This is a genomic window from Ruegeria sp. CDSA021 (assembly GCF_059612325.1).
On the sequence record NZ_JBXWQJ010000002.1, the window covers coordinates 229018 to 340355 of the forward strand.

Here is a 111338-nt window from a genome sequence, read left to right on the forward strand (position 1 = left end):
TGCGGCATCCGGCACGCTGGAAAAGATTTTGAATAAAGGATCACAGATGCGCATTCTCTTCGCTGTTATTCTCTTGGGCCTCGCCTATCTTTTGTTCTGGCCCGTCCCGGTTACGCCCGTCGCTGTTGAAATGCCGGAAGATGCTGGGTTTACAGGGGATTTCTCGGAAAACACGGCACTGGATGCCGCACAGCTTATCCGCCTTCCAGGGGAAGAGATTGGCCCCGAAGATATCGCCGTGATGCCCGATGGAACGGTGTACACAACCAGCCTGACAGGTGTCCTCTATCGCATCGACGGAGAAGAACCCGTTGAGGTCGACCGTTTGGGCAGACGTCCTCTGGGTCTTAAGGCCGGGCCTGACGGCGCGCTTTACATCGCTGACAGCTTTCGCGGCGTGATGCGCTGGACAGGGCCAGGCACGTTGGAAACAGTGGTAGCTGACATCAACGGAGTGCCGGTGATCTATGCCAACCAATTGGATGTGGCACAGGATGGCACGATCTATTTCTCGAACTCCTCTGACCGTTTTGATCCCGAAACAATGGGTGGAACCAAGCCAACCTCGGTCTTGACCATTTGGGAGCAGTCCGACACCGGCTATGTCGCGCACCACACACCCGACGGCACCACCCAGAAGATCGCCGAAGGGTTTGTGTACACCAATGGCGTTGCCCTTTCCCCGGATGAAGACTTTTTGCTGATCGCAGAAACGGGTCGCGCACGGGTGCACAAGTTGTGGCTGAGCGGTCCCAGGGCCGGGCAGCAAGACGTTCTGATGGATAACCTGCCAGGGTATCCCGATAACATCGAGGCGCAGGGCGATGGCACCTATTGGATGGCGTTTGCCAGCCCACGCGTACCGTCAGAGGCGCTGATGCCATACCCGCTTTTGCGCAAGGTGATCTGGCGGCTCGGTCCGGCCGTCCGCCCTGCACCTATCCATCGTGGCATGATGGTGCAGTTCGACGGTGAAGGTCGCATCTTGCGCACGCTGCAAGACCCGCAGGGCCGTTTAGGTATCACAACCGGGGGCAAGGTCGTAGGCGATCAGTTCTATGTCATGACCCTCGATTCCCCGTGGTTCGGGCGGATGCCCGTCAGCGATTTGCCCTGACGTCGCAGTGGTATTCGGCCGCCGGGCCGGGCATTGTTGGGGCAATTGAATTTCGGGAGGTCCCCCATGTCACGCGTATCTGTCACCTACAAAGACCATGTTGCCCATGTCACCCTGACCCGTGGCGACAAGATGAACGCACTGGATGACGCAATGATCAAGGCGCTGCTGTCCGCGGGGCAAGAGGTCGCGGCCTCGGATGCCCGCGCTGTGGTTCTTTCCGGTGAGGGCAAAAGCTTTTGCGCCGGCCTCGACATGGCAAGCTTTGCCAAGATGGCTCATATGGACCCCACGGAATGGCTGATGACCCGCAGTCATGAGGACGCCAATGAGATGCAGGAACTGGCCCTGATTTGGCGCCGCGTCCCGGTTCCGGTGATCTGCGCCATTCAGGGCATGGCCTATGGTGGTGGCCTGCAAATCGCGCTGGGCGCGGATATTCGCGTTGCTCATCCCGAAGCGAAACTGGCCGTGATGGAAATGAAATGGGGCATCATCCCAGATATGGGCGGTATGGTTCTGCTGCCCCGGCTGGTCCGTTCGGACGTGCTGCGCCTTCTGACCTATACGGCACGCCCTATCGGTGCGCTTCAGGCAGCTGACTGGGGTCTTGTTACGCAGCTTTCTGATGACCCTTTGACCGAAGCTTTGGCTATTGCTGAAAACATCACCGGTCAAAGCCCTTCGGCCATTCGTGCCGCCAAACGTCTGATCGAAATAGCCGAATCTCAGGGCCGCGCCGACGTACTGATGGCGGAATCGGCTGAGCAGGTGGAACTGATCGGCAAGCCCGACCAGATGGAAGTGGTGATGGCGCGGATGCAGGGCCGCAAGCCCGAGTTCAAATGATCAGCGCATAAAGGCCCGCCTCGCATCGCGGGCCATGTTGTAACGCATTTCCAGATCGGCGATATGGGCCATTGCGGCTTTTCGCTCGGCAGGGTCCGTCAAGGTCGCATAGTTTTGTCGCGCTGCATCGAGCTGTTTCTTGATGTCGAACTCTTCCGGCAATACTCCAGCCTGCGCCATGATCCGATGACCGGCGGCGATGGCCGGGTCACTCATGGCTTCTGATGACCGGTCGGGCAGCTGTTGGCCTTCGCCGTCCAAACCCTGCAATTGACCTTCGGCCTGAGCCTTCTTGATCTGGCGTTCGACCAGTTTCCCCAGTTTCCCAAGCATGGGCGTATTCTAAGCGATCTGCGGCACCAACAAAACTGCCTATCTGACCCGTTGCGACACCAGATAGGCAATCCCGCCCGCCAGCAGACCCCAGACCGCCGCGCCCAGACCAAACGCTGTGATGCCCGAGGCTGTGATGGCAAAGGTCAGGATGGCCGCTTCACGTTCAGCAGGAACCTCCAGCGCGGCTGAGGTGGCATTGGCCATTACGCCGATCAAGGCAATACCGGTCAGCGTGCCCATCAGCATAGGGTCAGCATGAATGGCGAACCCGGTGATGGCCACGGCGAACACCCCGAACAGGCAATAGAACACGCCCCCCATCACGGCAGACCAATAGCGCAGTGCGGGGTCTGGATGGCTGTCTTCATTCGAACACATCGCTGCGGTGATCGCGGCAAGGCAGGTGGCGGGCGCCCCAAACGGTGAGGACAGGATGCTGGAAATGCCGACCGCCGAGAACAGCTTGCCTGTCTGCGGCGCATAGCCAAAGCTGCGGATCACCGCGATGCCGGGGATGTTCTGCGTGGCCATTGTGACAATGAACAGCGGAACGGCGATTCCGATGACTGAAGCCACTGAGAATTTGGGTGTGGTCCAGACCGGGGCCGCGATCCACTGCGTCGGCGTCAGCGACGCATCCCCCGCGTTCAATACCACGACGACAGCCGCAGCAATTACCGCTGCTGGTACGGCGAACAGACGATTGATCCGGCCTGCGAGGAACCATGTTAGAATCACAGGCAAGGATTGCCACGGCAGTTCAACCGCAGCCTGAAAGGGCAAGATGCAGAGCGGCAGCAACACGCCGCCCAGCATCGCCTGCGCCAGCGTTGTGGGTATCGCCGCAGCCAACCGTCCCAAGGGCCGCCAGAGCCCCGCCAATACGGTCAACGCCCCTGCACAAAGGAATGCACCCGTTGCCTCGGCGAACCCGAGGGCCGGCGTGGCAGACACCGCCAGCAGCGCCGCACCCGGTGTAGACCAGGCCACGCTGATCGGCTGACGATACCATAGGCTAAGCGCGATGGCGGTCAGGCCCATGGCAATGGCGGCCATCATCAAACCAGACGCCGCCTGCGCTGGGGATGCGCCCATTGCGGCCACGCCCTGCAGCACGATGGGAAAGGAACTGAAGAACCCGACAATGGCAACAACCAGCCCGGTGGAGATTGTCTGGAACGGTGGGGCTGTGTGTGTCATGCCGACCTCGGACGGTTGCGATTGCCGATTGCTAACAAGCGGGGGCAGGGACGGGCAAGCGCTTTGCGGATAAAAGAAAACCCCGCCGGATCAGCGGCGGGGTTCGGAAATTGAGTATTTGGAAAAAGATGAAGATCAGGCGATTTCGGCAAGACGGGCGAGCGCCTCGTTCAGTTTGGCCTCTTCTTCTTCGCGGGCGGCGAGGTTGGCCTTGGCTTCGGCGACAACCTCTTCCGGGGCCGAGGCCACGAATTTGGGGTTGTTCAGACGGCCACGCAGACCGCCGAGCTCTTTGGCAAGCTTGCCTTTGGCTTTTTCAAGCCGTTCCTTTTCGGCACCGATATCGATGATATCGGCTAGCGGCAGGCCGAAAGAGGCGCCGGGGGCGGCGATTGAGATGGTACCTTTGGGCAGTTCGTCCGCCTTGGTCAGGCTGTCGATCCGCGCCAGACGTTTGATCAGCGCTTCGTTGCGATCCCAGGCCGCTTGACCGTTTGTATCGATTTCGGTCACCAGCATCGGTACGTAAAGACCGGCCGGAACGCGCATCTGGGCGCGGGCCGAGCGTGTGTTTTCGATTACTGAGATCACCCAGTTCATCTCACGATCCGCATCCGCGTCGATCAGTTCAGCGGCGGCGTAGGTCGGCCAGTCGGCGTGGACGACCATCTTTGCACGATTGCCGGTCAGGCCCCACAGCTCTTCGGTGACAAAGGGCATGATCGGGTGCAACAGGACCATGCACTGATCCAGAACCCAGCGCATGGTGGCGCGGGTCTCAGCCTGTGCTTCGGCGTCATCGCCCTGCAGCAGGGGTTTCGACAGTTCCACGTACCAGTCGCAGACCTTGCCCCAGACAAAGGCATACAGCCCGTTGGCCGCGTCGTTGAAGCGATAGCTTTCCAGCGCCGCGTCGACTTCTTCCCGCACGCGGGCGGTTTCGCCGATGATCCAGCGGTTCACGGCGGCCTTGGGTGTCAGGTCGGCCACGTCCAATTGCGGAACGGCATCGGTGAAGACCTCGTTCATCTCGGCAAAACGGACGGCATTCCACAGCTTGGTGCCGAAGTTGCGATAGCCGGTGATGCGTTCGCGGGACAGTTTCAGCACACCACCAATCGCCGCCATCGAAGCATTGGTGAACCGCAGCGCGTCGGCGCCGAATTCGTCGACAATTTCAAGCGGGTCGATGACGTTGCCGGTGGTCTTGGACATCTTCTTGCCCTTCTCGTCCCGGACAAGCTGGTGCAGGTAGACGGTGTGAAACGGGATCTGATCGACCACAGCCAGTTGCATCATCATCATCCGGGCAACCCAGAAGAACAGGATGTCGAACCCGGTGATCAGAACGTCCGTGGGGAAGTAGCGTTCCAACTCCTCGGTTTGCTCGGGCCAGCCCAGCGTACCGATGGGCCAGAGACCGGAGGAGAACCAGGTGTCGAGGACATCGGGGTCGCGCCAAACCGGGTAGACCAGCTTGGTCGGGTCTTGTTCAACTGCGTACTGAGCAAGGCTTTCAGCGAATTGATGAATCGCTTCCTGCTTGTCGGCGACTTCGATGACCGTCGCGTGGCTCAGTGGGCTGGGAATGTTGGCATTATCGTCGAGAAATTTTTCGGTAACGGCCTCAAGGCTCGCTGCACATTCCATGACATTGCCACGGTGCAGCATGCCGCCTTCATTCAGCAAACGGCCCATCTCGACCAGATCAAGGTCGCCGTCACTCTCGTCGTCGATGAAGTCATCGGCAGACAGGTCTAGCCCATACCAAACCGGAATCTGATGCCCCCACCACAGCTGGCGCGAGATGCACCAGGGCTCGATGTTTTCCAGCCAGTGGTAATAGGTCTTCTCACCCGACTCGGGGATGATCTTGACCGTGCCGTCTTTGACCGCATCCAGCGCGGGGCCGACGACTTTTTCGGCATCCACGAACCATTGGTCGGTGAACATAGGCTCGATCACAACTTTCGAGCGGTCGCCAAAAGGCTGCATGATCGGTTTGCTCTCGACCAGCGGTACCAGCGCTGTGGGATCATCATCCTCGCCCAGCTTGGTGCCCAGAACTGGATCGTCGGCGCGGGTCATCACGGCCAAACCATCGGCGGTGATCTCTTCCACCACCTTCGCCCGGGCCTCGAACCGGTCGAGCCCGCGCAAGTGATCGGGGACAAGGTTGATCGCGTCGATCTCGTTCTCAGTGAATTCACGCCCACGGGCGTATTCCTGTGCCTTGCCCGCCTCTTGGGCATAAGGCGCACCATCAGCCCGCATGGCACCCTTGGTGTCCATCAGGCGGTACATCGGAATGCCGCCGCGTTTAGCCACCATGTTGTCGTTGAAATCATGCGCCCCGGTGATCTTCACTGCGCCCGAGCCGAAATCGGGATCGGGATAGTCATCGGTGATAATCGGGATCTGACGGCGATGCTCTTTCGGCCCAACCGGGATTTCGCAGAGTTTACCGACGATTGGCGCGTAACGCTCATCCGACGGATGAACCGCAACCGCACCATCACCCAGCATGGTTTCCGGGCGGGTCGTGGCGATTGAGATGTAATCGCGCTCTTCCTCCAGCACGATATTCCCGTCCTCGTCCTTCTCGACATAGGTATAGGTTTCACCACCTGCCAGCGGGTATTTGAAGTGCCACATGTGACCCGCGACTTCGATGTTCTCGACCTCAAGATCCGAGATCGCGGTCTCAAATTGCGGGTCCCAGTTGACCAGACGCTTGCCGCGATAGATCAGGCCTTTTTCGTACATATCGACGAAGACTTTGATCACCGCATCGTGGAAATTGGCCGAGTTCTCATGCCCCGTACGCGGATCACCCGTCGCACCGGCCATGGTGAAGGCGTTGCGCGACCAGTCGCAGGATGAGCCCAGACGTTTCAGCTGTTCGATGATCGTGCCGCCGTATTCGCCCTTCCATTCCCAGACTTTCTCAAGGAACTTCTCACGGCCCAGTTCGCGCCGACCGGGTTGCTGGGTGGCAGCCAGCAACTTTTCCACCTGCATCTGCGTCGCGATACCGGCGTGGTCCTGACCGGGCTGCCACAGCGTGTCAAAGCCGCGCATCCGGTGCCAGCGGATCAGAATATCCTGAAGTGTGTTGTTGAAGGCATGGCCAACGTGCAAAGCCCCCGTTACGTTGGGCGGCGGGATCATGATGGTAAAGCTTTCGTCGCGCGAGCGGTTCGCGCCTGCCTTGAAGGCTCCGGCCTGTTCCCAGGCCTCATAAATGCGGGCCTCGGCCTCGGCCGCGTTGAATGTCTTTTCCATCGCCATTGGATGCGTCCTGCGTCAACAAATTCGGGTCAGCGATTGCAATAGCGAAAGGATGGCAAAAGGGGAAGGGTCTGCGCGGTGACTCTTACCGGATTCACGGCGTGCCGGACGCCTCGGCTTTGTACAGGCGTGTGGTTTGCGCTGCGCCCTGCGCCATCGCCTTGGTCTGATCCTCTTGGATACGGGCGTGAAGCTCCAGCGCTGGCGTCGAAAACAACTCTGTTGGCGTATCGAAATGGATGAAATTCCCCACCCGATCTTCGCCCCGTGCCAAAACGGCATAGTCGCGGTCAGCCACTTTTTGCTGGGCGTTTGGGTTCAGGTACCGGATCGCAAGACCGATCCGTCGGTCATCCGAGGTGTTGGGCCCCGAACCATGGATCGTCAAGCCATGGTGCAGCGACATTTGCCCCGGCTGCAATTCGATATGCGTCTTGTCCTCGTCTGCCACATCGACGGCGACCTCCTGCCCGCGCGACAGCAGGTTATTGTCCGAAAACGTGTCATTATGCGGCAGGATCGGGTTCTTGTGGCTGCCTTTGACGAAATCCACGCATCCACTGGTAACCGTTGCGGGGGATAGTGCGATCCAGGCGGTCACCTGATCAGGTGTTTCACCCATGCCCCAATAGGTCAGATCCTGATGCATGCCGACCACCTGTGTCGTGCGCGGCTCTTTGATGAACAATTCCGCAGACCACAACAGCAGGTCCGGTCCCAGAACGCCTTCGACAACGTCCAGAACCCTTGGGTCCAATGCGATGCGCGACACCAGGGGCATCACCACATGGGCGTTCAGGCGCTTGTAGATGGTCAAGGGCAAAGGCAGGTCGGTTTCGCGCCATGTGTCTTCGATCTCTTCCAGTTCGGCACGGAACTGTTCTGTTTCCTCCGGTGAAAAGACAGTGATGGGAAAGGCGAACCCGTCCTGCCAGTAGGCTTCCACCGTTTGGGCGTCCAGACGGCCCTGTGTCAGTGTGACAGGCTTGGGCGTAAATAATCTCCCACAGGCTTTGTTATGGGCCAGCTTACGAATCCCGTTCCGGGTCCCGCAATTCCGTTTGCGACACAGTTGTCGCACACGCCATTGTTTACGGCGCTGGACATAATTGGGCGTAGGGCTAGTGTCGCCTTCGAGGCAACGACAGGAGCATCCCATGGAAAAGTTCGGTAAAAGCCAGCCGGTCAAACGGACCGAAGATCAACGGTTTTTGACCGGGCAGGGGCGTTACATGGATGATGTGGTGCCCTCGAACGCTCTGTTTGCTGCCTTCTTCCGCAGCCCGGTGGCCCATGGGGACCTCACAGCGTTGGATCTTGAGGCCGCACGGGCGGCTGACGGTGTGCGACTGGTCATGACACTGGATGATCTGGCGGCAACGGGGATCGATACCGTGCTGAGTGCCGCCGTTCTGCAGAACCGCGATGGATCCAAGGCGGCGGCCCCGGATCGGCACATGCTGGCCAAGGACCGTGTGCGGTTTGTGGGTGAACCGGTGGCGGTGGTCATCGCGGACACACCTGTACAGGCGCTGGACGCGGTTGAGTTGATCTGGATGGACACGGAAGAGCGCCCTGCAAAGCTGGACGTGGAGGCGGGTGGTGAGACATTGCACGCGGAAGCGCCCGATAACCGTGCTTTTGACTGGGGGTTGGGCGACGAAACCGGCACCGAAGCTGCCTTTCAGTCTGCCGCCCATACGGTGTCGCTAAACGTGCAGGACAACCGGGTCATCATCAGCTCGCTGGAACCACGCGGCTGTCAGGCAAACTGGGCCGAGGGGCGTCTGCATTTCTCGTATGGCGGGCAAGGCGTCTGGGCGATGAAGGCGCAATTGGCGCAGAAGCTGAAACTCGAGGCAGAAGACATCCGTGTCACCACCCCGGATGTGGGTGGCGGGTTTGGCATGAAAGTGATGCCCTATCCAGAATACTACTGCGTCGCCGTCGCCGCGATGAAGCTGGGCCAACCGGTTCACTGGATGTCAGACCGGTCCGAGGCGATGCTGTCCGATCACCATGGCCGCGATCTGACTTCGCTGGCCGAACTGGCCTTTGACGCCGATTACAGGATCACCGCCTACCGGGTCCACAGCAAGGTGAACCTTGGCGCCCATAACAGCCATTTTGGGCAAGCGATTCAGACAAGCCTGTTCAGCAAAGTGCTGATGGGTGTGTATGACGTGCAAACCACCTATCTGCGGGCCGAGGGTTTCTATACCAACACAACGCAGGTCGATGCCTATCGTGGGGCTGGGCGGCCCGAGGCGATCTATGTTCTGGAACGCGTGATGGACCGTGCAGCGCGCGAACTGGGTGTTGACCCGTGGGAGCTTCGGCGCAAGAATTTTATCCGCCCCGGCGATTTCCCTTACACCTCTTCCACGGGTGAAACCTATGATGTTGGTGACTTCGACATGGTCCTCAACCGCGCGGCTGACCAGACCATCGGGTTTGAAACCCGCAAGGCTGCGGATGCCGAACGGGGGCTGATACGCGGGCAGGGCCTCTGTTACTATATCGAAAGCATTTTAGGGGACCCTTCCGAAAACTCGAAGGTCGAGTTTTGCGAGGATGGCACCGTGAACCTGTACGTCGGAACACAATCGAACGGGCAGGGGCATGAGACGGTTTATGCCCAATTCCTGTCCGACCAGACCGGAATTCCCATGAATCAGATCACTGTCATTCAGGGCGATACTGACCGGCTCGGCCATGGTGGCGGCACCGGTGGGTCGCGTTCGGTTACGGTGCAAAGCACCGCCACGCTCGCCACCGTTGACAAGATAATCGCCGCATTCACGCCTTATCTTGCCGATAAGATAGGGGTCGAGGAAAGTGATGTAAGTTTTGACCACGAGACATTCCGCGTGCCGGGGTCCAACCTGACGCCGACGCTGACCGAAGCCGCCGAAATGGCCCGCGCCGACGGGCGTTTGGATCTGCTGCAACATGAGGCCCGCGCCAACCTGGATGCGCGCAGCTATCCGAACGGCGCGCATGTTGCCGAAGTCGTGATCGATTCTTACACCGGCGAGACATGGGTTGACCGTTATACGGTCGTTGACGATTTTGGTAACCTTATCAATCCAATGCTTGCCGAAGGGCAAGTGCATGGCGGGGTGGTTCAAGGAATCGGACAGGCCCTGAGCGAACATGTTGTGCACGATGCACATGGGCAACTGCTCACGGCTTCGTTTATGGATTACGCCTTGCCCCGTGCAGCGGACATACCCATGATTGAGTTTACCTCGGCGCCGGTTCCGTCAACCTCAAACCCGATGGGGATGAAAGGGTGCGGCGAAGCCGGCACAGTGGGCGCGCTGGCTGCAGTGGCAAACGCGGTTCAGGATGCGCTCTGGGATCATGGGGTGCGACAGGCGGATATGCCTTTCACACCTCAAAGAGTATGGGAATTGCTGACACATGAAACTGTCGCAGCTGAGTAGAAAGGTTCTGGGATGGCTTGGACGGCCCTTGCGGTCCGAACATTCTGCCGAGGTGCTCCACCGCGAACCGCTCAGCCATGTCATCATCCTGGACGGCACAATGTCGACGCTCGAACCGGGGTTCGAGACACATGCCGGGCAAACCTTGCGCCTGTGTTGCGAGATGGGCAGCAAAGTTTCGGTGTTTTATGAGGCGGGCGTGCAGTGGGAAAACTGGAAATCCTCGCTGGATGTGATGATGGGCCGGGGTATCAACCGCCAAATTCGTCGTGCCTATGGCTATCTGGCCTCACGCTACAAGCCTGGGGACCGGATCTATTTCATCGGCTACTCACGCGGGGCTTACGGCGTACGCAGTCTGGCAGGGGTGATCGATATGATCGGTCTGCTCAAGGCCGAGCACGCGACCGAGCGCAACATTCAGCAAGCCTATCGCCACTATGAATGCAATCCCAGCGGCACCGCCGCGCGCGATTTCCGACGGAAGTTCTGTCATGAAGGGGTTGAGATCGAAATGATCGGCGTCTGGGACACTGTCAAGGCGTTGGGCCTGCGGCTGCCGCTGCTCTGGCGCTGGGCCGAGGAACGCCACGCCTTTCACAGCCATCAACTGGGCCCTTCGACCCGCCACGGCTATCACGCCATGGCATTGGACGAGACGCGTGAGGTTTTCGACCCGGTGCTGTGGAAATGCACGCCCGAGTTCAAAGGTCATGTGGAACAGGTCTGGTTTCGAGGCACCCACGGTGACATCGGCGGGCAGTTGAACGGCTTTGAAGAGGCGCGACCGCTCAGCAACATTTCCCTGATCTGGATGTTGGACAAGGCGGAGATGCACGGATTGCCGTTGCCCGAAGGCTGGCGCGACCGCTTTCCCATAGATACACATGCCCGGTCGGTTGGCACATGGCGCGGCTGGGGCAAGATTTTCCTGCTGCGCAAACACCGCAAGGTCGGACGGGATCAGTCAGAGCGCCTACATGTCTCGGTATCACCAGAGGAACTGCCCGGTTGGGTCGCGATGCCGAACTTGCCGTCGCATCCGGCGCAGTAGATCTTAGTCGAAGGAAGTTACACTGGGATCGGCGGAAAACGCTTCAAACGCTTCTACCACGTCTCGCTTGAGATTTCGTACGAGCGACAATTCTGGCAGCGCGTGTATTTGGAAGAAGCCAACCTCGCTGGTCTCGGTACCGGCCTGTGGATCGCTTCCGCCAATTTCATCGCACAAAAAGAACAGCTTATAGAAATCCCGCGCATCCGCTGGATAGGGGTGCCGCGCCTTGTGGCGCAAGGCATACAAGCGTCGCGCCCGAACCCGAAGACCGGCCTCTTCCCAGACCTCACGTTCGATGTTTTCCGCCGGAGAGCTACCGATATCCGCGAACCCGCCGGGCATCGACCAGCGCCCGTCACTGCGCTCTCGCACCAAAAGGATGCGACCGTTCCGGATCACTGCGGCGCGAATATCGATACTGGGCGTGGCATAGCCGCCCGCATGTTCCGAAACCAGTCCTTCGATCCGCGAAATTGGAACCTGACCCAGATCTGCCAGAATGGCACGAGCCATGGTTGCGATCTCGTCATAGCGTTCGCGGTCAAACGGATCCTTGGTGAAATGCTGGCCGGTTTCGGCCAGCGCCAGCAGGCGTTTTGCCCGGGCTAGCCAGGTATCCTCTATCGCTGTCGGATCCTGGCGCATGAGCTTTACCGACGTCGGTCGCGGCGCGAGCTCATCGGCTGGAAGGCCACGCCCACATGCGCCTCGCAATAGGGTTTGCCCGCTTCAACCGGCAGGCCACAGAACCAGAAATCTTCTGTCGCGGGGTCGCCCACGGGCCATTTGCAGGTTTTCTCGGTCAGCTCCATCAGGGTCAGCTTCTTGGCCTTCTTCTCGATCTCATTGACCTTGGCCAGCGCTTCGGGGCTGATTTCATTGGCCGAAGGCTGCGGCGGCAGCGGTTGACCGGCGGGGATGATCTGGCGGCGGGCCGGAACGGCGGGTTTTGCCTCGGCGGTCGGGGCAGGGGCCGGGCGCGCCGGTTCGGTCTTGGGCGTGGGTTTGGGCTTGGCCTCAGCCTTGGGGGCGGGTACCGGTTTTTCTTTCGGTTCCGCCTTGGCCGGGGATGCGCCTGTTGCCCGGTTGGACAGGCCCAGGCGATGCACCTTGCCGATCACCGCATTGCGGGTCACGCCACCCAGTTCCTTGGCAATCTGGCTGGCCGACTGGCCTTCGCCCCACATCTTCTTCAGCAGTTCTACACGCTCGTCTGTCCAGGACATCGTTAGCCTTTCAAAAGCGGAAAGCGGCCCCGGATTCGGGCCGCCTTGGAAATTCGTCTCAGCCCCTATTCTAAACACTGCAGCCCGAGTTACAAGCTGTCTTCGAATCAGGTTGAGGGCAAAACATGCAGAATCCCGCAGATCAGACCGCGCGCCGCTTCGGAGCAGTCAACTGGATGGGACTATACACGCTGGCACAGCGCGAGACCCTGCGCTTTCTGGCGGTCTGGACCCAGACCGTACTGGCGCCGCTGGTGACGGCAGGGTTGTTCCTGCTGATCTTTACCATCGCCATCGGACCCAGTCGACCTGATGTCATGGGCGTCCCATTTGAGATGTTTCTGGCCCCGGGGATCATGATGATGACGGTGATCCAGAACGCCTTTGCCAATACCTCATCTTCAATGGTGATCGCCAAAGTACAAGGCAATATCGTTGATACTTTGATGCCGCCACTATCACCGCTTGAGATTCTTTTGGGCTATCTCGCGGGGGGCATCGCCCGTGGTGTGATGATTGCACTGGTGACCTCAATCGCGTTGTTGGTTCTGCTTTCTATCGCCCCTCAGCATCCGTTGGTCGCGCTTATCTTTGTGGTACTTGGAGGCGCATTCATGGGTGCGCTGGGATTGTTTGCCGGTATCTTTGCAAACAAGTTCGACCAAATGGCGGCGATCACCAACTTCGTTGTGACGCCGTTGGCCTTCCTGTCGGGCACATTCTACTCGGTCGACGCGCTGCCCCCGGTCCTGAACCGTCTGACCCATCTGAATCCGGTCTTCTATCTGATCGACGGTTTGCGTTACGGAATGATCGGGGTGTCGGATAGTTCTCCGTGGCTGGGCATGGCGGTCTGCGCGTTTGCGACATTGGTGGTCGGGCTCATCACCTGGCAGATGTTGCGCACCGGGTACAGGTTGAAAGCTTGAAGCAAGCCAAACCATCTTTGCTGACGGTTTGTCGGCTCTGTGTTTTGCCTGTTACCCTTGCCGCTGTACTGCTTCTCGCCAAACCAAAATCAGCCCGCCGGCCAGAATGGTGATCGACCCGATCAGGCTGATCCAGTCGGGGATCACATCGAACACCGCAAAGTCATAAAGGGCGGCAAAGATCAGTGTCGCATAGCTGATCGGGGCCACAAAAGACGCGTCCGCCCGCGCCATGCCGTTGACGAAACACGCCTGCGCACAGGCCATCAGGACGCCGATCCCCACCAATGCAACCCATTGCTGCAGGGTTGGCATCTGAAAGACAAAACTGACCGCAATGGTGGCGATCACCAACCCCATCGAGTTGTTGATCAACAGAATCTGGATCGGCGGCTCGCGGCCCGATAGCTTCTTGATAAAGATCAGCTCCATCCCGATCAGCGCAGCGGCTGACAGCGCCAAAAGGGCAGCAGGCTGAAAGCTGGCAGGCGTTGGGCGCAGCAAGATCAGCGCACCGATCAGGGCAACGGCTGCGGCCAGCCAGCGCCACGGGCCTACCCGCTCCCCCAACAGCGGAATTGCAAGAACCATGCCAAAGACGGGATTCAGAAAGGAAATAGCTGTCGCATCCGCCATCGGAATGAAGGCCACCGAGGCAAACATCAAAGTCACCCCGGCCCAGCCAAAGCTGGTTCGCCCGATATGAAGCCCCCAATGGGGCTTCACCAGCCGGGGCCGCAGGATCGCAACCACGGACAGGATGGCCAGCAGGGCAAACAGAAACCGCCCATGACTGATTTGCATCGCGTGCAAAGGTGGCCCAAGTGCATCCGTCCCCAGCGCCTTGGCCAGCAGCGTTGTCGCCGCGATGAAAGCAGTGGCGACAAAGATCAGCGCAGCGGCCAGCGGTGGATTATGGCGTTTGGGTTCAAACATGGCCAACCGGTGCGTGGTTGCATGTGCTTTGGCAAGCGCAAAATGCGACCCGTGCAAAATAGCGGCTTCCCAACCTGCACAACCATCGCTATACGGGCGGCCATGATCAAACGCGTGCATATCCAACTGCTCCGACGCCGACGCATCTCTGCGTAACCGGCCTGTTTGATCTTATGTGCCTTCCAATTCGGCACAAACCTCACCAAATCTGTTGACGAACAGGGCCTTCGTGTATCACTCACGAGGCTCATACTATCTGAAAAGGATGATCCCATGATCCCGTCCGTTCTGCCGACCTATAACCGTGCGCCCCTGACTTTCGTGAAGGGTGAGGGCGCCTGGCTGACCGAGGCGGATGGCCGACGTTTTCTGGATCTCGGTGCCGGGATCGCGGTGAACGCGCTGGGTCATGCGCACCCCGCGCTTGTGGCCGCGCTGACCGAGCAGGCCCACGCACTGTGGCATGTTTCGAACCTGTACAACATCCCGCAGCAACAGGCGCTGGCCGACAAGCTGGTCGAGCACACCTTTGCGGACACGGTGTTCTTCACGAACTCCGGCACGGAATCCTGCGAACTGGCCGTGAAAATGGCCCGCAAGTATTTCTATGACAAAGGTCAGCCTGAGCGCGTTGAAATCATCACCTTCGACGGGTCATTCCATGGACGCTCCTCTGCAGGCATTGCTGCCGCCGGGTCGGAAAAGATGACCAAGGGCTTTGGTCCTTTGTTGCCCGGCTTTGTGCACCTGACCTTTGGTGACCTGGACGGCGTCACCAATGCGATTGACGACAAAACCGCGGCCATCCTGATCGAGCCGGTGCAGGGCGAAGGTGGCATCCGCCCGGTGCCTGATGCCGAACTCAAAGCGCTGCGTCAGATCTGTGATGAAAACGGTCTGCTGCTGATCCTGGACGAAGTGCAATGCGGCGTTGGCCGGACCGGCAAGCTGTTCGCGCATGAGTGGGCAGGGATCACCCCTGACATCATGATGGTCGCCAAAGGTATCGGTGGCGGCTTCCCTCTCGGCGCTGTTCTGGCAACCGAAGACGCGGCATCCGGCATGACAGCGGGCACCCATGGCTCGACTTATGGCGGCAACCCGCTGGGTTGCGCCGTAGGCTGCGCCGTGATCGAGCAGGTGGCAACCCCGGCCTTCCTCGAAGGTGTCAACCGAAAGGCCGGGCTTCTGCGCCAGAAACTCGAAGGTCTGGTTGCTGATCATTCCGAAGTCTTTGAAGAGGTCCGCGGCTGTGGACTGATGCTCGGTCTCAAATGCAGACCTGCCAATGTCGATGTGGTCAGTGCAGGCTATGACAACGAGGTTATCACCGTCCCCGCCGCCGACAACGTGATCCGCTTGTTGCCGCCGCTGACACTGACCGAGGATGACATCGCTCAAGCCATGATCCGCCTCGACAAAGCTGCCAAACAGATCGAAACCCAGCTCGCAACTGCCTGAGCTTCATCTTTTTCCAAATACTCCGGGGGTGTGGGGGCTGACCCGCACCCGCCATCAGCCAAAAGCGAAGCAAAATGAACCATTTCCTCGACATCCATAAAACCGATGCCTCCGACCTGCGGGCCATGATCGATCAGGCGGGCGCGATGAAACAGGCGCGCCTGGGCCGTCCCAAGGCAGCGCTAGACAGCGATCAGCCGCTGGCCGGTCGCATGGTCGCGCTGATCTTTGAAAAACCCTCGACCCGGACCCGTGTTTCTTTTGACGTGGGCGTCCGTCAGATGGGTGGTCAGACCATGGTACTGTCCGGCAAGGACATGCAACTGGGCCATGGCGAGACGATTGCCGACACCGCCCGCGTCCTGTCGCGCTATGTCGACATGATCATGATCCGGACCTTTGACGAGACCATCCTGACCGAAATGGCCGAATATTCAGACGTGCCGGTTATCAACGGCCTGACCGACCGCACCCATCCCTGTCAGATTATGGCCGACGTGCTCACGTTCGAGGAACATCGTGGCCCCATCGCGGGTAAAAAGGTGGTCTGGACTGGCGATGGCAACAATGTCTGCGCCTCTTTCCTTCACGCCGCAGGCCAGTTCGGGTTCGACCTGACATTCACCGGCCCCGCGCAATTCGACCCCGAAGAAGAGTTCATGGGGTTCGCGCGGCAGAAAGGGTCTCAAATCGTAGTCGAGCGGGATCCATTCAAGGCCGTTGAAGGGGCTGATTTGGTGGTCGCGGACACTTGGGTCTCGATGCACGATTCCCAGTCTGCCAAGGAACGCCGCCACAATCTGCTGCGCCCCTATCAGGTCAACACGGAACTTATGTCCCACGCCAAGCCGGATGCGTTGTTCATGCACTGCCTGCCTGCCCACCGCGAGGAGGAGGCAACCTCTGAGGTGATGGACGGTCCGAACTCGGTCATTTTTGACGAGGCTGAAAACCGCCTGCATGCGCAAAAAGCGGTTATGCGCTGGTGCCTTGGCGTTTAACGCCGTCGTACCTCCCAAACCCGCAATCTGGCGAGCGTTCCGACGCTCGCCAAAATCACAAGAACGCACAGGGCGATCTTGGTGATGATTTCCATCGTACCCTCGATGAGTAATGCATGGACAACACTGCCCAGAATGGTCGCGATGGCCAAAGTGACGTGACCCAGACGCCAAACTCGAAACCGCAGGCGCAAGCGTTGACGTAAAACCCCCATCAGTGCAGCGGCAAAGCCGGTCCACATGGCGATTACGCCCCAGGCCGAAAAAGGGGTGGCTGAAACAAATAGCAAGGCATCCACCACGTCCGGAGGGCTTGTGATCCACAACCCGGCGACGTGGATTACGATGGCTGCGATCAGTGCCAGACCGCACCATCTGTGCCAGTATCGGCTTGTCACCGGTGAAAGCCCGGGCAGCCAGCGTCCGGCTAGCAAAGGTTGCATCAGCAGAAGGCACATCCCGATGATGCCCGCAAATCCGGCTAGAATGTAGATCGGGTCACGCCACGCCAGGTAAGGGCTAAAGGCCGATGCGATGATCGGCACGGTAAGAGCGGTACCCAGCACCGCCCAGATAACAATACTCCTCACCACGTTTCAGAGCGGCTGCAATACAAAATGCGCGGCTAACGTCTTGTCTTTTGCGCTCGACATCACGGGGCGCAGGAAAACGGTCTCGAACTCCTCACTGTCATAAGCCAGATGCCCGTGCGGTTGACCAAAGGCGGGCACGATTTGCGGCATCTCCAGCCGGAACTCACCCTTCGCATCCGTCAATGTGGCGCCGTGGCTGTGCGGATCGCGCTCGTGCCCCTCGGTAGTATGTGCCCAGATTTGAATGCGCTGGCCGGGCAGGGGGGCTCCGTCCCCTGCGCGCCGCACCGTGCCGGTCATCCAGAACCCACCGCCACCGATCTGGTCCACGATTGGTGCACCGGGGCGATAATTGTTCGATCCGCCCCGCATCGAAGGCGTTGGCACTAGCCCGCTTGCGCGTGCTGGCAACAAAAGCCCCGAGGTCCCGGTTGCCACAACGGCGGCACCTTGGGTGATCAGTGAACGACGGGAGAGCAACGCGCCAGTCATCGAGAAACCTCCAATCCGCGACTACTTTTGGTCCGATAACGAGAAGTAAGATAGCATGTTTCCGGCAGATTCCGAGACAACTAGATTCAGAAAGGCCTACTCTCACGCTTCTGTGAGGCGGACAGAGGCCACAGGACCGAAACTCTTTGACGTTTCGTTTTGTAAGGTGCGAAGCTTGCGCTCATGGTGTCTGAATCGAAAGGTCATGCCATGACGCAAACTGATCAGGTCTCAGTCGAAGATATTGCGGCGTTCCAGCGCGACGGGGCCGTTGTTCTTCGGTCAAAATTCTCGTCCGACTGGCTGTCGTTGCTACGCGCAGGCATCGACGCCGACCTTGATAGTCCAACCGATAATTTCACCCGCCATACCAAAGATCCGAACGCCCGCGGCTATTTCGAGGATTACTGGGCCTGGAACAAAGTCCCACAATTCACCGAGTTCGTTCACAACTCACCCTGTGCGCCGCTTGCCGCCGGGTTGTTGGGGGCACCGTCCATCAACCTAGTTATGGACAACTGGTTTCTTCGTGAAGCTGGATCAACTTCGCGTCCACCTTTCCACCAGGATTTGTCTTATTTCGATTTCGAAGGCACCATGTGTGTTCTTTGGTTGCCGTTGGAGCCGGTAACAAAGGAAAACGGTATCGCCTTCGTCAAGGGATCACACCTGTGGAACAAGCTTTTCATGCGGGTGCGCTTTGCTGATGGGCACCCAAGTTATGAACCGACTGAGGTTGCCGGGCAAACTTATCACCCGCCGCCTGATGTCAACGCGGACCCGGACGCCTATGATTTGTTACAATGGGATCTGGAGCTTGGAGATTGTATCTTTTTCGATATGCGGACGTTGCATGGTGGGCTGTCCTCGATCACCCCGTCGGAAACGGTGCGCCGTTTCACGCTGCGCATGACTGCACCAGATGGCGTCATTCGATACCGTGGCGACTGGACCAAAGATGAGCGCGCGCAGTTCGAGGCCGCGGGTTATGGCGAGGGGGATAGGATCAATGGCTCGTTTTTTCCCCGACTCTGGCCCCGCTAATTAGACCGGCAATGCACCCAGTCTGTGCGTTTGTGCACTTTATTGACCGAAAAATGCGGCTATCTCTTGCATGAGCGAACGATGTTCAGCTTTGCCATGTGCAGCGTAGGGAGTGATGCAATGAGTTGGAATCCGACCCACAATCCAGAGTGTCTCTCGGAAAACCCGGCGTTGGACACTTTGATTATTCCACGCGCCCGTGATCTGGGCGGGTTCGAGGTGCGCCGGGCCTTGCCTTCGGTCAAACGGCAACTGGTGGGTCCGTTCATCTTTTTCGATCAGATGGGCCCCGCCGAATTCATCACCGAAGGCGGTATCGACGTGCGCCCCCACCCTCATATCGGACTGGGCACCGTTACCTATCTCTATCAGGGCGAGTTCGAGCATCGCGACAGCCTCGGCACCCACCAGATGATCTATCCGGGTGAGGTCAATTGGATGGTCGCAGGACGGGGTGTCACCCATTCCGAACGCACCAGCGACGAGACGCGCGGCAAGAAACACAGCTTGTTTGGCATCCAGACCTGGATCGCCTTGCCTGAAGCGCACGAGGATATGGCCCCTGATTTCGAGCATCACAAACAGGCCGCGCTGCCGCATCTTCAAGACGCGGGCGTCAGTGCCCGATTGATCCTGGGTTCGGCCTATGGCCAAACCAGTCCGGTCACCATGCTGTCCGAGACCTTCTATCTGGACGTGCAGCTTGAACCCGGTGCCTCCTTTCCGCTGCCCGATGATCACGAGGATCGCGGCGTCTATGTCACTCAGGGTTCGGTCGAGGTCGCAGGCGACACGTTTGATGAAGGCCGCATGATGGTGTTCCGCCCCGGTGACAAACTGTCGGTTAAGGCAGGTTCCTTGGGTGCGCGACTGATGCTGCTGGGCGGCGCGACCCTGAACGAGGGCCGCTATATCTGGTGGAACTTCGTGTCCTCTTCGAAAGAAAAGATCGAAACCGCAACGCGTGAGTGGAAAAGCGCCGATTGGGCCAATGGCGCGTTCCACTTACCGCCGGGTGACGATCAGGAATTTATCCCTATTTCTGAAGAGCTTGAACGTACCAAGCCACGGTTGGCGCGTTGACAATCGACCTCGGTAGCCGCGGGGTTGTGTAACGGGCCATTTGCGGTGATCCTTTCAGGTGTTTCTGAGAGGGTTTTATGAAACTCGTTATTGCAGGTGCGGGCAGCATTGGGTGTTATTGCGGCGCATTGCTGGCCCGGGTGGGCCATTCCGTCACCTTGCTGGGCCGCGCCCGTGTGCTGGACCCGATCCGTCAACACGGGCTGACGGTCACCGACTTTGACGGGCTCGATTACACCGCGCCGACCAGTTCCTTAACCCTCAGCCACGATCCCGCATGTTTGGGAGATGCCGAACTGGTGATCGTCACCGTCAAATCGGGGGCCACGGCGGATATGGCCGACCTGATCGCCGCCGAGGCACCGCAGAGCGCTCCTGTCCTGTCCTGGCAGAACGGGATCGCAAATGCTGCGACTTTGCGTGTCGCCTTGCCTGGGCGAGATGTGCGTGCCGGGATGGTGCCCTTTAACGTGGTGCCCAACGGCCCCGCGTCCTATCACCGGGCAACATCGGGCGAGATTGTCATCGAAAACGGCCCCGGCGATTTGGCCGCCCGTCTTGACAGCCCTGACCTGCCGGTCTTGGCGAGTGACCAGATCGAGGCGGTGCAATGGGGCAAGTTGCTGATCAATCTGAACAATGCGCTGAATGCCCTTTCCGGCCTTACGATTGTGGATCAACTGACAAGCCGCGATTGGCGCAACCTTATGGCTGATCAGATGGCCGAGGCACTTTCCGTTCTCAAGGCATCAGGGCATCCAGCGGCCTCAACCACGCCGCTGCCAGTTTGGATGACCCCGCATATACTGCGGCTCCCGACACCGCTGTTTACCCGCGTTGCGGCCCGGATGCTGACCATTGATCCCAACGCCCGAACCTCGATGGCTTATGATCTGATGGCCGAACGGCAGACGGAAATCGACAGTCTGCAAGGCCATATCATAAGGTTGGGCCGGGAAACCGGGGTGCCGACGCCGATCTGCATTCAAGTGTCCGACCTGATCAAACACGCGCCCGATCATAAGCTGACCCCGGATCAGATCCGGATGTGACCGCACCCGTCAGGCGAAGGCGGTGAGCATCCAATAGATCAAGGCTGACATCGTTGCGGCAGCAGGCACGGTCACAACCCATGCTGCCACGATGGTCATGAAATGTGACCGTCGCACCAGTTTGCGGCGGCGGTATTCTTCCGGGGCCAGTTGCTGGGTAGCAATGCGCTGAAGGTTCGTCTGCTTGCGCCGACGCTCGGAATGCCATTCGCGATAGAAGCCGACGCCAAAGACCGCACCAACGGCAATATGGGTCGAGCTGACCGGCAGGCCCAGCCAACTGGCCACAATCACGGTGATCGCCGCCGACAGGGCAACGCAGAAGGCGCGCATCGGGTTCAGCTTGGTGATCTGGCTGCCCACCATCCGGATCAGCTTGGGACCGAACAGGAACAGACCGAATGAGATTCCGAACGCGCCGATGATCATCACCCAAAGCGGGATTGAAACCTTCGAGGCGAAATCACCAAACTCTGCCGCGTGAACAATCGCCGCCAGCGGACCAACTGCATTGGCGACGTCATTCGCGCCATGGGCAAAGCTCAGGAACGTGGCCGAGATCACAAGTGGAAGTCCAAACAGTGTCTTCAGCGACCGGGTTCGGTTCTCCAGTCCTTCGGATTTGCGTTTAACCCAGGGAATGGTCACAGACCAGGCCAGAAGCCCTGTGCCTAAACCAATCAGCAGAGCCATCTCCAGATCGATTTTCACGATCCGTTTCAGACCTTTTACGGACAGATAGGTGGCAAAGGCCCCCGCCATCACCGCCACAAGGATCGGCACCCACTTGCGTGCCGCAGCAATTTTGTCGTCCTGATACTGGATCTTGTTCTTGATCAGCGCCAGAAAACCGGCTGCAACCACGCCTCCTAGCACCGGAGAAATTACCCAGCTGGCTGCAATTGCACTCATCGTGCCCCAGTTCACCGCGCTCAGGCCCGCTGCTGCAATCCCGGCACCCATAACCCCACCCACGACCGAGTGCGTGGTGGACACCGGTGCGCCGACCCAGGTCGCCAGATTGACCCACATTGCCGACGAGATCAGCGCCGCCATCATGGCCCAGATGAACACATCGCTGTTCTGCACCGAGGCCGGATCGATAATCCCCTTGGAGATGGTCGAGACCACATCCCCGCCAGCCAGCAATGCGCCCGCGCTTTCGGCAATAGCGGCAATCAAAATGGCTCCGCCCATTGTCAGTGCATTCGCACCAACCGCAGGACCCATGTTGTTGGCCACGTCATTGGCGCCAATGTTGATCGCCATATAGGCCCCAAACGCAGCCGCCGCGATGATGATATGGCCGCCGTCGGCCTGACCAAACAGAACGGCCGCAGTCAACCCCGCCAGCGCCATGAACGCCAGCGCGATCCCCGGGGCCAACAAGGGGCGCGACACGTGTATATTGGCGGTCTCGACGCGGGAAATTCGGTGCAGGTCGCTGTCAAGCGCCTGCCAACGTGGTTTTGGGTTTGAGTCAGACATTGGTTTGGTCAGAAATTTGAAGATCGCCCGCAGGTAACGGTTTCCCATTGCAGGGGCAAGCTGGGTGCCATCAAATTGTTGCGAATTCGTTACATTTGCCGCAGCAGCGCCTGTAACTCGGGTTCCTGAACGCGCGTTGCTGCTTCGGTGGGGGAAAACCAGCCGCGTTCACGCTGATCGGCTTCGGGAAAATCATCGGCCAACGCTTGTACGGGAATCCGGTAGACATTGGTTAAAACCGACAGTGCCGAACCGTCTTTGAGGATCTTGTCATAAGTGAAATGGCCGACGGGATCTTTGTGAACCGTATTCGCGCGTACTCCGGCCTCTTCCCAAGCTTCCTGCAAGGCCGTTTCCGCCCCATTCAGACCATCGATAGGCCAACCCTTGGGGATGATCCAACGTTTGGTGTCACGGCTTGTGATCAGCAGAACTTCGTCCTGACCGTCATGAATGCGGGTGCACAATGCTGCAAACTGCACCCGCTGTGGGCGCAGTAACAGAGGTCGTCCAACCTCTTCCCAGAGTTTTCGCAGTGTTGAACCCATTAAGCAGCGCTTCAACCAAATTATGTCATCGGAACTGGACGGACCTAACAGTGCCAATGTTGTATTTCAATGATATCTTCAGGGTTTCTTTGATTACGAGCCGTCTCAGGCGGTGAATTGAAGAAAACCATGTGTATTGGATCCTGTTTTGACCACCTCAATCACGCCTGCGTTTGGCTTTCAGTGTGGGATCAGCCTGCGTTGGGTCTTCGGGCCAGGGGTGTTTTGGATATTGCGCCCGCATATCCTTGCGAACATCCGCGTATGAGCCAGCCCAAAATCCGGGCAGATCGCGGGTGATCTGGATCGGCCTTTGGGCTGGGGACAGCAGGGTGATCTTCAGTGCCGTGCCTCCGACGACCGGGTGGCGAGATACGCCGAACAATTCCTGTAACCGGACCGAAATCTCGGGCACCGCTGCGCTATAGTCGATCGGAACCTTGCGCCCCAGCGGGGTTTCAAACGACCCCGGAGCACGCCGGTCCAGGTCTTGCGTCTGTGCCCAATCCAATCGGGCGCGCAAGGCGGGCAACAGGTCGAAGCGCTTCCAGTCCTCGGCGCTTTTGACACCCGAGAGCATCGGCAGCAACCAATCCTCCAATTCGGCCATCAGGCCCTCGGTCGAGAAATCGGGCAGGTCGGTCCCGTCCGCGCGCACCAGTTCGACCCGGGCCGCCAATCGGCCGGCAGCCCCGTCCAGTCGCAGCCCCAGATCGCGGACCCCGTCCAGCATCGCTCGCGCGACGTTTTCGTCCGGGACATCCTTCCAAATGCGATCATCCAGCGTGATCGCTCCGAACCGCTCCTGTCGTCGGGACATAACCCGGCGTTCGCGTTTCGACCACGTGCAACTGTCAGCCCAGGCGATTTGATTGGAAAACAAATCCCGGATCTCTTGTTCCGAGATCTGCGCGGCCATGCGTACTTTTGCTTCGCGTGGGTTCCCATCCGTATCAGTCACAACCAAATAGGGCGCACCCGCCAGCGTGTCGCCATTGTCCAGAACAACGCCCTTGCCACCCGACAGCACATAGCGTGGCGCTTCCCCCTTGCGCCGTTGTCCGACACGATCGGGATAAGCGAGGGCGGCCATGGCAGCCGGGCTCAGGTGCTCGGGCCCGTCCTTGGCCCGCGCCCGCAGCCGTTTGGTCTCGGTTTTGATTCGATCCACGGCACCGATATTCACCTGCCAGACGCGATTGCGTTGGAACGCCCGCACATCCCGCAGCGCTTCTTGTCGCAGCGCGATATCGACCGGGGCGCCGCGCAAGGGGTCACGTTCGGCCATGAGGGCTGCCAATGGCGCGGCCTGTGAGCCTGCGCGCACCAGCATATGACCAAGTCGGGGATGCAGAGGTAGCGCGGCCAGGGCTCGCCCGTGTTCAGTGATCCGCCCCTTTTCGTCCAGTGCGTCCAGCATCCTTAGCAAAGCCCGTGCCTCGGCCATGGCTCCGTCGGGCGGTGGTGTCAGAAAGGTCAGATCACTGGCATCCGCGCCCCACAGCGCCAGTTCCAACGCCAGTCCAGTCAGGTCTGCCGCCTCGATCTCGGCAGGCGGGTAGGCAGCCAGCGCGCCTTCTTCACCTTTTGACCACAGCCGATAGCATACGCCTTCGGCCACCCGGCCCGCGCGGCCTGCGCGTTGCGTCGCTTCGGCCCGCGTCACGCGTTCTGTGATCAACCGCGACATGCCTGAACCCGGATCAAACCGTGCCCGCCGTGCTTGCCCCATATCAACGACCACTCGGATATCGGGGATGGTCAGAGAGGTTTCGGCAATCGACGTTGCCAGCACCACTTTTCGCCCGGTCTTGGCAGGGGCAATCGCAGCGCGCTGGGCGGCAAAGGGCATTGCCCCAAAAAGCGGATGCACGGCGCATGCCTCGGGTAGCCGGGCTTTCAATGCGGCTTCAGCCCGACGGATTTCACCTTCACCGGGTAGGAACACCAATAGGCCGCCACCCGCGGCGCGCGTTTCACGCTCGGCCTGCACCACGAGATCAACCAGTGCATCCAGACGCCGCACCTGCGGCCCCAAGGGGCGATCCAGCCAGCGCGTCTCGACCGGAAAACTACGCCCCTGTGACGTGACCAGCGGTGCCTCCATCAACCGGCCAACTGGCTCAGCGTCCAGTGTGGCAGACATGGCCAGCAGTATCAGATCATCCCGCAACGCACCTGCAACCTCAAGGCACAGCGCCAGCCCCAGATCGGCGTTCAGAGAGCGTTCGTGGAATTCGTCGAAAATCACCGAGCTGATACCGGGCAGGTCAGGGTCGGATTGCAGCATCCGGGTCAGGATGCCTTCGGTCACTACTTCAATCCGTGTGTCCTTGGACACTTTCGCATCGCCGCGCACGCGATACCCAACCGTCTGGCCTGCGCGCTCACCCAGTGTCTCTGCCATCCGCTCTGCGGCAGCCCGTGCCGCCAGCCGCCGGGGCTCCAGCATGACGATCTTTGCGTCGCACAGACCCGCCTCGAGCATCGCCAGGGGGACCCGCGTGGTCTTGCCTGCTCCGGGCGGGGCCTGCAGCACCGCGCGCCCATGCGCGCGCAGGGCGTCCAGCAGTTCGGGAATGGCGTCTTCGATGGGTAGGCGTGTCGTCATCCGGCCCTTATCCGCCATCGCGCAGGTGGCGTCCAGTTCGCGCTATTTTCTCTGAACAACTGCGGCACCCTATATGGTCTGCGCTTCAACCCTCATAGCGCGCATGACAGAGCCAAGTGGTTCGTAGATTACCAGCACTGGAGAGCTGTTACCCCGGGACAGGTCGCTCGGTGCGTATCCTGCCAACCGTGTAAACTGGCCTCGACAGAACACACGCCCATCTGCCTCGCTACGTTGGGTTAGTGTGATTTGTGTCAGCCGTTCCCCATCAAAGATTCTTTGGCGCAGTCGGCATAACTCTGCAGGGCATTGATGTCGCAAAACCATGATAATCGCGGTCAGCGGATCGACCGCCCCGCGTTGCTGCCGGTCGGTCACGGCATAAGGGCCGCGATCACCGATCTTTGGGCCACTGGCGCGCGCAACACCGCCAGAGTAAACCAGCCGAGCGCGCGAAACTCGCTGACCTGTGTCCATGTCCTCGATGTAACGCTGAGGTAAGAAACGGTTACCGTTGCGACGCCCAGAGGCCACTATCACAAAGAGGATGCGTTTTAGCGTTCCGGCCAGCCCGGTTGTGGCTAACCGAGCTGACACGGCGTACTGTGAGGCGTCGTGTTCGAGCTGAGCGACATTTCCCCGACCTTGACCCCCAGCGCACGTCGCGAGAACTGGCTTTGGCCCGTCTCTGCCCGGGCTATGCCGGGCAGGCAGATCAAGATAAAGCACTGCACGAAATGACGCAGCCATTGCATTGATCGCATTTCCTGTCTCCTCCGGTCTGGACAAACGCCCCCGGACAAAGGCAACTATTCCTGCCTTAGAGATCGGGATGAGTATGCAGATAGACAGCCTAGGTGACAGGATTTTGAAGGGCGAGCGCCGGGCGCTGGCGCGCGCGATCACTCTGGTCGAAAGCAACCGCGCCGATCATCGCGCACAGGCCGGCGAGCTATTGGCGCAGCTTGCCGGATCGGGGCGTCAGGCGCTGCGGATCGGTCTGTCGGGCACGCCTGGCGTTGGCAAGTCCACCTTTATTGAAAGCTTCGGCATGATGCTGACGGGGCAGGGGCTGCGTGTGGCCGTATTGGCGGTCGATCCCAGCTCGGCCCGTTCGGGCGGCTCGATTCTGGGCGATAAAACCCGGATGGAACGTTTGAGTCGTGAAAAAAACGCTTTCATCCGGCCATCCCCCAGCCAGAGCCATCTTGGTGGCGTTGCCCGTCGCACCCGAGAGGCCATCGCCCTGTGTGAAGCAGCGGACTATGACGTGGTGCTGATCGAAACTGTCGGTGTGGGGCAGTCCGAAACGGTTGTCTCCGAACTGTCGGACCTTTTCCTGCTGCTGTTGGCCCCAGCGGGCGGGGATGAATTGCAGGGGGTGAAACGCGGTATTATGGAGATGGCCGACATCATCCTGATCAATAAGGCCGATGGCGACCTGAAGGCCACCGCCACACGCACCTGCGCGGATTATGCGGGCGCTTTGCGACTGCTGCGCAAACGCCCACAGGACCCGGAAGGCTTCCCCAAGGCCATGACAGCATCAGCGGTTGAAGAGCACGGGCTGGAGCAGGCATGGGATGAGATGCAAACCCTGACCCAATGGCGCCGCGACCATGGTATATGGGAGGCCAACCGCGCGGCGCAGGCGCGCTATTGGTTCGACCAAGAAGTTCGCCATGCTCTTCTTGCGCGCCTCGATACACCGCAGGCCAAAGCTGAGATGGAGCGCCTGAACACCGAAGTCTCTGCTGGACATTTGAACCCGGCCAAGGCGGCGGAAGAACTGCTCAGCGCGCTGACCTGAAGGGTTGGACGCGGGCAAGGATCCTGCACGCCGCGCAAAATGAAAGATTTAGCGCAGCCCGTCTTGACCCTCCCTGTGATTCCCACTACACGCATCCAACCAGTTTTCGGGCGCGACTTCGGGTTGTGCCCCTTGTGATTTGGCCGAGGGCTTTGTGCCCGGCCTCCAGAAACAAAGGAAGAAACCATGTCGCGCCGTTGCGAACTGACCGGAAAAGGCCCGATGACTGGCAACAATGTCAGCCATGCCAAAAACAGAACTCGTCGTCGTTTTCTGCCAAACCTGAACGACGTTACCCTGCAGTCCGAGACTCTGGGACGCGGTGTTAAGCTGCGCATCTCGGCCGCTGCTCTGCGTTCGGTTGATCACCGTGGTGGTCTGGACGCGTTCTTGGCCAAAGCCAAAGACGAAGAACTGTCGGCAAACGCTCTGAAAGTGAAAAAGGAAATCGCCAAGGCACAAGCCACGGCCTAAGCCTTTTTACTTATGGATTTCAAGGCCCTGCACCTTTTGGTGCGGGGTTTTTTTATTGTGGGTGCCTAGTGGCAATCGGCATTGTTCTCAAATTCGAAATTATTTTCCCCGATTGGTGAATTGCTTCACATACAGAGATTCGAATCTGACCTAACGTCACAATCACTCATTAGGCGGGGGCCAAATTATGACGTTAAAAAGTTTCTACCTTATCCTGTTTCTGACCGCGGTTTTTCGCAAGGCAATTTCAGCTTGTTCGCGGATGCAGCGCAGGGTGAACCGGTCCCATACCAGCTTCAATACAAGCAAGGTGAAAAGACCGGGAATAGATTACTGAGATCAGCTTCAAGCGCGACCCTTTGGCGCTTGAAGCTATTCTGCTGACTGACCTATACCCGGGTCAGGATGAGACCTGCCATTGTAAGACTTTTACCTGTTGTCCTATCTCTGCTCTTGGTTCTGACGGGGCAGGGCCTTGCCATGTCGCGGGGTATGGACAAGGCCGTGGGGCAGATGGTGCTGTGCACCGGCACTGGCCCTGTTGTTGTCTATATGGACGAAAGCGGTCAACCCACCGCGCCGCCGCATTACTGCCCGGACTACGCACTATCATTGCTGGGTGCGATTGCCGTCGCCCATCCTGCTCTGCCCGCAGCTCCGGAACAGGCGCAGCCTGCACCGTTGAGGCATCTGGGTCACCAGATCACCCTGCCAGCATCGGGCGCTCCGGCGCGTGCGCCGCCTGAACTGGTTTGAGAACCAATCCTTTTCAAACCATATACACAGGAGAGGCACGATGTCCCTCAAAACTACTTTGCTTGCAACTTTGGCCACCGTGTCCATGGCTATCCCCGCTTTTGCCGAAGGCACCATCACAGTTGATGATGCCTATGCCCGGTCGTTGGGCAAGTCCGCCAAAGCCGGTGCGGCGTTCATGATGATCCAGAATCAGGGCGATACAGACGACCGTCTTGTTGGCGTGGCGTCTGAAGCCGCCGCCCGGGTCGAGCTGCACACACACAAGGTCGATGACAACGGCGTTGCCAAGATGGTGCATGTCGAAGAAGGCTTTGCCATTCCGGCGGGTGCGACCCACATGCTGAAGCGGGGTGGCGACCACGTGATGTTCATGGGGCTGACCGCTCCGTTTGAACAGGACGCCACGGTTCCGGTAACGCTGATCTTTGAAAAGGCGGGTGAGGTTGAGATCGAAATCCCCGTTGATCTGGAGCGTCAAGACAAGGGCGGCCACGGATCACATTCCAACTAGGGCAACGCCTGTCTTCGGGCCGCGCTGCGGCTGTCATCCATGCATCAGGCCGGGTATTGCCCGGCCTGATGGCGTTTATCAGGTGTAGACCTATTTGTTGATGGTCTTCATACCGACACGGTCGCCCGCCTGACGGAAACGGGATGCCAGCCAGAACATGACCGCTGAAATGGCCAGCGCTGAAAATGCGATGCCCCATCCCAAAGCCACAAGCGCGACGGCTGGCCAGATCATCAAAACAAGCCCGACGACAAGGGCAACGAACCCTGAGACACGCATGGAGCCGCGCTGCGGGTCTCTCTCGTGCATCTGCCCGGCGGCTGCCAGCGAACCGATTCCGATGATCAGCGCCCATGCGCCCAACAGGAAAAAGGCCAGTTTGACCGTACCTTCCGGCCAGATCAGCAGGATCAGGCCGATCACAAGCGCCCCGATTGCGGCGCCGCCCAATACGCCGCGTCGCCCGACACCCAAAAGCGTCAGGCCGCCGTCAAGGACCAGCAGAACGCCGACCAACCGCAGCAGCAATGCGATACTACCCGAGGGCCAGAACAGGGCCGCAATGCCGACAAGCCCCGCCAGAATTCCACGCAGCAGAAAAGTCCACCACAGGTCGGAAAGTTGCGCCCCCAACATGTCGCGCCCGGCCATACTGCTGTCTTCCATAATTTCACCGCTTTGGGAATCTTGTTCCGTCATGGCCCTTCCTCCAGTCGTTTCGGAGATAGTTTACACAGATTAAGCAAGCGTTGTCTGCATCTTAAGAGCGTCGCGCAAGTAGCTGGTCGACCCATCGTGGAACTGTCTGAGTGGCCTTGCCGACAACGCGCTCGTCGAACCCGGATGCGCCCAGCGTTGGTTCCAGATTGATCTCAACCGTTCGCGCGCCCGCCTCCCGTGCTTCGTGAACAAAAGCCGCTGCGGGATAGACCTGACCTGATGTTCCAATAGAAGCAAAGAGCGATGCACTGGCCAAGTGGTCATAAATCTCGTCCATGTAGTAAGGCATTTCGCCGAACCAGACCACATCGGGCCGGGCGGTGGGCTGCGCACAGGCAGGGCAGGGTTCCCCAACCGCCATCTCAGGCGGCGCGGTCCAGCGATGACCGCAGGCCGAGCATAAAGCACCGGCCAGTGTTCCGTGCATGTGAATGACGCCCCGCGCGCCGCCCGCTTCATGCAAGCTGTCCACGTTCTGGGTAACGATCATCACCTCACCGGGCCAGTCCTGTTGCAGCCGGGCCAGCGCCTTGTGGGCGGCATTGGGGTGTACACCAGCAGCCTGAACGCGGCGGGCATTGTAAAACCCTTGTACCAAGGCCGGGTTGCGGGCAAAGCCTTCGGGCGTGGCGACATCCTCGATCCGGTGCTGCGCCCACAATCCGCCCTCGTCGCGAAAAGTGCTCAGCCCACTCTCGGCGGAAATTCCGGCTCCGGTCAGAATGACGATCTTTTCCATTTCTCCTCCGCGCGGTACAGCTTGTTCATGTCACACCGTATCCTCTTTGTCTGCCTGGGCAATATCTGCCGTTCGCCCGCGGCCGAGGGCGCTTTTCGCGCCCGTGCACCGCACCACGCAACCGATAGTGCCGGAACCATGGGCTGGCATGCAGGCAACCAGCCTTATGGCCCCATGCAGGCCGCCGCAAAAGCCAGGGGCATCGACCTCAGCGACCTGCGCGCCCGGCAATTCACCGCTGCTGATTTCGAAATGTTCGATCTGATCCTGGGTATGGACGCCAACAATATCGCGGATATCGAGGGACTACGCCCCGCTGGCAACGACACACCTGTGCGCCTGCTGACGGACTTTGCCACTGACACCCAAGCCGATTGCGTGCCCGACCCTTACTACACGCGGGATTTCGATGGCGCGCTGGATCTGATCGAAACGGCAGTCGACGGTCTGGCCGCCCATTTGGAGCGTTAGCCGCCGATCACCTTCAATTGCCCGCTCAGCCATGGCAGTTTGGTCAGGGCTGGTTCAATGATCTGGTTCTGCATCAGCCGGCGGGTCATGCCCGCGACTTCCCGAGGCACCTGATCCGACCAGTCGGTGCGCGCCAGCAATGAAATCGTGCGCGAGAAATCCCCGAACGGGGCAGGGTATGCCTCTAGCCCGTCATGAAACCGCGTCGCACGCATGAAGCCCAGCGGCGTTGTGATCGCCCAGCCTAGGCCCCGCGCAACCATGGCCATCAATGCCAGATGCGATCCGATCTCGAACCGCTCTTCGAACTCCTGCGCCCCGCGCGCCATATGCGCCTCGATCTGTCGGCTGATCAGTTGTTCGCGTGCATAGCGCAGAAACGGCAGCCCCTCCTGCACAGCCTCAACCCCGCCCGAGCCTTTCGGGGCCACCAGAATGAACGGATCACGGACCAGCGGGTACTCGACCACACCCTCCAGCACCTCGCCACTATGGGCAGTGACAGCCATGTGCAGCCGCTGCTCGGCCAGGGCTTCGAACAGATCGAGGCTGGACAGGGTGATCAGCTTGAATTTGGACCGTGACAGGCTGTCAGTCAGCAGGGTGGCCAGACGGGGGGTCAGGTCATTGTCGAAATCGTCGATCAATCCGATGGACAGCGTGGTCAGGTGGCCCAGTTCCATGACCGACAGCTCGCTTTGCGCCATCTGCAATTCGGCCAGCACCGCCTCGGCCCGCGCCAGAAAGCTGCGCCCGGCCTGCGTCAGTCGCATCGGTCGACGCCCGTGATCGACCAGTTCGGTGCCCAGGGCCTTTTCCAGATTACGCAACTGCTGGCTGACCGACGGCTGGCTGAGCCCGGTGATCTCGGCCGCCTGCGCCACCGATCCCGTCCGCGCCAGCGCCTCGAACACCTCGAGACCTCGCAGGGTCAGCCCTTTCATCACCATGCGCTCCACCTTTCGCTGCGTCCTTACTGAGGCGCAGTGGGCATCAGGTCAAGGATTGTGAACGGGTTAGTTACAGATCGCCTGCGCCATCTGGCCGAAGTTCTGATAACGATCCCACAGCGCATCGTCACGCGCGGTCTGCGACATCTTCAACTCTTGCGCCTGATGGGGGTCGGAGAACCACTTGGCAACGGTCTTCTGATCGCTGCGGGTCAACGCCTGATCCGCCACGCGCTGGATGCAAGTACACCGATCCCGCGTCGCCGCCGACCGGTCCGACGCCAGACACGCCCGTTTGATCTGCGCCGCGTCTGCAACCGGCGCCACCGCCGTCAGAGACGTGGCGCAAAACGCGATTAGGAGAAACTGTTTCATACTCGAGCCTCGTTTTTGCCTGCCCGGACGGGTCTGATGCCCCTCTCGGTCTGTGCGGCAGTATGAATCAAACGGGAATTCGGATCAACGGACAAGATACTGTTGATCAAGAATGTTGCCTCTTTTCTTTTCAGTGTCAGCCTCGCGGTTTCAACGGCATATGAAACCTGATCGACCAGGCCGCGAAAGAACAGATCATCCGGGTTCTGGCGGCTGGTGGATGGTGCCAGCAGCAGACTCTCGGAAATTGCTCCGTTGGCGTTAATGGCGTTATGTGTCTCAAGCAGCAGATGATGGTAAGTTGCACTGTTCTCCTTGCACATTGTTGCAATGCCCGCATCAACAAGGCTGATAGCTGGAACAAACACTTCGTTCTCTGCGCAAAGGATTTCAGCCAAAGGGTGTGTGACCAGCATTCTGTGTTGCTGGGACACTTTCAAAGGTGCGAAATTCGATAGCGTTCCCTCGGGAATTTCGACCAATCTGAAACGACCGGCTGTGATGACAGCCTGTTCACCTGTCCAGATGACGGGTAGATAGCCATTGTCACGGGTCCAGATTTCATCACGCGGCTTCAACATTTCGATGGGCCGGTATCCGGACTTGGTTTCGATCAGTGTCCCGCGACAGTAACAAATGGGGCTGACATATGCGTTTGATGCGAAGCTGGGACCTTCCTGTGTGCTGACGACCGTCAGAGGTACTCCGGCCGACGGAAACTGTCCGGGTCCCCCGATGAATGCGATGCCCTCAACGGTTCCATATGCCGGTGATGAGTTGTTCACGTTGAACGCAACCGCCTGCCATGTGGTTGTTCCATCAGTCAGCGTAATACCATATTCGGCTTCAACACGCGTGCCGCTGGAGAAAAGCGTGCCATCGATTGTCTGATCGCCGTTTAACCGCTGATTACCATCATTGTCGGAAAAGTTGGTGTCCGATCCAGCATCCGTGATGAAAACTTCAGTCGCAGCGCGTGAATTAATGGTAATCGTCTCACCTATAAGATGTATCCCCGTGCCCTGATTGATCCCGTCCAGACCCTGCGCCACAGAGACGGACAATTGACCTTCACCCAACACAAAGATCGAATAATCGGCCAATTCTACCCTGCTTTCTGTTATTGAAACGGCCTGATGACGCCAACATCTTAACTATTTTCCAATTTTGGGTAAATACCGCGGAAAAGAAAGGCGCTGGCGAGACCTTTTTTGCAACGCTTCAACGCTTGACGAGGCCCCAAACTCCGGACATATCCCCATTCCATGACAGACCTCGCTCATATCCGCAATTTCTCCATCGTCGCGCATATCGACCATGGCAAATCCACCCTTGCTGACCGGCTCATCCAAGAGACCGGAACGGTCAAGGATCGCGACATGAAGGAACAGCTGCTCGACAGCATGGATATCGAGCGCGAGCGCGGCATTACCATCAAGGCCAACACGGTCCGCATCGACTATACCGCCGACAATGGCGAGAAATACGTGCTGAACCTGATCGACACCCCCGGACACGTGGATTTCGCCTATGAGGTCAGCCGCTCCATGCGCGCGGTTGAGGGCTCTCTGCTGGTCGTGGACTCGACCCAAGGGGTCGAGGCGCAAACGCTGGCCAATGTCTATCAGGCCATCGACGCCGATCATGAGATCGTGCCGGTGCTGAACAAGATCGACCTGCCTGCCTCTGACTGTGACCGCGTGGCCGAACAGATTGAGGATGTGATCGGCATCGACGCGACCGACGCCATTCAGGTCTCCGCAAAGACGGGGCAGGGCATCCACGAAACGCTGGAATCTATTGTCACCCATCTGCCCGCACCGAAGGGCAATCTGGATGCGCCGCTCAAGGCGATGTTGGTGGATTCGTGGTACGACGCCTATCTCGGTGTCATTGTTCTGGTCCGCATCATGGACGGTACGCTGAAAAAGGGCATGCGGGTCAAGTTCATGTCGAACAACACCCTGCACCATGTCGACCGCGTCGGCGTTTTCCGGCCTGAGATGGAGATGGTCGACAGCCTCGGCCCCGGTGAGATCGGCTTCCTGACAGCCTCAATCAAACAGGTCCGCGACACCCGTGTGGGCGACACGATCACCAATGACCGCAACGGGGCCGAAGTGGCGCTGGACGGTTTCAAACCCGCACAGCCGGTGGTGTTCTGTGGTCTGTTCCCCGTGGACTCCGCCGAATTCGAAGACCTGCGCGACGCGATCGACAAGCTGGCGCTGAACGACGCCAGCTTTAGCTTTGAAATGGAAACCTCTGCCGCGCTGGGCTTTGGCTTCCGCTGCGGTTTCCTTGGCCTGCTGCACCTTGAGGTCATCCGCGACCGCATCGAACGCGAATATGATATCGAGCTCATCACCACCGCGCCGTCGGTGATCTATCACGTCTACATGAAAGACGGCGAAATGATCGAGCTGCACAACCCCGCCGACATGCCCGATCCGTCCAAGGTCGACCATATCGAGGAACCGCGCATCAAGGCGACCATTCTGGTGCCCGACGAATTCCTCGGCGACGTGCTGAAACTGTGTCAGGACCGCCGCGGCATCCAGATGGACCTGACCTATGCGGGCAGCCGCGCCATGGTCGTCTATGACCTGCCGCTGAACGAGGTCGTCTTTGACTTCTACGACCGCCTTAAATCGGTGACCAAGGGCTATGCCTCGTTTGATTATCAGATGACCGGCTATACCGAGGACAACCTGGTCAAGATGTCGGTGCTGGTGAATGACGAGCCCGTCGATGCGCTGTCGACCATGGTTCACCGCGACCGGGCCGAGATGCGGGGCCGGGCGATGTGCGAAAAGCTCAAGGACCTGATCCCGCGCCACATGTTCAAAATCCCGATCCAGGCCGCCATCGGAGGCAAGGTCATCGCGCGCGAGACCCTCTCGGCGCTGCGCAAGGACGTAACCGCCAAATGCTACGGCGGCGACGCCACGCGGAAACGCAAACTGCTGGACAAGCAGAAGGCGGGTAAAAAGAAGATGCGCCAGTTCGGGAAGGTCGATATTCCTCAAGAAGCATTCATCTCTGCGTTGAAAATGGATAGTTGATGCTGTACGTCTTCCGCATAGTCATCGAAGTGATTTATGCGGAAGAATAATGGAATAGACGGTTCGTACGGAATTCTTAACACTGTACTTCACCCACACCCTCCGGGGGCGTATCAGAAGTTGTTTGCAATAGCTGGGAACGACACTCGAGGCGTCAGATTTCATGGTGATCGGTTTGCCACATTGTCCCCGATTTCAGAGGTGCGCAATGGAGTGTTCACCGGGAAATTAGCAACGTGGACGGAAATTGATCCCACTTCAAATTTGATCGAGAAAAAATCTTTAAAAGAAAGCCTGCTTTCAGAATCTGATGTCTCTTTACCAGAAGGGGTAGGGTTCAATTCGCGAGTGTTTTCATTCGCTTTTCGAGAAAAAGACCATCGGCTTTTTGTTGAGTTAAAGAACGATGAAAACCAAACTATTTCAGTTGGCCGTGCCCGACTGGCCTTTTTGCGGGTGCTGGAGGCGTGCAAACCTAGCGACGTTGACGAACTTGATGTTCATATCGCAACACAGGCAAATGCCGTCGATCATGTTTTATCGATTTCCAAGATTCGAAAGGTGGAAATTCTTCTGGACTTGCCAAATCCGGACGTACTTAGTGACAAGAAGAAGGCTATCTTGGATGGGATCGAAGCTATCCACGCTAAAAGGTTAAAAACCGAGATTACGAAGGCTGCCGGGGAAGATTGCATCGTCTTAAATGATGATTACATGGCGATGGCTGAACTGGCTAAAGACAACGGATACGTCTATGCCAAGGGGCGAAATGATGACGGTGATCCGTTAGAAAGAAACACAAAGAAGTATCCCTTGGAAGTCGATACAGTGCTGGCACAGGATGAGTCGAGGGCGCTGGCTACCAGAAGAATCGCTGAAAGCCACGAAGCGGAATAGAGCGTTGGGTAAGGGATGAGTGCATTTCAAACGTATTGGCGCTCATACGGGGGGTGGAAAACGTTAGTTCTCTCACCCTACCTCTTGCTATCAGGAATATTTTGGGGTTTCTGCACTCCAATTTGGCGTGACAGATTTGACGACCAAAAGAATATTTTTGAATGGGTGGAATGGAGCTTTTCAATTCTCCCAAGCATGGTTTCTTTTTCGTTGGGGGGGGGCTGGCAATATTCTTAGCATTCTCCAATAAGTCTTTCCTGAAAATCATTCGCCAAGGCGGAGATGAGCAATCATATCTTATGGCTGTAACAGCAGCTTTCTTCCATTTTATCTTGATTCAGTTCGTAGCATTGGCGTTTACTTTTTTGACTGTATCTTTTCCAGTGGTATGGGTTTCGGGAATTTCGTTCTGGGTTTTTCTTTATGCAATGTCATGCGGAATAGCTGCCGCTGCTGCACTAATGGATGTTGCTGAAATTCTTAACGCAATTGGAAAGATCGATGACTGAGTTTTGTTACCCGCCCGTTCGGCCCTGAAACGGCCCACTGAACCGTTTTCAAGACGGGCCTCACCCATCTGTGACCAACCTCACAGCCCCGACCGCCCCCACCTGCTACACTTGACCAAACGGCAACCTCGGCAGGAGGCGCAGATGTCAACATCCATGATCCCCCTCATCGCCCTCGGGTCGGCGGGTCTCTATTCCGTTGCCATGATCTCGATGAAGTTCTGGTGGAAACTCCCCGGTGTTGGCCTGACCCTTCTGATCGTCGCCACATTGCTGGCCGCCGCAACACTGGAACTCGCCGCGCTGCGCAACGAACGGTTGGGCATCATCTATACCGGCATTCTGGGGGCCGAGGTGGTGCTGATCGCCATTGCCTCGTATTTCCTGTTCGGCGAGAACTTTTCGTATCGCGAGGGGATCGGCATCGCGCTGGTCATTGTTGGGACAGCTCTGGCCTGGGCCTGAGTTCCAAGTCTAAGCCTCCGCTTAATCAATCATGAAGTTTCCCTCAGGTAAGTTGCAACCCGTGTGCGCCCTCCCAATCTGTTTTGCAGACGAAAAGGAGAGAGCCCATGACCAGATACATGACTGCCGGAGCAGCCGCTTTGGCCACGACCCTCAGCCTTGGAACGGCCGCTCTGGCCGAAACTACGCCCGATCTGCGTGGCACATGGTTGGGGAGCTACACGACCGTCCAGCCCAGCCATTACTACAAGGGCGACGAACCCCGGTTCAATCAGGCCGAATGGATGCTCGACGTCCAGATGCAGGAAGACAATGTCTTCTGGGGGCCCAGCAAGTGGCGTCGTGATGGCGATACCGAATGGAATGAATACGAGGCCACCGGAACCATCAGCCTAGATGGCTCGGGGTCTATCGGCATCGTTGAAACCTCACCGCTGGTGATCGGGGCCAACGCGCTGATCGATGCCCGGTATGAAGACGGCAAGATCTATGCCGATTTCCGTAGCCTGCGGAACGGAACGACCTACAGCACCGTTCTGGAACGTCAGGTGAACTGAAGCGGTTCCGGCCCGGTCCGGGCGGTAAGAGGTATGGACCGTCGCCCGACTGCTGATGCGGCGGAATGGTAGGTTAGCCGATCGGGTCGGACCGTTTCTCAACATTGGAACCATCGTCTCCTCCAGGGAGGGAGGTGGGCCGGGTGGCACGCTTACCGCCCGCGACAGGATCCAGACCGCCTCGGGTTGGAATGCGGCGTTCCTCGGCCCGGGTCATCTGATCTCGCGGACCTTCAGCGCGGCTTCGCGTGTGGTGACGTATGTGCCATCCGGCCTCGGTTCCATCCGCACGGTTCCGCGGCGCTGGTGTGAAATAGATGCAGCAGATCGGTGAGTCGCACGGGCTTTACGATTCGAAAAATCCAGGTCTGAAGGCCGCATAAACCCAGAGATTCTCGCTCAATTGGCCGTGCGAAGGCATTTGCACGTGCAGCATTGGTTGAAAAATGAGTGGTTGCCTCGCGTTTGAACAAGCCCCCGATCAACCCTGCGCGATGCCGCGCTTTCTCGGATTATCCACAGAAGTGTCCCGGCGGATATCAACACTTTATCCCCGTCAATTTTTCATGCTGCAGTGCTATTTTCTTGTCGGACGCGGGCCGGAGTGTAACAGTTCTGTCACTGCCTAGGGTCTTCGGAACCGAAGGTGGGACGCAAAGGTCCAGAGGTTTGGAGGGATCGAGGGGGTCTTGGTATTTTCTCAGAACTTCAAAGACTTACCGTTGGGATCAGCCGAAATCGAGCGTAATGTTCGGTCAGGGTGATCGTCCTCTTAGAAAGCCGATGCGTGCTGCAATAACCTTTCGGGGTTAAAGCGGCGGCTGCAGCCCCTGAGGGGGTCGTAGCACAAGGATCGGGGTGCCCCTTGGGGTGCATCGACCCGGTAAGGCGTCAGGTGTATCCGCAAGGATACATGCAAAGACCGCGTCTGCGCACCTGACGCCTTTTCCATTGTCGGCTCACGGTTTCATACAGGCTACCACTCACCCCTGCTGAACGGGATCGGGGCTCTTTTGCGCGTGCAAAAGGGCCCCGAATTGGCGATTGACAGGGAAGCTCCGAGACCGCTTGGTCGAAGGTCGCTGAACGATTGCGCAGACGCAACCGCCAGACATTTGATTTGCTTGGATGCCTGTGGTGCACACAAAGAGCAGTGCTTACAGGTTTTCCTGCACGTCTGTTGCAGCGCCCTGAATGGCGTCTCCGGCCTTTTCAATGTCTTTGCCTGCGCCTTTTGCGGTCTCACAAGCGGAGATGGCAAACAGGCTCAGGCCAATCAAAATTACGCGGATCATGTTCGTCTCCTTGGTGCTCGATGATGTCTCGGTAACACCTTTCTGTTTGCGAAACCAGTACTTAGGAGGCGTCAGTGCAGAACAGCTCGTAGACAACTTCAAGCATCCGCTGCGGGCGGTCATCGGCCAAACGATAAAAGATGGCCTTCCCTTCACGACGTGGAACAACCAGCCCTTCTAACCTTAGGCGCGACAACTGCTGTGATACTGCGGCTTGCCGGGCGGACAACAGCTGTTCCAGTTCAGTTACAGATTTTTCACCTGACACCAGGTGACACAAGATCATAAGGCGACCTTCATGGCTGATTGCCTTGAGAAAATTGGACGCGCGCGTCGCATTCTCGACCATGCGGTCCATATCTGCTGGGGATATGTCCTGAGGCAGCTGGGGAAGTGCCATCGATAACTTTCCTTGCGAACCCGTTCAGCGGGCGTGTTTTTGTTCTGTCACGCGTGAGTGGCGCAACCCATTCCTTACATGTTTTGGTCATTTTGTTCCATATGAATAAATCAAAATACTGTGATGAGTGTAAGGGAACCCAAGTGGGCTTTTCCCCTGTTCACCAAAACGGTCGGAGCCGAATGGCCGATTGACCCTCGCTCGTAAACCCAAGGATCAGGGCAATTGTATCCGGGACTGACGCACCCCACAATCCTGCGGCGTTCTCACTTGCACCCCCTTGCAGCCCCCCCGAGCCGACACTAAGACTCGGGTAATACTTGTTGGGATAGTGTCCCGATCCGAAGCAAAGCAGGCAGGTTCCTAATGTTCGATCCAGTAGATACATATATGAATACGCTTGTCCCAATGGTCGTCGAGCAGACCAGCCGGGGCGAACGCGCTTACGATATTTTTTCGCGTCTGCTGAAAGAGCGGATCATCTTCATCAACGGCCCGATTCACGATGGCATGAGTCATCTGGTGGTCGCGCAGCTGTTGCACCTTGAGGCTGAGAACCCGAACAAGGAAATCTCAATTTACATCAACTCGCCCGGTGGTGTGGTGACGAGCGGATTGTCGATTTACGACACAATGCAGTACATCAAGCCGAAATGTTCCACATTGGTGATCGGTCAAGCGGCCTCGATGGGGTCGGTTTTGCTGGCCGGTGGCGCGAAGGGAATGCGGTTCTCGCTGCCCAACAGCCGGATCATGGTCCACCAGCCCAGCGGCGGGTATCAGGGCCAAGCCAGTGATATCATGATTCACGCAGCCGAGACGCAAAAGCTGAAGGATCGCCTGTATGACATTTACGTGCGTCATACCGGACAGACCAAAAAGGCGGTTGAAAAGGCGCTGGACCGTGACAATTTCATGAGCCCGGAAGAGGCGAAAGATTGGGGTCACATCGACGAAATCGTCGAAAACCGCGCAAAAATGGATGCGGAAGAAGCCTGAGTCCAACACTCCGCGCCACCGGCGCGGGGGTCATTTTGAGATTGTAGCCGCCAGAGCGCTGGCCTAAGCTGCACAAACAGGCGTAAGCGCATCCTTTCCGGGGTGCAGAGACGAAGCCCGAAAGGTAGATCATGGCGACGAATTCAGGCGGCGACGGGAAAAACACGCTCTACTGCAGTTTCTGCGGGAAAAGCCAGCATGAGGTGCGAAAACTGATCGCAGGCCCGACCGTGTTCATCTGTGATGAATGTGTCGAACTGTGCATGGACATCATCCGCGAAGAGACCAAAGCAAGTGGGCTGAAGTCGTCTGACGGTGTTCCGACGCCTAAGGATATTTGCGAGGTTCTGGACGATTACGTGATTGGTCAGGCCACAGCCAAGCGGGTTCTGTCGGTGGCGGTTCACAACCACTACAAACGTCTGAACCATGCTCAGAAAGCCGGCAGCGATATTGAACTGGCGAAGTCGAACATACTGCTGATCGGTCCGACCGGTTGCGGTAAGACTTTGTTGGCCCAGACTTTGGCCCGCATTTTGGACGTACCATTCACCATGGCCGACGCAACCACGCTGACCGAAGCCGGCTATGTGGGCGAAGATGTCGAGAACATCATCCTCAAGCTGCTTCAGGCCAGTGAGTATAACGTCGAACGCGCGCAGCGCGGCATCGTCTATATTGACGAAGTCGACAAGATCACCCGTAAGTCCGAGAACCCTTCGATCACGCGCGACGTGTCGGGCGAGGGCGTGCAGCAAGCCTTGCTGAAACTGATGGAAGGCACAGTGGCCAGCGTTCCGCCGCAGGGCGGGCGCAAGCATCCACAGCAGGAGTTCCTGCAGGTGGATACCACTAATATCCTGTTCATCTGCGGCGGTGCCTTTGCCGGTCTGGATAAGATCATCGCGCAGCGTGGCAAGGGCTCGGCCATGGGTTTTGGCGCCGATGTACGCGAAAATGACGATCGTGGCGTCGGCGAGATTTTTAAGGATCTGGAACCAGAAGATCTGCTGAAATTCGGCCTGATTCCAGAGTTCGTGGGACGTTTGCCGGTTCTGGCAACGCTGGAGGATTTGGACGAAGATGCTCTGGTCACCATTCTGACAAAGCCCAAGAACGCCTTGGTCAAGCAGTATCAGCGCCTGTTCGAGTTGGAAGATGTCGAACTGGACTTCACGGATGATGCGTTGAAAGCGATTTCCAAGAAGGCGATTGAGCGTAAAACCGGCGCACGGGGCCTGCGGTCGATCTTGGAAGACATTCTGCTGGATACCATGTTCGAACTGCCGGGCATGAAGAATATCAGCGAAGTTGTGGTGAACGAAGAGGCGGTAATATCCGAGTCGCAGCCTCTGTTCATCTATGCGGACGCGGCCCCGGAATCAGCATCGGCTGGATAAGAAGTCCGGCTGTGTTTGCTGCTTGAGACAAGATGGTAGGGGGCGCTGCCCCCACCGTATTTCGAGCAATTCCCCCGGTTTCTTTGAACAGATGAACGCAGGGACCTTTTTTCGGTACGGCGGTCTGCGGATTTCGAGCAACAAAGTGGAAGCAGCATGACGATTCAGCGCATCTCATCCGGTGGTGAATTCGAAGCGAAAGTGGGTTACTGCCGCGCAGTATCCGCTGGTGGTTGGGTTCATGTGGCTGGCACAGTTGGGCAGGGCGAAGATATTGTCGCGCAATGCCGTTCCGCGTTGAGCAACATTGAAGCCGCTCTGCAAAAGGCCGGAGCAGGTTTTCAAAATGTTGTGCGCGTGACGTATATGCTGCCGGATCGCACGGAATTTGAGCCTTGCTGGCCGATCCTGGCCGAGACCTTCGGCGCAAATCCTCCGGCTGCGACGATGATTGAATGTGGCCTGATCGATCCGAAATACAGGATCGAGATTGAAGTGACCGCGTTTCTGCCGGAGTGACGCAGGTATCCCCTGTGGCACTGGACCTTGGCGAGCCTTTGGTCCATACCTTTTCTCGACCGAAATGCCGGAGGCACCCGATGGGAATCCTGAACAGTCTTTTGCGAGCCGTGACCTGGTGGAACGGGTCAACTTTGAACACGCAGATCTACACGTCGCGTAAAGGCGTCAAAGTGGGCGAAGACAATGAAGGCAATGTGTTTTATCGCACGGCGGATGACAGCAGGCGCTGGGTGATCTTCAACGGCGAGGCCGAAGCCAGCCGAGTTGATCCGGAATGGCACGGCTGGTTGCACCGCACTTGGGATGAGCCTCCGACAGACAAGCCTTTGCCGCATAAATCCTGGGAAAAGCCACATCAGGAGAACCTGACCGGAACCGCACTGGCTTATTCGCCAGCAGGATCGTTGCGTCGGGCCGAACCGGTCGAGCGCAAGGATTATGAGGCCTGGAGCCCGGAATAAGCGAGGCGAAGATGTCGAGCCATAATTGGACCGAAATTGTTGTCGGTGGCGTCGTGTTGGCCGGTGCGTTGGCATTTGGCGTTTACGCCAGCCAATCGACGGGTCTGTCACAGGGGGCGGCCGGATATGAACTTGGCGCGTCCTTCAGGTCGCTGGAAGGGGTCGGTGTCGGGACGGATGTCCGGCTTGCGGGCGTCAAGATTGGAACCGTGACAGGCGTTACGTTGAACCCTGATACTTATCGTGCAGACACGACCTTCACCATTGCCGACGGCATTCTCGTGCCGGATGACAGTGCCATCGTGATCTCATCCGAGGGGTTGCTGGGGGGCAACTTTGTCGAGGTCATGCCGGGCGGGTCGCCGTTCTTTTTCGAGCCCGGAGGCGAAATCGAAGATACACAAGGTGCGGTCAGCCTGATCTCACTTTTGGTCAAGTTTGTGGCCGGAGATGGCAGCGAATGATACGTGCTGCTTTGATTGCCCTGCTGTTGGCAACGACAGGCGCTGCCGCGCAACAAAAGGTTCAATCTGGCCCGGGGGCCATGCTGCGCGGGCTGGACAAGGTCAATGGGCAGACCGTCGATGTTGAAATGCAAAACGGTCAGACCGAATCTATTTTTGGCTTGGATGTTGCGTTGGGAGATTGCCGTTTTCCGGTGGACAACCCGACGGGTGACGCATTTGCTTACCTGACCATCTGGGAAACCGGGAAGGCTGATCAACTGTTCGACGGCTGGATGATTGCGACGTCCCCGGCATTGAACGCACTGGATCATGCACGCTACGACGTTTGGGTGATCCGCTGTATTACCCCCGCAGCAGACTGACGGATCGGCGCCGTGAATTCGGCGCTGCGGTTCAGAGCCTCTTCCAGTTCCTTTTTGTAAGCATTGCGCGGGATTTCGATGGCGCCCAGAGACGCCAGATGCGCGGTCAGAAACTGCGTGTCAAACAGATGAAACCCGGTCTGTCGCAAGCGGTCCACAAGATAGGCAAGGGCGATTTTCGACGCATCGGTTTGGCGTGAAAACATGCTTTCTCCGAAAAATGCTGCCCCCAAGGTCACGCCATAGACACCGCCTACAAGTGCAGTGCCGTCCCAGACTTCAAGAGAATGGGCATACCCTGTCTGGTGCAATTGGCGATAGAGGCCGTGCAGTTCGGCGTTGATCCAGGTGTCGGACCGGTCGGCGCAGCCATCCACGACCCCAGAAAAGTCCTGATTGATCGTGATTTCCAACCCGCTATTGCGGATGCGGCGAGAAAGGCTGCGGGAAATGTGGAACCCATCCAATGGGAAAACGCCGCGCAACTTTGGATCGACCCAGAACAGCTCGGGATCATCGCGATGTTCGGCCATCGGAAAAACGCCGATGGAGTACCCGTGCAGCAGAAGTTCGGCGGATAAGCTCATTTTGGGTAAGCGGGAACCGGAAGGCGAGTGCCCTCCGGTCCTTGGCGGTTACTGTTCCATGTTCTCCGCAAGCCAGCGCTCCAGCCAATGGATGTTGTAGTTGCCGCTTTGCAGGTCGGGTTCCTGCAGCAGGGCGTGGAACAAAGGGACTGTGGTGTCGATGCCGTCTACGATCAACTCTCCCAACGCGCGCTCCAGACGCGCCAGCGCTTCGGTCCGGTCGCGGCCCTGAACGATCAGCTTGGCGATCAGCGAGTCGTAGTAAGGTGGGATGGAATAACCATCATAAAGTGCCGAATCCATCCGTACGCCCAGACCGCCCGGCGCGTGATACGCGGTGATCTTACCGGGGCAGGGTGAGAAGTTCGGCAGTTTTTCTGCGTTGATCCGAACCTCAATGGCGTGGCCGTTGATTTCCAAGTCGTCCTGCCCGAATGACATGTCCTCGCCTGCGGCGACGCGGATTTGCTCGCGCACGAGATCGACGCCAAAGATGCCTTCGGTCACAGGGTGTTCCACCTGAAGACGGGTGTTCATTTCGATGAAGTAGAAATCACCATTCTCATAGAGGAATTCGATGGTACCCGCGCCGATATAGTCGATCTTGGCCACGGCTTCGGCGCAGATCTTCCCGATTTTAGCACGTTCTTCGGGGGAGATGCTGGGGCCGGGGGCTTCCTCGAACACCTTCTGATGGCGGCGCTGCAACGAGCAGTCACGTTCGCCAAGATGCACAGCTTTGCCCTTGCCATCGCCAAAGACCTGAATCTCGATATGGCGCGGCGTGGTCAGGTATTTTTCGATATAGACTTCGTCATTGCCAAAGGCAGCTTTGCCCTCGGCCCGCGCAGTCATGAAGGCGCTTTCCATCTCATCAGCGGTCTGCGCGACTTTCATGCCGCGACCACCGCCACCGGCTGTGGCCTTGATGATCACAGGATAGCCGAACTCCTCACCGATCTTTTTGGCGGTTGCCAGATCAGGTACGCCTCCGTCGGAACCGGGAACGCAAGGCACGCCCAAGGCTTTCATCGTATCCTTGGCAGTGATCTTGTCGCCCATGACGCGGATATGCTCCGCAGTGGGACCGATAAAGGTAAGGCCGTGGTCTTCGACGATCTGCACGAATTCGGCATTCTCGGAAAGGAAGCCATAGCCGGGATGGATCGCCTGTGCGCCGGTGATTTCACAGGCCGAGATAATCGCTGGTACGGACAGATAGCTTTGCGGCGAGGGCGGGGGGCCGATGCACACCGATTCGTCCGCCATGCGCACATGCATCGCGTCGCTGTCGGCGGTGGAATGGACGGCGACCGTCTTAATCCCCATCTCGCGCGCGGCGCGGATGACGCGCAGGGCGATCTCGCCTCGGTTGGCAATCAGAATCTTGTCGAACATGGGCCCGCCTTACTCGATGATGACCAGAGGGGTGCCGAATTCCACAGCGTCGCCATCGCCAACCAGAATCCGCTTGATCGTACCCGATTTAGGCGCATGGATGTGGTTCATAGTCTTCATCGCTTCGACGATCAGCAATGTGTCGCCTTCGGATACCGTGGCACCAACGCTGATGAACGAAGGTGCGCCAGGCTCTGGCTGCATGTACACCGTGCCGACCATGGGCGATGTCACAGCGCCAGGATGGCTTGCCGGATCTTCCTGTGCAGCGGGCGCCTCGACCGCAGCAGGAGCAGCAGCCGGGGCCGGTGCCGCAACAGGCGCTGCGACCTGAACCGGAGCGGCGACGGTCTGTGTCATGCGGCTGACCCGCACATTCAGGCTGTCCTCCTCGCCGTATTCACGCTTGACCTGCAGTTCGGTCAGATCGTTTTCGCGCAGCAACTCTGCCAGAGCTTTGATGAATGCAACATCCGCTTCGTGTTTGGTATCTGTCATGAGTGTCCTCGACGGTTCCCCTTTGGCCCGTTTGTTTTTTCGCGGGCTCTGATCAAATTACGCAGGGTTATAGGCCAAGCAGCCCTGCATGAAAAGCGCCGACTCGCACCATCACAAACAGGTTTGCAGCTTAAATTATGGGGTGGGTCGGGTCACAGAGGCATTCCCGACAGCTTCGCAACCAACTCAGACAACTTCCGCGCGCCGAACTTTTCAAGCAAGCGGGCACGATAGGCTTCGATCGTGCGAAAACTCAGCCCCAGTTCAGCGCCGATTTCCTTGGCCGACAAGCCGCGACAGGACAGGATGGCGACTTCGCGTTCACGTACCGTCAACTCAACTAAAGGCCGTTCTTCCGAGATGTCGGAAAAGCTCCAGATGCCGTGCCGGAACGGATCGTCGGGGGTGAGTGAGCGGCCACGAGCACGGCACCAGAACAGATCGCCATCACGCCGCCGCATGACGCGTTCATCGGTGTAATATCCGGTGTCGCGCATCACCTGCAGGCTGCGCTCTCCGATCCGTTCCCAATCAGCTACCGAGGGATAGAGGTGCAGCAGTGGCATGTTGCGATAGTCCGCTTCTTCTCCGCCGAACGTGCGCGCGAATTGCAGATTACAGCGCCGGATAATCCGATTTTCCAGCTCTACAAGGCCGATAGGCGCATATTCAAAGGCAGGGTCGCTCATTCACGTATCGTGCCGGGAAACCGCGCAGAAGAGAAGGGGTGAAGCAATATCTTGCACGATGATGACGTACTGCGCTGTCGAAGAGTGCATTTTGATCATGTAAAGGATGTAAATTGAACCTGAAAATTTTGGACTAAGTAGAAGAAATATATAGTATGTTTCGAAAATAATGCCTGGATGATTGGCTGGACGTTGGTCAGGAGGATACAAACATGCGTGACACTTTGACTGGAAGCCGTATACGCGAGCGGCGGCAGATTGCAGGGCTCAGGCAAGCGGAATTGGCCCGTTTGGCAGGGATTTCAGCCTCTTATCTCAACCTGATCGAACACAATCGCCGTCGGATTGGGGGCAAGTTGTTGGTGGATATCGCCACAGCGCTATCGGTGGAACCTTCTGTGCTGACGCAGGGGATCGAGGCCACCTTGGTTTCAGCGCTGCGCGAAGCGGCGGAGGATGCGGTTGGCCAACAGGCCGAGTTGGATGGTCTGGAAGAATTCGCCGGACGCTTTCCCGGTTGGGCGGGGGTGCTGGCACAGATGCATCGCCGTGTCGTCTCGTTGGAGCGCAATGTCGAAATACTGTCGGACCGGCTGACCCATGACCCCCAGCTTGCGGACTCGATGCACGAGGTTCTGTCAACCGCAGCCGCGATTCGGTCTACGGCCGCGATTCTTGCTGACACCGAAGATATCGAAGCGGAATGGCGCGAACGGTTTCATAAAAACCTGCATCAGGATGCCGAACGGTTGGCAGACAGTTCCAAGGCGTTGGTGACGTTTCTGGACGAAAGCGATACCGCGGTCGACCCGCGCGGTGTGCCGTTGGAAGAGGTTGAAGCGTTCTTCCAGACCCGTGATTTCATTTTCCCAGAGTTAGAGGACGGGGGTGAGGTCGATTCAGTTGATCTGGGCAACCTCAACACTGCTGCGGCCCGGGCTGTTGCGCGTGATATGCTAGAAACACTCCGCGCTGATGCCCAAGCCATGCCACTGGATGCAGTTGCTTCATTTGTTCAAGGCGAAGGCCCGGACCCGATTGACCTGGCACGTCACTTTTCTGTCGATATGGCGACAGCCCTCCGGCGCATGGCACTCTTGCCCGAAAGTATCGTTTCTGAACCGGTTGGCATGGTGTTGTGCGATGCGTCCGGCAGCATCTTGTTCCTTAAGCCGGTTTCGGGATTTGCCATGCCAAGACATGGCGAGGCTTGCCCCCTTTGGCCAGTATTTACCGCTCTGAACCGCCCATTGGTTCCGGTGCGCAAGCACGTTGTACAAACTGGGCGGGCCTCGGCCACGTTCGAGTGTTTCGCCTATGCCTGGCCGCATACGGTAGCAGGATATGATCAGGATCCGGCCTATCGATCCGTCATGTTGGTGCGCCCCGTGCAGGAAACAACCGGCGACGCAGCAGTCACAAAGGTCGGGCCGAACTGCCGGGTCTGTCCCAGCAACACCTGCACCGCACGCCGCGAGCCGTCGATTTTGAGCGAAGGTTTTTGACACTTTCCTGACAGAACGCTTAATCTGGCTGTGACCGGCCTTGGGATGGGCGACCGGTCTTGGGAGGAATTGAAAATATGAGCCGTAAGGTTCTGCTGATCGAGGACGAGCCGAACATTGCCGAGGCAATCCGGTTCCTGTTGACCCGCGAGGGTTGGCAGGTCGAGATTCATGGCGATGGCACCGATGCGCTTCAGGTTATACAGGGGGCTCAGCCCGATCTGGTTATTCTGGACGTCATGCTGCCGGGCAAAAGCGGCATGGATATTCTGCGCGATCTCAGAGAGATGGAAGAGCTTGCAAGCCTTCCGGTCTTGATGCTGACAGCGCGCGGGCAGTCGCGCGACCGGGAAATGGCGGAAAATGCAGGCGTCAGCCGCTTTATGACCAAACCGTTTTCCAACGCCGAAGTGTTGACGGCTGTGCGTGATCTTCACGCTCAGGCGACCCAAATGTAATGTCAGACGAGAGCGAAAAAGGTCAGCCGCCGAGTGTGAGACCCTCGCTTTTTCTGGAACGTCAAAGCTATCGCCGTCGCAGGCTGACCGATGCGGCCCGGCTTTTGCCGTTTCTTGGGGCGCTCTTGTTCGCGCTGCCGCTTCTTTGGCCGGATAGGTCCAGCGGTGATGCGGCCGTGCCTTTGTCCTCAGCAATATTTTACATCTTCGTCTGCTGGGGTGCGCTGATCGTGATTGGCCTGATCTTCGGCTTTGTTGCGCGCCGCGTGCGCACGCCCGAGGACCCTGATACAGGGGCCGAGTAATGGCCACTATAAACGTTCTGATTCTGGTTTGTCTGGGCTACGTCGTCTTTCTGTTTGCCGTTGCGTTCGCTGCGGATCGCATGGCTGCGGCGGGGCGTGGGAAATGGCTGCGCTCGCCGCTGATCTACACATTGTCGTTGTCGATTTATTGCACCGCTTGGACCTTCTACGGCGCCGTGGGCAACGCTGCGCGGTCAGGGTTGGAGTTTGTCACGATCTACCTTGGCCCTACACTGGTCATGGTCAGCTGGTGGTGGGGGCTGCGCAAATTGGTGCGTGTGGGACGCAGTCAAAGAGTGACCTCTATCGCGGACCTGCTGTCGTCTCGCTATGGCAAATCAAACACGCTGGCGGTCTGCGTTACCATTCTGGCAGTGTTGGGCGGCACGCCTTACATTGCGCTACAGCTACAATCGATTACGCTGTCTTTCTCGATCTTCGCCGAAGCCGATCCATCGGGCCTGTATCGCGAAGGGTCCAGCGTGTTCTGGGTTGCGGCTGGCTTGGCCGTGTTCGCCATCCTCTTCGGAACGCGAAATCTGGACGTGAATGAACGCCACCACGGGGTGGTCACGGCCATCGCGGTAGAAGCCGTCGTCAAATTGTTTGCGTTAATCGCGGTCGGCGTTTTTGTCGTATGGGGCATCGCTGGTGGTATCGCGGCCATGATGGAGCGGATCGACGCGTCGGAGATCGGGCAGTGGCATGTTGATGCCGGGCGGTGGACGACCTTCATTTTCCTGTCGGCGGCGGCCTTTATCTGTCTGCCGCGTATGTTTCAGGTGATGGTGGTCGAGAATGATGATGAAAGCCACCTGAGAACCGCTGCCTGGGCTTTTCCTCTCTATCTGCTTTTGATGAGCTTGTTTGTCGTTCCCATCGCAGTTGTGGGGTTGGACCTTTTACCCGAAGGGGCCAATCCCGACCTTTTCGTTCTGACAGTACCCCTGTCGCAGGGCAACGACTGGCTGGCAATGCTGTCTTTCATCGGTGGATTTTCGTCTGCAACCTCAATGGTCATCGTAACAGCCATGGCATTGTCCACGATGGTATCGAACCATGTCGTCATGCCCATTTGGTTGAACACGCAAGAGGGCACGGGCTCGGTCTCGGGCGATGTGCGCAATATCGTTTTGATGGCGCGTCGCGTGTCCATCGCCGTTGTGATGGCGTTGGGCTATTTCTACTACCGCCTGTCTGGCGGAGGTGCGGCGCTGGCGTCGATCGGGTTGGTCGCTTTTGCTGGGATTTCCCAAATTCTGCCCGCTTTGGTCGGCGGTCTGTTTTGGCGCGGGGCCACGCGAACCGGGGCTCTGGTGGGGCTGACGGTTGGCTTTGTGCTGTGGATTTACACTCTCTTGTTGCCCGGCATGAGTGGTGCGTCGATGCCAGAATCCGTGCTGCAGGACGGGTTGTTCGGCTTAGGCTGGCTGCGCCCGCAGGCTCTGTTCGGGATCGAAGGAATCGATCCGATCGTCCATTCCGTGATGTGGTCGCTGTTGCTGAACACAATCGCGTTTTGCGTGGCCTCATTGTTAAGCTTTCCCAGCCCGTTGGAGCGGTTACAGGGCGCGCAGTTTGTCAATGTCTTCGATCATTCGGTCGCGCCACGTGGCTGGTCCGGCTCGGTCGCGCAAAGCGAAGATCTGATGATCATGACCCAACGTATTCTGGGCACCGGTCCCGCGCAGGAGTTCTTTCAGGCCGAGGCCGAGAAACAGGGAGGGCGTTCGCACCTGCCCGAACCGACACCGGCATTCCTTGGCCGCCTGGAGCGCGAGTTGAGCGGGTCGGTTGGAACGGCCACAGCTCATGCGATGATCGGACAGATCGTAGGCGGCTCGTCGGTATCGGTCGAAGACCTGTTGGCAGTCGCCGATGAATCGGCGCAGCTGCTGGAGTATTCCAGCCAGCTTGAAGTGAAGTCGTCAGAGCTCAGCCGGACGGCACGGCAACTGCGTGAAGCAAATGCCAAACTTACGCAGGTGTCGGCGCAAAAAGACAGTTTCCTAAGTCAGGTCAGTCACGAATTGCGCACGCCCATGACTTCGATTCGGGCGTTTTCCGAGATCATGCGCGACGCCGAGGGGTTGAGCGGGGACGAACAGACCAGATACGCCACGATCATCCATGACGAAGCGTTGCGCCTGACCCGTCTGCTGGACGATCTGTTGGACTTGAGCGTTCTGGAGAATGGTCAGGTCAACCTCAACATCAGCGATGATAGCTTGCGTTCGCTTCTGGATCGCGCAGTGTCCAGCGCACTGGCCGGGGCAGGTAGCAAGATCAGCGTGCGACGCGCACGTGCAGCAGAGCGGATTGTCTTGCACACGGACCTGGACAGGTTGGGGCAGGTATTCATCAACCTGATCTCTAACGCGCAAAAATACTGTGACGCAGAAGAGCCCGTCCTGACCATTTCTGCATATGACGTCGGCGGGCGCATTATCATTGATTTCATCGATAATGGTAGCGGCATTCCACCCGGTGCGCGCTCGATGGTGTTCGAGAAATTCGCGCGCGTTGGTGGCGACAAAGCCGGAGGGGCAGGACTGGGTCTGGCCATTTGCCGCGAGATCATGCAGCGGCTGGGGGGCGAGATCAGCTATTTGCCGGGGCAGGGCGGGGCAGCATTTCGAGTCAGTCTGCCATTGGCCCATCGACAGGCTGCGCAGTGACACAGTTATAAAGAACTTCGTAACGTCCGGCGGTGTACACCTGTTGCCAATTGCTGGAACAATTGGTGATCGGGCGACATGTCAGAAACCGTCAATGCCGCTTTGGCGCGGAAACTGTCCGTTGGGAAGAAGGATTTGGGCGACCGACCGCGCTCGGGTTTACGGGCGTTGCGTTTGGGGTTCGCGCGGGCTGCGGGGGATCGCCTGAACTTGCCGCTTGCGGTGATCGGGGCCAAACAATCCAGCCGATCTGCGGAAGATCTTGGCGAAACGATTGGTCAGGACTGGCTGTTGTTGGTTTTTGAAGCGGTTGAAGGGCGCTCGGCGGTGTGTCTGGACCCGCATGTGGTGTCCGCCATCGTCCAGACCCAAACGATTGGCGAAGTGATGCCTGTCGACCCGGCCCCACGGGTCTTTACCGATACGGATGCCGCTATGGCGGCACCCCTGATCGAAGCGGCGCTGACCCGATCTGCCGACCTGATCGATACGGCCGACGAACCGGTTTGTCTGGCCGGGCATGAATATTCGACACGCGCGGCAAACCTGCGCGAGTTGTCTCTGGCCATGACCCATGAGGTGTACCGCAGCTATGATCTGACCGTCGATCTGGCAAATGGGGTGCGGCAGGGGCACATATCGGTCTTTTTGCCCGAAACATCCGCTGCGCTGGAGGTGGCTGAGCAGGATCCGGAACATTCCGACCCACGGATTGAGCAATCCTCGGGCGTGGTGCGGGCTGACTTGAATGCAGCCTTGTGCCGGATGACCCTGCCTTTGTCCGCGCTGTCCGCGATGCGGATTGATGATGTTCTGCCTTTGCCTGGGGCGCGTCTGGATCGAACGGTGGTTCTGACAATTGACCGCACGCGGGCAGGAGTCGGTCGCCTGGGCCAATGCGGCGGTTTACGAGCCGTGCGTCTGAATGAACATGCTGCCCTACCTGCGCTCAGCGGTGCCGAGGCACAGGAATTCATTGAAAGCCGAGGAAGGCTTCGCCCGCAGGACAATGTGCAAGAGCCAATCACCAACAACGTGGACATTTTGCCACCTGCGTCGATACCAGAAGGCACAGAGATCGTGCCGGATAATCCGTTGATTGAAGATTCAGAACGGATGGTTGCCGAAATCTCTCACCTTGCCGGGCTGAACACACAAGAACCGGGAAGCGGGGAAGACTAGGGGCCTAGCCGGAGGTGCCGCGGAGTTGCTCCAGAGCCGGGCGCAGACCTTCCAACTGGTATCCGGCATCGGTCGTCGCGCTCAGGATGTCATCCGGACTCATGTGGTCGCATTGACCCAAGGCCCAGACGACCGAACACCGTGTACCCGATGCGCAATAGGCCAGCACAGGACCGCTGCAGCTTTCCGCCATATCGCGTTGCCGCTTCACATTCTCGGGCGACATGGTCTGATGGGTCAGTTCCAGCACTTCATACTCCATACCAGCAGCACGCACGGCATCTCCGACTGCGTCGGACTGCATGATGGAAGGTACTTCAACATTGGGCCGGTTGCAGATCACCTTGACGAAACCGGCAGCGGCTATCGCCGACACATCCTCAACTGTGATTTGCGGCGATACGGCATAGCGGGGGGTGATCGGTCGAATCTCCATGCCATTTCCTTAGGCTGCGTTTGCAGCTCTGTCCAGTTGCGCGCCCAGCATTGGGGCCGCGAACATGCCTGCGGTCATCGCGGCCAGAAAAACCAGACCGCCGAGCCCGCCATAACTCAGCGAGGCCATGGCCGGTCCGGGACACAGTCCGACCAGACCCCAGCCCATCCCGAACAGAACCGATCCTACAACCAACCTACGATCCACTTCGGGTTTGGCAGGGGGTGGAAAATCTCCCCCGATCAAAGCCTTACGCCCGATTGTCAATCGCCATGCGATCAGCATCGGCAAGATGGCTCCGCCCATGACAAAGGCCAGGGTCGGGTCCCATTGGCCAAACACATCCAGCCAACCTTGAACCTTTGTTGTGTCGGTCATGCCCGAGATGAGCAATCCGGCCCCGAACAGTGATCCGGCAATCAGTGCAACAAAAAGGCGCATCAGATCAGCCCCCAAATATGGCGCAGCAGAACGAGGGTCACGCCTCCGGCAAGAATATAAAAGACAGTGGCCACGATTCCGCGCAGAGAAAACCGTGAAATGCCGCACACTCCGTGACCAGATGTGCAGCCATTGGCGATACGTGTGCCGACGCCAACCAGCAAACCAGCTATGACAACAAGGCCCAAGTTGTTGGTAAGGTGCGTTTGGACCTCGGGCGCGAATAGCGGGCGCAGCAGAATTGGCATACCGATCAGGCCAGCAACAAAGGCCAACTTCTCGGCCATCGTATCTCGGGCGCTACCGTCAACAAGGCCGCCCAGAATGCCGCTGGCGCCCATGATCCGGCCATTGCCAAGCAGGTAAACCGCTCCGCCCAGCCCAATCAGTAGACCGCCGCACAGGCCCCAAACCCAATCTATATTCATAAGGTTTATCCCTTTGCTAACACGCGTCAGAGTTTGTTGACCGGCAGTTTCAGAAAGACATCACCTTCCTCATCTGCCGGGGGCATCTGTCCTGCGCGCATATTGACCTGCAAAGAGGGCAAGATCAGGCGTGGCATGGCCAAGGTCGCATCACGTGCGTCGCGCATTTCCACAAACTCTTCGATGCTGCGCCCCTGTCCGATATGGACGTTCAGCGCCTTTTGCTCGCCTACCGTCGTTTCCCAAGCGTATTCTTCGCGACCCGGGGCCTTGTAGTCGTGGCCTACATAGATGCGTGTCTCATCTGGCAGCGTCAGAATTTTCTGGATCGATTCATACAGGGTCGCCGAAGAACCACCGGGAAAGTCACACCGCGCTGTACCAAAATCGGGCATGAACAGCGTGTCGCCCACAAAGGCCGCGTCGCCAATGACATAGGTCAGGCAGGCCGGGGTGTGCCCCGGGGTGTGCAGCACGTCTCCGCGCATTTGGCCGATATGAAAGCTGTCGCCTTCCGAAAACAATGCGTCGAACTGGCTGCCATCCCTCTGGAATTCGGTTCCTTCGTTGAAAACCTTGCCAAACGTGTCCTGTACAGCGACGATCTGAGCGCCGATCCCGATTTTGCCGCCCAGTTCCTGTTGCACATAGGGGGCAGCAGACAGGTGATCGGCATGAACATGGCTTTCCAGAATCCACTCAACCTTGAGTTCGCGACTGCGCACAAAGTCGATGATCTGATCCGCTGACGTTGTCGCCGTCCGCCCTGAGGCATGATCGAAATCCAAAACACTGTCGATGATGGCGCAGGCGCGTCCTTGTGGTTCGTGAACAACGTAGGACACAGTAAAGGTCTGATCGTCGAAAAACGCTTTCACTGTGGGCGTCATGAGGTCCTCCGTTGCGGTTGCCAATATCATATATGTAAATTGGAATGTGACGCAACCGCCAATCTGAATTTGATGCGCATCAAGGCAGTTTCGATTAAAATGGATTAAACCTTAGCCCATCTGCGCCGAATTGCCGAATTTACGTATATGTCAGGCGAATTCTCGCACAAGTTTATGTTATTATCTGCGGGTCGCATTCCCGTTACCTATATCTGGAATACTGGCAACACCTGGGAGGATATTATGACAGCAAATGGTCTTTATTCCGAAGCGGAGCAGCTTGAACAAAAGCTCAGGAACGCGTGCTTGGATACGCGTTTGGCGCTTCAGCCGAGTGTGAGCAAAGTTGTTGACCGTATGCGGCGGCAGGGGATGCCTGTGCCATCTCGCCTGCGTCGACTGGACGCCGCGTTGTGCGAAGACGCGATGGAAGCGCAGTTCGACAACTTACCTATCTGAACGGGCGGTCATCCGAAGGATATCCCGAGGATGACCATCATCAGTCCAATAACCGATAAGAACAATGAGGCCAGGTTCCAGGGAAGCACGCCCTGAACAACCGCGCGCAATTCGTCATCCGACAGACCGGCTTTGCGCGCTTTCATCACACGAAGAATACACCAGACAAGACCGCAGAGCCCGGCCAGAGAAAGGGCTGCACCGCCCCAGGTGATGAATTCGAACATGATGCCCCCCCATTTCCTCGTGAACCGACCTCGCGCTTAAAGGATCAGGGCAGGTCGTACAAGTGCGCCCTGGGGATTGGGTGCTTGCGACCCGGGCGGCAGCATTGTATCCGGCATCCTGCATCAGATTTTCAGCCTTTGGGAGAGACGCATATGGAAGACATCATCGAAGATCAGGCCGCCGCCAACTATCGCGTGACTGCAGGCGAGCTGCGCCAGTTCATCGAACGGTTCGAGCGTCTGGATGCGGAAAAGAAAGACTTGGCCGAGCAGCAAAAAGAAGTCATGGCCGAGGCCAAGGCACGGGGTTACGACACCAAGATACTGCGGAAAGTGGTCGCACTGCGCAAGCGGGACAAGGACGACATCGCCGAGGAAGAGGCGGTTTTGGAGATGTACAAAGAAGCGCTGGGCATGTGAGCAGTTTCAAACCGGGGAGGGGCAGCGCCTCTCCCTTTTCGGGTTGAGGAGTGTGGTTGTCTATTGATTAGGCTTCCGGCCACAATTCGCGGCTTTTGCGTCAAAGCGCATTGTTCTCATCCAGTTGTGATTGTAAGGAAACTGGAAGGCCCGACAGGGCTGCGCCGTGCGGGCGTGATGGAATGGTAGACATATCAGACTTAAAATCTGAAGGGCGTATGCCCGTGTGGGTTCGAGTCCCACCGCCCGCACCAGACACGTCTTCTCGAAAACACCGAGTATCACAGGCACTTCAAGCGGACTCTGGGCGTCTGATTTAAACCGGATAGCCCAGATCCTGGATCAGCTTCCAAATGTCCCGGTTTGCTGCCGACAGCTTCTGGACAACACTTTCTATCTCGCGCAGTGCCTCGTCATCTACGGTATCTTCGCGGCCGAGTTTGATGTCGGTTTTGCGATCCGCGATCCGCATCAGGATGGTCTTTGGGTTTCCGCTTTCGGGGTCGAATGAATAGATACAATGGTTGTACTTGTTACGGATGCCCGAAAGCTTTGCCAGGCGCTGTGTATGTACAAGGATCGGGTCGCGGATCTGGGACGGTCGTCCGTCCATCTTGGCCAACCGTTCGACCAGATCGATTCGCGCACGGGTGGTGTTCAAGGTCAGAAAGATTATGACGGACACATCTTTGGACGCCCCTGTCAGGCCCGCAATCAGGTGGATCAACAGGCTTTCGGTGTTGGTCCACATATAGTTCAACCTGCCCACCAAAAGGATCAGGTGGTCGAACCGGGTTTCGAACGTGTCAGTCAAGAGCGGACAGCTGCGCCGCATGAGGCGCGACCTCAAAAAAGAAATGAGCCGCAGCGGTCCGGTTGCTGACACCGATCTTGCCAACGACGTTGTGCATGTGCAGCTTGACCGTATGTTCGGTGATCCCCAGCTTGGCTGCGATCAGTTTGTTGCTTTTGCCGTGCGAGACCAGTTGTAGCACCTGTTTCTCGCGGCGCGTCAGCTTGGAGTAACGCGACTGCAGCTCGCTGCCATTTGGCGCGGGCGGTGGCGACTGTATCGCATTGGGCGAGGGGGGCTGTTGTGTGACGGCCACGCAATCAGCCAGGAAGCTCGGCAAATACAACTCTTCATGCATCAACAGTCTGAGGATTGCGCGCCATGCATCTGGTGCAACGTTCATCGGCAGAAACCCGATCTCGCCCAACTGCGTGCGATCCCATCCCTGAAACAGACGCCGGGCCGGTTCCTCTTTGCGGTAGGCAATGGCCAGACAGCCCGAACCTGTACATTTGGTATAGGCTTTGGGACGCGACAGCAGATCATCGATCATCATCTGGTCGACAACGATGATCTTGCTTCCGGACGGGTCTTGGTCGCTCATTGCCTCAAGCGTTTCGAACCGCTTTGCGCGCACGCCGAACTCGGTCTGGACACTTCTGAGTGTTTGATTGGAATAGAAGAGTTCTTTCCCAATAAAGACGATCGATAACTCTTCGGAACAGATGCTCTGACTGGAAGTTTCTTTCAAACAAGACTTACTCATTATTGCCCCCTACAAAACAGGCGTAACCAGAAATTGAGTAATTCAAAGGAGATATTCGGAATAAAAAACGTTAACTAATCAATTAATTACACATGTCTAATCGTAACTTAAATCTCGAATATTTACAACCTGATGGTGCAAGATTGGCTCTGATATCCTAGAACTATTGGTTAGGTTTTTACACCTCGCTTTGTGTAACCATTGGAAACAATGGTATTATTTTTTTGAAAGTATCTTTGTCTAGAACCTGAGCGCCGATCAGGTTTCTTTTTCGGTGTTTTCTCAAAATAGTGAACAAAATCAACGCTAAGGCGGCAATAGTACTTTCAGTCAGCTAGCCGCAGGCTTTCGTCGCTGCGAACATGGTCAAGCTTCAATTTCTGAAGTGTCTGTCCCTGACGTGACCGATCCTTGCTTATTTCAGCTTTGTTTTTAGGGGGTCACGCTTTCGGTTTAACCGGGAAAGGAGGTGGCCTCGAATAAACACGCAACGTCCGCATTCAGCGCTTGTCTCGCTGCGTGTGGTTTATTTTGTTTCAACCGCGCCTGATACCGCTTTGTAGATGAATGGCGGTCTGGCGTTCCAGAAATGGGATTTTGTCATGAGACGCAATACAAATAATACCAATGTAACGACCGTCGATGAAATTAACGTCGAAAATCTGGATGCTCCGGTCAATGTTGAAATTCCTGTAGAGGAAGCCTTTGTCGAGGCCGATCTGACAGCGCAACAACAGCAGCAAGATCAGAATGTCGACAACTCGAACGATCAGGGTCAGGATCAGGACCAAGGTCAGGATCAGGGCCAGGAACAGGGTCAGGATCAGGGTCAAGACCAAGGTCAGGACCAGGGCCAGGATCAGGGTCAAGACCAGTCGCAGACGCTGGATGCTGGTGATGACAGCAACGACAACTCGAACAACAACGCCATCAATATCGATTTTGGTGGTGGTGAGTGGATTCCGCGTGACGATGACCAGGTCGATCTGGATCTTGGGGACTCGGCAACAGTTGGTGATGTGATCACCGCAGGCCGCGACCTGACCTATGATCCCGGCGATGACATGAATCTGGACATCTCGATGGATGGTGCCGGTACGGCCATGTCATCCGTCAACAACCAGGTTGCCAGCTTAAGTGATGATGACACACTGGATTCAGCGACCGTGTCGAACAATGCGGGCTTTACCCAGAACGGCAACGCCAATGGCGGTACTGCCACGGCAGCTGAAGGTATCAGAGCGAATGCGGATGGCGGAAACTCTGGCGACGGAGGCACCACGGTTGGTGGCGCGGCAGACTCGTCAACATTGGGCAGCCATGCCTGGGCCGCTGGTGGCGATACCGGCAGTGCTGACGGGGACTCGGACGGCGGAAACGGAGGCTCTTCGGGTGACGCGTCCAACTCAAGCATGGGCGTGGGGACATCCGAAGCCGGCGCGACGGGCGACAGCTCGGGCGGCAATGGCGGTGCTGCTGACAGCTCGTCTTCTTCGGACAACGATGGCAGCACGAGCGCCGATGGCGTTGGTACTGGCGGTGCCGGTGGCAGCGCGGATTCGTTTGGTCTGGGTCTGGGCCTTGGCCTGTCAGGAGCAAGCTCATCGGGCAACGCAGATGGCGGCAACAGTGATTCCGATTCAACCGGAACCGGTACCGGTACGGCGGACAATGCCACGGATGCGTCCGGATCAGACGGCGGTGACGGTAGCGCCGCGACAGAAGGTTCAGCCTCGAACACCAGCGACAGCGACACCGAAGCCAATAACGCCACTGCGGGTGATAACACTGCTGATGGCACCGCAGACAGTGGCGCGGACAGCTCGGCTGATGGCACAGGCGGTGACGGAACCGGTGGTGACGGCACAGGCGGTGATGGAACCGGTGGTGACGGAACAGGTGGTGACGGAACCGGTGGTGACGGCGAAGGTGGCTTTGCCGCGTTGCTTGAAGCCGCGATCATGGAACTGCAGGAAGAGCTTGGCATGATTGATGCCGAACCCGGCGAAGGCGGTGACGGAACCGGCGGCGACGGAACCGGAGGAGATGGTTCTGGCGGTGATGGTACGGCTGGCGATGGCTCGGGTGGCGATGGTTCCGGTGGAACAGCGGACGCAACTTCCGACGCCCAGGGCGTTGGTGATCAGTCGGCAAGCGGACCGGATATCGACCAGAGCCCCGGTGACGTGAACGGTTCAGCCAGTAATTCGCAAGCCACGGATGGCAGCGGCGGTGACGGCGGTTCGAATACAGCCGACGGCGCAGCAGATGCAATGGGTTCCGGAACATCGGCTGCTGATGGTGACGGTGGAGCAGGTGGCAGCACAACTCCGACGTCTACCTCAAGCGGCACCGGTGCGGGATCTGCTGATGCGGCCAATACCGCAGGTGATGGCGGAGCCGCTGATGTATTCGGAGATGCGGACACCAATGGTGCCGCTGACAGCTTGGCCGAAGCGATTGCCGGATATGGTGGCGCGGGTAGCTCTGACAACGATGCGACCTCGACCGGATCTGGTGACGCAACGGGTGCAGCCAACTCGGGTGCTGGTGGTGCCGGTGGCGCGTCAGCCGCAAATGGCGGAACCAGCGGAGCCTCGATGGGCAGCGCAACCTCGGGTGACACCATGGGTGGCACCATCACGGGCGGCAGCGCGGCCGGGGCCTATTCCGGCGATGGTGGAGCAGGCGGCAATGGCGGAACGTGGGGCGCGAACAATGGTGGCGATGGTATCGTGACCGGCGAGTCCTATGCCTCGGCTGCGGCAGTGGTCGATACTTCGGCTTTCAACCAGTCGATCATTATGGGTGCCAACGTGCTTGGCAACTCGGTCGATACGACCATGGTTGGCGGCTCGATGAACGTTTCGTCTGCAAGCGACGACACTGACGTTTAAGTCAAATAGCGGGGTTCGTATTTTCGGGCCCCGTTGATCTTTCAAAACTGCCGAGGCCGTAAATCGCGGCCTCGGCCCAACTGACCCAAAGCGGAAATTTTTGCCGACACGGGTGTAAAGGAAAACCGACATGGCCCTTGACAGTATTTCTGAAACGATAGCGCATTTTGTTGGAACTTTTGAGCTTACAATCGAACAGTCCCGGCTGAGGGATCAGTACGAGGAATTTACAGCGCTCAGGCGCAAAGCCGAAATTGAGGGGCTGGAAGATCCGGCCTCGATCCATATCAAGGCAGATTTGGATATTCCTGCGGGTGTGTACAAAGCGCTGCCCTACAGCTTTCAACCTTCTGACCCCGAAATGCCGCTGCCGAATGCGCCCAGTGTGCCGGTGTCGGAATCGGTGATTATTGTCGACGGCCCCGGGCAACCCGTTCGTTTTGTGCCAGAGAGCGAAGCAGGCGATACTGGCCCGTCTTCCTTTGTCGAATTGATCATTCTACCGCCAGAAACAGTACCGTTAGGATCAGCAGTAACCGTCACCGTGCAGACTGTTTTCATGCGCGACAATGACGTTGTGGGCGAGGGCGATTTTCGGGATCCCGAGACGCTTATGGCCCAGGGTAAGCAGATGCTGGACATGGCGCTGTCGCTGCACGCGGTTGCCGCGCCGTCTTTTTCACTCGCGGACTACCAATCGACGGAAATGCTCGACGCGCTGGCCGAACAGATGATGACCCCGATGACCTCAGACATAGAGGGCGTGACGGTGCACCAGTTTCACGGCAGTGAAGCGTTGGGTGTGATCGTCAATGGCAAACACGTGGCAGACGCACCGGTATGGAAAGACCTGTTACCCGAATTCCACCAGCCCGAAGATACAAGTGACTCAGCTGAACTTCCGTTTCCTGATGAATGGGATCAGTCAAAAGACCCCGAATTTGATGACGGGCATTTGGTCGTGACCGGCGGCAACGTGGCAATCAATGCAATGGCGGCGACCGTCGCCTGGGTGGATGCCCCAATCATTGCCGTAGGAGGGCAGGCGGTTAGCCTGACTGCCATTAGCCAGGTCGCAGTTGTTTCCGACTGGGATCAAGGTGCTCCGGGAACAGGCAGTGGCACCAACATCGTGCAGACGTCGCAAATCGAGGTCGAATCCAAAACAGCACCTTGGCTTGGTGCAACGTCTGGCGCTGCGGGTGCGGCACCGATTGTCATCGTCGACCATGTTCAGGGTGATCTGGTTGTCGCAAATTTCATCAAGCAAGATATCGATGCTACGGATATCGACCAAATCGAGACCGAGATTTCAGCTTCGTCGACCGTGTACGCGCTGGGCGACAACGAAATGTACAATGTCTCTGACCTGATCCAGCTGGGCAATTACTATGATGTGATCATCATCGACGGAAACATGATCTCGGTAGACGTTGTAAACCAGACGATCGTGTTGGTGGATGACGACGTCATCAGCGGCGGCATGGACCCGGCAGCGGACGGAGACGAGGCCGGGGACGACGAAAATCTGGTCATGAACGAAGCCTCTGTCAAAACGGTCGGGGACGATACCTATCAGGACATGTCCCACGAAATGTCTGACACCATGGCACTGGCTGATGACGACATAGCAGCGCTTGAGGATGCGTTGTTGAATGATCCCAATTTCGCTGGAATGGAGCAGATACGCGTTCTCAAGATCGACGGAGATCTGTTGCAGGTGAACGTCGTCGAACAGACCACCGTAATGCAGGATCAGGATGACATCGAACTGTCCGGCCCTGATGCGCCCCAGACACAGGTGGTGGCTGGCAGCAACGCCCTGTTGAATAGCGCAAGTGTAACCAAGATGGGTGTGGATTCGACAATCATGGCCGCCAACGGGGCATATTCCGATCTGATGCTGCATCAGGCCAGCCTGCTGGATATGCCGAACAATGAAGACATAACGACAATGACCAATGAAGCCATCGCCGCCATAATGAGCGATATGAGCATCGCGCAGCCTGATGCTGCGTTGGCTTTGACCTCTCCAACAACCGATCCCACGACCAACGACGATGGCCTGCAAACCTTGCTGGCCTGATTTTTCCCGTATTTTTACCGAGTGACCAAAAGGTTAATAAATGTCGATCGTATTCACGTCGCGCCGCCCGTATTTGTCCAGCCCGCTGGACAGGCAGGGCGGAGGAGGGCCGCAAATCCAAAGTCTTGGCGAAAGGGTAAGACCCGTGCCCCAAGGGCCAAGACCGGCACCACGTTTGCATCTGACACAACAGATGCGTGTGTCAGCCCCGGACCCGAACACTTCAGTTGAATCTGAGACAATGAAGCAATCCGAAGAACAACACCACTCACGCGAAGAACGGCGCGCTGATCCTCCCCATCGGCGTGCGCAGCCGCGACCCGCTCAAGACACGGACCCGGCGGGTGGCGGCCATGGGGTGGCCGACGCTGGTGGTCCCGATCAGTCAACCGCCGAGGAAACGACTGCGCGTAAGACCCCCTCTGCTCGCGCAGCCGGCGAAAATCGCATGGGCACCACGATCGAGGCCGAGGCGAACCAGCCACTGCTGCATAATCAGACCGGCGGCGGTGATGGCAAAGGGCCACCCCAAACTTTTCACAAGCGCACCCCGCCCGAGGATTTTCAACGCACCCTGCGTGTGTCGATCCGGGCGATCTGGCGCAACCTTGCCTTTGTGCTGGTTCTGACCTGCGCCACCAACATCCTGATCCTGGCGATCCCGATCTATCTGTTTCAGATCAGTGACCGCGTTCTGACCAGCCGGTCTTTGGACACTCTGATCATGCTGACCGCAATCGTCGCAGGCGCGGTGATCTTTCAGTCGGCCTTCGATGCTGTACGCCGGTTCATGCTGATGCGCACAGGGGTCGAAGTGGCGGCCCGCCTGGGCGCGCCGGTGCTAAGCGCTGCGGCCCATGCCTCGTTGCACGGCAATGGGCGCGAATATCAGACGCTTGGCGACTTGCAGCAACTGCGCGGCTTTATGGTGTCGGGTACTCTGATCTCATTCCTGGATGTACCTTTCGCGCCCTTGTTCATCCTGATGATTTTCCTGGTGCATCCGCAGCTGGGCATGATTGTTATCGTGACCGCGCTGCTCTTGATGACGATCGCTCTGATCAACCAGAAAATGACGGCCAAACCCTTTGCCGAAGCCAACAAGGCGCAATCCCTGGCGAACCTGCATCTGGATTCGATGTCACGCAACAGCCAGATCATCAACGCGCTGGCCATGATCCCCGAAGCTGTGCGGATCTGGGGTCGCGACACCGCCCAATCGCTGACATGGCAGGTGCGTGCGCAGGACCGCAACGTGATCTTTGCGGCGATCTCACGTGCTGTCAGGCTGCTGACTCAAATCGGAATTCTGGGCTGGGGTGCATATCTGGCGTTGCAAGGAGAGATCACCGGCGGGATGGTGATTGCTGCTTCGATCATTGCAGGGCGTGCTTTTGCCCCCATCGAAGGCTCGATTGAGGGCTGGAACAGCTACTTGCTGACACGCGGGGCTTATGGGCGGATCAAGGCTTTGCTGTCGACCTCGGCCCTGCAATTCGAAAAGCTGCGCCTGCCGCGTCCTGAAGGCCGTATGGATGTAGAACGCTTGTTATATGTGCCCGGTGGAACCAAACGTGTGGTTTTGAACGGGATCACATTTTCGCTGACTCCCGGTGAAACGCTGGCCATCATTGGTAATTCCGGTGCCGGTAAAACCACGCTGGGGAAAACGCTGGTCGGGTCCATTCTGCCTACATCAGGCAGTGTGCGGCTGGACTTGATGGATATTCGAAATTGGGACCCGCGCCAGTTCGGGGAAAGCATCGGCTACCTGCCACAGGATGTTCAACTGTTTCCCGGCACGATCAAGGACAACATTGGCCGGATGCGGGCAGATGCGACCGACGAACAAATCCACGACGCTGCCGTTCTGGCCGATGTTCACAACATGATCGCAACCCTGCCGCAAGGATATGAGACCGTAGTGGCCGCAGATGGCTCGCCTTTGTCGGGCGGACAGAAGCAGCGCATTGCGCTGGCGCGTGCATTCTTTGGCAACCCGAGATTGGTCGTGCTGGATGAGCCAAATTCAAACCTCGACGTCGCCGGGGACAAGGCACTGGCCTGCGCCATTGAACAGGCGCGCGAAAGCAAGATCACCGTAGTTGTCATCACGCAGAAGCCAACGCTGTTGAACGTGGTCGACAAGATCATGCTGCTGACCGATGGGCGCGTGGCCCTGTTCGGTCAGCGCGATCAGGTTCTGCAACAGCTCAACGCGCCGCGTAAACAAACCGGAATTGAAGGCCAGCAGGGGGGCTGACCATGAATGACCTCGTACCTGTGAAAAACTCTGCCGATGACCCTCAGCTCTGGTATGCCGAGGTTCCGCGCTCAATCAACCGGCTGATCGCTATCGGCCTCGTCATGCTTTTGGTGTGCTTTGGTGGTTTTGGGGTCTGGTCTTTCAGCGCCCCGCTGGCAGCCGCGGTAATCGCACAAGGTAGTTTTGTTGCCACTGGTCGCAATAAGATCGTTCAGCATCTTGAGGGTGGAATTATCGAAGATATCAAGGTGGTCGAAGGGCAGTCGGTTCAGGCCGGTCAGGTGCTGATGACGTTGGACCAAACCTCGGCGCAGGCCAATGAGCGTGAGCTGTTCATCCGCAAACTGCGCCTGCAAGCCATGACCCAAAGGCTGCTGGCCGAATACGGTGAACGCGACCGCCTTGTGTTTTCTCAGGACCTTATCGAGGCGTCTGACGATGTCGAAATCATGACTATTCTCGATGGGCAAAAGCTCAGCTTTGATGTGTCGCGCAAGACTCTTCTGAACGATGTCGCGCTACTGGAGCGGAACATGGAAGCGTTGAAAATCCGGTCCAGCGGGTTTGAGGCTCAGCTGGACAGTATGATGCGGCGTGCCGAGATCTTGCAGGAGGAGTACGAGGCCAAGAGCCAGCTGTACGAAAAGGGTTTGGTTCGCAAGGGTGACTTGAACACAATTCGTCGCGTTCAGGCCGAGGCGGAGGGACAGCAGGCGCGCTTGCAGGCTGAAGCTGCCGAAATAAACCAGATGCTGCTGAAATATGACGAACAGATCATGCGCACCCGATCTGCCTATCGTGAAGCCGCGCTGGATGAGCTGGGCGTGATCGAAGCCGATCTGGAAAGCGTGCGTGAAAAATCTCGTCAGGCCCGCAACGTTCTGGATCGGGCCGTGGTCCGGGCGCCAGTGACCGGCACGGTGGTACGGTTGCATTACCACACTCCGGGCGGCGTCATTGAGACCGGCGAACCCATTGCCGAAATCTTGCCCGCCGATGCGCCTCTGATCATCGAGGCGCAGATTCCCCGCACCGAAATCGACAGTGTGGTACAAGGGCAGATAGCCTCGGTCCGTCTGATCGCATTGAACCAGCGCACGACGCCAGTGTTGTATGGCGAGGTTTTCTATATTTCTGCTGATGCTTTGCCTGAACAGACCTCGGGCAGCCCACAGGAAGTATATCTGGCGCGCATTTCCCTGACACCGGATGAATTGCAACGGGTCAGCGGCTTTATTCCAACGCCGGGGATGCCGGCTGAAATCATGATCCAGACAGAAGAACGGACCTTTGCCGCCTATATCGCCAAGCCCGTGTCAGACAGCATGTCGCGCGCGTTTCGTGAACATTGAGGCAACTGCGTCCGTCACGACTACACCTTCCAAACTTCGCATGTTAGCCTTTGCCGGGTGAGGTGAAGGAGAACACGCATGCCGGTGACGGTCAAAGACATGATGGAGGCCGCCAATGCGGTGGTCGCGCGGATTGATACCGCGCAGGCAAAGACGATTCTGGAGCAGGGCGGGCTGTTGCTGGACATTCGCGATGCGACGGAACTGCAAGCCACGGGTCGTGCTGCGGGGGCGCATCATATCCCACGAGGAATGCTGGAATTTCGCGCAGACGACACGCTGCAGTCCCATGATCCGGAGCTGCGCAAAGATCGCCCCATCGTTCTGCATTGCGCCTCGGGTGGGCGTGCAGCGTTGGCTGGCAAGTTGCTGAAAGACATGGGGTATCAGCAGGTCTACAACCTGGGCGGCCTGGTGGATTGGGTGAACGGAGGCGGCGAGCTTATCAATTCCTGACACAGAACCGCTTCGCATCTGACCCAAATCAAAGCGAAATACATTCGAATCGTGTGACGTTTGACCGGAAGTCACCAAAAGGAAGCCCGGCCATGTTTCGCCTTGCCGCTATGCTGTATTCACTGATCGCAACTGCCCTGTCGGGTTCGGCCGTAATCGCCGTATTGTCTGCCGGGATGGTTTCCGTCAGTGCAATTGTTGGTGCCGCTGCGGCAGGGGCCGTGATCGCTGTACCGGCCTCCTGGATGGTCGCCAAGCGGCTTTGTCAGGGCGCATGATCAAGCATTCAGAAACGTTCTGACGGCAGCTTCGAACTCGCGCGGTTTCTCGGCGTGCAGCCAATGCCCAGCCCCGGGGATCTTGGCAAATCGTGCGCTGGGAAACAGCGCGCGGATTTTGTCGCGATGTTCCGGCAAGACATAATCCGACGCACCACCGGACAAAAACAGCGCGGGACCGTCCCACGATGCATCCAGATCTGGATAGCCCATGATATTGGGCATCTGGTCCGCCAAAACATCCAGGTTCAGAAGCCAGCGTTTCCCATTGATGTCCAGGGATTGGGTGAAGAAACTCTGCAGCGCTTTTTCAACGCCCAGCTCAGCCAATTGTTGCTCTGCGTCCGAACGGCGTTCGATGCGTGAAAAATCAACCGCTCGCATGGCCTCGATGAACTGGATCTGACTGTGCGTGTACTTCACCGGTGCAATGTCGGCGACAACCATTTTGTTCACCAAGGACCCATGTTGCAGCGCCAGCGTCATCGCGGCCTTGCCACCCATCGAATGACCCAGCACATCGGCCAAGCCGCCAACTTGTTCGATCACTTCGGCAATATCCTGCGCCAGATGGGGATAATCATGTTGGGGGCCCCACGCGCTGCGGGCGTGATTGCGCATATCCACGGCCACAACCTGCCGTTCGTCCGAAAGCCTTTTGGCAATCACGCCCCAGTTGCGGGCGGATCCATACAGGCCATGTGCAATGATGAGCGGGGGAAGGGCGGTTGGCGCGCCATGTAAAATCGTATTCAGCATATCCCGAGTGATACTCGCGCGCACCGCTGACGACCAGCCCCATTGTCGGTCCATGAACCAGACGCTAGATTGCGCGGCAGGAGGCGCCCTATGTCGCAAGACCCAGACATTCAAACCCGTATCGCAGAAACCGTGGCCTTGTTGCGGGCCAAGCTTGGCGTACGGGATAAAACGCTTGAGGCGTCGATCCGAAAAGCCAAACGGCGACTTCCCCGACGCGTCTATAAACAGGCCATGGTGCTGGCCCGGTCCGAGGCAATGGCTGCACATCCCAAACTGAGGCTGGTTCTGGACACACCCAAGCTGAACCACGCATCGGAGGTGGTGCAAGGTCATCTCAGCGCAATCAATCTGGCTGACCGAAGATGGGGCTGGTTTCTGGGTATGTTGGGTGGATTGGCCTTTAACCTGCTGGCACTGACGACACTGCTGCTGGCTTTTCTGTGGTGGCGCGGCTTGATCTGACCTTGGGTTCTGGACTATGCGCAGGGATCTGAACGTGGTTCAAAATTCGAGGACGCGATGTCAACCAAAGCACAAATCCGGCGAGAGCAGTTGCGCGAAAAACTGGTTGAGGTCGCCGAGATACGCATTGATCGACACGGTCTGAGCGATCTTCGTGCACGCGATCTGGCCAAGGACGCCGGATGCGCGTTGGGGGCCATATATAACGTGTTTGAGGATCTGAACGCGATTGTCATGGCTGTGAACGGGCGCACGTTCAAACGTCTGGGGCAAGCGGTCGGAACGTCTTTTGATGGCAGCGAGCCCCCAGTGCAACGGCTGATTGTCATGAGTACGGCCTATCTGCATTTCGCTGATGCAAACGCCAACTTATGGCGAGCCTTGTTTGACCTGCAGATGCCGGATGATGGCCCCGTACCGGAATGGTATCGCAATGCATTGAAAGAGCTGTTTTCTTTCATTGCCGAACCCGTCAGCGAATTGTTCCCTGAACTGGATCGGTTCGAGATGGATCTGATGACACGTGCATTGTTCTCATCGGTCCACGGAATCGTCACCCTTGGTCTGGAAAACCGTATCTCGGGCGTTCCACCGGAACAGATCGAACGCATGATTGCGCAGGTTCTTTCACGAATTGGAAACAAATAGTTTCATGAACGACGTTCAGTAAATACTTGAACGACGTTCACGGTATTGCCATCTCCACTTTATGAACGTTGTTCATGAAATTGGAGGATCACATGTTCAATACATTGAAGACCCTGATGAGTGGTGCAAATGCTCGGGCCGAAGACCGTCTGCGCGATAATTTTTCCATTGAGCTAATTGACCAGAAAATCCGTGAGGCAGACCAAAACCTGAAGGCCGCCAAGCTGACGCTTGCCAGCCTGATCCAAAAACAACGCGGCGAATCCCGCCAAATCGAAACCTTGCAAACCCGCATCGAAGATTTGATGGAACGGGCCCGTCAAGCGCTGGAGGATGATCAACAGGATCTTGTTCAAAGCGCCGCGCAGGCGGTTGCAGATTTGGAAAACGAACTGGCGCTGCGCCAGCAAACCGTTGACCGGCTTGAGGCGCGTATCCTGCAGCTGCGTCATTCGGTTCAGACCGCCAACCGCCGTATCCTGGATCTCAAGCAGGGGGCAATTTCGGCGCGTGCGGTAAAACGAGAGCAGGGGCTGCAAAAGCGGCTGAACCGTCATGTGGGTGGCACCAGCCCTGCTGAAGAAGCTGAAGAGCTGATCGCCCGTGTCATGACCCAGGATGACCCGTTCGAACAATCCGAAATCCTACGCGAGATCGACGCGGGTCTGGATCACAGTACCGTGGCCCAGCGAATGGAAGAGGCCGGTTATGGCCCCAAAACCCGCTCCAGTGCGGCGGATGTTCTGAGTCGTCTCAAGGCTCAATCCTGAAACTGACAAACCCGTATTTTAACTAAGGAGACTTCCAATGACCAATCGTGGCGAAAACAACCTGATCCTGATGCTGAACGGTGCTGGCGTGGCCGTGGCTTACCTGCTGCTGGGCATCTCTCTGTATCTGTCCACGGACGTGCCGCTGGCCACCAAAGGATACTGGGGCATGGGCATCGTTTTGCTGGCGCTCAGCCTGATCAACGTTGTGAAATATCGCTTTGACGGCCGCTCGGCCGAGGATCGCATCAACAGGATCGAAGAGGCGCGAAATGAAAAGCTGCTGGAAGACGCTTTGAAAGAGGCCGAGGGCGAGGTCTAATCCCATCCGTCCGAGCCGTTGGTTTCGGACTGAGCTTTAGCAAGAAATACGGCGCCTCGGAGGCGCCGTAATCCTTCGTTTTTTACCGATTACATATTCGGATAGATCGGGAACCGCGCGCAGAGCTCCGCGACCTCGGCCTTGACCTTTGCTTCGACCGCGCCGTTGCCGTCTTCGCCATTGGCGGCCAGGCCGTCGACCACTTCGATGATCCAGTCGGCGATCTGGCGGAATTCGGTCTCGCCGAAACCACGAGTGGTACCTGCCGGGCTGCCCAGACGGATGCCCGAAGTCACGGTCGGTTTCTCCGGATCAAACGGTACACCGTTCTTGTTGCAGGTGATATGCGCCCGGCCCAGGGCCTTTTCGGTCGCGTTGCCCTTCACGTTTTTCGGGCGCAAGTCGACCAGCACAACGTGAGTGTCGGTACCGTGGGTTACGGTGTCCAGACCGCCCTTGATCAGCTGATCCGACAGCGCCTGCGCGTTGGTGACGACCTGCTGGATATAGCCCTTGAACTCAGGCCGCAGCGCCTCGCCAAAGGCCACGGCCTTGGCCGCGATCACATGCATCAGCGGGCCGCCCTGAATGCCGGGGAAGATCGCCGAGTTCACTTTCTTGGCGATCGCCTCGTCATTGGTCAGGATCATGCCGCCGCGCGGGCCGCGCAGGGTCTTGTGCGTGGTCGTTGTGGCAACATGCGCGTGCGGGAAGGGGCTGGGATGTTCACCCGCCGCGATCAGACCGGCGATATGGGCCATGTCCACGTGCAGGTATGCGCCCACCATGTCGGCAATCTCGCGCATGCGGGCAAAGTCGATAGTGCGGGGGATGGCCGAACCACCGGCAATAATCAGCTTGGGCTGATGCTCTTTCGCCAGCGCCTCGATCTGATCATAGTCGATCAGGTTATCCTGCTTGCGCACGCCATAATGCACGGCGTTGAACCATTTGCCCGACTGATTTGGGGCCGCACCGTGGGTCAGGTGGCCGCCCGCATCCAGGCTCATGCCCAGAATGGTGTCGCCGGGTGTGATCAGCGCCTGGAACACGCCCTGGTTGGCCTGAGAGCCCGAGTTCGGCTGCACGTTGGCAAAGCCGCAGCCGAACAGCTGCTTGGCGCGGTCGATGGCGAGGTTCTCGGCAATGTCGACGAACTGGCAACCACCATAGTAGCGACGACCGGGATAGCCTTCGGCGTATTTGTTGGTCATCACCGAGCCCTGCGCTTCCATCACGGCGGCAGAGACGATGTTCTCGGATGCGATCAGCTCGATCTCATCGCGCTGACGGCCCAGTTCCGACGTGATCGAGCCAAAAAGCTCGGGATCACGGTCGGCAAGCGACTGGGTGAAAAATCCGGTGTCACGAATATTGGCGTTCATGGGCGCTCCACATGGCTGGGTAAAACTTGCGGATTTCCTATCGGAAACGCCCCATGCGCAAAAGGCTTAAAGCGACGATTTTGCCTGCTGAGGCGTCAAGACTGGCCTATTGGGGAAAGGTATGTTTGTTTCGGAACCAAATGTGCAGCACCGGAAACCGGAAAACATGAAAAAGAGAATCGCCTTTCTTGCCAGCGAGGTCAAAGTGGCGCAAACGGCCCGGGATATTCTGGTGGCCAAACACGGTAACGCGGCGCCTCGCGACGCAGATGTTGTAGTGGCGCTGGGCGGTGATGGCTTCATGTTGCACACCCTGCACAACATGCAGCACCTTGATACACCGGTCTATGGGATGAACCGTGGTACGATCGGGTTCCTGATGAATGAATACCACGAAGACGACCTGTTGGCGCGGCTTGAAGACGCCGAAGAAGAGGTCATCAACCCGCTGGCGATGCGTGCGATGGATCAGTCAGGCAAGCTGCACGAGGCGCTGGCCATCAATGAAGTGTCGCTGCTGCGAGCAGGCCCACAGGCTGCAAGGCTGAAGATCAGTGTCGATGGCCGCGTGCGCATGTCAGAGTTGATGTGCGATGGAGCCTTGCTGTCTACGCCAGCCGGTTCGACGGCCTATAACTACTCGGCGCACGGGCCGATCCTGCCGATTGGATCGGACGTTCTAGCGTTGACGGCGATTGCGGCTTTCCGACCTCGCCGATGGCGCGGTGCGCTCTTGCCCAAGATTGCGAAGGTTCGGTTTGATGTCTTGGACGCGGACAAACGCCCCGTCATGGCAGATGCAGATTCTGTTTCCTTCCCTGATATCGACTGGGTTGAAATCAGGTCCGAACCTGGGATTGGCCACCGTATCCTATTTGACCCGGGGCATGGGCTGGAAGAACGCCTCATTTCCGAGCAATTCACCTAAATTCGGGGCGTTACGCATTTTTTTCAGTTTGTGTGAACCAGTTCACAGGGAAATCCTTACCGATTGGCTAATGTGAGGTTACCCGGAAATCACGCCAAGGTGGAAGTGAGTGGCCACCTGAACGGCGTTGTAGAATGGTTGCGCAAATTTCGCGCTGGCGAGGGTGGGTGGTGCTACGCTCGTCATCTGAATTCCGGGCTTATTTAAGCAGTTGGACCTCGGGCACAATGACCCGAGGTCTATTTTTTTAAACCCTAGCCATTTGGTTCCAAAGTGGCGCACACATCTGCCCAACGCGAGCTTCGATTGCAGCCGCCGCATCCACGGCCAGATCCTCGCGCCATCGCTGGGCTGCAATCTGAACATTGATCGGTTGTGGCCCCTTGGGCAGATCGGCCAGCCGCGCGGGTACGCAGGCCGCCGGAAGCCCCAGGAAGTTCATCGCGTAAGAATACACCGCGCAGCCCAGAACCTCGTGAACGCCTTCCGCCCCTTCTGTGTCGCGGTCGGGTTTGAAGAAGGGTTGCGGCAGGAACGGGGACAGAACCAGCGGATAGTCTTGCAAGAAAAGCGACCACTCCCGCGCGTAGTGGCTGCGTTTGGCCAGCATTTTTACCAGCTCGGTTTCGACGATCGGCGGGAACTCCTGAAAGTAGACGTCAAAAATCTCTCGGATGGTTTGCGAGCCGGCCGCTTCGATATCCGATTTCATCAGCGTAAGCACTTCGCCCATAAGCGCGCGGTACCCGCCTCGCCCACATTCGAAAACGTCCGGCGGATCAACCTCTTCCACGGTATAACCTGCATCAACCAATGCGTCGCGTGCCGTATCCAGGGCCTTTTCGACTTCCGGATGCAGAGCATAACCAAAGGTGTTTTTCGTGAACGCCACCCTGATCGGCCTATCCGGGACTTCGCCGCGCCAAGGCATCGGCACATGGAACGGGTCACGCGCATCAGACGCGATCAGGCTGGGCATCGACAGGTGCAAGTCCGCCGCCGAGCGGGTGATCAGACCCTGAACGGACATTGATTGGGCCAGCAGGCCGCGCTCGGTCTTTTGGCTTGGGTTCCAGGCGGGAACTCGCCCCAGCCCTGGTTTCACTGTGACCGCCCCGTTGGCCGCTGCGGGAAAGCGCAAGCTGCCGCCGATATCATTACCGTGGGCCAGCGCGCCGATGCCGGCCATCACGGCTGCGCCCGCCCCTCCGGATGATCCGCCTGGTGAGATGTGGCTTCCCCAGGGGTTATGTGTGCGCCCGTAAAGCGCGTTGTCCGTGTCGGCGCGAAACGAAAATTCTGGCGTATTGGTTCGTCCAATGACAACGGCCCCGGCCTTTTGCAGATTGCTGACGATCGGCGCGTCATCCGGCGCGATGACATCCTTCAATGCCACAACGCCATTGGTCGTCGCATGACCTTTTTGGTCGACGTTCACTTTGATCGTGACCGGCACACCATGCAGCGGACCCGTTGCTTGACCGCTTGCACGTACGTGGTCAAGAGAATGCGCACGCTCCAAAGCCTCTGCGCGCAGATCCTCTACCACTGCATTCAGGTCGGGATTGACCTCATCCATCCGGTCAATCGAAGCCTGAACAGCCTCGGTCGCACTCAGATCACCGCGTCGTGTCAGGGTGGTCAAGTCTGTGGCGCTGAGACGCCAGATGTCGGAATGTGTCATGGGCCCTCACTGTGTTGGAGCGACAGTAGGGGGCCTGTTTCAGGTTGCAAGTGCAGACATGAAAAGGGCGGCTTGCGCCGCCCCAGGATTACTTAGCGTAACCGATTGTTTGCAAGGCGTCCTTGATTTCATCGAGGATGGCAGGATCGTCGATCGTTGCGGGCATTTTATAGTCCTGACCGTCAGCAATCGAGACCATCGTGCCGCGTAGGATCTTGCCCGATCGGGTCTTGGGCAGCCTGTCGACGACCACGGCCAGTTTGAAGGCTGCAACAGGGCCGATCTTTTCGCGCACCATCTTGACCACTTCCTGTACCACGTCGCCATGATCCCTGTCAGCGCCCGCATTCAGGCACAGGAACCCAACCGGCATCTGACCCTTTAACTGATCCGATACGCCGATGACTGCGCACTCGGCCACGTCCGGGTGGGCGGCCAGCACCTCTTCCATGCCGCCGGTCGACAGGCGGTGGCCTGCCACGTTGATGACGTCATCGGTACGCGCCATGATATAGAGGTACCCGTCTTCATCGATCATGCCTGCATCACCGGTTTCGTAAAACCCGGGGAAGTGCTCCAGATAGGATTTTTTGAACCGTGCCTCTGCGTTCCACAGGGTCGGCAACGTGCCCGGAGGCAACGGCAGCTTGACTGCGATGGCCCCCAGCTCACCCGCCTTCATCGGGTGGCCGCCTTCGTCCAGAATCTGCACGTCATAGCCCGGCATCGGTTTGGCGGGTGAGCCCAGCTTGACCGGCAGTTCTTCGATACCCATCGGGTTGCCTGCGATGGCCCAACCCGTTTCGGTCTGCCACCAGTGGTCGATTACGGGAACCTTCAGTGCATCTTGCGCCCAGATGATGGTGTCGGGATCGGCGCGTTCACCTGCGAGGTACAAAGCGCTTAGATGAGACAGGTCGTATTTGGCGATCAGTTCGCCTTTTGGGTCTTCTCGTTTTACGGCGCGGATGGCGGTGGGTGCGGTGAAGAAGCTTTTCACCTTATGCTCTGAAATCACGCGCCAGAAGGTGCCCGCATCAGGGGTGCCGACCGGTTTACCTTCGAACACGATGGTCGTGTTCCCGTGGATTAGCGGCGCGTAGCAGATATAGGAGTGGCCCACGACCCAGCCCACATCGGATGCCGCCCAGAACACGTCGCCCGGATCGACGTTGTAGATGTTCTTCATCGTCCAGTTCAGCGCAACCAGATGCCCGGCAGTGGGGCGCACAACCCCCTTGGGCGCGCCTGTCGTGCCCGAAGTGTAGAGGATGTACGCTGGATCATTTCCGTCGACTGGTACGCACTCGGCCGGTTCAACGCCGTATTGGAAGCCATGCCAGTTGAAATCGCGCCCTTCGATCAGCTGGGCAACCTCTTGCTCGCGTTGAAAAATAACGCAGAACTCAGGCTTATGCTCGGCCAGATCGATCGCGCCATCAAGCAGGGGTTTGTAGTGGACCACGCGACCCGGCTCCATCCCGCACGACGCGGCGATGATCGCTTTGGGTTTGGCGTCATCAATGCGTACGGCCAACTCGTTGCTGGCAAACCCGCCGAATACAACCGAATGCACCGCGCCCAGACGCGCACAGGCCAGCATCGCCTCAAGCGCTTCGGGGATCATCGGCATGTAGATGATGACGCGATCACCTTTTTCAACGCCTTTTGCCCGCAGCGCACCGGCAAGGTTGGCCACACGGTTGCGCAGTTCAACATATGAAATCTCGCGCTTGGTGTGGGTAATCGGGCTGTCATAGATGATGGCCGTTTGTTCGCAACGGCCATTTTCCACGTGACGATCTACTGCGTTCCAGCACGTGTTGACCCGCGCGTCACTGAACCATTCATACAGTGGCGCATTGTCGTCGAACAACGCTTTGCTGGGTTCTTTTACCCAGTCGATCCCCTTGGCGGCGCCCATCCAGAACGCTTCGGGGTCAGTTTTCCAGCTGTCATAAACGTCCTGATACACCATTTCGTCCTCCTCACAACGACTTGGACATTGTGTTAGGACCCAGAAAACTTTCGGGCAAGCGTGTCAAATGACGACGCGTCAGTTTATCGCGAATTATTTGCAGGAAACCGCTTTAAGCCCTGCAAATTTTTGCAAACCCCTTTTTCATCATTGGGAAATCGATGTCTGTTGACCTGTTTTGCAAAGTTGCAAACTATCCGATGCAAAAAAACGAACTGGGGAACGACTCAAAAGGGCGTACAGCACTTGGCCTGTCGGGCAACCTTCGATGGGGCATGGTCGACGCGACCACATTTAGCAGAGCAAAAGTGAATATTTAGTGTACCGCACTCCGGCCCGGAGTGCAGTACTGGTGTTGGGCAGAATTGCTCAGCCGTAATGCGCAACCGGAGTACCTGCGATTGCGGCCATATTCAGAAGTCCGCGCGCCGTAATCGACGGCGTGACAATATGAGCCTTGTTGCCCATGCCCATCAGAATGGGTCCAACTTCAATTCCATCCGCTTTCATCTTGAGGATGTTGCGCACCCCGCTGGCGGCATCCGCATGGGCGAAGATCAGCACATTCGCCGCGCCTTGCAGCCGTGATTCCGGAAAGATGCGTGCCCGGAGGTCTGCGTCCAAAGCGGCATCCAAGTTCATTTCACCTTCGTAAACAAAATCACGCGGCTGTTGATCCAGAATGCTCAGCGCCGCACGCAACCGTTTTCCAGACCCTTCTGCTTGATTGCCGAATTGTGACTGCGAGCAGAAGGCAATCTTGGGTTCGATCCCAAACCTGCGTACATGGCGCGCAGCACCAATGGTGGACTCGGCCAGTTCTTCGGGGGTGGGCAGTTGTCGAACATGGGTGTCGGCGATGAAAAGGGGCCCGTCTTCCAAAATCATAAGGGACAAGGCGCCATGCGGACGCAGGTCGCCATTGCCCAGAACTTGCTCCACATAGTTCAGGTGCCAGCGATACTCGCCAAACGTGCCGCAGATCAGACTGTCTGCCTCACCGCGATGCACCATGATTGCGCCAATCGCGGTGGTGTTGGTGCGCATGATCGCCTTGGCCAAATCCGGCGTCACACCACGGCGCTGCATGATCTGATGGTAGGAGTTCCAGTAATCGTAATAACGCGGATCGTTTTCCGGGTTTACGATCTGGCAATCCGATCCGGGACGAATGGTCAGGCCCAGCTTTTCGCAGCGTGCCTCGATCACTTCAGGGCGTCCGATCAGGATTGGCGTTTCCGTTGTCTCTTCTAGGACCGCTTGTGCAGAGCGTAGCACGCGTTCGTCCTCGCCCTCGGCGAAGACGATCCGACGGGATGCGACCGCAGCGGCCTCGAATACGGGACGCATCAGAAGTGCAGATTTGAAAACGGATTGGTTCAGCTTTTCTCTGTACGCCTCAAAATCCTCGATAGGTCGCTTGGCCACTCCACTTTCCATGGCGGCCTTGGCCACGGCGGATGAAACCACGCCTACCAGTCGTGGGTCGAAGGGTTTGGGGATCAGGTAATCCGGGCCAAAGGTCAGCTGTTCACCTTTGTAGGCTGCGGCAGCCTCGGCACTTGTTGTCGCGCGGGCCATTTCGGCGATACCGTCGACGCAGGCGATCTGCATCTCATCATTGATCTCGGTCGCACCCACATCCAGCGCACCTCGGAAGATAAATGGAAAACACAGTACGTTATTGACCTGATTGGGAAAATCGCTGCGTCCCGTGGCTATGATCGCGTCTGGCGCAACTTCACGTGCGGTTTGAGGCAGAATTTCCGGGGTCGGATTGGCCAGCGCAAAAATAATCGGGCGGCTGGCCATTTTTGCAACCATCTCGGGTTTCAGCACATTTGGGCCGCTGAGGCCCAGAAACAGATCCGCATCGTCGATGACGTCGTCCAATGTCCGCAGATCCGAGTTCTGAGCGAATTGGGATTTTTGCGGATTCATGTCTTCGGCCCGGCCTTCATAGACAAGCCCATGAATGTCGCACAGCCAAATGTTCTCGCGCTTAACGCCCAGTTTCACCAGCATGTTCAGGCAGGCAATCCCGGCAGCCCCGCCTCCGGTCGATACCACCTTGATGGTGTCAAAGGACTTCCCGGTCACGTGCAGCGCGTTCTTTGCGGCGGCCCCAACCACAATGGCAGTGCCGTGCTGGTCGTCATGAAAAACAGGTATATTCATGCGCTCGCGGCAAAGCTTTTCGACGATGAAACAATCGGGGGCCTTGATGTCTTCCAAGTTGATCGCGCCAAAGGTGGGTTCGAGTGCGCAAACGATATCCGCCAGCTTCTCGGGGTCGGATTGATCGACTTCGATATCAAAGCAATCGATGCCTGCGAACTTCTTGAACAGGACGGCCTTGCCCTCCATCACCGGTTTTGAGGCTAGTGCCCCAATATTGCCCAGACCCAGAACGGCCGTACCATTGGACACCACCGCAACCAGATTGCCACGCGCGGTGTAGCGTTCGGCATTTGCCGCGTCGGCCTTGATTTCAAGACTGGCCTCGGCCACGCCGGGGGAATAGGCCCGCGCCAGATCGCGCCCGTTGGCCATTGGCTTGGTGGCCTTGATCTCAAGCTTTCCGGGCTTCGGATGGGCGTGATATTCAAGCGCGGCCTGTCGCAAACTGGGGGTGTCAGACATCGGCGTTTCTTCTCCCTAAGAAATATAATTTAACTTTAAACTATATTTTCGCACTTGGCTACGTAGCGTCACCTTGGCGAGTTGTCGCAACTGTGAAGTGAATGCGGATTGATACTTGTCACAAGACTTTTACATCTGATCGACTTTGCGATCCACAATGGCACACAGGCATATCGAAGCAGTCATGACGTTCAAGGCAGATGATCAGGTCGACAATCTGTTCTCCGGTCCTGTGACCGGATTCGAATTTATCCAACTGGTGTTGTGGGGTGCAGTGCTTTTGGCTTCTGCTCTTGTTGTCACGGTTCTCATTTGGCCCGGGCACGTGGCGGGTTACAATCAAGAAGGCGGCGTGATCGAAACTGTTTCCGCCGCGGGTCTGTTCGCCGCGGGTTTGGCGGCGCTGTGGCGCTACCGAGGCTTTTGCCGAGCATATATTGGCCTTACGTTCCTATTGCTTGCCGAGCGAGAACTGGAGGCTGACATTTATTCCAAGGACAGTTTGCCGTTCATGTTCTTAGACAGTCTGGATGTATTTCTGGATATCTCCGGGGTTAGGGTTGCGCTGGTATTGATAGTGCTTGGTGGTGCCATCTGGCACGGCATTCCCACGGGATTGCGGGCGTTCAAACGCCGTAACCTTTCCCTGATGGTGTTTATCGCGGCAGGATGTGTCGCCGTAATTGCCCAGCTTCTGGAAGAGTATGCCGGGCTGTACAGCAGGGCTTTGTCAGATCTTATGAAAGTGCGGCTTATTGTTCTGGAAGAAACGCTCGAGATGTTCTTTTCGATTGGCATTTTGGCCTCTGTTCTGATCGGATGGCCCAAAACGCAATCCAACGGAACACCCCATGACCAAGACAGCCGATCCATCGCAGACCTACGCTGAATTCCGCCTGCCCACACAGGAATTGCGCGACGACATTCCCTTTTACACAAAGCGGCTGGGGATGAAGATGGACATGATCTATCCCGCAGACGATCCGCGCGTAGCGGTGTTCTCGGGACATGGATTGCGGTTGCGCATCGAAAAGGATGCACCTGAAAGCGCTGGAACGCTGCGGATTCTGACCGATGACCCCGAAGGTTTCGCCAATGGTGAACGCGTTCTTGTTGCGCCAAACGGGACCCGTGTTGAAATCGCAGAGCGGAACCCACCGCTGGTGATGCCTGAAACGGTCCATTCCTTCGTGGTGCGCAGGCTCAAGGATCAGGCGCCATGGATCATTGGGCGTGCCGGAATGCATTACCGTGATCTGGTGCCAGACCGTCTGGGCGGTTCGATCATCGCCAGCCATATCCGTATTCCTGACGGAGGCCCCGTGCCCGACATGGTGCATTTTCACAAGGTCGGGTTTCAGTTGATCTTTTGCATCCATGGATGGGTGGATGTGGTCTATGAAGATCAGGGTAAGAAAATGCGTCTGACCGCTGGGGATTGCTTTATCCAGCCGCCAGAAATTCGTCACCGCGTGCTGGAAGCATCCGACAATGTACAGGTCATTGAGATCGGTGTGCCAGCCGAACATGTCACGGAGATCGACCATGATATGCAGCTACCCACGCCGCATTTTCGTCCTGAGCGTGAATGGCAGGGACAGCGCTTTGTCTACAATCAGGCAAAGGGTGCCGAATGGGTGCCGTTCCGTTTGCCCGGGTATCTCTGCCGTGACACTACGATTGCTGAAAATACAAAAGGCGTCGCCGGAGTTCAGGTTGTGCGCAAAGGCCAGGGTGATCCGGAATGGGCCAGCCATAACACCGATATCCACTTCACTTTCGTGATGGACGGTGAAGTGACGCTGGAAGGTGAAGGCCGCGAGCCATACCGGCTGGAGCAAGGCGACGCATTTGTCATTCCACCGGGGATGCGAACGCGACTGTCTGCGCCGTCGGACGACATTGAATTGCTGGAAGTCACCTTGCCCGGTACATTCAACACAACGCTGGGGGACTGAAAAACAAGGTTGAGGGGGCTTCTATTCCCCCGCCTTTTTCCGTTAGGGTCCAATTTTCTGACCAGATGATCAAAAATGGGGAATCGCCATGTCGCTGAAAGACACTGCCTTGTCCGTCCGGGAAAACGCTTATGCGCCTTATTCGAACTTCAAGGTTGGAGCGGCGCTGCGGTCTTCCTCGGGTCAGGTTTATTCCGGTTGTAATGTCGAGAACGTGGCATACCCCGAAGGCACCTGTGCCGAGGCCGGTGCAATTGCTGCGATGGTTGCCGCGGGCGAACAAGAACTGACCGAGGTCTATGTGGTCGCCTCCAGCCCTCAGCCCGTGCCACCTTGCGGTGGGTGCCGACAAAAGCTGGCCGAGTTTGGCACGCGTGATGTGAAAGTCACTCTGGCGACAGTGGACGGTGCAGAGTTCGAAACCACTATCGGAGAATTGCTGCCAGGCGCGTTCGATGCCTCTCACATGGAAGATGTCTGAGCGCATGGACGCCCGTTCAATCATTGCAAAACTGCGCAGGCATAAGGTGCCGGGACGCGATGAACTGATCTGGTTCGCGCAGGGGCTGGCCGACGGCAGCGTCAGCGATGCGCAGGCCGGTGCTTTTGCCATGGCTGTCTGTATGGGTGGTTTGGGCGCGCAAGGGCGCGCAGATTTGACGGTGGCGATGCGAGACAGCGGCGATGTTCTTTCGTGGGATGTCGACGGACCGGTTATCGACAAACACTCGACCGGCGGAGTCGGGGACAGTGTAAGCTTAATTCTTGCCCCGGCGCTGGCGGAATGCGGGGCATATGTTCCAATGATTTCGGGCCGAGGCCTGGGACATACTGGTGGGACACTGGACAAACTTGAGGCGATACCGGGTGTCAGCACGCAGATCGGGCAAGATCGCCTTGCGCAGATCTTGCGTGAAACGGGCGCGGCCATCGTAGGTGCGACGGGTCAGATTGCACCGGCGGACAAGCGGCTTTATGCGGTGCGTGACGTAACCGCGACGGTCGAAAGCCTGGACCTTATCACGGCATCGATCCTGTCTAAAAAGCTGGCGGCCAGCCCGGATGCGCTGGTTCTTGACGTCAAGGTCGGCAGCGGTGCCTTCATGAAAACGCTGGAGGACGCCCAAAAGCTGGCCACAGCTTTGACCGAGACTGCAAACGCGGCTGGGTGCCGAACGTCTGCGGTGATCACGGATATGAACCAGCCGCTTGCCCCTGCGTTGGGCAATGCCTTGGAAATCGCTGAGGTGATGAAGGCCCTGACTGGGTCGCAGGCTTCACCATTGGCGGTCATCTCTGCCGAGTTAGGGGGTGTTTTGCTGACGGATGCCGGAATGTGCGGGTCGGTTGAGGAAGGGCGCGAACAGATCGCGGAAATCATCCGCGACGGGCGTGCCGCCGAACGATTTGGCCGCATGATGGCTGCGGTCGGTGGACCCGTTCAGCTCGTCGAGAACTGGGCTCGGTTCCTGCCTGAGGCAAATGTCATTCAGGAAGTCAGAGCCCCTGAAGATGGCTATATCTCTGCCATCAACGGAGAAGCGTTGGGCCTTGCCGTTGTGGCGCTGGGCGGTGGCCGACAGATCGAAAATGACGAGATAGACCCCGCTGTTGGGATCTCGGATATTCTCCGACTGGGGGATCGTGTGACCAAAGGTTCACCAATCGCCGTGATCCATGCTGCTCGGGAAGATGCGGCGCGGCGGGCTGCAGAAAGCGTGCTCAGCACGATCACGATCAGCGATACCGCTCCGACGCTGCCCGATCTGATCCACGAAAGGATCAGCCTATGAGCCGTGCTTTCCTTGTTGTCATGGATTCCGTTGGTATAGGCGGAGCACCTGATGCCAGTCAGTTTTTCAACGGCGACGTTCCGGATGCCGGGGCGAATACGCTGGCTCACATCGTGCTGGCTTGTGCGGAAGGGCGTGCAGAAGACGGGCGCTCTGGCCCTTTGGATCTGCCGAACCTGGATGCATTGGGGCTGGGCGCGGCAACACGCTTGGCATCCGGGGACGCGACTCCGGGATTGGATGCCGAACCCACTGGCCTGTGGGGCTGCGCGCGCGAGCATTCGCCCGGTAAGGACACGCCCTCTGGCCACTGGGAACTGGCTGGCCTACCAGTGCCATGGGACTGGCACTATTTCCCAGACACGGTTCCAGCTTTTCCCGAGGACCTGAGTCGTGCAGCGGCTGAGGTCGCCGGGACCGAAGGGATCCTTGGGGATTGTCATGCTTCGGGCACAGCGATCATTGCCGATTTGGGCGCCGAGCACATGCGCACCGGCTGGCCGATCTGTTACACCTCTGCTGACAGCGTGTTTCAGATCGCCGCGCATGAAGAAAGCTTTGGGCTGCAACGGTTATTGAACTTGTGCCGCAGGCTTGCCCCGCGATTGCATGAAGTGAAAGTGGGACGTGTCATTGCACGCCCCTTTGTTGGAACGCCTGAGGCGGGGTTCGAACGGACAACCAATCGCAAGGATTTCGCCATTGTACCGCCTGCACCGGTCCTGACCAACTGGGTGCAGGATGCGGGGCGCACGGTTCACGCCGTGGGCAAGATCGGCGACATCTTCTCGATGCAGGGCATCGACACGCTGCGCAAAGGGTCGGATGCCGAATTGATGCAGCACCTGTCTGATCTCGTGGACGAGGCGGAAGAGGGCAGTTTGACTTTCGCCAATTTCGTCGAATTCGACAGCTTGTATGGCCATCGCCGCGACATCAGCGGATATGCCCGCGCGCTTGAATGGTTCGACCGGGAGATCGGGAAAATTCTAACCAAACTCCGCCAAGGCGACGTGTTGCTGCTGACTGCGGATCATGGCAATGACCCCAGCTGGACCGGAACGGATCACACGCGTGAACAGGTGCCGGTTCTGATTGCAGGGCAGGGTGCGGGACAGATCGGGCAAGTGGATTTTGCCGACGTCGCCGCCAGTATCGCCCACCACCTGAATGTTCCGGTACAAGGACCGGGAAGGAACTTTCTATGAGTGTCGCTGACCTACCCAAAATAGAACTGCACCTGCATCACGAAGGCGCAGCCCCGCCGACCTTCATCCGTCAGCTTGCGCACGAAAAGCGCGTGGACCTTAGCGGTATCTTCAAGCCCGGCGGATCGTATGACTTCCGCGACTTCGCGCATTTCCTGAGCGTGTATGAAGCCGCTTGTGAGGTGCTGAAAACGCCCGAGGACTTCCGCAGGCTTACCTTGGCAATTCTGGAAGAAAGCGCCGAGAATGGAGTAGTTTATTCCGAAACCTTTCTCAGCCCGGATTTCTGCGGTGGCGGCGATCTGCACGCATGGCGGGATTATCTTAACGCCATTCAGGACGCCGCAGACGAGGCCGAGCGCAAGTTCGACATCACTCTGCGGGGTGTCATCACATGTGTCCGTCATTTTGGCCCTGAACAGGCCAAGCGCAGCGCCCATTGTGCAGCGGAGACTGCCGGTGACTGGATCACCGGTTTTGGCATGGGCGGAAATGAATCCATTGGAACACAGGGTGATTTCAAATGGGCCTTCGACTGCGCACGTGAAGCCGGGCTGCGGCTGACAACACATGCGGGTGAGTTCGGTGGTCCTGAAAGTGTGCGCGATGCCGTCCGCGATCTGGGAGTCGAGCGCATCGGTCACGGCGTTCGCGCCATCGAAGACCCCGACCTTGTTCGCGAGTTGGTGGATCGAGACATCATTCTTGAAGTCTGCCCAGGTTCGAACGTGGTTCTGGGCCTTTTCCCTGATTTCGCGGCCCACCCGATTGCGCGCTTGCGCGAAGCGGGCGTGAAGGTCACGGTATCCACGGACGACCCGCCGTTTTTTCACACAACCATGCGGCGGGAATATGAAATGTTGAACGCAGCATTTGGCTGGGAGGCCGAAGATTTTGCGGCACTGAATGAGACGGCCCTTGCAGCGGCCTTTTGCGATGAAGACACCCGCGCGCGGGTCAAGAAAAGACTGGAGACAACATGAGCGAACATCTGACCGTCGTCGATCACCCGCTGGTGCAACACAAATTGACGCTCATGCGGGACAAGGGGCGCTCGACCGCCGAGTTCCGGCAATTGCTACGCGAAATCACCCTGCTTCTGGCCTATGAGGTAACACGGGAAATCCCGTTGACCACACGTCACATCGAAACGCCGATGGAAGAGATGGACGCCCCTATTCTGGCAGGTAAGAAAATGGCGTTGGTGTCGATTTTGCGCGCCGGAAACGGGATGCTGGATGGGGTGCTGGAGCTGGTGCCTTCGGCGCGCGTGGGTTTTGTGGGTCTGTATCGCGACGAAGAAACACTGAAACCCGTGCAGTATTACTTCAAGGCACCCGAGGGCCTGAAAGACCGTTTGGTTATCGCGGTGGATCCGATGCTGGCCACCGGCAACAGCTCGGCCGCAGCCATTGATCTGCTGAAAGAGGCGGGCGCAACGGATATCCGGTTCCTCTGCCTGTTGGCCGCGCCCGAGGGCGTTGCGCGCATGAAAGAGGCGCACCCCGATGTGCACATCGTGACCGCTGCATTGGACCGCGAGTTGAACTCGAAAGGTTATATTATGCCAGGTCTGGGCGACGCAGGCGACCGGATGTTCGGAACCAAGTAGCCCGGTTTATTCGCCGCAGATATTCTGAAGCTGGACCCAATCGCGGTCCGGCAACACCTGTTCCAGGGGCCGGCCCGCCATGGGATCGGCCTCGATCAGACCCAATACAGTCTCTCCGGTAATGTCGCGAGCGTAGGCGTATGGGGTTGAGGGCAGGGCGCTTTGCGAGAACATCGCCAGCAAGTCTCCGTCTGGAATGGAGGGGCGGGGTTGCGAGAGCACCTGTTCGGTATAGGCGTCGATAATCTCGGGTGTCAGCCCCCCGGTGGTCAACAACCGAAAGGCCGAGGATGCACCGGTTTTGTCCAGCAAGTCATCCAGCGGGTCTTTGAGAGCCGCCCGCGCCCGTTCCGCAACAACGTATCCTGCAGCGACCGCAGGGTCTTCGTGATCTTCAACCAGCGTGCGGCTAAGCAGAACGGTGCCGCCAGGCAGGCTAAGGCTGTCTTGAACACCTGCGGGCAAAATGATGATCTGCCGCACGCCCGTGCGCCGGGCCAGCCGTTCCAGCGAAGCCTGCGCATCCCGAGAGGTGCAAGCCTGCCCCGAGACGCGCTCGATCCGGCGCAGGATTGTGTCGCCGATCTCCTGCCGTTTGACCTCGGGCACGACCGAGACGACGTGGTTCTGCAGCGCGCTGGGCAGCCAGAACAGCAGCACAGCCAGAACCGCGGCAACGACGCCTCCAACACTGAGCCAGCGCAAGCGCCCGGGATGGGGGCGCGAGCGATCGATGGCGCGCTGCAACCGGTCGATTGCCTCAAGCATCGTGGTTTCGGATTCTCCCAATTCAAGCGTTTCATCCGGGTCGCCATCAGGGTTGAAGATGGCTGGAAAGGCACCGGGATTCTGCCGTTCAACCGCTGCCAGAGACCAATGGGTCAAAGCCCTGTCGTTGAAATCGGAAATGGTCAGGGTGGCTTCGCCAATCGATACCACAACCTCACGCCGCTGTTCATCGGGCGAGGGGCGCCACAGACCGGTGGCTTCGATCCGCTGATACTGTTTCAGGGCCGTCATCTGGATGAGGTCTGCTCGATATTGTTTTGACGCAGCTTAGCATGGCGCGTTCACAGGGCGCAAACCTGTTGCACGATCTTTCTGAGTTGTGGTGGACGCCCAACAGGGTTAAGCGCAATTTTAAGATCGCAATTGAGGCGCGAACATGCAGGCAACTTCAACTTCGTCCCCGGTGCTGGCCTCGGCTTTGATGGTTGGAGCAATGGCGATTATCGGCGTGATCGACAATGTTGTGATTCTGTTGGCCGAAACGGTTGGCCTGTGGCAGTTCCATCTGACCCGGGCGCTTTTGATGCTGCCGCTGATTGTCGGCTTGTCGCTTCTGGGGCTGGGCAGCCTGCGGCCGCAGCGATGGGGGGCCGTCATTCTGCGCAGCCTTTTGATGACTACAGCATTGCTGTTGTATTTTGCATCACTGGCCATGATGCCGATTGCGCAGTCATTGGCTGGTTTGTTTTCGTCACCCATTTTCGTGCTCTTGATCTCATCATTGGTGCTCAAGCAAACAATAGGACCGTGGCGTATTTGCGCAGTGTTGATCGGGTTCACAGGCATTCTTCTGGTCCTGCAGCTGAGCCCGACGGAATTTGACATGCGCACCTTGTTGCCGGTCGCCGCCGGATTTTTCTATGCCCTGAGTTCGATTATCACACGAACGCATTGTTCCCAAGAAAGCACAGTGGCCATGATAGCAGTGATGTCGATAACACTCGCATTGGCCGGTTTGGCGGGCGTTCTTCTGTTCACTCTTTTACCTGGTGCCGCGCCGGATGGGCCGGATGGTTTTGTCACGCGCGGATGGGTCTGGGATATGGCCCCAGCGATGTTGTGGATTGCCATTCAGGCCGTCGGTTCGACCGCAGCTGTTTTCATGCTGGTCAAAGCTTATCAGGTCGGCGAGCCGTCTTATGTGGCGGTGTTTGAATATTCGGTCATGATTTTCGGCCCGCTTTTTGCATTTGTGGCTTTGGGGCAGACCCTCGGCATTATGCAGATTTCGGGCATTGTTCTGATTGCAGCAGCCGGGGCGTTACTGGGATGGCGGTCCAGACAGGCATCCCAGCAGCAAGAGGTTTCCTGATGTCTTTGTACGTTTTGTTTGCCTGAAATTCAGTTTCGTATCATTTGCCAAGATCGACAGCGGCATTCCTTGGCTGTTGGCGTACGGATTCGAAAGCTTGTACAGGCTGTTCGTTTCGGAATTAGCACAAAAGCCAGAGGTTTTTTTGTGAGTGTTCACAGTTTTCCTCGGTTTTCAGGCGGTTTCGGCTCAAATTGGGCGTAAATATGTCCGAAATAAGACACTCTTCATTTTTGGTGCTAGCTCTTTGACATAACGAATTTGTGCCAAAGGGGGTTAGGCACGTGTCTGAAGTAACGAGTATTTCTGTTTATCTAAATCAAGCACCTGACGGTGATCCAACCAATCTGAACCAGGCGGTGAATGCGCGCCGTGGGGGATTTCTGCGCAGTACGAAAATTGCCACCACCAGCGGCTGGAAACCAATTGAGCGGATTGTCGTTGGCGAGCGGGTTCGAACGCTAGATCATGGGTTCAAAGAGGTGCGTCGCATCTCGACCAGTGTTGTGGTCATTCCGGCCGACGAACGCCGCACAGAATATTTGCCGGTCTTTGTACCTGCACGTGCCGCGTATAACGGGCGGCCGGTTTGGCTGATGCCCGAGCAGGGCATAGCGCTGAACCTGTCCAAGATTGACGCCGAAGCCAACGGGATTTCCGTTCTGCCTGCGCGAATGCTGAATGGTGTGGGCAGGTTGATGTCGCAGGCACCGGGTTCGTCGTTTGAGGTATGCTCTCTGTTCTTCGACGATGATCAGGTGATCTTTGTCGAAGGTGGCTTGCAGACCTACTGTCCCTCAGGTCGGTTCAATATGCGCGGAACGCCCAACGGGCAACAGTATGATGTCGCTGACGAACAGGCTGCTACTGAATTCGTCAACATAATTGCAGCCAAGGGCGACATGTCAGCCCTTGCCAACCCATTGGGTGCTTTGCCTGCACCCATTTCGCAGGACCCGATATTTCCGATCCGCCCGTCATTTGGGGTCAGGCGGCCGGGTCGACCGGGGCGTCCCAATGCGCCGGTTCTGTTCCTGCGGCCCGAATGGCAGATCTAACCAAACACTGACAAGAACGATGCAGGCGCGTGGTTTCACGCGCCTGCATCATTGCTTTAAGCGGCTTTTGCTTCGGGACTGAAACGGCCATAAAAGCTCTGACCTTTTTCAGCCATCTCACGCAACAGCGGCGGGCAGGTGAAGCGCTCGCCATAGGTCGCGGCCAGTTGATCGCACCGCTCGGCTGCATACGGCGTGCCGATGATGTCCAGCCAGCTGAGCGGACCACCCGACCAAGGCGCAAAGCCCCAACCCAGAATGGCGCCCACGTCGCCTTCACGGATGTCTTCCAGAACGCCTTCTTCCAACGCGCGCACCGCTTCCAGAACCTGTGCGAACATCAGGCGTTCCTGCACTTCGATCAGGTCAGGCTGTTCGGCCGCGTGCGGGTACTTGTCTTGCAGTCCTTTCCAATATTCGACGCGCTTGCCTTTTTCGTCATAGTCAAAGAAGCCCGCATTGGCCTTGCGGCCCAAACGGCCCAGTTCTTCCATCCAGAAGATCAAGTCGTCCGACGGGCTGTCCGGATAGGCATTGCCCATGGCGGCCTTGGTCGCGCGGGCAATCTTGGCACCCAGATCAATCGATGTTTCGTCGGTCAACTGGATCGGACCAACCGGGAAGCCCAATTGACGCGCGGCGTTGTCGATCAGAACCGGGTTCACCCCTTCGGCAATCATCCGCACACCTTCGTTGATATACGGAATGATGCACCGGTTGGCATAGAAGAAGCGCGCATCGTTGACCACGATCGGCGTTTTGCGGATCTGGCGCACATAATCCAGCGCCTTTGCCACCGCGCGGTCCCCGGTGCCCTTGCCCTTGATGATCTCAACCAGGAACATCTTCTCGACCGGCGAGAAGAAGTGGATGCCGATGAACTGATCCGGACGTATGGATGCTTTGGCCAAGTCGGTGATCGGCAGGGTCGAGGTGTTCGAGGCAAAGATGCAATCCTCGGGGATGATCGCCTCGACCTTTTTGGTCATCTCAGCTTTGACGCCGGGGTCTTCGAAGACAGCCTCGATGATCAGATCGCACCCTTTCAGGTGATCCAGATCAGGGGTGGCCGTGATGCGGGCCAGCAAGGCTTGTTTTTTTTCAGGCGTGGCTTTGCCGCGCTTGATGCCCTTGTCCATATAGCTTTCGCTATAGGCCTTACCCTTGTCGGCAGCTTCCTGATCACGGTCGATCAGAACGACTTCCATCCCGGCCTGGGCCGAGACCAATGCAATGCCGGCCCCCATCATGCCCGCGCCCAAAACGCCGACCTTTTTTACTCGCTGATCGGGAACATCTTTGGGACGCACTGCGCCTTTCTCCAGTGCTTCCTTGTTCAGGAACAGCGACCGGATCATGGCCGAAGAGGAGGGGTTCATCAGGACATTGGTGAACCAGCGTGCTTCGATTTTCAAAGCGGTGTCAAAGTCGACCAATGCGCCTTCATAGATCGAACTCAGCAGAGCTTTGGCCGCCGGGAAAGCACCTTGCGTCTTACCGTTGACCATCGCGCTTGCGCCCACAAAGGTCATGAAGCCTGCGGGGTGGTAAGGTGCGCCACCGGGCATCTTATAGCCCTTCGCGTCCCAAGGTTTGACCAGATCGGCATCCTTGGCGTTCAGAACCCATTCCTTGGCCGCTGCAACCGGATCGTCCGTCACAGCGTCGATCAGCTGCGCGCCTTTGGCTTTCTTCGGGTCCATCATCTTGCCTTCCAGCAGCACCGGAGCGGCAGCCATCGCGCCGACCATACGGCTATAGCGCATGGTGCCGCCGCCACCGGGGAAGATGCCCAGCAGAATTTCCGGCAGGCCGATCTTGGATTTCGGGTTGTCGGTCATGACACGGTGATGACAGGCCAGAGCGATTTCAGTCCCGATCCCGGCGCATGTGCCGTTGATCGCGCAGGCAATCGGCTTGCCGCCTTTCTTGGTCTTGGGGTCCATACCCGCCAGTTCCAGCTTGCGCAGGATGTGGTGGCCGCCCATGACGAAATCGAACAGAGCTTGTGCCGGTTCATCTCCCGCTTCCTGCCGTATCGTGGCCAGCGTATTCAGGTCCATGCCACCTGCAAACGAGCCTTCTTTGCCCGAGGTGATGACGATACCCTTAATGTCGTCGTCGTTCAGGGCCTGATCAATCAGTTGGCTGACCTCCTGAAAGGCCTCGCGGGTCAGCACGTTCATGGATTTTCCCTGGGCATCCCAGGTCACAAAGGCGACGCCGTCTGCGTCTTTGCTCAGAGTGAAATCAGTCATTGTCATCTCCAATCTGGTCAGCCGTCAGCGGGCTGCCATCCTTGCGGGTGAAGGAGAATCCGTTCTCATCATCCTTCACCATCATGTCTATGTCGCTGTAATAGCCGGTCTCGGTCGGGGTCCGGGTGCCCACCACCAGAAAGGTCGCGGGCGCATCGGTTTTGTTCACAAGGTGGTGGCCGTTGGCCTCACCTGCTGGCCAAGTGGCGCAATCACCGGGCTGCATCTCATGCTCGCCATCATCATCGATCAGCACGCATTTGCCGCTGAGCATGATGGCAAACTCGTCCTGCTCCATGTGGTAGTGGCGCAGCGAGGACAGGCCCTGCGGCTCAAGCCGCACGATGTTGACCCCGTATTGGGTCAGACCACCCGCATCGCCCACGCGCTGAACAAAACGACCCGCGGTCGCTTCGGCCAGCTTGCCGGGATAGGACGAGCCGCCCTTGAACGGGATCTGAGAGAGGTCCAGCTTGGGCATCAGACCCGCTCGATAATAGTTGCTGCACCCATGCCGGACGCAATGCAGAGCGTGGCCAGACCGGTTTCCTTGTCCTGACGCTCAAGCTCATCCAACAGCGTGCCGATGATCATTGCACCGGTTGCACCCAGCGGATGGCCCATCGCGATCGAGCCGCCATTGACGTTCACCAGCGCAGGATCGACGTCGAACGCCTGCTGGAACCGCAGCACGACCGAGGCAAAGGCTTCGTTCACTTCGAACAGGTCCAGATCGCTGATCTTCATGCCGTTGTCGGCCAGGATCTTCTCGGTCACAGGAACCGGACCGGTCAGCATGATGGTCGGGTCGGTACCGATCTTGGCGGTTGCCTTGATGCGCGCGCGCGGCTTCAGGCCATACTTCTCGCCAAATTCCTTGTTGCCGATCAGGACAGCAGCTGCACCGTCCACGATGCCCGAGCTGTTGCCCGCGTGGTGGATGTGGTTGATCCGTTCCAGATGTGGGTATTTGATCATCGCCACCTTGTCGAACCCGGGCATCTGCTCACCCATCATCTGGAAAGACGGGTTCAGCGCGCCGAGGCTCTGCATGTCAGTGCCGGGGCGCATGTATTCGTCGCGGTCCAGAATGGTCAGGCCGTTCTGGTCAGTCACCTTGATGACAGATTTCTCAAACCGATTGTCTTCCCAGGCCGCTGCTGCGCGTTTCTGAGATTCAACAGCCAGCGCGTCCGCGTCATCGCGGCTAAAGCCATATTCCGTCGCGATAATGTCCGCCGAGATACCCTGCGGCACGAAATATGTGTCCATCGCCAGCGAAGGGTCAACAGCGATCGCCGCGCCGTCGCTCCCCATGGCCACACGGCCCATCATCTCAACACCGCCTGCGATGTAGGCTTCGCCCGCGCCGCCTTTGACCTGGTTTGCGGCAAGGTTCACGGCTTCCATTCCGCTCGCGCAGAAACGGTTGATCGCCAGACCGGGGATCGATTGGTCCAGATCCGAGGCCAGAACGGCAGAACGAGCCAAGCAGCCGCCTTGCTCCATCACTTGCGTGACGTTGCCCCAGATCACGTCTTCGACGGCGTGGCCTTCAAGGTTGTTACGCTCTTTCATTGCGTTCAGGGTCAGGGCGGACAGGCGCACCGAGGTTACCTCGTGCAGGCTGCCATCCTTGCGGCCCTTGCCGCGCGGGGTGCGCAGGGCGTCATAGATATAAGCTTCGGTCATGGGTCTTCTCCTTAAGCTCGATCCGACGGGTTGCCGGGCATCAGGTCATAGGGGTTTTTCCAGCCGGGCTGCTCGGACAGGCGAGTCAGCCAGGCGTCGATATGGGGCCAGTCGGCGCGGTCAAAGCCGAATGGTTCGGGATAATAAAGGTAGCCACAGCAACTGAGGTCAGCATTGGTCACGCCGTCGCCAACGATCCAGTCGCGGCCATCCAAGTGAGCGTTCAGCACTTGGTAGGCTGCCTTCAGTCGCCCCTGATTGAATGCGATTACATCGGGATTACGATGTTGTTCCGGGAGGAAATTGATCAGAAAGCGGGTCAAACCGGCCATCGAGCTGAGCTTGTGATTGTCCCACAGGACCCAGCGCAGAATGTCGTAGTTCTCTTCCCGATCCTTGCCGCCGAACTTTCCTGATTTTTCAGTCACATAAGCCTGAATGGCGCCGGATTGGCTGGTACGGAAATCACCGTCGATCAGGACTGGCGCTTCGCCCATTTCATTCACTTCGGCGCGATACTCGGGCGTGCGGGTAACACCTTTGAAGAAATCGACGAAGACCGGTTCCCATTCCAAGCCGGACATTTCCAGTGCCAACGCAGCCTTGTAGCTGTTTCCGCTTTCTCCGAAGCAATGAAGTTTGATGGACATGTGATCGCCCCTCCCAAGGCATAAGCGCGAAGTCGGCATTCGCGTATTTCGAGAAAGACCAACCAAAAGGCAGAGTGCCTTCGGGGTTCATCTTTCTGAAAACACGCCCACCCGAAAACAGGTGGATGGTGTGGTTAACGTTTCCGCGCCTCAAGCTCGGAATTGAAGATGCGCAAGCGGTGGGTCAGGTTCTCCTCATCAATCACGCTGTTGAAGTTCTCGAACAAAAAAGACAGTGCTTCGCCTTCGTCCAGACCTGCTTCACGCGCGAAGGCCCTGAGTTTGCGATATCCGTCTTCGGTCATGGCGACAGGAAAGCGGCGGGTCAGGCGAAAACGCTTTGGCATGTGTGTCCTCCGGTAAGATGGGTCCGGGCAGGGGGCCCGAACCCACACTGAGATCAGAAGTTCGCTGCGTCCAGTGCCATTACCGTGTCCGCGCCAGTCTGAATGCGCGCCAAGTGCATCCCAGTCGCGGGCAGACGACGCGCCATGTAGAACCGACCGGTGTTGATCTTGGTCTCGTAGAACTCTTTATCCGATGCGCCACCGTCCAGAGCATCCTGTGCAGCATTGGCCATTTGCGCCCACATCAGTCCCAGGCAGACATGACCGAACATGTGCATGAAGTCGTAAGACCCGGACAGAGCGTTGTTCGGGTTCTTCATTCCCTCTTGCATGAAGTACATGCCAGCGGCCTGCAGATCCTTGGATGCGGCTTTCAGCGGTTCGATGAACGCCTTGTCAAACGCTTCGTCCTTGCCACCGTTTTCCTTGCAGAAGGTTTTGACCATCTCAAAGAACGCCATGACGTGCTTGCCGCCATCCTGCGCCAGTTTGCGGCCCACAAGGTCAAGCGCCTGTACGCCGTTCGCGCCCTCGTAGATCATCGCGATACGGGCGTCGCGGGTGTATTGAGACATGCCCCATTCTTCGATGTAGCCATGGCCGCCATAGACCTGTTGTGCCTGAACGGTCATGTCATAGCCCTGATCGGTCAGGAAACCTTTGATGACCGGGGTCAGCAGCGAGATCAGACCATCGGCATCTTTGTCATCGGACCGGTGCGCTTTGTCGAGCATCGTCGCACCCCACAGGATGAACGCGCGTGCGCCTTCGGTAAAGCTTTTCTGGTCCATCAGGTTGCGGCGGATGTCAGGGTGTACGATCAACGGATCGGCAGGACCGTCCGGGTTCTTTACACCCGTCACGTCGCGCCCCTGCAGGCGGTCCTTGGCATATTCCAGAGCATTCTGGAACGCGGCCTCTGCCTGTGCCAGGCCCTGCATCCCCACGCCAAGGCGCGCTTCGTTCATCATGGTGAACATGGCGCGCATGCCTTTGTGCTCTTCGCCCAGCAGCCAGCCGGTGGCCTCGTCATAGTTCATGACGCAGGTCGAGTTGCCGTGGATGCCCATTTTCTCTTCGATCTTGCCGACCGACACACCGTTGCGCTCACCCAGGGTGCCGTCTTCGTTGACGATGAACTTAGGGACGATGAACAACGACACGCCCTTGATGCCGTCAGGGCCACCGGGGATTTTGGCCAGTACCAGATGGATGATGTTGTCGGACATGTCGTGATCGCCGGACGAGATAAAGATCTTCTGGCCCGAAATCTTGTAGCTGCCGTCGCCCTGCGGTTCCGCCTTGGTGCGCATCAGGCCCAGATCGGTACCGCAATGCGGTTCGGTCAGGTTCATGGTGCCGGTCCATTCACAGCTGACCATGTTGGGCAGGTATCTGTTCTTCTGTTCGTCGGTTCCGTGCGCCAGAATGGCCGAGGCCGCGCCATGGGTCAGGCCCTGATACATGGTGAAGGCCTGGTTGGAGCCTGAGAACATCTCGCCAACGGCAGTACCAATGACATATGGCATATTCTGGCCGCCATACTCTTCCGGCATGTCGAGGCCAGTCCAGCCACCTTCTTTCATCTGCTCGAAGGCGTCTTTGAACCCGGTAGGGGTGTACACAATGCCGTTTTCCAACCGGCACCCTTCGGTGTCGCCCACAACGTTCAGCGGGTGCAGGACATTGGTTGCAACCTTGCCTGCTTCTTCCAGGATGGCACCGGTAAACTCGGCTTCCAGTTCATTATAGCCGGGAATATCCGACTGCGAGATTTTCAGAACGTCATGCAGGATGAACTGCGTGTCTTTTGTTGGCGCGTTATAAACGGGCATGTGAAGCTCCCTTAATTCATATGTCCGGATGGCGGGGCGAGGTTATTCGGCCGCCTTCTTTTCCTGTTTCATCGAGGCGATCACCTTTTCGCCCCAGCGCAACTGCTCTTTCAGGTCGTCGATGGCTTGCGTCAGTTCTTCGCGGCGCGATTCCATGTCGGCCAGACGTTCCAACGCGATTTCATAAGTGCGGGTCATCTGAGTGACCTGTTGGTCGCCCACATGATACAGATCCAGAAGCTGGCGGATTTCCTCCAAGCTGAAGCCAAAGCGTTTGCCGCGCAGGATCAGTTTCAGCCGCGCCCGGTCACGCTTGGTGAACAGACGTTTTTGGCCTTCGCGGATCGGGAACAGAAGTTCCTTGGCCTCGTAGAACCGCAATGTGCGTGGTGTGACATCATAGGTCTCGCACATCTCGCGGATTGTCATCACATCTTCGGTCATTCGTCATACTCTCGTCGCTGGCGTCATGAGACATGAGTTGCGCAGTTGCTTTGAGCTTTACAACACGTGAGTGACGTTTACGTAATTCAGACGCTGCGTCACTTTAAAGTTGACGTAACATCCAAACGCGTAAACACCGTTTGGTGAAATTTTCTTTCCCTAAGGTCAGGCAAAACCCGCGTCTTTTACGTGTGCAAAAGCTGCCCACACACGCATGTGGTGCGCCAAGCCGCGATTATTTGTCGAAGCGGATGTAAGGAAACGGCAGGCTTATTCCAGAGACTTTGCCGTCTGGTCGCGTAGGCGCTTTAGCTCGTCCATGGCTTCGTCCAGTTGCTGGCGCTGCTGTTCAAGCTCACTCATCTGGCGATCCGCCATGTCTAAAAATGTGGCCATTTGCGCCTCGTTGCCCTGATCTTCATAGATCAACAGCCATTGGCGAATCTCTTCCAGAGGGAATCCGAACTTGCGGCCACGCATGATCAGCTTCATCCGCGCGCATTCCCTTGCGCCATAAAACCGGGACCGACCTTCGCGGTCCGGTTGCAGAAGCTCGATATATTCGTAATAGCGCAGGGTGCGCGGTGTTACATCGAACTCAGTGCACATTTCTTTGAATGACAAACGGTTGTTGGACATTCCTGGTCTCCTCGCCAGCAACCTAGGCGGTCCCGATCTCAAGCGCAACAGGTGGGCTTGCCCTTTGCTGAAACAGCGGCTCATAAAGGAGGCGCAGAGAACAGGACACATACCTATGGTCGATAAGATAGTTTTAGCTCGCCAGTTTATCGAGGCGATACCTCATGCGCGGGCTCTGAACCTGACGCTGACCCATATCGGCGAGGGTGAGGCAGAGATCACGCTGCCATACAACGAGGGTTTGATCGGAGATCCGCGCACCGGTGTGATCCATGGCGGAGCAATTTCGACCATCTTGGATACGTGCTGCGGTGCTGCGGTGATGAGCCACCCCTCCGCGCCCGGAGGGACTGCAACCATCGACCTGCGGATTGATTACATGCGGGCGGCAACGCCAGGACAAACGATAACGGCGCGCGCGACCTGCTATCACATCACGCGGAACGTGGCCTTTGTGCGGGCCACTGCTGTGGATAATGACAAGGACTTGCCTGTGGCCACAGCTGCGGGATCTTTTACGGTTGAGGGGAATTAATATGGCAAGACCTCGTCCCGAACCGGTGCAGGTGGTCAAGCAAAGGCGTGATGCGGCATTGCGTGCGCTGGTTGATGGTGTCCCTTACATCCGGTTTCTCAACATTAGCTTCGACCGACGCGGGGATGAATTGACCGGTGTTCTGCACTTTGATGACAAACTGATTGGCAATCCGTTTCTGCCTGCGATTCATGGCGGCGTGACGGCTGCATTTCTCGAAGTGACAGCCGTCATCACACTAAGCTGGGAACACATGTTCGCCAGCATAGAAAGTGGAGAGATAGACGCCGAGACCATCGTGACGGACAAGAGCATTCGGTTCCCCAAGACAATTGACTTTACCGTAGATTATCTGCGTTCGGGTCTGCCGCGGGATGCTTATGCACGGGCCTTTATCAGCCGGTCCGGACGGCGCTATGCCTCGGTCCGGGTCGAAGCCTGGCAGGACAATCACGCAAAACTGTTTGCGCAGGCATCGGGGCATTTCCTGATGCCTCAACCCCCTATGGACAAGAACTGACCATGCAGGGCGCATCGGCGCCTATCACGCATAGACGGGTGCTGAAGATCGCAGCCCCAATTGTGTTGTCGAACGCAACCGTGCCCATTCTTGGCGCGGTGGATACGGGCGTTGTGGGTCAGATGGGGCAGGCCGCACCGATTGGTGCTGTGGGTGTGGGCGCGGTCATTCTGGCCTCGATCTATTGGATATTCGGGTTTCTGCGTATGGGCACAACCGGTCTGGCCGCGCAGGCGCGCGGTGCCGGAGATGTGGTCGAAACCCGCGCTTTGCTGATCCGGGGATTGCTGCTGGGTGCGGCGGCCGGGCTGTTCTTTGTCATTGCACAAGCTGCGGTGTTTGCCGGGGCATTTGCCCTGTCACCTGCCAGCCCCGAGGTTGAGGCGCTGACCCGCGCCTATCTTGAGATTCGCATCTGGGGGGCCCCGGCCACCATTGCGCTTTTTGCCGTGACCGGATGGTTGATCGCGGTTGAACGCACACGTGGTGTATTCATTCTGCAGATCTGGATGAACGGGCTGAATATTGTTCTGGATCTGTGGTTCGTTCTCGGACTGGGGTGGGGCGTGGAAGGGGTCGCGATTGCCACTCTGATCGCGGAGTGGACCGGTTTGGCGCTGGGCCTGTGGCTGTGCCGGGAAGGTTTCGAAGGCAAAATCTGGCGTGACTGGGCCCGGATTTTCGATGCCGAGCGTCTGCGCCGAATGATGCAGGTCAACGGGGACATCATGATCCGATCGGTCCTTTTGACAGGCTCATTTACGACCTTCCTGTTTGTGGGCGCGGATCTGGGCGACGTAACCTTGGCTGCTAATCAGGTTCTGCTGCAATTCCTGGAGATCACCGCCTTTGCTCTGGACGGCTTTGCCTTTTCGGCCGAGGCGTTGGTCGGCGGTGCAGTTGGAGCGCGGGATCGATATCAACTGCGGCGCGCCAGTATCATGGCGTCGCAATGGGGGATTGGTGGGGCCGTTTTTCTGGGGGCTGTGTTCTTCCTGGCAGGACCGGCCCTGATTGACCTGATGTCGACCTCGCCCGAGGTGCGTCTGGCTAGCCGTGACTACCTGTTCTGGGCGGCCTTGGCTCCGGTAATCGGCGTGGCGAGTTGGATGTTTGATGGCATCTATATCGGTGCGACCTGGACCCGGGCTATGCGCAACGCGATGATTCAATCCGTTGCAATCTACGTGGTCGCCTTGTTCATTCTGGTGCCGAGCTTTGGCAATCACGGCCTTTGGGCCGCGCTGATGGTTCTGAACATCGCGCGTGGCGCGACGATGGGCTGGCGCTATCCCAAGCTTGAAGCGCAAGTGGCCTAAAGCAAGACCAGCAGGTTTTCCGGCGGACGCCCGATTGCGGCTTTGTCCCTGGCAATGGCAAGGGGGCGTTCGATCAGAATGGGGTTCGCTGCCATAGCGCGGATCAGTTCGTCATCCGAAGCGGTTTTGGTCAGTCCCAATTCCTTGAACCGTTTTTCGCCGCTGCGCACCATGTCAATCACAGGCAGTCCCAGCGCAGCGTGAGCGGCCAGCAATTCATCGGCCGAGGGCGCATCTTCAAGATATTTTCGCACTGTGATCTGTGCGCCATTTTCTTCCAACAGCGCCAGTCCGGTGCGGGATTTGGAACAGCGGGGGTTGTGCCAATACTCGATCACAGCCAATCCTCACGTTTGCTGCCAACGGCCTGGGCAACTGAGTCAAAGCCATCACGGGCCAGCAATTGATCTAGTCCATGCGCTATGTCAGCCGCCAAGGAAATCCCGCCATACACCATCGCGGTATAGAACTGCACGGCTGACGCCCCGGCGCAGATCTTGGCATAACCTTGCTCGGCGTTGCTGATGCCACCCACGCCGATCAGCGGGATGTCACCACCGGTCATCTGGCTCAGCTTTGCCAGAACGCGGGTGGATTTTTCGAACAACGGCGCGCCAGACAAGCCTCCGGCCTCACTTTTATGCGCGCTGCGCAACCCGTCGCGCGACAGGGTGGTGTTGGTGGCGATCACCGCGTCCACACGGGTTTCGTGCGCAACCTCGGCAATGTCCTGCAGCTCGGAATCGGTCAGATCTGGTGCAATTTTCAGAAAGATGGGCAGAGGGCATGGCAGCGCGTTCCGTGTCTCGATCACACCGTTCAACAGCGCGGTCAGCGCGGCCTTGCCTTGCAAATCGCGCAGTTTTTCCGTGTTCGGCGAGGATACATTTACGGTAGCGAAATCCAGATGCGCAGCGCAATGCGCCAGAACTTTCGCAAAATCACCAGCGCGGTTTTCGCTGTCTTTGTTGGCCCCTAGGTTCAGGCCGATCACCGCGTCCTTGGGGCGCTCGGCCAGCCGTTTGGCCATCACCTCCATGCCTTCGTTGTTGAAACCAAAGCGGTTGATGGCTGCCTTGTCCTCGGTCAGGCGAAACAGGCGCGGTTTGGGGTTTCCCGGTTGCGGGCGGGGTGTGACAGCGCCCACTTCGATAAAGCCGAATCCGGCGCGCGACAGAGGTGTGAGAACCTCACCATTCTTATCGAAGCCAGCGGCCAGACCGACCGGATTGGGCAGCTCCAACCCCGCCACGTTGGTCCTGAGCCGTGATGTCGTCACCGGCCCCGGCGCGGGTGCCAGCCCGGACTTCAGCGCCTTGATCGACATGCCGTGGGCAGCTTCGGGGTCCATACGGTGCAGGGCGCTCAGCCCCAGTTTTTCAATCAGTTTCATCCGAAGGCCTTTCCGCTTTCACCTGATCCGCACCGGATCAGGCGCGAGGTTTCGACCGCAGCCTGACGATGGATCACCGCTGCCCGGTATACGGGGTTGGTTACCATTTGAAGAAACGCGTGCGCGGTTGGATAGCGTACGATAAAGACGGCATCCCAGACCTCATCGGACGGGCCGATCAACGTTGTTTCAAACACCCCACGCCACAAAATGCTCGCCCCGATACGCGCAACAATCGGTGCGGTTTCAGCCCCGTATTTCTGATAGGCTTCCGCTCCGGTCAGCCCCGCGCCTGCCAATTCATGCGCAGCAGGATACTGCGCTACGGCCCGGAACTTCACCAGATTGAGCATTTCAATCGGCTGGTCCCGGTCCAGAGCTTTGAATGCCTCGAACTGATCCCGATCCGGGTCAACAAAGGATGTCATTCCATGTCCTCGGGGAACTGATGCACAGCGCCGTCAAATGGCAGAGGGCGCGACCAGACAACGTCGCTGAGCTGGATCTGGCGATAGAGATGTGGGAACAGGGCACCGCCCCGCGACACTTCCCATTTCAGATCGTCGCCCATTGCGTCAGCATCGCAGGCCAGCAATGTCAGACCATCTACACCTGCAAAGTGTTTGGCCGCCGTTTCTGCAGCTTGCTCAGCGGTTGAAAAATGGACAAATCCGTCGGTCACATCGATCGGTGCGCCGTCTGTCGCGCCCTTGTCCTGCAAGGCGGCCCATTCCTCGGCCCGGAAAATCTTAAAAATCAGCATACCGATCTGATGCCCCGCGCAGCGCTTGGAATCAAGCTGGATTTCCTCTTTGACTCTCCGTCGTGATGGGCGCACGATCCCCTTAAACAATAACTGGGAGTTCCAAGATGCAGACCCGATTTTTGACTTCAGTTGCGGTTCTGGGCCTGACCGCTGGTGTTGCAGCAGCCGACTACAAGTTGACGATTTTGCACACCAACGATTTTCATTCGCGGTTCGAACCGATCAACAAATACGACAGTGGATGCGGTGCAGAAGACAATGCGGAAGGAAAGTGCTTTGGAGGATCGGCGCGCCTTGTCACTGCCGTCAACGAAGCACGGGAACGTGCCGAGAATTCGATTCTGGTGGACGGCGGGGATCAGTTTCAGGGGTCTCTTTTCTACACTTACTACAAGGGCAAAGTTGCTGCCGAGTTTATGAACAAGCTTGGCTATGACGCCATGACCGTCGGTAATCACGAGTTCGACGATGGCCCAGAAGTGTTGCGCGGCTTTATTGACACGGTCGATTTTCCGGTTTTGATGTCCAATGCCGATATCCGCGACGAAGAACTTCTGACTGATCATATCAAGAAATCTACCGTGATCGAGGTGGGCGGCGAAAAGATCGGCCTGATTGGGCTGACACCAATCGATACACATGAGCTTGCGTCGCCCGGCCCCAACGTTACCTTTTCAGACCCGGTGCCGGCGGTACAGGCCGAAGTCGACAGGCTGACAGGTGAAGGCGTCAACAAGATCGTCGTGCTGAGCCATTCAGGTTATGGTGTCGACCAGCGTGTCGCTCAGGAGACAAGTGGGGTCGATGTGATCGTTGGCGGGCATTCTAACACGTATCTTTCGAATGAGTCGGAGAAGGCCGCAGGTCCCTATCCTACGGTGGTCAACGGTGTGCAGATCGTTCAGGCTTATGCCTATGGCAAGTTTTTGGGTGAATTAAACGTCACATTTGATGACGACGGCAAAGTGTTGGAAGCCGTTGGTGAACCTCTGATCATGGACAACACCGTGACCGAGGATCAGGCCGCACTGGACCGGATCGCGGAATTGGCGGTGCCTCTGGATGAAATCCGAAACAAGGTTGTCGCAAACGCGGCTGACGCCATCGAGGGCGATCGCGCTGTGTGTCGTGTGCAGGAATGCCAGATGGGCAATTTGGTTGCTGATGCAATGCTGGCGCGGGTCGCGGAACAGGGCGTTCAGATTGCCATCGCCAACTCGGGCGGTTTGCGGGCGTCTATCGATCCCGGAGAGGTGACCATGGGCGAAGTTCTGACTGTACTGCCGTTCCAGAACACGCTGTCCACTTTTGAGATCACCGGACAAACCGTGATTGACGCGCTTGAGAATGGCGTCAGTCAGGTCGAAGAAGTGAAAGGTCGTTTTCCGCAAGTCGCAGGCCTGAGCTTTACCTGGGATCCAAGCGTGGCCCCGAACGAAGGCCGCATCAGCGAAGTGATGGTGGCTGAAGGTGACGGGTTTGTTCCGATTGACCCGAACAAGACCTACCTCGTTGTGACCAACAACTACGTGCGCAATGGTGGTGACGGGTACAAGATGTTCGAAGGCGATGACAAGAACGCTTATGATTTCGGCCCGGATCTGGCCGATGTCACAGCCGAGTATCTGGCGGAAAACGCACCGTATCAGCCCTATCTGGATGGTCGTATCAAGCAGAAGTAATTCTGCCATTTGAAACAAGAAAGCCGCATCCAAGTGATGCGGCTTTTTCTGTTTTTCTGCCGGTCAGCTGAAATCGTATTCCGGCCAAAGTGATGGGTCGAACCCGTCCAGCATCGGTTTGATATGATCTGCCACCTCGTGCCAACCGCCGATGGATTTGGTTGAGATTTTGTTGCGAACCTGATCGATACTAGCAGTTCTGACCAGTTTGGTGTTTTCCTCGGGTCGCATCATGGTCTCGTTCCATTCAATACCACAGAACGCGGAGACCTGTTTGCTGTAGGTCTCTGGGTCGGCCACCAGCTTTTCATAGGGAACGGTCAGGATCTTGTCGCCAAATACGGACTGCCAATGCGCCATGTACTGGCGGTACATGTTCGCCGAATGAGCAATCGACTGAAGATTTGATGCATAGCGCATCCCACCTGCAGGAAAGCGGCGAATCCACTTGGACAAGCCGACATCACGGGGATCCCGAAGCATGTTTATCACCTTGGCATTCGGGAATGCGGCCAACAAGAACCCTACACGCTGGAAATTGTGGGGCATCTTGTCGACAAAGGCGACCGAGTCTTCAGGGATCGGCGGCATCAGCTTACGGAATTCCTGCGCATATTCGGCTGCCTTCGCGGCGGTGAATGCGGTTTTCCCGTTCTCGAAGTCTTGGGATAGGTCCGCGCCTAGCATTAACTCTCCGCACCCGGCAATATTTGGCGCAGAACTGAGCATCATTTCCATCAGCGTTGTACCAGACCGCGGCTGCCCAATTACAAAGATCGGCATCGGTGAATCTGTGCTGTCAGAGGTCGGAATGTCTGCGCCGATCGGGAACAGGCTTTTGATATTGCGCAGTTTTTTCTCTTCTGCCGCAAAGTTATACGGATTGCTGTCGTGCTGAATCGCATTGGCGTACGCAAATTGCGGCAGCGCCGCGTCCAATCCGTCGGATTGGGACATCAGATGCGCTTTGGCGAACTCAAGCTCCACCAGCTCGTTCTCGTTATTGGCGATAGCGATCTCAACAGCACCCATCAGGTTCGCTGCATCCTCTTTGCCGACCATTGTCGACAATTGCAGCAGTGTCGGGGCGTGCTTAGGATCTTCCTCCAGGATACGACGTAGAATTTCGGTTGATCCCTTCTTGTCGCCGTTCTGGTGCAGACTCACCGATTTCTGGAAGGCGATCTTAATGTCATCCGGGTCAAGCTCATAAGCACGCGCAATATCGCGGGAGTTTTCCTCGTCAAACCCAATCTTGGAATAGGCCCGGGCCCGCTTAGTCAACAAATCGGCATTGTCGGGGTCAGTCGCCAGCTTGTTGGTCGCGTGCTCGATGATCGAACGCCAGGACGTACCTTTGAGGTGTATCTCATCCAGAACGCGGTTCAGTTCCTTGTTGTTGGGGAACTGTTCCAACTTGTGTTCGGTATATTCCAGCGCTTTGGGAAACTGGCCGGTCTGCATCAGGGCGTTGGCGAGGTTTTCCACAAACTGCGGATCATCCGGCTTCATCCGCGAGGCTTCGACAAAATGCGGAATGGATTTCTTGTATTGCTTCATCTCGGTCAGAACAAAACCGGCGATGGCGTGGAAGTCCGTGTCCTTGGGGAATTTCTTGACACCCAGCTGCGCCTTTTTCAAAGCCTGCGGCAGCTTGTCTGCTTCCAGAAGCGAAATTGCTTTGCTCTTGAGGGATTGAGTCGTTTGGTTTTTCATGTGACCCGTGTGATCCTGCGCCTGTATCAAGAATATATCGATGGTTCATTACCCATGTGCGGACGGTTTGCAATAACTCTTCCCAATGACGCCATGGCGCAGCTGTTTTCTGCACGGCCTGCAAATGCGCTACCGGCCGTTCCAAACTTCAATGTTTGTCCGACAAATCAGATACATGTGGTGCGCAGCAGCGAGACAGGCCGTCATCTGGACGCGCTGCGTTGGGGATTTCTGCCGCACTGGTACAAATCTGAAACGGCTGGGCCGTTGTTGATCAACGCGCGGTCCGAGACTTTGGCGGAAAAACCAGCTTTTCGTGACGCCTGCCGGGCGCGCCGCTGTCTGATCGTCGCGACAGGGTTTTATGAATGGACCAAGTCGGAACAGGGAACGCGCCTGCCATGGTATATTCATCGTAAGGATCAGGAACCGATTGCATTTGCAGGGGTCTGGCAGGATTGGGGGTCGGATGAAAACCGTCAGGGCACCTGCGCAATTGTCACGACGGCAACCAACGAAAATCTCAGCTCTATCCATCACCGGATGCCTTTGATTTTGGAACCCGAAGACTGGCCATTGTGGCTGGGGGAAGCGGGAAAGGGGGCTGCGCGTCTGATGCAGCCGGGTGCGAATGATGTACTGGCCTTCCATCGTGTTGATCCGGCAGTGAACTCAAACCGTGCCAGTGGGCCCGATCTGATCGAACCTTTCGACGGATGAGGGCGCGTGGTCTTTCCATTCGAAAGACGGCAAGCTAGACCTTTGGCATGGCTTTGAATTTCCCCGATCTGACGCAGCTTTATACACATGGCTATGACACGGTCATCGACGTGCGTAGCCCTGCGGAGTATGCAGAGGATCATCTGCCCGGCGCGATAAATCTGCCGGTTCTGAGCGACGAGGAACGTGCTCGCGTCGGGACCATCTATGTGCAGGAAAGCCCGTTTCTGGCGCGCAAACTGGGGGCGGCGCTTGTGTTCCGCAATGCGGCCAATCACATCGAACAACACCTCAGCCATCACGACGGTAGCTGGAAGCCTTTGGTCTATTGCTGGCGGGGCGGGCAGCGTTCGGGTTCGTTCACCTGGATGTTGCAGCAAATCGGTTGGCGGGCGGATGTGATTGACGGTGGCTATCGCACGTACCGCCGCTTGGTAAGTGCGTATTTGTACGATGATTCTCTAACGCATCGATTGATCGCTTTGGAAGGCTATACCGGAACGGCCAAGACCGATCTGCTGGCTCTGCTGCAAAGGCGCGGCGTTCAGGTTCTGGACCTCGAGGCTTTGGCCAATCACCGGGGGTCATTGCTGGGGGAACGCCCAGGCGGGCAGCCAAGCCAAAAGGCGTTCGAATCGGCGTTGTCCGCCGCGCTTTGCGCGATGGATCCAGCGCGCCCGGTCGTGGTCGAAGCGGAGTCTTCGAAAATCGGCAGTCTGATCTTACCGCCCAGCCTTTGGACTACGTTATGCGCTGCGCCTCGAATCCACGTCGCGGCGCCGATTGAAGCACGCGCCGCCTATCTGGTTCGGGCATATGACGACATATTGTCCGATAGCGACCGTTTGCGGGATCGGCTTTCCCCACTGCGTTTTCATCGCGGACACGAGGTTGTTGAAGGGTGGATGCACCTGATCGATACGGGACAAAAACAAGCGCTGACGCAAGCGTTGATGGAGCAGCATTACGACCCGGCCTACACCAAGTCACGACGGTCGCGGTCATTAGAGGTGCTGGCCAAACTCGATATTGCGTCCTTGGACGACGACGGCCTTGCAACGGCTGCGGCCCAAATCGAAAGCCTGCTGGATCAGCTTTGAAGCCGCAGGCCCAGTGTATCTGTCAATTCGCCAATGATTACGGCAGGGTATCCTGCGGCCTTCAAGTCCTCGATCAAGGCATCGGCCGCTGTGGCATCGACGGCCGCCAGCAAACCACCGGCAGTTTGCGGATCAAACAACAAAGCGGCTTTGCCTTCAGCGGGCAGATCCAGGGCAATCGCCCGGTTGTCGGCAAAGATCGTTGACCGCACGCCCTGTTCCGACAGCTCCATTGCACCGTCCATGACCTCAACCGCGTCCAGATCAAGAACGGCACCACAGTTGGAGGCGTCGCAGATACCTTGCAGGTGTCCGGCCAAACCAAACCCGGTCACGTCAGTCATCGCGTGGGCTTTGACCAGTATACGGGCTGCTTCTCCTTGCGGCTGGGTCATGCACTGAAAAGCGGCTGCGGCCCAAGCTCCGTCCGCCAAACCGGCCATTTCCGCAGCCATCAGAACGCCGCTGCCCAAGGGTTTGGTCAGGATCAACCGATCACCCGGCCGCCCGCCCGCCAACGTGATCGGTGGGGTTTCACACAGGCCGGTTATCGTAAACCCAATGGTCATCTCGTCGCCCATGGAACTGTGCCCGCCCACGATCTCGGCCCCGGCCTCTCTCATGACGTCGCCAGCACTTGCCATGATTTCCGACATGGTGCGGGCCTGAAGAGTGGCAGACATGCGGGGCAGGATGATCGTCGCCGTGGCGGCCTGAGGCGTGGCACCCATGGCCCAGATATCCCCCAAAGCGTGAACAGCAGCGATGCGTGCCATAAAGGCGGGATCATTGGTGAAAGCCCGCAGGTGATCCGAAGTCATGACCTGCTGAACGCCACCCGTCTGTAACAACGCTGCGTCATCGCCGGGCAGGGGGGTGATATCTTCGCGGGTCGGGGCCGGTTGCGATTTCAGTGCGGTCTGTAACGCATCGCGTCCGACCTTGGCCCCGCATCCGCCGCACATTGGCTTTTCCCCAAGCGCATCATCCAACCCAAAGGCCCGGTCGTGCGGTAATTCAGGAAGCTTCATTTGTGGCAGGTCGCGGAACCTGTTCATGAAAGTTTGGTCGATGTGGTTCTTCCATTTCCACATCATCGGGCCGCTGAACGATGTACCCAAACGCTCACCCAGCGCGGATTTGCCGCCCAGAGAAATCAGTTTGAGGTAATCCTTCTGCGGAACATATTTGCGCATCCGTCCCGCCCCCAGCGCGGCACGCAGATTGTCGAAAAGAACGGGTGCTTCGCGCACCGCGTAAACGCCTGCCTTGGGCCGCGGGTTGTCCGACAAATGGGCGCAATCTCCGGCCGCAAACACAGCGGGGTCGCTGGATTGAAGATAGCCGTTCACCCGGATGTACCCGCCCTGCAGGTCCAGCCCAGATTTTGCGACCCAATCATAAGGGCGCGCGCCGGCGGCTCCGGTCACGAAATAGGCGGGGATTGCGCGGCCGTCCTGCAACTCGACGTGATCAGCGGCGATCCGGGTGATCACAGCGTTTTCGATGACTTCCACACCCAGATCCTGCATGGCCCGTCGGATCGTGGCCGCCGCCTTGGGTTTGGTGGCCGTCAGGATCGACGCATTGTCGATGAGTGTGATCTGCGCTGCTCGTCCCTTGGCCTTGAGAGCATGTGCCATGGCCATGACCAATTCGGCCCCGGCGACGCCTCCGCCGATCACCGCCACTGCCGCAGGGCCATTATGGTTCAAGTAGTCAGCCCAACGCGCGGCAAATCGGCCCAAAGGTTTGGCAGGAATGGCATGTTCGGCAAAGCCCGGCAATGCGGGCATATCCGACGTGATGCCAACATTGACCGAGGCCACATCGAACCCGACCGGCGGGTGCCCGGGAACATGCACCTGATGTGTGTCGGTATCGATCCTCTCAACCGCGCCCAGAATGACACGTGCGCCTGCAAAGCGTGCGAGTTTGACCAGATCGATGTCCAATTCCCACCGATCGTAATGTCCGGCGACATATCCCGGTAGCATCCCGGAATATGGGGCGGTGGGGCCGGGGTTGATCACGGTTACCCGGGCGCCGGGAAGGGGATTCATACCCCATTTCCGCAGCAGCAACGCGTGGGTGTGACCGCCGCCAACAAGAACCAGATCGCGGGTTAAGGGCAGCGGAGGTGAATGCATTGGATTTAATTCGCGCTATGGTCTGGGACGTTTTCGACCTGCTCGACCGCGTGGGTGGCCCAAAGCTCATCCTCACCCGCATCCGGCAGATCCTGAGGCTTTTCATGACGATGAATGTGCCATTTTGCAATGAACAGGGCCGTGATCGGTGCAGTCAGGAACAAAAACAGTGTGATCAGCAGCTCGTGCAATGACAGTTTGCCTTCCAGCAGGACAGAATGCGTGATCGAGGCCAGAAGCACACCGCCCACGCCCAGTGTCGTTGCTTTGGTAGGCGCGTGCAGGCGGGACATTGGGTCTTTCAATTTAATCATGCCAAAGGATCCGACAAAACCGAAGATCCCCGACATGATCAAGAAAAAGGCGATCAGAAGCTCAATGATAAACGTCATGCTGGCCCCTCACTCGATAATGTTTCCGCGCAGCATGAAGCGCGCATAAGCCACGGTTGAGACAAAGCCGAGCATGGCGATGATCATGGCGGCCTCGAAAAAGATCTCGGTACCTTGATCCAGACCATAAAGGATCATCAGGGCGATGGTGTTGATCACCATTGTGTCCAGCGCCAGAACGCGGGTGCCGACGCCGTCAGCGGTGATGATCCGCCAAAGACACATCATGATGGCTGCTCCGAAACAGGCAAAGGCGAACCAGATGGCATATTCCAAAATCATTCGAAAATCTCCTTTAGCCTGCGCTCATAGCGCTGCTTGATCTGATCGCGCACCTCTTCGGGGTTGGGCGCATCAAGGCAATGGACCAGAAGGTTATGCCCTTGTGCCGACAGATCGCAACTGACGGTGCCCGGGGTCATGGTGATGGTTCCGGCCAGAACGGTGATCGCCTCAGGCGTGCGCAGTTCCAGTGGGACACAGATCCAGTTGGGTTGGCGGTCGGCATTTCGCTTGAACAGGATGATCCGGGCAACAGTGACGTTTGCAACCACAATGTCCCAAAGCACGACCAGCATATATTCTACCACCATCGGCCAATTGCGCAGCTTGGGACGATCCGGCCAATAGGGTTGCGTGATGAAGGGGATGATGATCCCCAGGATCAGGCCAAACACCAACGAGTTCAACGACCCGTTATTGGCCAGCAACACCCAGACGAATGTCAGCAGAAAGGTCAGATGAGGGTGCGGAAAAATCCGGTGTAGCAGTTTCATCACTCTTCCCTTCCCAATACGGCAGAGATGTAGTTTTCAGGCGCAAACAACTGTTCCGCGGTTTTGCTTGTGTACTCCAGCGCCGGGCCCGCAAACAGGGTCAGCAGGATCAGACCCGCCACCATCCCGAACACGGCTGTGACAGCAAGGCCGGGTTGTGGTTCCGGCGCGACGGGGGCAGGCGTTTCTTCTCCTTCGGTTAGGTCTTCGACGGTAACAACCTGAGCGTCGTGACTTTTCCAGAAGATCAGCGTACCCGCGCGGGCGAGACCAACAATGGTTACGAAAGATCCGATCAGGATCACGGCCCAGACCGCAGTGGCATCCGATGCATCGCGGGACGCGTCCAGAACCAGCAGCTTGCCGATGAAACCTGACAGCGGCGGCATTCCTGCCATCGCGATGGCTCCGATAAAGAACAGCGTCGAGATCAGCCCGTTTTGCGGCATGGGTGTGGTTGGCGTTATGGCACCACCGCGCCGCTCCATCACCAGATCAGCCACCAGGAACAGCAGCGCAGTCGCCAGCGTCGAGTGGAACACATAATAGAGCGCAGCGGCCATCGCATCCGGTGTGAATTGCGAGATTGCGATCAGCAGGGTACCCATCGAGGCGATAGCGCAGAACGCCACCATGCGCGCTATGTGCTGCGATCCCAAAATACCGATGGCCCCAACGGCCAAGGTTACAAGCGCAGCGGGTTGCAGCCAATCGCCAACCAACCCCTGGGTCGCTTCGACCTCGGGTCCGAAGGCCAGCGTGTACATTCGCATGATCGAATAGGCGCCGACCTTGGTCATGATGGCAAACAGGGCAGCTACGGGAAGCGGGGCGTTGGCATAGCTGGCGGGAAGCCAGAAATGCAGCGGCAATACGGCGGCCTTGATGCAGAAGACCAGCAGCAAAAGTACTGCACCAACCCTCAGAAGGGCGGTGTCCTCGGCTGGAATTTCGGCAACGCGCAAGGCGATGTCCGCCATGTTCAGCGTGCCGGTGACGCCATAGATCGTCCCCAAGGCAAACAGAAACAGGGTCGAGCCCAACAGGTTATAGGCCACGTATTGCACGCCTGCTTTCAACCGAACCGAGCCCCCGCCGTGGGTCATCAGACCGTAAGAAGCGATCAGCAGAACCTCGAAGAAGACGAACAGGTTGAATGCGTCGCCTGTCAGGAAGGCTCCGCAGACGCCCATAAGCTGAAAATGGAACAATGCGTGGAAATGCTTGCCTCGATCATCCCAGCCAGAGGCGATGGCGTAAAGCACAATGGGCAGGGCAAGCAGCGCCGTGAGCAGCACCATCATGGCCGACAGCCGGTCCAGCACCATGACAATTCCGAAGGGCGCAGGCCAGTTGCCAAGCTCATAAACTTGAATCTCTCCACCCGATGCTTGCGCAGTGATGGTCAGGGCAATGCCGAGCAGCGCGACAACGCCCGCGACCGAGAAGATACGCTGCAGGTCCAGATGATATCGCAGGACCATGATGATGAACGGGGCCAGGATCGCGGGAAGAACAATCGGCGCAACGATCCAGTGGTTCATGCGTCTTCTCCCGGCGCGTCCACACAATCCTGCGGGCTCATGTCGATATGGTCATCTTTCGAGGACAAATAGGCCGAAAGCG

At 57.8% G+C, this 111338-nt stretch carries 116 protein-coding genes and 1 tRNA gene (1 of these 117 running past the window's edge); 60 read left to right on the forward strand and 57 right to left on the reverse strand.

Going from position 1 to position 111338, the window contains the following annotated elements:
• Nucleotides 1-46 precede the first annotated feature (46 nt).
• Nucleotides 47-1117, forward strand: coding sequence for an SMP-30/gluconolactonase/LRE family protein (locus tag AC2FLD_RS03335; RefSeq protein ID WP_496667491.1), 1071 nt, complete (start codon nt 47-49; stop codon nt 1115-1117).
• A gap of 66 nt (nt 1118-1183) precedes the next feature.
• Nucleotides 1184-1966: a crotonase/enoyl-CoA hydratase family protein gene (locus tag AC2FLD_RS03340; protein WP_496667490.1), complete on the forward strand. Its 783-nt coding sequence runs from the start codon at nt 1184-1186 to the stop codon at nt 1964-1966.
• Here AC2FLD_RS03340 and AC2FLD_RS03345 read toward each other — a convergent pair whose 3' ends face one another.
• The 4 genes from AC2FLD_RS03345 to AC2FLD_RS03360 form a co-directional block, all read right to left on the reverse strand.
• Nucleotides 1967-2299 carry a DnaJ family domain-containing protein gene (locus AC2FLD_RS03345; protein ID WP_496667489.1) on the reverse strand — a complete coding sequence of 111 codons (333 nt, stop codon included), beginning with the start codon at nt 2297-2299 and terminating at the stop codon, nt 1967-1969.
• A gap of 39 nt (nt 2300-2338) precedes the next feature.
• A complete protein-coding gene (locus tag AC2FLD_RS03350) occupies nt 2339-3502 on the reverse strand; it encodes a benzoate/H(+) symporter BenE family transporter (protein WP_496667488.1) in 1164 nt (387 codons plus the stop codon).
• 135 nt (nt 3503-3637) lie between these two features.
• Nucleotides 3638-6793: a valine--tRNA ligase gene (locus tag AC2FLD_RS03355; protein WP_496667487.1), complete on the reverse strand. Its 3156-nt coding sequence runs from the start codon at nt 6791-6793 to the stop codon at nt 3638-3640.
• Nucleotides 6794-6887: 94 nt separating this feature from the next.
• Nucleotides 6888-7739 carry a phytanoyl-CoA dioxygenase family protein gene (locus tag AC2FLD_RS03360; protein WP_496667486.1) on the reverse strand — a complete coding sequence of 284 codons (852 nt, stop codon included), beginning with the start codon at nt 7737-7739 and terminating at the stop codon, nt 6888-6890.
• A 211-nt stretch (nt 7740-7950) separates the two neighbouring features.
• Between AC2FLD_RS03360 and AC2FLD_RS03365 the strand changes: the two genes are divergently transcribed.
• Together AC2FLD_RS03365 and AC2FLD_RS03370 are read left to right on the forward strand one after the other, a co-directional pair.
• The gene (locus AC2FLD_RS03365) at nt 7951-10242 is read left to right on the forward strand and encodes a xanthine dehydrogenase family protein molybdopterin-binding subunit (RefSeq protein WP_496667485.1); all 2292 of its coding nucleotides are present in this window, start codon (nt 7951-7953) and stop codon (nt 10240-10242) included.
• Entirely contained in the window at nt 10220-11296 is a 1077-nt protein-coding gene (locus tag AC2FLD_RS03370; protein WP_496667484.1) for a T6SS phospholipase effector Tle1-like catalytic domain-containing protein, read from the forward strand. The genes AC2FLD_RS03365 and AC2FLD_RS03370 overlap by 23 nt, the downstream gene beginning before the upstream one ends.
• A gap of 3 nt (nt 11297-11299) precedes the next feature.
• On the opposite strand, the gene AC2FLD_RS03375 is transcribed toward AC2FLD_RS03370, so the two are convergent.
• Both AC2FLD_RS03375 and AC2FLD_RS03380 read right to left on the reverse strand, forming a co-directional pair.
• Nucleotides 11300-11944 carry an NUDIX hydrolase gene (locus AC2FLD_RS03375; RefSeq protein ID WP_496667483.1) on the reverse strand — a complete coding sequence of 215 codons (645 nt, stop codon included), beginning with the start codon at nt 11942-11944 and terminating at the stop codon, nt 11300-11302.
• A 5-nt stretch (nt 11945-11949) separates the two neighbouring features.
• Nucleotides 11950-12525 (reverse strand): GcrA family cell cycle regulator, encoded by a 576-nt coding sequence (locus AC2FLD_RS03380; RefSeq protein ID WP_496667482.1) that lies wholly within the window; start codon nt 12523-12525, stop codon nt 11950-11952.
• Nucleotides 12526-12650: 125 nt separating this feature from the next.
• Between AC2FLD_RS03380 and AC2FLD_RS03385 the strand changes: the two genes are divergently transcribed.
• A complete protein-coding gene (locus AC2FLD_RS03385) occupies nt 12651-13454 on the forward strand; it encodes an ABC transporter permease (RefSeq protein ID WP_496667481.1) in 804 nt (267 codons plus the stop codon).
• Between the two features lie 51 nt (nt 13455-13505).
• Here AC2FLD_RS03385 and AC2FLD_RS03390 read toward each other — a convergent pair whose 3' ends face one another.
• Nucleotides 13506-14390 (reverse strand): DMT family transporter, encoded by an 885-nt coding sequence (locus AC2FLD_RS03390; RefSeq protein ID WP_496667674.1) that lies wholly within the window; start codon nt 14388-14390, stop codon nt 13506-13508.
• A gap of 273 nt (nt 14391-14663) precedes the next feature.
• On the opposite strand from AC2FLD_RS03390, the gene AC2FLD_RS03395 reads away from it, so the two are divergent.
• Together AC2FLD_RS03395 and argF are read left to right on the forward strand one after the other, a co-directional pair.
• The gene (locus tag AC2FLD_RS03395; RefSeq protein WP_496667480.1) at nt 14664-15851 is read left to right on the forward strand and encodes an aspartate aminotransferase family protein; all 1188 of its coding nucleotides are present in this window, start codon (nt 14664-14666) and stop codon (nt 15849-15851) included.
• 74 nt (nt 15852-15925) lie between these two features.
• Nucleotides 15926-16852 carry an ornithine carbamoyltransferase gene (gene argF / locus AC2FLD_RS03400; protein ID WP_496667479.1) on the forward strand — a complete coding sequence of 309 codons (927 nt, stop codon included), beginning with the start codon at nt 15926-15928 and terminating at the stop codon, nt 16850-16852.
• Here the strand turns inward: argF and AC2FLD_RS03405 are convergent.
• Nucleotides 16849-17442 (reverse strand): ferric reductase-like transmembrane domain-containing protein, encoded by a 594-nt coding sequence (locus AC2FLD_RS03405; RefSeq protein WP_496667478.1) that lies wholly within the window; start codon nt 17440-17442, stop codon nt 16849-16851. The genes argF and AC2FLD_RS03405 overlap by 4 nt on opposite strands.
• 6 nt (nt 17443-17448) lie before the next feature.
• Nucleotides 17449-17937, reverse strand: a complete 489-nt coding sequence (locus tag AC2FLD_RS03410; protein WP_496667477.1) for a twin-arginine translocation pathway signal — start codon at nt 17935-17937, stop codon at nt 17449-17451.
• A 210-nt stretch (nt 17938-18147) separates the two neighbouring features.
• Between AC2FLD_RS03410 and AC2FLD_RS03415 the strand changes: the two genes are divergently transcribed.
• The 3 genes from AC2FLD_RS03415 to AC2FLD_RS03425 all read left to right on the forward strand — a co-directional run bounded on the left by AC2FLD_RS03415 (nt 18148) and on the right by AC2FLD_RS03425 (nt 21116).
• On the forward strand, nt 18148-18981 hold the full coding sequence (locus AC2FLD_RS03415; RefSeq protein ID WP_496667476.1) for a phytanoyl-CoA dioxygenase family protein: 834 nt from the start codon (nt 18148-18150) through the stop codon (nt 18979-18981).
• Nucleotides 18982-19101: 120 nt separating this feature from the next.
• Entirely contained in the window at nt 19102-20064 is a 963-nt protein-coding gene (locus AC2FLD_RS03420) for a pirin family protein (protein ID WP_496667475.1), read from the forward strand.
• Between the two features lie 77 nt (nt 20065-20141).
• The gene (locus tag AC2FLD_RS03425) at nt 20142-21116 is read left to right on the forward strand and encodes a 2-dehydropantoate 2-reductase (protein WP_496667474.1); all 975 of its coding nucleotides are present in this window, start codon (nt 20142-20144) and stop codon (nt 21114-21116) included.
• A 9-nt stretch (nt 21117-21125) separates the two neighbouring features.
• On the opposite strand, the gene AC2FLD_RS03430 is transcribed toward AC2FLD_RS03425, so the two are convergent.
• The 5 genes from AC2FLD_RS03430 to AC2FLD_RS03450 form a co-directional block, all read right to left on the reverse strand.
• The gene (locus AC2FLD_RS03430; RefSeq protein ID WP_496667473.1) at nt 21126-22604 is read right to left on the reverse strand and encodes an inorganic phosphate transporter; all 1479 of its coding nucleotides are present in this window, start codon (nt 22602-22604) and stop codon (nt 21126-21128) included.
• An 89-nt stretch (nt 22605-22693) separates the two neighbouring features.
• Nucleotides 22694-23152: an NUDIX hydrolase gene (locus AC2FLD_RS03435; RefSeq protein ID WP_496667472.1), complete on the reverse strand. Its 459-nt coding sequence runs from the start codon at nt 23150-23152 to the stop codon at nt 22694-22696.
• 157 nt (nt 23153-23309) lie between these two features.
• The gene (gene hrpB, locus AC2FLD_RS03440; protein WP_496667471.1) at nt 23310-25763 is read right to left on the reverse strand and encodes an ATP-dependent helicase HrpB; all 2454 of its coding nucleotides are present in this window, start codon (nt 25761-25763) and stop codon (nt 23310-23312) included.
• Nucleotides 25764-25832: 69 nt separating this feature from the next.
• On the reverse strand, nt 25833-26360 hold the full coding sequence (locus AC2FLD_RS03445; protein ID WP_496667470.1) for a DUF3108 domain-containing protein: 528 nt from the start codon (nt 26358-26360) through the stop codon (nt 25833-25835).
• Nucleotides 26345-26527, reverse strand: coding sequence for a hypothetical protein (locus AC2FLD_RS03450; RefSeq protein ID WP_496667469.1), 183 nt, complete (start codon nt 26525-26527; stop codon nt 26345-26347). Before AC2FLD_RS03450 ends, AC2FLD_RS03445 begins: the two co-directional genes overlap by 16 nt.
• 74 nt (nt 26528-26601) lie before the next feature.
• On the opposite strand from AC2FLD_RS03450, the gene meaB reads away from it, so the two are divergent.
• The 4 genes from meaB (at nt 26602) to AC2FLD_RS03470 (ending at nt 29317) form a co-directional block, all read left to right on the forward strand.
• Complete coding sequence (gene meaB / locus AC2FLD_RS03455; RefSeq protein WP_496667673.1) at nt 26602-27573, forward strand: methylmalonyl Co-A mutase-associated GTPase MeaB; 972 nt, start codon at nt 26602-26604, stop codon at nt 27571-27573.
• A 186-nt stretch (nt 27574-27759) separates the two neighbouring features.
• Nucleotides 27760-28047, forward strand: coding sequence for a 50S ribosomal protein L28 (gene rpmB / locus AC2FLD_RS03460; protein WP_050603240.1), 288 nt, complete (start codon nt 27760-27762; stop codon nt 28045-28047).
• A 480-nt stretch (nt 28048-28527) separates the two neighbouring features.
• On the forward strand, nt 28528-28803 hold the full coding sequence (locus AC2FLD_RS03465; protein ID WP_496667468.1) for a hypothetical protein: 276 nt from the start codon (nt 28528-28530) through the stop codon (nt 28801-28803).
• A 40-nt stretch (nt 28804-28843) separates the two neighbouring features.
• On the forward strand, nt 28844-29317 hold the full coding sequence (locus AC2FLD_RS03470) for a copper chaperone PCu(A)C (protein ID WP_496667467.1): 474 nt from the start codon (nt 28844-28846) through the stop codon (nt 29315-29317).
• Nucleotides 29318-29407: 90 nt separating this feature from the next.
• On the opposite strand, the gene AC2FLD_RS03475 is transcribed toward AC2FLD_RS03470, so the two are convergent.
• Both AC2FLD_RS03475 and AC2FLD_RS03480 read right to left on the reverse strand, forming a co-directional pair.
• Complete coding sequence (locus AC2FLD_RS03475; RefSeq protein WP_496667466.1) at nt 29408-30016, reverse strand: HdeD family acid-resistance protein; 609 nt, start codon at nt 30014-30016, stop codon at nt 29408-29410.
• 61 nt (nt 30017-30077) lie between these two features.
• Nucleotides 30078-30776: an NAD-dependent deacylase gene (locus AC2FLD_RS03480; protein WP_496667464.1), complete on the reverse strand. Its 699-nt coding sequence runs from the start codon at nt 30774-30776 to the stop codon at nt 30078-30080.
• A gap of 27 nt (nt 30777-30803) precedes the next feature.
• Here AC2FLD_RS03480 and AC2FLD_RS03485 point away from each other — a divergent pair, with 27 nt between their 5' ends.
• Complete coding sequence (locus AC2FLD_RS03485; protein ID WP_496667462.1) at nt 30804-31247, forward strand: low molecular weight protein-tyrosine-phosphatase; 444 nt, start codon at nt 30804-30806, stop codon at nt 31245-31247.
• On the opposite strand, the gene AC2FLD_RS03490 is transcribed toward AC2FLD_RS03485, so the two are convergent.
• The 3 genes from AC2FLD_RS03490 to AC2FLD_RS03500 form a co-directional block, all read right to left on the reverse strand.
• Complete coding sequence (locus AC2FLD_RS03490) at nt 31244-32197, reverse strand: LysR family transcriptional regulator (protein ID WP_050603245.1); 954 nt, start codon at nt 32195-32197, stop codon at nt 31244-31246. The genes AC2FLD_RS03485 and AC2FLD_RS03490 overlap by 4 nt on opposite strands.
• Nucleotides 32198-32263: 66 nt before the next feature.
• Complete coding sequence (locus AC2FLD_RS03495) at nt 32264-32572, reverse strand: hypothetical protein (protein ID WP_496667461.1); 309 nt, start codon at nt 32570-32572, stop codon at nt 32264-32266.
• Nucleotides 32569-33675, reverse strand: coding sequence for a Hint domain-containing protein (locus tag AC2FLD_RS03500; protein WP_496667459.1), 1107 nt, complete (start codon nt 33673-33675; stop codon nt 32569-32571). Before AC2FLD_RS03500 ends, AC2FLD_RS03495 begins: the two co-directional genes overlap by 4 nt.
• Before the next feature lie 162 nt (nt 33676-33837).
• Between AC2FLD_RS03500 and lepA the strand changes: the two genes are divergently transcribed.
• From lepA to AC2FLD_RS03525, 5 genes are all read left to right on the forward strand, one after another.
• Entirely contained in the window at nt 33838-35637 is a 1800-nt protein-coding gene (gene lepA / locus AC2FLD_RS03505; protein WP_496667458.1) for a translation elongation factor 4, read from the forward strand.
• A 36-nt stretch (nt 35638-35673) separates the two neighbouring features.
• Complete coding sequence (locus tag AC2FLD_RS03510) at nt 35674-36534, forward strand: DUF4747 family protein (RefSeq protein ID WP_496667457.1); 861 nt, start codon at nt 35674-35676, stop codon at nt 36532-36534.
• 161 nt (nt 36535-36695) lie between these two features.
• Entirely contained in the window at nt 36696-37043 is a 348-nt protein-coding gene (locus AC2FLD_RS03515; protein ID WP_496667456.1) for a hypothetical protein, read from the forward strand.
• A 144-nt stretch (nt 37044-37187) separates the two neighbouring features.
• On the forward strand, nt 37188-37508 hold the full coding sequence (locus AC2FLD_RS03520) for a hypothetical protein (RefSeq protein WP_050603250.1): 321 nt from the start codon (nt 37188-37190) through the stop codon (nt 37506-37508).
• A gap of 107 nt (nt 37509-37615) precedes the next feature.
• The gene (locus tag AC2FLD_RS03525; RefSeq protein ID WP_496667454.1) at nt 37616-38065 is read left to right on the forward strand and encodes a hypothetical protein; all 450 of its coding nucleotides are present in this window, start codon (nt 37616-37618) and stop codon (nt 38063-38065) included.
• Nucleotides 38066-39222: 1157 nt separating this feature from the next.
• Here AC2FLD_RS03525 and AC2FLD_RS03530 read toward each other — a convergent pair.
• A complete protein-coding gene (locus AC2FLD_RS03530; protein ID WP_083445217.1) occupies nt 39223-39360 on the reverse strand; it encodes an entericidin A/B family lipoprotein in 138 nt (45 codons plus the stop codon).
• 61 nt (nt 39361-39421) lie between these two features.
• Nucleotides 39422-39760, reverse strand: coding sequence for an ArsR/SmtB family transcription factor (locus AC2FLD_RS03535; RefSeq protein WP_496667452.1), 339 nt, complete (start codon nt 39758-39760; stop codon nt 39422-39424).
• A 366-nt stretch (nt 39761-40126) separates the two neighbouring features.
• Here AC2FLD_RS03535 and AC2FLD_RS03540 point away from each other — a divergent pair, with 366 nt between their 5' ends.
• From AC2FLD_RS03540 to AC2FLD_RS03565, 6 genes are all read left to right on the forward strand, one after another.
• The gene (locus AC2FLD_RS03540; protein ID WP_050603253.1) at nt 40127-40759 is read left to right on the forward strand and encodes an ATP-dependent Clp protease proteolytic subunit; all 633 of its coding nucleotides are present in this window, start codon (nt 40127-40129) and stop codon (nt 40757-40759) included.
• A gap of 131 nt (nt 40760-40890) precedes the next feature.
• Complete coding sequence (clpX, locus tag AC2FLD_RS03545; protein ID WP_050603254.1) at nt 40891-42159, forward strand: ATP-dependent Clp protease ATP-binding subunit ClpX; 1269 nt, start codon at nt 40891-40893, stop codon at nt 42157-42159.
• Nucleotides 42160-42315: 156 nt separating this feature from the next.
• Nucleotides 42316-42678, forward strand: a complete 363-nt coding sequence (locus AC2FLD_RS03550; protein ID WP_496667451.1) for a RidA family protein — start codon at nt 42316-42318, stop codon at nt 42676-42678.
• 80 nt (nt 42679-42758) lie between these two features.
• Nucleotides 42759-43142, forward strand: coding sequence for an NADH:ubiquinone oxidoreductase subunit NDUFA12 (locus AC2FLD_RS03555; protein ID WP_050603256.1), 384 nt, complete (start codon nt 42759-42761; stop codon nt 43140-43142).
• A gap of 11 nt (nt 43143-43153) precedes the next feature.
• Complete coding sequence (gene mlaD, locus AC2FLD_RS03560; RefSeq protein ID WP_496667449.1) at nt 43154-43606, forward strand: outer membrane lipid asymmetry maintenance protein MlaD; 453 nt, start codon at nt 43154-43156, stop codon at nt 43604-43606.
• A complete protein-coding gene (locus AC2FLD_RS03565; protein WP_496667448.1) occupies nt 43603-43971 on the forward strand; it encodes a DUF2155 domain-containing protein in 369 nt (122 codons plus the stop codon). The genes mlaD and AC2FLD_RS03565 overlap by 4 nt, the downstream gene beginning before the upstream one ends.
• Here AC2FLD_RS03565 and aat read toward each other — a convergent pair.
• The 4 genes from aat to AC2FLD_RS03585 all read right to left on the reverse strand — a co-directional run bounded on the left by aat (nt 43926) and on the right by AC2FLD_RS03585 (nt 47143).
• Nucleotides 43926-44558, reverse strand: coding sequence for a leucyl/phenylalanyl-tRNA--protein transferase (gene aat / locus AC2FLD_RS03570; RefSeq protein ID WP_496667447.1), 633 nt, complete (start codon nt 44556-44558; stop codon nt 43926-43928). The genes AC2FLD_RS03565 and aat overlap by 46 nt on opposite strands.
• 48 nt (nt 44559-44606) lie before the next feature.
• Complete coding sequence (gene accC / locus AC2FLD_RS03575; protein ID WP_496667446.1) at nt 44607-45956, reverse strand: acetyl-CoA carboxylase biotin carboxylase subunit; 1350 nt, start codon at nt 45954-45956, stop codon at nt 44607-44609.
• A 9-nt stretch (nt 45957-45965) separates the two neighbouring features.
• On the reverse strand, nt 45966-46454 hold the full coding sequence (gene accB, locus AC2FLD_RS03580) for an acetyl-CoA carboxylase biotin carboxyl carrier protein (protein WP_496667445.1): 489 nt from the start codon (nt 46452-46454) through the stop codon (nt 45966-45968).
• A 152-nt stretch (nt 46455-46606) separates the two neighbouring features.
• Nucleotides 46607-47143: a helix-turn-helix transcriptional regulator gene (locus tag AC2FLD_RS03585; RefSeq protein ID WP_496667444.1), complete on the reverse strand. Its 537-nt coding sequence runs from the start codon at nt 47141-47143 to the stop codon at nt 46607-46609.
• A 212-nt stretch (nt 47144-47355) separates the two neighbouring features.
• On the opposite strand from AC2FLD_RS03585, the gene AC2FLD_RS03590 reads away from it, so the two are divergent.
• The 5 genes from AC2FLD_RS03590 to AC2FLD_RS03610 all read left to right on the forward strand — a co-directional run bounded on the left by AC2FLD_RS03590 (nt 47356) and on the right by AC2FLD_RS03610 (nt 53271).
• The gene (locus AC2FLD_RS03590) at nt 47356-48648 is read left to right on the forward strand and encodes a helix-turn-helix domain-containing protein (protein WP_496667443.1); all 1293 of its coding nucleotides are present in this window, start codon (nt 47356-47358) and stop codon (nt 48646-48648) included.
• 77 nt (nt 48649-48725) lie between these two features.
• The gene (locus AC2FLD_RS03595; protein ID WP_050603264.1) at nt 48726-49106 is read left to right on the forward strand and encodes a response regulator transcription factor; all 381 of its coding nucleotides are present in this window, start codon (nt 48726-48728) and stop codon (nt 49104-49106) included.
• A complete protein-coding gene (locus tag AC2FLD_RS03600; protein WP_496667442.1) occupies nt 49106-49411 on the forward strand; it encodes a hypothetical protein in 306 nt (101 codons plus the stop codon). Before AC2FLD_RS03595 ends, AC2FLD_RS03600 begins: the two co-directional genes overlap by 1 nt.
• Complete coding sequence (locus AC2FLD_RS03605) at nt 49411-52089, forward strand: ATP-binding protein (RefSeq protein WP_496667441.1); 2679 nt, start codon at nt 49411-49413, stop codon at nt 52087-52089. Before AC2FLD_RS03600 ends, AC2FLD_RS03605 begins: the two co-directional genes overlap by 1 nt.
• A 78-nt stretch (nt 52090-52167) precedes the next feature.
• Nucleotides 52168-53271, forward strand: a complete 1104-nt coding sequence (locus tag AC2FLD_RS03610) for a FliM/FliN family flagellar motor switch protein (protein WP_496667440.1) — start codon at nt 52168-52170, stop codon at nt 53269-53271.
• Between the two features lie 4 nt (nt 53272-53275).
• On the opposite strand, the gene AC2FLD_RS03615 is transcribed toward AC2FLD_RS03610, so the two are convergent.
• The 4 genes from AC2FLD_RS03615 to AC2FLD_RS03630 are packed head-to-tail and all read right to left on the reverse strand — an operon-like array spanning nt 53276 to nt 55466.
• A complete protein-coding gene (locus AC2FLD_RS03615; RefSeq protein ID WP_496667439.1) occupies nt 53276-53707 on the reverse strand; it encodes a protein tyrosine phosphatase family protein in 432 nt (143 codons plus the stop codon).
• Between the two features lie 9 nt (nt 53708-53716).
• The gene (locus AC2FLD_RS03620; protein ID WP_496667438.1) at nt 53717-54148 is read right to left on the reverse strand and encodes a DUF6691 family protein; all 432 of its coding nucleotides are present in this window, start codon (nt 54146-54148) and stop codon (nt 53717-53719) included.
• A complete protein-coding gene (locus AC2FLD_RS03625; RefSeq protein ID WP_496667437.1) occupies nt 54148-54576 on the reverse strand; it encodes a YeeE/YedE family protein in 429 nt (142 codons plus the stop codon). Before AC2FLD_RS03625 ends, AC2FLD_RS03620 begins: the two co-directional genes overlap by 1 nt.
• Nucleotides 54577-54602: 26 nt before the next feature.
• Nucleotides 54603-55466, reverse strand: coding sequence for an MBL fold metallo-hydrolase (locus AC2FLD_RS03630; protein ID WP_496667436.1), 864 nt, complete (start codon nt 55464-55466; stop codon nt 54603-54605).
• A gap of 243 nt (nt 55467-55709) precedes the next feature.
• Here AC2FLD_RS03630 and AC2FLD_RS03635 point away from each other — a divergent pair, with 243 nt between their 5' ends.
• Nucleotides 55710-55925: a hypothetical protein gene (locus AC2FLD_RS03635; protein ID WP_496667435.1), complete on the forward strand. Its 216-nt coding sequence runs from the start codon at nt 55710-55712 to the stop codon at nt 55923-55925.
• Between the two features lie 8 nt (nt 55926-55933).
• Here AC2FLD_RS03635 and AC2FLD_RS03640 read toward each other — a convergent pair whose 3' ends face one another.
• Nucleotides 55934-56152 (reverse strand): hypothetical protein, encoded by a 219-nt coding sequence (locus tag AC2FLD_RS03640; protein WP_050603376.1) that lies wholly within the window; start codon nt 56150-56152, stop codon nt 55934-55936.
• 153 nt (nt 56153-56305) lie between these two features.
• Between AC2FLD_RS03640 and AC2FLD_RS03645 the strand changes: the two genes are divergently transcribed.
• Together AC2FLD_RS03645 and AC2FLD_RS03650 are read left to right on the forward strand one after the other, a co-directional pair.
• Nucleotides 56306-56572, forward strand: a complete 267-nt coding sequence (locus AC2FLD_RS03645; protein WP_050603271.1) for a DUF2312 domain-containing protein — start codon at nt 56306-56308, stop codon at nt 56570-56572.
• Between the two features lie 168 nt (nt 56573-56740).
• A tRNA-Leu gene (locus AC2FLD_RS03650) sits at nt 56741-56826 on the forward strand.
• A gap of 62 nt (nt 56827-56888) precedes the next feature.
• Here AC2FLD_RS03650 and AC2FLD_RS03655 read toward each other — a convergent pair.
• Together AC2FLD_RS03655 and AC2FLD_RS03660 are read right to left on the reverse strand one after the other, a co-directional pair.
• Nucleotides 56889-57386: a hypothetical protein gene (locus AC2FLD_RS03655; RefSeq protein ID WP_496667434.1), complete on the reverse strand. Its 498-nt coding sequence runs from the start codon at nt 57384-57386 to the stop codon at nt 56889-56891.
• Nucleotides 57379-58131: a response regulator transcription factor gene (locus AC2FLD_RS03660; RefSeq protein WP_496667433.1), complete on the reverse strand. Its 753-nt coding sequence runs from the start codon at nt 58129-58131 to the stop codon at nt 57379-57381. The genes AC2FLD_RS03655 and AC2FLD_RS03660 overlap by 8 nt, the downstream gene beginning before the upstream one ends.
• Nucleotides 58132-58733: 602 nt before the next feature.
• On the opposite strand from AC2FLD_RS03660, the gene AC2FLD_RS03665 reads away from it, so the two are divergent.
• The 6 genes from AC2FLD_RS03665 (at nt 58734) to AC2FLD_RS03690 (ending at nt 67466) form a co-directional block, all read left to right on the forward strand.
• The gene (locus AC2FLD_RS03665) at nt 58734-61028 is read left to right on the forward strand and encodes a hypothetical protein (protein WP_496667432.1); all 2295 of its coding nucleotides are present in this window, start codon (nt 58734-58736) and stop codon (nt 61026-61028) included.
• A 130-nt stretch (nt 61029-61158) separates the two neighbouring features.
• A complete protein-coding gene (locus AC2FLD_RS03670; RefSeq protein ID WP_496667431.1) occupies nt 61159-63114 on the forward strand; it encodes a type I secretion protein in 1956 nt (651 codons plus the stop codon).
• A gap of 40 nt (nt 63115-63154) precedes the next feature.
• Complete coding sequence (locus AC2FLD_RS03675) at nt 63155-65377, forward strand: type I secretion system permease/ATPase (RefSeq protein WP_496667430.1); 2223 nt, start codon at nt 63155-63157, stop codon at nt 65375-65377.
• A 2-nt stretch (nt 65378-65379) separates the two neighbouring features.
• On the forward strand, nt 65380-66732 hold the full coding sequence (locus tag AC2FLD_RS03680) for an HlyD family type I secretion periplasmic adaptor subunit (RefSeq protein ID WP_050603275.1): 1353 nt from the start codon (nt 65380-65382) through the stop codon (nt 66730-66732).
• A gap of 78 nt (nt 66733-66810) precedes the next feature.
• Nucleotides 66811-67188, forward strand: a complete 378-nt coding sequence (locus tag AC2FLD_RS03685; protein WP_050603276.1) for a rhodanese-like domain-containing protein — start codon at nt 66811-66813, stop codon at nt 67186-67188.
• Nucleotides 67189-67280: 92 nt separating this feature from the next.
• Nucleotides 67281-67466: a hypothetical protein gene (locus AC2FLD_RS03690; RefSeq protein WP_496667429.1), complete on the forward strand. Its 186-nt coding sequence runs from the start codon at nt 67281-67283 to the stop codon at nt 67464-67466.
• Here AC2FLD_RS03690 and AC2FLD_RS03695 read toward each other — a convergent pair whose 3' ends face one another.
• The gene (locus tag AC2FLD_RS03695; protein ID WP_496667672.1) at nt 67467-68225 is read right to left on the reverse strand and encodes an alpha/beta fold hydrolase; all 759 of its coding nucleotides are present in this window, start codon (nt 68223-68225) and stop codon (nt 67467-67469) included.
• Between the two features lie 90 nt (nt 68226-68315).
• On the opposite strand from AC2FLD_RS03695, the gene AC2FLD_RS03700 reads away from it, so the two are divergent.
• From AC2FLD_RS03700 to AC2FLD_RS03715, 4 genes are all read left to right on the forward strand, one after another.
• Nucleotides 68316-68690 (forward strand): hypothetical protein, encoded by a 375-nt coding sequence (locus tag AC2FLD_RS03700; RefSeq protein WP_496667428.1) that lies wholly within the window; start codon nt 68316-68318, stop codon nt 68688-68690.
• Between the two features lie 57 nt (nt 68691-68747).
• Nucleotides 68748-69338, forward strand: coding sequence for a TetR/AcrR family transcriptional regulator (locus tag AC2FLD_RS03705; protein WP_050603280.1), 591 nt, complete (start codon nt 68748-68750; stop codon nt 69336-69338).
• Nucleotides 69339-69430: 92 nt separating this feature from the next.
• Nucleotides 69431-70108, forward strand: a complete 678-nt coding sequence (locus AC2FLD_RS03710; RefSeq protein WP_496667427.1) for a PspA/IM30 family protein — start codon at nt 69431-69433, stop codon at nt 70106-70108.
• A gap of 37 nt (nt 70109-70145) precedes the next feature.
• The gene (locus tag AC2FLD_RS03715; RefSeq protein WP_496667426.1) at nt 70146-70430 is read left to right on the forward strand and encodes a YiaA/YiaB family inner membrane protein; all 285 of its coding nucleotides are present in this window, start codon (nt 70146-70148) and stop codon (nt 70428-70430) included.
• An 89-nt stretch (nt 70431-70519) separates the two neighbouring features.
• Here AC2FLD_RS03715 and glyA read toward each other — a convergent pair whose 3' ends face one another.
• Nucleotides 70520-71815 (reverse strand): serine hydroxymethyltransferase, encoded by a 1296-nt coding sequence (gene glyA, locus AC2FLD_RS03720; RefSeq protein ID WP_496667425.1) that lies wholly within the window; start codon nt 71813-71815, stop codon nt 70520-70522.
• 166 nt (nt 71816-71981) lie between these two features.
• On the opposite strand from glyA, the gene AC2FLD_RS03725 reads away from it, so the two are divergent.
• A complete protein-coding gene (locus tag AC2FLD_RS03725) occupies nt 71982-72743 on the forward strand; it encodes an NAD kinase (protein ID WP_496667424.1) in 762 nt (253 codons plus the stop codon).
• A gap of 247 nt (nt 72744-72990) precedes the next feature.
• On the opposite strand, the gene AC2FLD_RS03730 is transcribed toward AC2FLD_RS03725, so the two are convergent.
• The 3 genes from AC2FLD_RS03730 to AC2FLD_RS03740 form a co-directional block, all read right to left on the reverse strand.
• Nucleotides 72991-74427: an amidase family protein gene (locus AC2FLD_RS03730; RefSeq protein ID WP_496667423.1), complete on the reverse strand. Its 1437-nt coding sequence runs from the start codon at nt 74425-74427 to the stop codon at nt 72991-72993.
• A gap of 88 nt (nt 74428-74515) precedes the next feature.
• Entirely contained in the window at nt 74516-76405 is a 1890-nt protein-coding gene (gene prpE / locus AC2FLD_RS03735; RefSeq protein WP_496667422.1) for a propionate-CoA ligase PrpE, read from the reverse strand.
• 369 nt (nt 76406-76774) lie between these two features.
• Nucleotides 76775-79048 (reverse strand): NADP-dependent malic enzyme, encoded by a 2274-nt coding sequence (locus AC2FLD_RS03740; RefSeq protein ID WP_496667420.1) that lies wholly within the window; start codon nt 79046-79048, stop codon nt 76775-76777.
• Between the two features lie 157 nt (nt 79049-79205).
• On the opposite strand from AC2FLD_RS03740, the gene AC2FLD_RS03745 reads away from it, so the two are divergent.
• The 7 genes from AC2FLD_RS03745 to upp all read left to right on the forward strand — a co-directional run bounded on the left by AC2FLD_RS03745 (nt 79206) and on the right by upp (nt 85619).
• Nucleotides 79206-79937, forward strand: coding sequence for a hypothetical protein (locus AC2FLD_RS03745; RefSeq protein WP_496667419.1), 732 nt, complete (start codon nt 79206-79208; stop codon nt 79935-79937).
• Nucleotides 79900-81006: a cupin domain-containing protein gene (locus tag AC2FLD_RS03750; RefSeq protein ID WP_496667418.1), complete on the forward strand. Its 1107-nt coding sequence runs from the start codon at nt 79900-79902 to the stop codon at nt 81004-81006. The genes AC2FLD_RS03745 and AC2FLD_RS03750 overlap by 38 nt, the downstream gene beginning before the upstream one ends.
• Before the next feature lie 88 nt (nt 81007-81094).
• A complete protein-coding gene (locus tag AC2FLD_RS03755) occupies nt 81095-81487 on the forward strand; it encodes a cytidine deaminase (protein ID WP_496667417.1) in 393 nt (130 codons plus the stop codon).
• A gap of 4 nt (nt 81488-81491) precedes the next feature.
• Entirely contained in the window at nt 81492-82799 is a 1308-nt protein-coding gene (locus AC2FLD_RS03760; protein ID WP_496667416.1) for a thymidine phosphorylase, read from the forward strand.
• Nucleotides 82796-84007 carry a phosphopentomutase gene (locus AC2FLD_RS03765; protein ID WP_496667415.1) on the forward strand — a complete coding sequence of 404 codons (1212 nt, stop codon included), beginning with the start codon at nt 82796-82798 and terminating at the stop codon, nt 84005-84007. Before AC2FLD_RS03760 ends, AC2FLD_RS03765 begins: the two co-directional genes overlap by 4 nt.
• Entirely contained in the window at nt 84004-84990 is a 987-nt protein-coding gene (locus tag AC2FLD_RS03770) for an adenosine deaminase (protein ID WP_496667414.1), read from the forward strand. The genes AC2FLD_RS03765 and AC2FLD_RS03770 overlap by 4 nt, the downstream gene beginning before the upstream one ends.
• Nucleotides 84987-85619 carry a uracil phosphoribosyltransferase gene (upp, locus tag AC2FLD_RS03775; protein WP_050603293.1) on the forward strand — a complete coding sequence of 211 codons (633 nt, stop codon included), beginning with the start codon at nt 84987-84989 and terminating at the stop codon, nt 85617-85619. Before AC2FLD_RS03770 ends, upp begins: the two co-directional genes overlap by 4 nt.
• 6 nt (nt 85620-85625) lie before the next feature.
• On the opposite strand, the gene AC2FLD_RS03780 is transcribed toward upp, so the two are convergent.
• Complete coding sequence (locus tag AC2FLD_RS03780) at nt 85626-86639, reverse strand: hypothetical protein (protein WP_496667413.1); 1014 nt, start codon at nt 86637-86639, stop codon at nt 85626-85628.
• Nucleotides 86640-86784: 145 nt separating this feature from the next.
• On the opposite strand from AC2FLD_RS03780, the gene AC2FLD_RS03785 reads away from it, so the two are divergent.
• Entirely contained in the window at nt 86785-87720 is a 936-nt protein-coding gene (locus tag AC2FLD_RS03785) for a DMT family transporter (protein ID WP_496667412.1), read from the forward strand.
• 284 nt (nt 87721-88004) lie between these two features.
• Complete coding sequence (locus AC2FLD_RS03790; protein WP_496667411.1) at nt 88005-88778, forward strand: Hint domain-containing protein; 774 nt, start codon at nt 88005-88007, stop codon at nt 88776-88778.
• A 56-nt stretch (nt 88779-88834) separates the two neighbouring features.
• Here AC2FLD_RS03790 and AC2FLD_RS03795 read toward each other — a convergent pair whose 3' ends face one another.
• The 8 genes from AC2FLD_RS03795 to AC2FLD_RS03830 all read right to left on the reverse strand — a co-directional run bounded on the left by AC2FLD_RS03795 (nt 88835) and on the right by AC2FLD_RS03830 (nt 96643).
• Nucleotides 88835-91036, reverse strand: a complete 2202-nt coding sequence (locus AC2FLD_RS03795) for a 3-hydroxyacyl-CoA dehydrogenase NAD-binding domain-containing protein (protein ID WP_496667410.1) — start codon at nt 91034-91036, stop codon at nt 88835-88837.
• Nucleotides 91029-91517: a cupin domain-containing protein gene (locus AC2FLD_RS03800; protein ID WP_496667409.1), complete on the reverse strand. Its 489-nt coding sequence runs from the start codon at nt 91515-91517 to the stop codon at nt 91029-91031. Before AC2FLD_RS03800 ends, AC2FLD_RS03795 begins: the two co-directional genes overlap by 8 nt.
• On the reverse strand, nt 91517-92728 hold the full coding sequence (locus AC2FLD_RS03805) for an acetyl-CoA C-acetyltransferase (RefSeq protein WP_050603298.1): 1212 nt from the start codon (nt 92726-92728) through the stop codon (nt 91517-91519). Before AC2FLD_RS03805 ends, AC2FLD_RS03800 begins: the two co-directional genes overlap by 1 nt.
• 11 nt (nt 92729-92739) lie before the next feature.
• Entirely contained in the window at nt 92740-93378 is a 639-nt protein-coding gene (locus AC2FLD_RS03810; RefSeq protein WP_496667408.1) for a glutathione S-transferase family protein, read from the reverse strand.
• A gap of 134 nt (nt 93379-93512) precedes the next feature.
• Nucleotides 93513-93725 carry a hypothetical protein gene (locus tag AC2FLD_RS03815; RefSeq protein WP_050603300.1) on the reverse strand — a complete coding sequence of 71 codons (213 nt, stop codon included), beginning with the start codon at nt 93723-93725 and terminating at the stop codon, nt 93513-93515.
• A gap of 53 nt (nt 93726-93778) precedes the next feature.
• Nucleotides 93779-95560, reverse strand: coding sequence for an acyl-CoA dehydrogenase C-terminal domain-containing protein (locus tag AC2FLD_RS03820; protein ID WP_496667407.1), 1782 nt, complete (start codon nt 95558-95560; stop codon nt 93779-93781).
• Nucleotides 95561-95602: 42 nt separating this feature from the next.
• Nucleotides 95603-96004 (reverse strand): MerR family transcriptional regulator, encoded by a 402-nt coding sequence (locus tag AC2FLD_RS03825; RefSeq protein WP_050603302.1) that lies wholly within the window; start codon nt 96002-96004, stop codon nt 95603-95605.
• Between the two features lie 270 nt (nt 96005-96274).
• A complete protein-coding gene (locus tag AC2FLD_RS03830) occupies nt 96275-96643 on the reverse strand; it encodes a MerR family transcriptional regulator (protein WP_496667406.1) in 369 nt (122 codons plus the stop codon).
• A 115-nt stretch (nt 96644-96758) separates the two neighbouring features.
• Between AC2FLD_RS03830 and AC2FLD_RS03835 the strand changes: the two genes are divergently transcribed.
• Genes AC2FLD_RS03835 through AC2FLD_RS03845 form a run of 3 tightly spaced genes read left to right on the forward strand, consistent with a single transcriptional unit; the run spans nt 96759 to nt 99017 of the window.
• Nucleotides 96759-97178 carry a PaaI family thioesterase gene (locus AC2FLD_RS03835; protein WP_496667405.1) on the forward strand — a complete coding sequence of 140 codons (420 nt, stop codon included), beginning with the start codon at nt 96759-96761 and terminating at the stop codon, nt 97176-97178.
• Between the two features lies 1 nt (nt 97179).
• On the forward strand, nt 97180-97698 hold the full coding sequence (locus AC2FLD_RS03840; protein WP_496667404.1) for a PaaI family thioesterase: 519 nt from the start codon (nt 97180-97182) through the stop codon (nt 97696-97698).
• A gap of 2 nt (nt 97699-97700) precedes the next feature.
• Nucleotides 97701-99017 (forward strand): MATE family efflux transporter, encoded by a 1317-nt coding sequence (locus AC2FLD_RS03845; protein WP_496667403.1) that lies wholly within the window; start codon nt 97701-97703, stop codon nt 99015-99017.
• Here AC2FLD_RS03845 and arsC read toward each other — a convergent pair.
• Genes arsC through AC2FLD_RS03865 form a run of 4 tightly spaced genes read right to left on the reverse strand, consistent with a single transcriptional unit; the run spans nt 99014 to nt 101173 of the window.
• Complete coding sequence (arsC, locus tag AC2FLD_RS03850) at nt 99014-99355, reverse strand: arsenate reductase (glutaredoxin) (protein ID WP_496667402.1); 342 nt, start codon at nt 99353-99355, stop codon at nt 99014-99016. The genes AC2FLD_RS03845 and arsC overlap by 4 nt on opposite strands.
• Entirely contained in the window at nt 99352-100410 is a 1059-nt protein-coding gene (locus AC2FLD_RS03855) for a quinone-dependent dihydroorotate dehydrogenase (protein WP_496667401.1), read from the reverse strand. Before AC2FLD_RS03855 ends, arsC begins: the two co-directional genes overlap by 4 nt.
• Nucleotides 100407-100838 (reverse strand): DUF1330 domain-containing protein, encoded by a 432-nt coding sequence (locus tag AC2FLD_RS03860; RefSeq protein WP_496667400.1) that lies wholly within the window; start codon nt 100836-100838, stop codon nt 100407-100409. Before AC2FLD_RS03860 ends, AC2FLD_RS03855 begins: the two co-directional genes overlap by 4 nt.
• On the reverse strand, nt 100835-101173 hold the full coding sequence (locus tag AC2FLD_RS03865; RefSeq protein ID WP_496667399.1) for a DUF952 domain-containing protein: 339 nt from the start codon (nt 101171-101173) through the stop codon (nt 100835-100837). The genes AC2FLD_RS03860 and AC2FLD_RS03865 overlap by 4 nt, the downstream gene beginning before the upstream one ends.
• A gap of 107 nt (nt 101174-101280) precedes the next feature.
• On the opposite strand from AC2FLD_RS03865, the gene AC2FLD_RS03870 reads away from it, so the two are divergent.
• Entirely contained in the window at nt 101281-102858 is a 1578-nt protein-coding gene (locus tag AC2FLD_RS03870) for a bifunctional metallophosphatase/5'-nucleotidase (RefSeq protein WP_496667398.1), read from the forward strand.
• Nucleotides 102859-102921: 63 nt separating this feature from the next.
• Here the strand turns inward: AC2FLD_RS03870 and AC2FLD_RS03875 are convergent, their stop codons facing one another.
• A complete protein-coding gene (locus tag AC2FLD_RS03875) occupies nt 102922-104574 on the reverse strand; it encodes a tetratricopeptide repeat-containing sulfotransferase family protein (protein WP_496667397.1) in 1653 nt (550 codons plus the stop codon).
• A gap of 54 nt (nt 104575-104628) precedes the next feature.
• Here AC2FLD_RS03875 and AC2FLD_RS03880 point away from each other — a divergent pair, with 54 nt between their 5' ends.
• Together AC2FLD_RS03880 and mnmH are read left to right on the forward strand one after the other, a co-directional pair.
• Nucleotides 104629-105294, forward strand: coding sequence for an SOS response-associated peptidase (locus AC2FLD_RS03880; RefSeq protein ID WP_496667671.1), 666 nt, complete (start codon nt 104629-104631; stop codon nt 105292-105294).
• 47 nt (nt 105295-105341) lie between these two features.
• Nucleotides 105342-106394 carry a tRNA 2-selenouridine(34) synthase MnmH gene (mnmH, locus tag AC2FLD_RS03885; protein WP_496667396.1) on the forward strand — a complete coding sequence of 351 codons (1053 nt, stop codon included), beginning with the start codon at nt 105342-105344 and terminating at the stop codon, nt 106392-106394.
• On the opposite strand, the gene selD is transcribed toward mnmH, so the two are convergent.
• The 6 genes in view from selD to AC2FLD_RS03915 are tightly spaced (at most 9 nt apart) and all read right to left on the reverse strand, a layout consistent with a single transcriptional unit that may run on beyond the window.
• On the reverse strand, nt 106385-108544 hold the full coding sequence (gene selD / locus AC2FLD_RS03890; RefSeq protein ID WP_496667395.1) for a selenide, water dikinase SelD: 2160 nt from the start codon (nt 108542-108544) through the stop codon (nt 106385-106387). The two genes, mnmH and selD, sit on opposite strands and share 10 nt — an antisense overlap.
• 5 nt (nt 108545-108549) lie before the next feature.
• Complete coding sequence (locus tag AC2FLD_RS03895; RefSeq protein ID WP_050603315.1) at nt 108550-108936, reverse strand: Na+/H+ antiporter subunit G; 387 nt, start codon at nt 108934-108936, stop codon at nt 108550-108552.
• Between the two features lie 9 nt (nt 108937-108945).
• Nucleotides 108946-109218 (reverse strand): K+/H+ antiporter subunit F, encoded by a 273-nt coding sequence (locus AC2FLD_RS03900; protein WP_371255958.1) that lies wholly within the window; start codon nt 109216-109218, stop codon nt 108946-108948.
• Nucleotides 109215-109712 (reverse strand): Na+/H+ antiporter subunit E, encoded by a 498-nt coding sequence (locus AC2FLD_RS03905; RefSeq protein ID WP_496667393.1) that lies wholly within the window; start codon nt 109710-109712, stop codon nt 109215-109217. Before AC2FLD_RS03905 ends, AC2FLD_RS03900 begins: the two co-directional genes overlap by 4 nt.
• Entirely contained in the window at nt 109712-111256 is a 1545-nt protein-coding gene (locus tag AC2FLD_RS03910) for a monovalent cation/H+ antiporter subunit D (RefSeq protein WP_496667392.1), read from the reverse strand. Before AC2FLD_RS03910 ends, AC2FLD_RS03905 begins: the two co-directional genes overlap by 1 nt.
• On the reverse strand, nt 111253-111338 hold the 3' portion of the coding sequence (locus AC2FLD_RS03915; protein ID WP_496667391.1) for a Na+/H+ antiporter subunit C. The gene runs 274 nt beyond the window's last position; 86 of the gene's 360 nt are visible here — the last part of the coding sequence; the start codon falls outside the window, past its right edge; it ends in the stop codon at nt 111253-111255. Before AC2FLD_RS03915 ends, AC2FLD_RS03910 begins: the two co-directional genes overlap by 4 nt.

Excerpts from the sequence above, each read along its gene's own strand:
- AC2FLD_RS03535 (WP_496667452.1), bottom strand. The coding sequence starts at position 39,760 with ATGGCACTTCCCCAGCTGCCTCAGGACATATCCCCAGCAGATATGGAC.
- AC2FLD_RS03770 (WP_496667414.1), top strand. The coding sequence starts at position 84,004 with ATGAGTGTCGCTGACCTACCCAAAATAGAACTGCACCTGCATCACGAA.
- meaB (WP_496667673.1), top strand. The coding sequence starts at position 26,602 with ATGCAGATAGACAGCCTAGGTGACAGGATTTTGAAGGGCGAGCGCCGG.
- AC2FLD_RS03760 (WP_496667416.1), top strand. The coding sequence starts at position 81,492 with ATGGACGCCCGTTCAATCATTGCAAAACTGCGCAGGCATAAGGTGCCG.
- prpE (WP_496667422.1), bottom strand. The coding sequence starts at position 76,405 with ATGGTGTATCAGGACGTTTATGACAGCTGGAAAACTGACCCCGAAGCG.
- AC2FLD_RS03600 (WP_496667442.1), top strand. The coding sequence starts at position 49,106 with ATGTCAGACGAGAGCGAAAAAGGTCAGCCGCCGAGTGTGAGACCCTCG.
- AC2FLD_RS03825 (WP_050603302.1), bottom strand. The coding sequence starts at position 96,004 with ATGACCGAAGATGTGATGACAATCCGCGAGATGTGCGAGACCTATGAT.
- AC2FLD_RS03640 (WP_050603376.1), bottom strand. The coding sequence starts at position 56,152 with ATGTTCGAATTCATCACCTGGGGCGGTGCAGCCCTTTCTCTGGCCGGG.
- AC2FLD_RS03365 (WP_496667485.1), top strand. The coding sequence starts at position 7,951 with ATGGAAAAGTTCGGTAAAAGCCAGCCGGTCAAACGGACCGAAGATCAA.
- AC2FLD_RS03895 (WP_050603315.1), bottom strand. The coding sequence starts at position 108,936 with ATGACGTTTATCATTGAGCTTCTGATCGCCTTTTTCTTGATCATGTCG.
- AC2FLD_RS03625 (WP_496667437.1), bottom strand. The coding sequence starts at position 54,576 with ATGAATATAGATTGGGTTTGGGGCCTGTGCGGCGGTCTACTGATTGGG.
- AC2FLD_RS03810 (WP_496667408.1), bottom strand. The coding sequence starts at position 93,378 with ATGTCCATCAAACTTCATTGCTTCGGAGAAAGCGGAAACAGCTACAAG.
- AC2FLD_RS03395 (WP_496667480.1), top strand. The coding sequence starts at position 14,664 with ATGATCCCGTCCGTTCTGCCGACCTATAACCGTGCGCCCCTGACTTTC.
- AC2FLD_RS03435 (WP_496667472.1), bottom strand. The coding sequence starts at position 23,152 with ATGGGTTCAACACTGCGAAAACTCTGGGAAGAGGTTGGACGACCTCTG.
- AC2FLD_RS03470 (WP_496667467.1), top strand. The coding sequence starts at position 28,844 with ATGTCCCTCAAAACTACTTTGCTTGCAACTTTGGCCACCGTGTCCATG.
- AC2FLD_RS03620 (WP_496667438.1), bottom strand. The coding sequence starts at position 54,148 with ATGCGCCTTTTTGTTGCACTGATTGCCGGATCACTGTTCGGGGCCGGA.
- AC2FLD_RS03900 (WP_371255958.1), bottom strand. The coding sequence starts at position 109,218 with ATGATTTTGGAATATGCCATCTGGTTCGCCTTTGCCTGTTTCGGAGCA.
- AC2FLD_RS03725 (WP_496667424.1), top strand. The coding sequence starts at position 71,982 with ATGAAAAAGAGAATCGCCTTTCTTGCCAGCGAGGTCAAAGTGGCGCAA.
- AC2FLD_RS03845 (WP_496667403.1), top strand. The coding sequence starts at position 97,701 with ATGCAGGGCGCATCGGCGCCTATCACGCATAGACGGGTGCTGAAGATC.
- AC2FLD_RS03355 (WP_496667487.1), bottom strand. The coding sequence starts at position 6,793 with ATGGCGATGGAAAAGACATTCAACGCGGCCGAGGCCGAGGCCCGCATT.
- AC2FLD_RS03665 (WP_496667432.1), top strand. The coding sequence starts at position 58,734 with ATGAGACGCAATACAAATAATACCAATGTAACGACCGTCGATGAAATT.
- AC2FLD_RS03630 (WP_496667436.1), bottom strand. The coding sequence starts at position 55,466 with ATGACGCCCACAGTGAAAGCGTTTTTCGACGATCAGACCTTTACTGTG.
- AC2FLD_RS03815 (WP_050603300.1), bottom strand. The coding sequence starts at position 93,725 with ATGCCAAAGCGTTTTCGCCTGACCCGCCGCTTTCCTGTCGCCATGACC.
- AC2FLD_RS03520 (WP_050603250.1), top strand. The coding sequence starts at position 37,188 with ATGTCAACATCCATGATCCCCCTCATCGCCCTCGGGTCGGCGGGTCTC.
- AC2FLD_RS03410 (WP_496667477.1), bottom strand. The coding sequence starts at position 17,937 with ATGACTGGCGCGTTGCTCTCCCGTCGTTCACTGATCACCCAAGGTGCC.
- selD (WP_496667395.1), bottom strand. The coding sequence starts at position 108,544 with ATGCATTCACCTCCGCTGCCCTTAACCCGCGATCTGGTTCTTGTTGGC.
- AC2FLD_RS03880 (WP_496667671.1), top strand. The coding sequence starts at position 104,629 with ATGTGCGGACGGTTTGCAATAACTCTTCCCAATGACGCCATGGCGCAG.
- AC2FLD_RS03425 (WP_496667474.1), top strand. The coding sequence starts at position 20,142 with ATGAAACTCGTTATTGCAGGTGCGGGCAGCATTGGGTGTTATTGCGGC.
- AC2FLD_RS03415 (WP_496667476.1), top strand. The coding sequence starts at position 18,148 with ATGACGCAAACTGATCAGGTCTCAGTCGAAGATATTGCGGCGTTCCAG.
- AC2FLD_RS03380 (WP_496667482.1), bottom strand. The coding sequence starts at position 12,525 with ATGTCCTGGACAGACGAGCGTGTAGAACTGCTGAAGAAGATGTGGGGC.
- AC2FLD_RS03510 (WP_496667457.1), top strand. The coding sequence starts at position 35,674 with ATGCGGAAGAATAATGGAATAGACGGTTCGTACGGAATTCTTAACACT.
- AC2FLD_RS03595 (WP_050603264.1), top strand. The coding sequence starts at position 48,726 with ATGAGCCGTAAGGTTCTGCTGATCGAGGACGAGCCGAACATTGCCGAG.
- AC2FLD_RS03705 (WP_050603280.1), top strand. The coding sequence starts at position 68,748 with ATGTCAACCAAAGCACAAATCCGGCGAGAGCAGTTGCGCGAAAAACTG.
- AC2FLD_RS03860 (WP_496667400.1), bottom strand. The coding sequence starts at position 100,838 with ATGACATCCTTTGTTGACCCGGATCGGGATCAGTTCGAGGCATTCAAA.
- AC2FLD_RS03345 (WP_496667489.1), bottom strand. The coding sequence starts at position 2,299 with ATGCTTGGGAAACTGGGGAAACTGGTCGAACGCCAGATCAAGAAGGCT.
- AC2FLD_RS03745 (WP_496667419.1), top strand. The coding sequence starts at position 79,206 with ATGGCACACAGGCATATCGAAGCAGTCATGACGTTCAAGGCAGATGAT.
- AC2FLD_RS03765 (WP_496667415.1), top strand. The coding sequence starts at position 82,796 with ATGAGCCGTGCTTTCCTTGTTGTCATGGATTCCGTTGGTATAGGCGGA.
- AC2FLD_RS03550 (WP_496667451.1), top strand. The coding sequence starts at position 42,316 with ATGACGATTCAGCGCATCTCATCCGGTGGTGAATTCGAAGCGAAAGTG.
- AC2FLD_RS03585 (WP_496667444.1), bottom strand. The coding sequence starts at position 47,143 with ATGAGCGACCCTGCCTTTGAATATGCGCCTATCGGCCTTGTAGAGCTG.
- AC2FLD_RS03670 (WP_496667431.1), top strand. The coding sequence starts at position 61,159 with ATGGCCCTTGACAGTATTTCTGAAACGATAGCGCATTTTGTTGGAACT.
- AC2FLD_RS03590 (WP_496667443.1), top strand. The coding sequence starts at position 47,356 with ATGCGTGACACTTTGACTGGAAGCCGTATACGCGAGCGGCGGCAGATT.
- AC2FLD_RS03700 (WP_496667428.1), top strand. The coding sequence starts at position 68,316 with ATGTCGCAAGACCCAGACATTCAAACCCGTATCGCAGAAACCGTGGCC.
- AC2FLD_RS03870 (WP_496667398.1), top strand. The coding sequence starts at position 101,281 with ATGCAGACCCGATTTTTGACTTCAGTTGCGGTTCTGGGCCTGACCGCT.
- glyA (WP_496667425.1), bottom strand. The coding sequence starts at position 71,815 with ATGAACGCCAATATTCGTGACACCGGATTTTTCACCCAGTCGCTTGCC.
- AC2FLD_RS03740 (WP_496667420.1), bottom strand. The coding sequence starts at position 79,048 with ATGTCTGACACCCCCAGTTTGCGACAGGCCGCGCTTGAATATCACGCC.
- AC2FLD_RS03465 (WP_496667468.1), top strand. The coding sequence starts at position 28,528 with ATGTCGCGGGGTATGGACAAGGCCGTGGGGCAGATGGTGCTGTGCACC.
- lepA (WP_496667458.1), top strand. The coding sequence starts at position 33,838 with ATGACAGACCTCGCTCATATCCGCAATTTCTCCATCGTCGCGCATATC.
- AC2FLD_RS03800 (WP_496667409.1), bottom strand. The coding sequence starts at position 91,517 with ATGCCCAAGCTGGACCTCTCTCAGATCCCGTTCAAGGGCGGCTCGTCC.
- AC2FLD_RS03910 (WP_496667392.1), bottom strand. The coding sequence starts at position 111,256 with ATGAACCACTGGATCGTTGCGCCGATTGTTCTTCCCGCGATCCTGGCC.
- AC2FLD_RS03390 (WP_496667674.1), bottom strand. The coding sequence starts at position 14,390 with ATGTTTGAACCCAAACGCCATAATCCACCGCTGGCCGCTGCGCTGATC.
- AC2FLD_RS03685 (WP_050603276.1), top strand. The coding sequence starts at position 66,811 with ATGCCGGTGACGGTCAAAGACATGATGGAGGCCGCCAATGCGGTGGTC.
- AC2FLD_RS03540 (WP_050603253.1), top strand. The coding sequence starts at position 40,127 with ATGTTCGATCCAGTAGATACATATATGAATACGCTTGTCCCAATGGTC.
- AC2FLD_RS03710 (WP_496667427.1), top strand. The coding sequence starts at position 69,431 with ATGTTCAATACATTGAAGACCCTGATGAGTGGTGCAAATGCTCGGGCC.
- AC2FLD_RS03875 (WP_496667397.1), bottom strand. The coding sequence starts at position 104,574 with ATGAAAAACCAAACGACTCAATCCCTCAAGAGCAAAGCAATTTCGCTT.
- AC2FLD_RS03485 (WP_496667462.1), top strand. The coding sequence starts at position 30,804 with ATGTCACACCGTATCCTCTTTGTCTGCCTGGGCAATATCTGCCGTTCG.
- AC2FLD_RS03750 (WP_496667418.1), top strand. The coding sequence starts at position 79,900 with ATGACCAAGACAGCCGATCCATCGCAGACCTACGCTGAATTCCGCCTG.
- accB (WP_496667445.1), bottom strand. The coding sequence starts at position 46,454 with ATGACAGATACCAAACACGAAGCGGATGTTGCATTCATCAAAGCTCTG.
- AC2FLD_RS03785 (WP_496667412.1), top strand. The coding sequence starts at position 86,785 with ATGCAGGCAACTTCAACTTCGTCCCCGGTGCTGGCCTCGGCTTTGATG.
- accC (WP_496667446.1), bottom strand. The coding sequence starts at position 45,956 with ATGTTCGACAAGATTCTGATTGCCAACCGAGGCGAGATCGCCCTGCGC.
- AC2FLD_RS03385 (WP_496667481.1), top strand. The coding sequence starts at position 12,651 with ATGCAGAATCCCGCAGATCAGACCGCGCGCCGCTTCGGAGCAGTCAAC.
- AC2FLD_RS03695 (WP_496667672.1), bottom strand. The coding sequence starts at position 68,225 with ATGCTGAATACGATTTTACATGGCGCGCCAACCGCCCTTCCCCCGCTC.
- hrpB (WP_496667471.1), bottom strand. The coding sequence starts at position 25,763 with ATGACGACACGCCTACCCATCGAAGACGCCATTCCCGAACTGCTGGAC.
- AC2FLD_RS03635 (WP_496667435.1), top strand. The coding sequence starts at position 55,710 with ATGACAGCAAATGGTCTTTATTCCGAAGCGGAGCAGCTTGAACAAAAG.
- AC2FLD_RS03660 (WP_496667433.1), bottom strand. The coding sequence starts at position 58,131 with ATGAGTAAGTCTTGTTTGAAAGAAACTTCCAGTCAGAGCATCTGTTCC.
- AC2FLD_RS03905 (WP_496667393.1), bottom strand. The coding sequence starts at position 109,712 with ATGAAACTGCTACACCGGATTTTTCCGCACCCTCATCTGACCTTTCTG.
- AC2FLD_RS03450 (WP_496667469.1), bottom strand. The coding sequence starts at position 26,527 with ATGCGATCAATGCAATGGCTGCGTCATTTCGTGCAGTGCTTTATCTTG.
- AC2FLD_RS03805 (WP_050603298.1), bottom strand. The coding sequence starts at position 92,728 with ATGACCGAAGCTTATATCTATGACGCCCTGCGCACCCCGCGCGGCAAG.
- AC2FLD_RS03645 (WP_050603271.1), top strand. The coding sequence starts at position 56,306 with ATGGAAGACATCATCGAAGATCAGGCCGCCGCCAACTATCGCGTGACT.
- AC2FLD_RS03730 (WP_496667423.1), bottom strand. The coding sequence starts at position 74,427 with ATGACACATTCCGACATCTGGCGTCTCAGCGCCACAGACTTGACCACC.
- AC2FLD_RS03340 (WP_496667490.1), top strand. The coding sequence starts at position 1,184 with ATGTCACGCGTATCTGTCACCTACAAAGACCATGTTGCCCATGTCACC.
- mnmH (WP_496667396.1), top strand. The coding sequence starts at position 105,342 with ATGGCTTTGAATTTCCCCGATCTGACGCAGCTTTATACACATGGCTAT.
- AC2FLD_RS03610 (WP_496667440.1), top strand. The coding sequence starts at position 52,168 with ATGTCAGAAACCGTCAATGCCGCTTTGGCGCGGAAACTGTCCGTTGGG.
- argF (WP_496667479.1), top strand. The coding sequence starts at position 15,926 with ATGAACCATTTCCTCGACATCCATAAAACCGATGCCTCCGACCTGCGG.
- AC2FLD_RS03370 (WP_496667484.1), top strand. The coding sequence starts at position 10,220 with ATGAAACTGTCGCAGCTGAGTAGAAAGGTTCTGGGATGGCTTGGACGG.
- AC2FLD_RS03855 (WP_496667401.1), bottom strand. The coding sequence starts at position 100,410 with ATGAAACTGATTGAAAAACTGGGGCTGAGCGCCCTGCACCGTATGGAC.
- AC2FLD_RS03605 (WP_496667441.1), top strand. The coding sequence starts at position 49,411 with ATGGCCACTATAAACGTTCTGATTCTGGTTTGTCTGGGCTACGTCGTC.
- AC2FLD_RS03840 (WP_496667404.1), top strand. The coding sequence starts at position 97,180 with ATGGCAAGACCTCGTCCCGAACCGGTGCAGGTGGTCAAGCAAAGGCGT.
- rpmB (WP_050603240.1), top strand. The coding sequence starts at position 27,760 with ATGTCGCGCCGTTGCGAACTGACCGGAAAAGGCCCGATGACTGGCAAC.
- AC2FLD_RS03715 (WP_496667426.1), top strand. The coding sequence starts at position 70,146 with ATGACCAATCGTGGCGAAAACAACCTGATCCTGATGCTGAACGGTGCT.
- clpX (WP_050603254.1), top strand. The coding sequence starts at position 40,891 with ATGGCGACGAATTCAGGCGGCGACGGGAAAAACACGCTCTACTGCAGT.
- AC2FLD_RS03565 (WP_496667448.1), top strand. The coding sequence starts at position 43,603 with ATGATACGTGCTGCTTTGATTGCCCTGCTGTTGGCAACGACAGGCGCT.
- AC2FLD_RS03680 (WP_050603275.1), top strand. The coding sequence starts at position 65,380 with ATGAATGACCTCGTACCTGTGAAAAACTCTGCCGATGACCCTCAGCTC.
- AC2FLD_RS03555 (WP_050603256.1), top strand. The coding sequence starts at position 42,759 with ATGGGAATCCTGAACAGTCTTTTGCGAGCCGTGACCTGGTGGAACGGG.
- AC2FLD_RS03480 (WP_496667464.1), bottom strand. The coding sequence starts at position 30,776 with ATGGAAAAGATCGTCATTCTGACCGGAGCCGGAATTTCCGCCGAGAGT.
- AC2FLD_RS03830 (WP_496667406.1), bottom strand. The coding sequence starts at position 96,643 with ATGTCCAACAACCGTTTGTCATTCAAAGAAATGTGCACTGAGTTCGAT.
- AC2FLD_RS03675 (WP_496667430.1), top strand. The coding sequence starts at position 63,155 with ATGTCGATCGTATTCACGTCGCGCCGCCCGTATTTGTCCAGCCCGCTG.
- AC2FLD_RS03335 (WP_496667491.1), top strand. The coding sequence starts at position 47 with ATGCGCATTCTCTTCGCTGTTATTCTCTTGGGCCTCGCCTATCTTTTG.
- aat (WP_496667447.1), bottom strand. The coding sequence starts at position 44,558 with ATGAGCTTATCCGCCGAACTTCTGCTGCACGGGTACTCCATCGGCGTT.
- mlaD (WP_496667449.1), top strand. The coding sequence starts at position 43,154 with ATGTCGAGCCATAATTGGACCGAAATTGTTGTCGGTGGCGTCGTGTTG.
- AC2FLD_RS03820 (WP_496667407.1), bottom strand. The coding sequence starts at position 95,560 with ATGCCCGTTTATAACGCGCCAACAAAAGACACGCAGTTCATCCTGCAT.
- AC2FLD_RS03690 (WP_496667429.1), top strand. The coding sequence starts at position 67,281 with ATGTTTCGCCTTGCCGCTATGCTGTATTCACTGATCGCAACTGCCCTG.
- upp (WP_050603293.1), top strand. The coding sequence starts at position 84,987 with ATGAGCGAACATCTGACCGTCGTCGATCACCCGCTGGTGCAACACAAA.
- AC2FLD_RS03495 (WP_496667461.1), bottom strand. The coding sequence starts at position 32,572 with ATGAAACAGTTTCTCCTAATCGCGTTTTGCGCCACGTCTCTGACGGCG.
- AC2FLD_RS03420 (WP_496667475.1), top strand. The coding sequence starts at position 19,102 with ATGAGTTGGAATCCGACCCACAATCCAGAGTGTCTCTCGGAAAACCCG.
- AC2FLD_RS03835 (WP_496667405.1), top strand. The coding sequence starts at position 96,759 with ATGGTCGATAAGATAGTTTTAGCTCGCCAGTTTATCGAGGCGATACCT.
- AC2FLD_RS03475 (WP_496667466.1), bottom strand. The coding sequence starts at position 30,016 with ATGACGGAACAAGATTCCCAAAGCGGTGAAATTATGGAAGACAGCAGT.
- AC2FLD_RS03375 (WP_496667483.1), bottom strand. The coding sequence starts at position 11,944 with ATGCGCCAGGATCCGACAGCGATAGAGGATACCTGGCTAGCCCGGGCA.
- AC2FLD_RS03530 (WP_083445217.1), bottom strand. The coding sequence starts at position 39,360 with ATGATCCGCGTAATTTTGATTGGCCTGAGCCTGTTTGCCATCTCCGCT.
- AC2FLD_RS03615 (WP_496667439.1), bottom strand. The coding sequence starts at position 53,707 with ATGGAGATTCGACCGATCACCCCCCGCTATGCCGTATCGCCGCAAATC.
- AC2FLD_RS03525 (WP_496667454.1), top strand. The coding sequence starts at position 37,616 with ATGACCAGATACATGACTGCCGGAGCAGCCGCTTTGGCCACGACCCTC.
- AC2FLD_RS03430 (WP_496667473.1), bottom strand. The coding sequence starts at position 22,604 with ATGTCTGACTCAAACCCAAAACCACGTTGGCAGGCGCTTGACAGCGAC.
- AC2FLD_RS03515 (WP_496667456.1), top strand. The coding sequence starts at position 36,696 with ATGGGTGGAATGGAGCTTTTCAATTCTCCCAAGCATGGTTTCTTTTTC.
- AC2FLD_RS03755 (WP_496667417.1), top strand. The coding sequence starts at position 81,095 with ATGTCGCTGAAAGACACTGCCTTGTCCGTCCGGGAAAACGCTTATGCG.
- AC2FLD_RS03350 (WP_496667488.1), bottom strand. The coding sequence starts at position 3,502 with ATGACACACACAGCCCCACCGTTCCAGACAATCTCCACCGGGCTGGTT.
- AC2FLD_RS03865 (WP_496667399.1), bottom strand. The coding sequence starts at position 101,173 with ATGCTGATTTTTAAGATTTTCCGGGCCGAGGAATGGGCCGCCTTGCAG.
- AC2FLD_RS03780 (WP_496667413.1), bottom strand. The coding sequence starts at position 86,639 with ATGACGGCCCTGAAACAGTATCAGCGGATCGAAGCCACCGGTCTGTGG.
- AC2FLD_RS03795 (WP_496667410.1), bottom strand. The coding sequence starts at position 91,036 with ATGACTGATTTCACTCTGAGCAAAGACGCAGACGGCGTCGCCTTTGTG.
- AC2FLD_RS03490 (WP_050603245.1), bottom strand. The coding sequence starts at position 32,197 with ATGGTGATGAAAGGGCTGACCCTGCGAGGTCTCGAGGTGTTCGAGGCG.